This is a genomic window from Acinetobacter sp. GW821-FHT09D10 (assembly GCF_059416285.1).
Genome location: NZ_JBWKOW010000001.1, coordinates 57,672 through 173,014, shown reverse-complemented (window position 1 = coordinate 173,014; position 115,343 = coordinate 57,672). Strand labels below are relative to the sequence as shown.

Annotated in this window: 109 protein-coding genes and 3 pseudogenes (2 of these 112 cut by a window edge); 36 read left to right on the top strand and 76 right to left on the bottom strand. The window is 37.1% G+C overall.

What is annotated here, in order from left to right; all coding sequences use genetic code 11:
- The 3 genes from AC07M3_RS00835 to AC07M3_RS00825 all read right to left on the bottom strand — a co-directional run.
- Positions 1 to 887, bottom strand: partial view of a hypothetical protein gene (locus tag AC07M3_RS00835; RefSeq protein WP_494566229.1) — the 5' portion only. Its footprint begins 508 nt before the window's first position; only the first 887 of its 1,395 coding nucleotides appear in the window; the start codon lies at positions 885 to 887; its stop codon lies beyond the left edge, outside the window.
- A gap of 341 nt (positions 888 to 1,228) precedes the next feature.
- The gene (locus AC07M3_RS00830; protein WP_494566228.1) at positions 1,229 to 1,846 is read right to left on the bottom strand and encodes a TetR/AcrR family transcriptional regulator; all 618 of its coding nucleotides are present in this window, start codon (positions 1,844 to 1,846) and stop codon (positions 1,229 to 1,231) included.
- Positions 1,847 to 2,029: 183 nt separating this feature from the next.
- A complete protein-coding gene (locus AC07M3_RS00825) occupies positions 2,030 to 2,656 on the bottom strand; it encodes a TetR/AcrR family transcriptional regulator (protein WP_494566227.1) in 627 nt (208 codons plus the stop codon).
- A 166-nt stretch (positions 2,657 to 2,822) separates the two neighbouring features.
- On the opposite strand from AC07M3_RS00825, the gene AC07M3_RS00820 reads away from it, so the two are divergent.
- Both AC07M3_RS00820 and AC07M3_RS00815 read left to right on the top strand, forming a co-directional pair.
- Positions 2,823 to 4,400, top strand: coding sequence for an MFS transporter (locus tag AC07M3_RS00820; protein WP_494566226.1), 1,578 nt, complete (start codon positions 2,823 to 2,825; stop codon positions 4,398 to 4,400).
- Entirely contained in the window at positions 4,397 to 5,485 is a 1,089-nt protein-coding gene (locus AC07M3_RS00815; protein ID WP_494566225.1) for an HlyD family secretion protein, read from the top strand. Before AC07M3_RS00820 ends, AC07M3_RS00815 begins: the two co-directional genes overlap by 4 nt.
- A gap of 131 nt (positions 5,486 to 5,616) precedes the next feature.
- On the opposite strand, the gene AC07M3_RS00810 is transcribed toward AC07M3_RS00815, so the two are convergent.
- Complete coding sequence (locus AC07M3_RS00810; RefSeq protein WP_375038328.1) at positions 5,617 to 6,651, bottom strand: AraC family transcriptional regulator; 1,035 nt, start codon at positions 6,649 to 6,651, stop codon at positions 5,617 to 5,619.
- Positions 6,652 to 7,333: 682 nt separating this feature from the next.
- Between AC07M3_RS00810 and AC07M3_RS00805 the strand changes: the two genes are divergently transcribed.
- From AC07M3_RS00805 to AC07M3_RS00795, 3 genes are all read left to right on the top strand, one after another.
- A complete protein-coding gene (locus tag AC07M3_RS00805; protein ID WP_494566224.1) occupies positions 7,334 to 8,956 on the top strand; it encodes an arylsulfatase in 1,623 nt (540 codons plus the stop codon).
- 42 nt (positions 8,957 to 8,998) lie between these two features.
- Positions 8,999 to 9,916: a formylglycine-generating enzyme family protein gene (locus tag AC07M3_RS00800; RefSeq protein WP_092705914.1), complete on the top strand. Its 918-nt coding sequence runs from the start codon at positions 8,999 to 9,001 to the stop codon at positions 9,914 to 9,916.
- A gap of 183 nt (positions 9,917 to 10,099) precedes the next feature.
- The gene (locus AC07M3_RS00795; RefSeq protein WP_494566223.1) at positions 10,100 to 11,299 is read left to right on the top strand and encodes an OmpP1/FadL family transporter; all 1,200 of its coding nucleotides are present in this window, start codon (positions 10,100 to 10,102) and stop codon (positions 11,297 to 11,299) included.
- Positions 11,300 to 11,353: 54 nt separating this feature from the next.
- Here AC07M3_RS00795 and AC07M3_RS00790 read toward each other — a convergent pair.
- The 3 genes and pseudogenes from AC07M3_RS00790 to aptA all read right to left on the bottom strand — a co-directional run bounded on the left by AC07M3_RS00790 (position 11,354) and on the right by aptA (position 15,857).
- A pseudogene (locus tag AC07M3_RS00790) lies at positions 11,354 to 12,745 on the bottom strand (amino acid permease).
- Between the two features lie 109 nt (positions 12,746 to 12,854).
- Positions 12,855 to 14,420 (bottom strand): CoA-acylating methylmalonate-semialdehyde dehydrogenase, encoded by a 1,566-nt coding sequence (locus AC07M3_RS00785; RefSeq protein WP_494566222.1) that lies wholly within the window; start codon positions 14,418 to 14,420, stop codon positions 12,855 to 12,857.
- 54 nt (positions 14,421 to 14,474) lie between these two features.
- Complete coding sequence (gene aptA, locus AC07M3_RS00780; RefSeq protein WP_494566221.1) at positions 14,475 to 15,857, bottom strand: omega-aminotransferase AptA; 1,383 nt, start codon at positions 15,855 to 15,857, stop codon at positions 14,475 to 14,477.
- 96 nt (positions 15,858 to 15,953) lie between these two features.
- Here aptA and AC07M3_RS00775 point away from each other — a divergent pair, with 96 nt between their 5' ends.
- Positions 15,954 to 16,871 carry a LysR family transcriptional regulator gene (locus AC07M3_RS00775; RefSeq protein WP_494566220.1) on the top strand — a complete coding sequence of 306 codons (918 nt, stop codon included), beginning with the start codon at positions 15,954 to 15,956 and terminating at the stop codon, positions 16,869 to 16,871.
- Between the two features lie 221 nt (positions 16,872 to 17,092).
- On the opposite strand, the gene AC07M3_RS00770 is transcribed toward AC07M3_RS00775, so the two are convergent.
- Positions 17,093 to 17,473: a winged helix-turn-helix transcriptional regulator gene (locus AC07M3_RS00770; protein ID WP_092705926.1), complete on the bottom strand. Its 381-nt coding sequence runs from the start codon at positions 17,471 to 17,473 to the stop codon at positions 17,093 to 17,095.
- A 260-nt stretch (positions 17,474 to 17,733) separates the two neighbouring features.
- Between AC07M3_RS00770 and AC07M3_RS00765 the strand changes: the two genes are divergently transcribed.
- Positions 17,734 to 18,858 carry an NADH-dependent flavin oxidoreductase gene (locus AC07M3_RS00765; RefSeq protein WP_494566219.1) on the top strand — a complete coding sequence of 375 codons (1,125 nt, stop codon included), beginning with the start codon at positions 17,734 to 17,736 and terminating at the stop codon, positions 18,856 to 18,858.
- A 262-nt stretch (positions 18,859 to 19,120) separates the two neighbouring features.
- On the opposite strand, the gene AC07M3_RS00760 is transcribed toward AC07M3_RS00765, so the two are convergent.
- The 10 genes from AC07M3_RS00760 to AC07M3_RS00715 all read right to left on the bottom strand — a co-directional run bounded on the left by AC07M3_RS00760 (position 19,121) and on the right by AC07M3_RS00715 (position 30,500).
- Positions 19,121 to 20,005, bottom strand: a complete 885-nt coding sequence (locus tag AC07M3_RS00760) for a bile acid:sodium symporter family protein (RefSeq protein WP_494566218.1) — start codon at positions 20,003 to 20,005, stop codon at positions 19,121 to 19,123.
- A gap of 84 nt (positions 20,006 to 20,089) precedes the next feature.
- A complete protein-coding gene (locus AC07M3_RS00755; protein ID WP_494566217.1) occupies positions 20,090 to 21,730 on the bottom strand; it encodes an AMP-binding protein in 1,641 nt (546 codons plus the stop codon).
- Between the two features lie 68 nt (positions 21,731 to 21,798).
- Entirely contained in the window at positions 21,799 to 23,172 is a 1,374-nt protein-coding gene (locus tag AC07M3_RS00750) for a long-chain fatty acid transporter (RefSeq protein WP_494566216.1), read from the bottom strand.
- Positions 23,173 to 23,384: 212 nt separating this feature from the next.
- The gene (locus AC07M3_RS00745; RefSeq protein ID WP_494566215.1) at positions 23,385 to 25,208 is read right to left on the bottom strand and encodes an acyl-CoA dehydrogenase; all 1,824 of its coding nucleotides are present in this window, start codon (positions 25,206 to 25,208) and stop codon (positions 23,385 to 23,387) included.
- 9 nt (positions 25,209 to 25,217) lie between these two features.
- Positions 25,218 to 25,679, bottom strand: a complete 462-nt coding sequence (locus tag AC07M3_RS00740; RefSeq protein WP_307009532.1) for a MaoC family dehydratase — start codon at positions 25,677 to 25,679, stop codon at positions 25,218 to 25,220.
- A 2-nt stretch (positions 25,680 to 25,681) separates the two neighbouring features.
- Positions 25,682 to 26,593: an SDR family NAD(P)-dependent oxidoreductase gene (locus tag AC07M3_RS00735; protein ID WP_494566214.1), complete on the bottom strand. Its 912-nt coding sequence runs from the start codon at positions 26,591 to 26,593 to the stop codon at positions 25,682 to 25,684.
- A gap of 44 nt (positions 26,594 to 26,637) precedes the next feature.
- Positions 26,638 to 27,393 carry an SDR family NAD(P)-dependent oxidoreductase gene (locus tag AC07M3_RS00730; RefSeq protein ID WP_003651898.1) on the bottom strand — a complete coding sequence of 252 codons (756 nt, stop codon included), beginning with the start codon at positions 27,391 to 27,393 and terminating at the stop codon, positions 26,638 to 26,640.
- A gap of 12 nt (positions 27,394 to 27,405) precedes the next feature.
- Entirely contained in the window at positions 27,406 to 28,170 is a 765-nt protein-coding gene (locus AC07M3_RS00725) for an SDR family oxidoreductase (RefSeq protein ID WP_092705944.1), read from the bottom strand.
- Positions 28,171 to 28,185: 15 nt separating this feature from the next.
- Positions 28,186 to 29,247 (bottom strand): phosphotransferase family protein, encoded by a 1,062-nt coding sequence (locus AC07M3_RS00720; RefSeq protein WP_494566213.1) that lies wholly within the window; start codon positions 29,245 to 29,247, stop codon positions 28,186 to 28,188.
- 2 nt (positions 29,248 to 29,249) lie between these two features.
- Positions 29,250 to 30,500, bottom strand: a complete 1,251-nt coding sequence (locus AC07M3_RS00715) for an acyl-CoA dehydrogenase family protein (RefSeq protein WP_494566212.1) — start codon at positions 30,498 to 30,500, stop codon at positions 29,250 to 29,252.
- Positions 30,501 to 30,587: 87 nt separating this feature from the next.
- Between AC07M3_RS00715 and AC07M3_RS00710 the strand changes: the two genes are divergently transcribed.
- Positions 30,588 to 31,523, top strand: coding sequence for a LysR family transcriptional regulator (locus AC07M3_RS00710; protein ID WP_494566211.1), 936 nt, complete (start codon positions 30,588 to 30,590; stop codon positions 31,521 to 31,523).
- Positions 31,524 to 31,680: 157 nt separating this feature from the next.
- On the opposite strand, the gene AC07M3_RS00705 is transcribed toward AC07M3_RS00710, so the two are convergent.
- From AC07M3_RS00705 to AC07M3_RS00690, 4 genes are all read right to left on the bottom strand, one after another.
- A complete protein-coding gene (locus tag AC07M3_RS00705) occupies positions 31,681 to 31,917 on the bottom strand; it encodes a hypothetical protein (protein ID WP_045431740.1) in 237 nt (78 codons plus the stop codon).
- Between the two features lie 116 nt (positions 31,918 to 32,033).
- Positions 32,034 to 32,630 (bottom strand): glutathione S-transferase family protein, encoded by a 597-nt coding sequence (locus AC07M3_RS00700; protein WP_494566210.1) that lies wholly within the window; start codon positions 32,628 to 32,630, stop codon positions 32,034 to 32,036.
- A gap of 71 nt (positions 32,631 to 32,701) precedes the next feature.
- Positions 32,702 to 33,121 (bottom strand): DoxX family protein, encoded by a 420-nt coding sequence (locus AC07M3_RS00695; RefSeq protein WP_494566209.1) that lies wholly within the window; start codon positions 33,119 to 33,121, stop codon positions 32,702 to 32,704.
- Between the two features lie 16 nt (positions 33,122 to 33,137).
- Positions 33,138 to 33,704: an FMN-dependent NADH-azoreductase gene (locus AC07M3_RS00690; protein WP_494566208.1), complete on the bottom strand. Its 567-nt coding sequence runs from the start codon at positions 33,702 to 33,704 to the stop codon at positions 33,138 to 33,140.
- Positions 33,705 to 33,863: 159 nt separating this feature from the next.
- Here AC07M3_RS00690 and AC07M3_RS00685 point away from each other — a divergent pair, with 159 nt between their 5' ends.
- Positions 33,864 to 34,781 (top strand): LysR substrate-binding domain-containing protein, encoded by a 918-nt coding sequence (locus tag AC07M3_RS00685; protein ID WP_092705959.1) that lies wholly within the window; start codon positions 33,864 to 33,866, stop codon positions 34,779 to 34,781.
- A 19-nt stretch (positions 34,782 to 34,800) separates the two neighbouring features.
- Here AC07M3_RS00685 and AC07M3_RS00680 read toward each other — a convergent pair whose 3' ends face one another.
- Positions 34,801 to 35,502, bottom strand: a complete 702-nt coding sequence (locus tag AC07M3_RS00680; RefSeq protein WP_494566207.1) for an alpha/beta fold hydrolase — start codon at positions 35,500 to 35,502, stop codon at positions 34,801 to 34,803.
- A gap of 284 nt (positions 35,503 to 35,786) precedes the next feature.
- Positions 35,787 to 36,518 (bottom strand): GntR family transcriptional regulator, encoded by a 732-nt coding sequence (locus AC07M3_RS00675; RefSeq protein WP_494566206.1) that lies wholly within the window; start codon positions 36,516 to 36,518, stop codon positions 35,787 to 35,789.
- 111 nt (positions 36,519 to 36,629) lie between these two features.
- Here AC07M3_RS00675 and AC07M3_RS00670 point away from each other — a divergent pair, with 111 nt between their 5' ends.
- Genes AC07M3_RS00670 through AC07M3_RS00660 form a run of 3 tightly spaced genes read left to right on the top strand, consistent with a single transcriptional unit; the run spans position 36,630 to position 40,089 of the window.
- A complete protein-coding gene (locus AC07M3_RS00670; RefSeq protein WP_494566205.1) occupies positions 36,630 to 37,919 on the top strand; it encodes an SLC13 family permease in 1,290 nt (429 codons plus the stop codon).
- A gap of 7 nt (positions 37,920 to 37,926) precedes the next feature.
- Entirely contained in the window at positions 37,927 to 38,739 is an 813-nt protein-coding gene (locus AC07M3_RS00665; RefSeq protein ID WP_494566204.1) for an amidohydrolase family protein, read from the top strand.
- A gap of 9 nt (positions 38,740 to 38,748) precedes the next feature.
- Positions 38,749 to 40,089: an MFS transporter gene (locus tag AC07M3_RS00660; RefSeq protein WP_494566203.1), complete on the top strand. Its 1,341-nt coding sequence runs from the start codon at positions 38,749 to 38,751 to the stop codon at positions 40,087 to 40,089.
- Positions 40,090 to 40,187: 98 nt separating this feature from the next.
- Here AC07M3_RS00660 and AC07M3_RS00655 read toward each other — a convergent pair whose 3' ends face one another.
- The 3 genes from AC07M3_RS00655 to AC07M3_RS00645 all read right to left on the bottom strand — a co-directional run bounded on the left by AC07M3_RS00655 (position 40,188) and on the right by AC07M3_RS00645 (position 41,911).
- Positions 40,188 to 40,571, bottom strand: coding sequence for a hypothetical protein (locus AC07M3_RS00655; protein ID WP_494566202.1), 384 nt, complete (start codon positions 40,569 to 40,571; stop codon positions 40,188 to 40,190).
- A gap of 178 nt (positions 40,572 to 40,749) precedes the next feature.
- Positions 40,750 to 41,463, bottom strand: a complete 714-nt coding sequence (locus tag AC07M3_RS00650; RefSeq protein WP_494566897.1) for a YegJ family protein — start codon at positions 41,461 to 41,463, stop codon at positions 40,750 to 40,752.
- Between the two features lie 238 nt (positions 41,464 to 41,701).
- Entirely contained in the window at positions 41,702 to 41,911 is a 210-nt protein-coding gene (locus AC07M3_RS00645) for a hypothetical protein (protein WP_004642902.1), read from the bottom strand.
- Positions 41,912 to 42,264: 353 nt separating this feature from the next.
- Here AC07M3_RS00645 and AC07M3_RS00640 point away from each other — a divergent pair, with 353 nt between their 5' ends.
- Entirely contained in the window at positions 42,265 to 42,441 is a 177-nt protein-coding gene (locus tag AC07M3_RS00640; protein WP_166645289.1) for a hypothetical protein, read from the top strand.
- 277 nt (positions 42,442 to 42,718) lie between these two features.
- Here AC07M3_RS00640 and AC07M3_RS00635 read toward each other — a convergent pair whose 3' ends face one another.
- From AC07M3_RS00635 to AC07M3_RS00605, 7 genes are all read right to left on the bottom strand, one after another.
- A complete protein-coding gene (locus AC07M3_RS00635) occupies positions 42,719 to 42,949 on the bottom strand; it encodes a hypothetical protein (protein ID WP_005040408.1) in 231 nt (76 codons plus the stop codon).
- 196 nt (positions 42,950 to 43,145) lie between these two features.
- Positions 43,146 to 43,328: a hypothetical protein gene (locus AC07M3_RS00630; RefSeq protein WP_494566201.1), complete on the bottom strand. Its 183-nt coding sequence runs from the start codon at positions 43,326 to 43,328 to the stop codon at positions 43,146 to 43,148.
- Positions 43,329 to 43,565: 237 nt separating this feature from the next.
- Entirely contained in the window at positions 43,566 to 43,979 is a 414-nt protein-coding gene (locus AC07M3_RS00625; RefSeq protein ID WP_307009505.1) for a hypothetical protein, read from the bottom strand.
- Between the two features lie 150 nt (positions 43,980 to 44,129).
- Positions 44,130 to 45,326 carry a chymotrypsin family serine protease gene (locus AC07M3_RS00620; protein ID WP_494566200.1) on the bottom strand — a complete coding sequence of 399 codons (1,197 nt, stop codon included), beginning with the start codon at positions 45,324 to 45,326 and terminating at the stop codon, positions 44,130 to 44,132.
- A gap of 348 nt (positions 45,327 to 45,674) precedes the next feature.
- Positions 45,675 to 46,034 (bottom strand): hypothetical protein, encoded by a 360-nt coding sequence (locus AC07M3_RS00615; protein WP_133745933.1) that lies wholly within the window; start codon positions 46,032 to 46,034, stop codon positions 45,675 to 45,677.
- 115 nt (positions 46,035 to 46,149) lie between these two features.
- Entirely contained in the window at positions 46,150 to 46,548 is a 399-nt protein-coding gene (locus AC07M3_RS00610; RefSeq protein ID WP_494566199.1) for a hypothetical protein, read from the bottom strand.
- A 140-nt stretch (positions 46,549 to 46,688) separates the two neighbouring features.
- A complete protein-coding gene (locus tag AC07M3_RS00605; RefSeq protein ID WP_494566198.1) occupies positions 46,689 to 46,985 on the bottom strand; it encodes a hypothetical protein in 297 nt (98 codons plus the stop codon).
- Between the two features lie 205 nt (positions 46,986 to 47,190).
- On the opposite strand from AC07M3_RS00605, the gene AC07M3_RS00600 reads away from it, so the two are divergent.
- Positions 47,191 to 47,454: an Arc family DNA-binding protein gene (locus tag AC07M3_RS00600; protein WP_133745930.1), complete on the top strand. Its 264-nt coding sequence runs from the start codon at positions 47,191 to 47,193 to the stop codon at positions 47,452 to 47,454.
- A 96-nt stretch (positions 47,455 to 47,550) separates the two neighbouring features.
- Here the strand turns inward: AC07M3_RS00600 and AC07M3_RS00595 are convergent.
- The 6 genes and pseudogenes from AC07M3_RS00595 to AC07M3_RS00570 form a co-directional block, all read right to left on the bottom strand.
- A pseudogene (locus AC07M3_RS00595) lies at positions 47,551 to 47,690 on the bottom strand (hypothetical protein).
- Between the two features lie 151 nt (positions 47,691 to 47,841).
- Complete coding sequence (locus tag AC07M3_RS00590; RefSeq protein WP_494566197.1) at positions 47,842 to 48,684, bottom strand: hypothetical protein; 843 nt, start codon at positions 48,682 to 48,684, stop codon at positions 47,842 to 47,844.
- Positions 48,685 to 49,027: 343 nt separating this feature from the next.
- A complete protein-coding gene (locus AC07M3_RS00585; RefSeq protein ID WP_494566196.1) occupies positions 49,028 to 50,098 on the bottom strand; it encodes a hypothetical protein in 1,071 nt (356 codons plus the stop codon).
- Complete coding sequence (locus AC07M3_RS00580) at positions 50,086 to 51,255, bottom strand: MFS transporter (RefSeq protein ID WP_494566195.1); 1,170 nt, start codon at positions 51,253 to 51,255, stop codon at positions 50,086 to 50,088. Before AC07M3_RS00580 ends, AC07M3_RS00585 begins: the two co-directional genes overlap by 13 nt.
- Positions 51,245 to 52,207, bottom strand: coding sequence for an ATP-grasp domain-containing protein (locus AC07M3_RS00575; RefSeq protein ID WP_199943151.1), 963 nt, complete (start codon positions 52,205 to 52,207; stop codon positions 51,245 to 51,247). The genes AC07M3_RS00580 and AC07M3_RS00575 overlap by 11 nt, the downstream gene beginning before the upstream one ends.
- A 27-nt stretch (positions 52,208 to 52,234) precedes the next feature.
- Positions 52,235 to 53,464, bottom strand: a complete 1,230-nt coding sequence (locus tag AC07M3_RS00570; protein WP_494566194.1) for an aminotransferase class I/II-fold pyridoxal phosphate-dependent enzyme — start codon at positions 53,462 to 53,464, stop codon at positions 52,235 to 52,237.
- A gap of 528 nt (positions 53,465 to 53,992) precedes the next feature.
- Here AC07M3_RS00570 and AC07M3_RS00565 point away from each other — a divergent pair.
- The 4 genes from AC07M3_RS00565 (at position 53,993) to AC07M3_RS00550 (ending at position 57,560) form a co-directional block, all read left to right on the top strand.
- Positions 53,993 to 54,505 carry a hypothetical protein gene (locus AC07M3_RS00565; RefSeq protein ID WP_494566193.1) on the top strand — a complete coding sequence of 171 codons (513 nt, stop codon included), beginning with the start codon at positions 53,993 to 53,995 and terminating at the stop codon, positions 54,503 to 54,505.
- A 147-nt stretch (positions 54,506 to 54,652) separates the two neighbouring features.
- The gene (locus AC07M3_RS00560) at positions 54,653 to 55,858 is read left to right on the top strand and encodes a hypothetical protein (RefSeq protein ID WP_494566192.1); all 1,206 of its coding nucleotides are present in this window, start codon (positions 54,653 to 54,655) and stop codon (positions 55,856 to 55,858) included.
- Positions 55,859 to 55,891: 33 nt separating this feature from the next.
- Complete coding sequence (locus tag AC07M3_RS00555; protein WP_494599130.1) at positions 55,892 to 57,073, top strand: MFS transporter; 1,182 nt, start codon at positions 55,892 to 55,894, stop codon at positions 57,071 to 57,073.
- Between the two features lie 34 nt (positions 57,074 to 57,107).
- Positions 57,108 to 57,560: a DUF2087 domain-containing protein gene (locus AC07M3_RS00550; protein ID WP_494566190.1), complete on the top strand. Its 453-nt coding sequence runs from the start codon at positions 57,108 to 57,110 to the stop codon at positions 57,558 to 57,560.
- Positions 57,561 to 57,643: 83 nt separating this feature from the next.
- Here AC07M3_RS00550 and AC07M3_RS00545 read toward each other — a convergent pair whose 3' ends face one another.
- The 6 genes from AC07M3_RS00545 to AC07M3_RS00520 form a co-directional block, all read right to left on the bottom strand.
- Positions 57,644 to 58,201: a TetR/AcrR family transcriptional regulator gene (locus AC07M3_RS00545; RefSeq protein ID WP_494566896.1), complete on the bottom strand. Its 558-nt coding sequence runs from the start codon at positions 58,199 to 58,201 to the stop codon at positions 57,644 to 57,646.
- Between the two features lie 616 nt (positions 58,202 to 58,817).
- Complete coding sequence (locus AC07M3_RS00540; RefSeq protein ID WP_494566189.1) at positions 58,818 to 59,696, bottom strand: metal-dependent hydrolase; 879 nt, start codon at positions 59,694 to 59,696, stop codon at positions 58,818 to 58,820.
- A gap of 33 nt (positions 59,697 to 59,729) precedes the next feature.
- Positions 59,730 to 60,959: an NADH:flavin oxidoreductase/NADH oxidase family protein gene (locus tag AC07M3_RS00535; RefSeq protein ID WP_494566188.1), complete on the bottom strand. Its 1,230-nt coding sequence runs from the start codon at positions 60,957 to 60,959 to the stop codon at positions 59,730 to 59,732.
- Between the two features lie 57 nt (positions 60,960 to 61,016).
- The gene (locus AC07M3_RS00530) at positions 61,017 to 61,886 is read right to left on the bottom strand and encodes a metal-dependent hydrolase (protein WP_494566187.1); all 870 of its coding nucleotides are present in this window, start codon (positions 61,884 to 61,886) and stop codon (positions 61,017 to 61,019) included.
- 13 nt (positions 61,887 to 61,899) lie between these two features.
- Positions 61,900 to 62,646, bottom strand: a complete 747-nt coding sequence (locus AC07M3_RS00525) for an acetoacetate decarboxylase family protein (RefSeq protein ID WP_092705989.1) — start codon at positions 62,644 to 62,646, stop codon at positions 61,900 to 61,902.
- The gene (locus AC07M3_RS00520) at positions 62,643 to 63,446 is read right to left on the bottom strand and encodes an SDR family NAD(P)-dependent oxidoreductase (protein ID WP_494566186.1); all 804 of its coding nucleotides are present in this window, start codon (positions 63,444 to 63,446) and stop codon (positions 62,643 to 62,645) included. The genes AC07M3_RS00525 and AC07M3_RS00520 overlap by 4 nt, the downstream gene beginning before the upstream one ends.
- Positions 63,447 to 63,553: 107 nt before the next feature.
- Between AC07M3_RS00520 and AC07M3_RS00515 the strand changes: the two genes are divergently transcribed.
- Entirely contained in the window at positions 63,554 to 64,597 is a 1,044-nt protein-coding gene (locus AC07M3_RS00515) for an AraC family transcriptional regulator (protein ID WP_494566185.1), read from the top strand.
- A 187-nt stretch (positions 64,598 to 64,784) separates the two neighbouring features.
- Here AC07M3_RS00515 and AC07M3_RS00510 read toward each other — a convergent pair whose 3' ends face one another.
- Entirely contained in the window at positions 64,785 to 65,642 is an 858-nt protein-coding gene (locus tag AC07M3_RS00510) for an SDR family oxidoreductase (protein WP_494566184.1), read from the bottom strand.
- 127 nt (positions 65,643 to 65,769) lie between these two features.
- Here AC07M3_RS00510 and AC07M3_RS00505 point away from each other — a divergent pair, with 127 nt between their 5' ends.
- Complete coding sequence (locus AC07M3_RS00505; protein ID WP_092705997.1) at positions 65,770 to 66,129, top strand: winged helix-turn-helix transcriptional regulator; 360 nt, start codon at positions 65,770 to 65,772, stop codon at positions 66,127 to 66,129.
- A gap of 106 nt (positions 66,130 to 66,235) precedes the next feature.
- Positions 66,236 to 66,676, top strand: coding sequence for a winged helix-turn-helix transcriptional regulator (locus AC07M3_RS00500; RefSeq protein ID WP_199991265.1), 441 nt, complete (start codon positions 66,236 to 66,238; stop codon positions 66,674 to 66,676).
- A gap of 62 nt (positions 66,677 to 66,738) precedes the next feature.
- On the opposite strand, the gene AC07M3_RS00495 is transcribed toward AC07M3_RS00500, so the two are convergent.
- From AC07M3_RS00495 to AC07M3_RS00480, 4 genes are read right to left on the bottom strand one after another with little or no spacing between them, the layout of a single operon-like run.
- A complete protein-coding gene (locus AC07M3_RS00495; protein ID WP_494566183.1) occupies positions 66,739 to 67,989 on the bottom strand; it encodes an NADH:flavin oxidoreductase/NADH oxidase family protein in 1,251 nt (416 codons plus the stop codon).
- A 9-nt stretch (positions 67,990 to 67,998) separates the two neighbouring features.
- Positions 67,999 to 68,385, bottom strand: a complete 387-nt coding sequence (locus AC07M3_RS00490) for a helicase (protein ID WP_494566182.1) — start codon at positions 68,383 to 68,385, stop codon at positions 67,999 to 68,001.
- Positions 68,386 to 68,431: 46 nt separating this feature from the next.
- Positions 68,432 to 69,295, bottom strand: a complete 864-nt coding sequence (locus tag AC07M3_RS00485; RefSeq protein WP_494566181.1) for an alpha/beta fold hydrolase — start codon at positions 69,293 to 69,295, stop codon at positions 68,432 to 68,434.
- Between the two features lie 40 nt (positions 69,296 to 69,335).
- The gene (locus tag AC07M3_RS00480) at positions 69,336 to 70,349 is read right to left on the bottom strand and encodes an alpha/beta fold hydrolase (RefSeq protein ID WP_494566180.1); all 1,014 of its coding nucleotides are present in this window, start codon (positions 70,347 to 70,349) and stop codon (positions 69,336 to 69,338) included.
- Positions 70,350 to 70,585: 236 nt separating this feature from the next.
- On the opposite strand from AC07M3_RS00480, the gene AC07M3_RS00475 reads away from it, so the two are divergent.
- Positions 70,586 to 71,389, top strand: a complete 804-nt coding sequence (locus tag AC07M3_RS00475; protein WP_494566179.1) for an oxidoreductase — start codon at positions 70,586 to 70,588, stop codon at positions 71,387 to 71,389.
- A gap of 56 nt (positions 71,390 to 71,445) precedes the next feature.
- The gene (locus tag AC07M3_RS00470; protein ID WP_494566178.1) at positions 71,446 to 72,450 is read left to right on the top strand and encodes an NADP-dependent oxidoreductase; all 1,005 of its coding nucleotides are present in this window, start codon (positions 71,446 to 71,448) and stop codon (positions 72,448 to 72,450) included.
- A gap of 84 nt (positions 72,451 to 72,534) precedes the next feature.
- Here AC07M3_RS00470 and AC07M3_RS00465 read toward each other — a convergent pair whose 3' ends face one another.
- The 4 genes from AC07M3_RS00465 to AC07M3_RS00450 form a co-directional block, all read right to left on the bottom strand.
- Complete coding sequence (locus AC07M3_RS00465) at positions 72,535 to 73,413, bottom strand: NAD(P)-dependent oxidoreductase (protein ID WP_092706014.1); 879 nt, start codon at positions 73,411 to 73,413, stop codon at positions 72,535 to 72,537.
- The gene (locus tag AC07M3_RS00460) at positions 73,413 to 74,789 is read right to left on the bottom strand and encodes an MFS transporter (RefSeq protein WP_494566177.1); all 1,377 of its coding nucleotides are present in this window, start codon (positions 74,787 to 74,789) and stop codon (positions 73,413 to 73,415) included. Before AC07M3_RS00460 ends, AC07M3_RS00465 begins: the two co-directional genes overlap by 1 nt.
- 33 nt (positions 74,790 to 74,822) lie before the next feature.
- Positions 74,823 to 75,794 carry a D-erythronate dehydrogenase gene (gene denD / locus AC07M3_RS00455; RefSeq protein WP_092706018.1) on the bottom strand — a complete coding sequence of 324 codons (972 nt, stop codon included), beginning with the start codon at positions 75,792 to 75,794 and terminating at the stop codon, positions 74,823 to 74,825.
- A 220-nt stretch (positions 75,795 to 76,014) separates the two neighbouring features.
- Positions 76,015 to 76,950: a LysR family transcriptional regulator gene (locus tag AC07M3_RS00450; RefSeq protein ID WP_309948813.1), complete on the bottom strand. Its 936-nt coding sequence runs from the start codon at positions 76,948 to 76,950 to the stop codon at positions 76,015 to 76,017.
- Between the two features lie 111 nt (positions 76,951 to 77,061).
- Between AC07M3_RS00450 and AC07M3_RS00445 the strand changes: the two genes are divergently transcribed.
- From AC07M3_RS00445 to AC07M3_RS00435, 3 genes are all read left to right on the top strand, one after another.
- Positions 77,062 to 78,237 carry a fumarylacetoacetate hydrolase family protein gene (locus AC07M3_RS00445; RefSeq protein WP_494566176.1) on the top strand — a complete coding sequence of 392 codons (1,176 nt, stop codon included), beginning with the start codon at positions 77,062 to 77,064 and terminating at the stop codon, positions 78,235 to 78,237.
- Positions 78,238 to 78,325: 88 nt separating this feature from the next.
- Positions 78,326 to 80,113: an IlvD/Edd family dehydratase gene (locus AC07M3_RS00440; protein ID WP_494566175.1), complete on the top strand. Its 1,788-nt coding sequence runs from the start codon at positions 78,326 to 78,328 to the stop codon at positions 80,111 to 80,113.
- Positions 80,114 to 80,129: 16 nt separating this feature from the next.
- Positions 80,130 to 81,704 carry an aldehyde dehydrogenase (NADP(+)) gene (locus AC07M3_RS00435; RefSeq protein WP_092706026.1) on the top strand — a complete coding sequence of 525 codons (1,575 nt, stop codon included), beginning with the start codon at positions 80,130 to 80,132 and terminating at the stop codon, positions 81,702 to 81,704.
- A gap of 178 nt (positions 81,705 to 81,882) precedes the next feature.
- Here the strand turns inward: AC07M3_RS00435 and AC07M3_RS00430 are convergent.
- The 3 genes and pseudogenes from AC07M3_RS00430 to AC07M3_RS00420 form a co-directional block, all read right to left on the bottom strand.
- Positions 81,883 to 82,047: pseudogene (locus AC07M3_RS00430) on the bottom strand (IS5/IS1182 family transposase); the annotation flags it as partial.
- A gap of 134 nt (positions 82,048 to 82,181) precedes the next feature.
- A complete protein-coding gene (locus AC07M3_RS00425) occupies positions 82,182 to 82,391 on the bottom strand; it encodes a hypothetical protein (protein WP_133745915.1) in 210 nt (69 codons plus the stop codon).
- A gap of 229 nt (positions 82,392 to 82,620) precedes the next feature.
- Complete coding sequence (locus AC07M3_RS00420) at positions 82,621 to 83,175, bottom strand: TetR/AcrR family transcriptional regulator (protein WP_494566174.1); 555 nt, start codon at positions 83,173 to 83,175, stop codon at positions 82,621 to 82,623.
- A gap of 749 nt (positions 83,176 to 83,924) precedes the next feature.
- Here AC07M3_RS00420 and AC07M3_RS00415 point away from each other — a divergent pair.
- The 4 genes from AC07M3_RS00415 to AC07M3_RS00400 all read left to right on the top strand — a co-directional run bounded on the left by AC07M3_RS00415 (position 83,925) and on the right by AC07M3_RS00400 (position 87,764).
- Positions 83,925 to 84,494 (top strand): TetR/AcrR family transcriptional regulator, encoded by a 570-nt coding sequence (locus AC07M3_RS00415; RefSeq protein ID WP_092706030.1) that lies wholly within the window; start codon positions 83,925 to 83,927, stop codon positions 84,492 to 84,494.
- Positions 84,495 to 84,632: 138 nt separating this feature from the next.
- Positions 84,633 to 85,652 (top strand): MBL fold metallo-hydrolase, encoded by a 1,020-nt coding sequence (locus tag AC07M3_RS00410; RefSeq protein ID WP_494566173.1) that lies wholly within the window; start codon positions 84,633 to 84,635, stop codon positions 85,650 to 85,652.
- Between the two features lie 198 nt (positions 85,653 to 85,850).
- Entirely contained in the window at positions 85,851 to 86,399 is a 549-nt protein-coding gene (locus AC07M3_RS00405) for an RrF2 family transcriptional regulator (protein ID WP_494566172.1), read from the top strand.
- Between the two features lie 159 nt (positions 86,400 to 86,558).
- Positions 86,559 to 87,764, top strand: a complete 1,206-nt coding sequence (locus AC07M3_RS00400; protein WP_494566171.1) for an NAD(P)/FAD-dependent oxidoreductase — start codon at positions 86,559 to 86,561, stop codon at positions 87,762 to 87,764.
- A gap of 87 nt (positions 87,765 to 87,851) precedes the next feature.
- Here the strand turns inward: AC07M3_RS00400 and AC07M3_RS00395 are convergent, their stop codons facing one another.
- A complete protein-coding gene (locus AC07M3_RS00395; RefSeq protein WP_494566170.1) occupies positions 87,852 to 88,544 on the bottom strand; it encodes a type 1 glutamine amidotransferase domain-containing protein in 693 nt (230 codons plus the stop codon).
- A 156-nt stretch (positions 88,545 to 88,700) separates the two neighbouring features.
- On the opposite strand from AC07M3_RS00395, the gene AC07M3_RS00390 reads away from it, so the two are divergent.
- Positions 88,701 to 89,117: a MerR family transcriptional regulator gene (locus tag AC07M3_RS00390; RefSeq protein ID WP_151768034.1), complete on the top strand. Its 417-nt coding sequence runs from the start codon at positions 88,701 to 88,703 to the stop codon at positions 89,115 to 89,117.
- Positions 89,118 to 89,205: 88 nt separating this feature from the next.
- On the opposite strand, the gene AC07M3_RS00385 is transcribed toward AC07M3_RS00390, so the two are convergent.
- From AC07M3_RS00385 to AC07M3_RS00375, 3 genes are all read right to left on the bottom strand, one after another.
- Entirely contained in the window at positions 89,206 to 89,781 is a 576-nt protein-coding gene (locus tag AC07M3_RS00385; protein ID WP_494566169.1) for a dihydrofolate reductase family protein, read from the bottom strand.
- Between the two features lie 215 nt (positions 89,782 to 89,996).
- The gene (locus AC07M3_RS00380) at positions 89,997 to 91,064 is read right to left on the bottom strand and encodes a saccharopine dehydrogenase family protein (RefSeq protein WP_494566168.1); all 1,068 of its coding nucleotides are present in this window, start codon (positions 91,062 to 91,064) and stop codon (positions 89,997 to 89,999) included.
- Positions 91,065 to 91,079: 15 nt separating this feature from the next.
- Positions 91,080 to 92,318, bottom strand: coding sequence for an NADH:flavin oxidoreductase/NADH oxidase family protein (locus tag AC07M3_RS00375; RefSeq protein WP_494566167.1), 1,239 nt, complete (start codon positions 92,316 to 92,318; stop codon positions 91,080 to 91,082).
- Between the two features lie 384 nt (positions 92,319 to 92,702).
- Between AC07M3_RS00375 and AC07M3_RS00370 the strand changes: the two genes are divergently transcribed.
- Positions 92,703 to 93,629 carry a LysR family transcriptional regulator gene (locus AC07M3_RS00370; protein WP_494566166.1) on the top strand — a complete coding sequence of 309 codons (927 nt, stop codon included), beginning with the start codon at positions 92,703 to 92,705 and terminating at the stop codon, positions 93,627 to 93,629.
- 74 nt (positions 93,630 to 93,703) lie between these two features.
- On the opposite strand, the gene AC07M3_RS00365 is transcribed toward AC07M3_RS00370, so the two are convergent.
- From AC07M3_RS00365 to AC07M3_RS00340, 6 genes are all read right to left on the bottom strand, one after another.
- Positions 93,704 to 94,882: a M24 family metallopeptidase gene (locus tag AC07M3_RS00365; protein ID WP_494566165.1), complete on the bottom strand. Its 1,179-nt coding sequence runs from the start codon at positions 94,880 to 94,882 to the stop codon at positions 93,704 to 93,706.
- 58 nt (positions 94,883 to 94,940) lie between these two features.
- On the bottom strand, positions 94,941 to 95,948 hold the full coding sequence (locus tag AC07M3_RS00360) for a porin (RefSeq protein WP_494566164.1): 1,008 nt from the start codon (positions 95,946 to 95,948) through the stop codon (positions 94,941 to 94,943).
- A gap of 346 nt (positions 95,949 to 96,294) precedes the next feature.
- A complete protein-coding gene (locus tag AC07M3_RS00355; protein WP_494566163.1) occupies positions 96,295 to 97,581 on the bottom strand; it encodes an MFS transporter in 1,287 nt (428 codons plus the stop codon).
- A 312-nt stretch (positions 97,582 to 97,893) separates the two neighbouring features.
- Complete coding sequence (locus AC07M3_RS00350; RefSeq protein WP_494566162.1) at positions 97,894 to 98,697, bottom strand: AraC family transcriptional regulator; 804 nt, start codon at positions 98,695 to 98,697, stop codon at positions 97,894 to 97,896.
- A gap of 192 nt (positions 98,698 to 98,889) precedes the next feature.
- A complete protein-coding gene (locus AC07M3_RS00345; RefSeq protein WP_494566161.1) occupies positions 98,890 to 100,269 on the bottom strand; it encodes a TIGR00366 family protein in 1,380 nt (459 codons plus the stop codon).
- Positions 100,270 to 100,374: 105 nt separating this feature from the next.
- Positions 100,375 to 101,421, bottom strand: a complete 1,047-nt coding sequence (locus AC07M3_RS00340) for a ketopantoate reductase family protein (protein ID WP_494566160.1) — start codon at positions 101,419 to 101,421, stop codon at positions 100,375 to 100,377.
- A gap of 466 nt (positions 101,422 to 101,887) precedes the next feature.
- Between AC07M3_RS00340 and AC07M3_RS00335 the strand changes: the two genes are divergently transcribed.
- The 3 genes from AC07M3_RS00335 (at position 101,888) to AC07M3_RS00325 (ending at position 105,372) form a co-directional block, all read left to right on the top strand.
- On the top strand, positions 101,888 to 102,952 hold the full coding sequence (locus AC07M3_RS00335; protein WP_494566159.1) for a ketopantoate reductase family protein: 1,065 nt from the start codon (positions 101,888 to 101,890) through the stop codon (positions 102,950 to 102,952).
- Between the two features lie 93 nt (positions 102,953 to 103,045).
- Complete coding sequence (gene fahA, locus AC07M3_RS00330; protein WP_494566158.1) at positions 103,046 to 104,371, top strand: fumarylacetoacetase; 1,326 nt, start codon at positions 103,046 to 103,048, stop codon at positions 104,369 to 104,371.
- Positions 104,372 to 104,511: 140 nt separating this feature from the next.
- Positions 104,512 to 105,372: a bile acid:sodium symporter family protein gene (locus tag AC07M3_RS00325; RefSeq protein ID WP_494566157.1), complete on the top strand. Its 861-nt coding sequence runs from the start codon at positions 104,512 to 104,514 to the stop codon at positions 105,370 to 105,372.
- 95 nt (positions 105,373 to 105,467) lie between these two features.
- Here AC07M3_RS00325 and AC07M3_RS00320 read toward each other — a convergent pair whose 3' ends face one another.
- Positions 105,468 to 105,890, bottom strand: coding sequence for a MarR family winged helix-turn-helix transcriptional regulator (locus AC07M3_RS00320; RefSeq protein ID WP_494566156.1), 423 nt, complete (start codon positions 105,888 to 105,890; stop codon positions 105,468 to 105,470).
- 191 nt (positions 105,891 to 106,081) lie between these two features.
- On the opposite strand from AC07M3_RS00320, the gene AC07M3_RS00315 reads away from it, so the two are divergent.
- Positions 106,082 to 107,092 carry an alpha/beta hydrolase gene (locus AC07M3_RS00315; protein WP_479760467.1) on the top strand — a complete coding sequence of 337 codons (1,011 nt, stop codon included), beginning with the start codon at positions 106,082 to 106,084 and terminating at the stop codon, positions 107,090 to 107,092.
- Between the two features lie 90 nt (positions 107,093 to 107,182).
- On the opposite strand, the gene actP is transcribed toward AC07M3_RS00315, so the two are convergent.
- From actP to AC07M3_RS00280, 7 genes are all read right to left on the bottom strand, one after another.
- Positions 107,183 to 108,835, bottom strand: coding sequence for a cation/acetate symporter ActP (gene actP / locus AC07M3_RS00310; protein WP_494566155.1), 1,653 nt, complete (start codon positions 108,833 to 108,835; stop codon positions 107,183 to 107,185).
- The gene (locus tag AC07M3_RS00305; RefSeq protein WP_494566154.1) at positions 108,828 to 109,139 is read right to left on the bottom strand and encodes a DUF485 domain-containing protein; all 312 of its coding nucleotides are present in this window, start codon (positions 109,137 to 109,139) and stop codon (positions 108,828 to 108,830) included. Before AC07M3_RS00305 ends, actP begins: the two co-directional genes overlap by 8 nt.
- Before the next feature lie 28 nt (positions 109,140 to 109,167).
- Positions 109,168 to 110,802: a long-chain-fatty-acid--CoA ligase gene (locus tag AC07M3_RS00300; protein WP_494566153.1), complete on the bottom strand. Its 1,635-nt coding sequence runs from the start codon at positions 110,800 to 110,802 to the stop codon at positions 109,168 to 109,170.
- A gap of 144 nt (positions 110,803 to 110,946) precedes the next feature.
- Positions 110,947 to 112,830, bottom strand: coding sequence for a sigma 54-interacting transcriptional regulator (locus AC07M3_RS00295; protein WP_494566152.1), 1,884 nt, complete (start codon positions 112,828 to 112,830; stop codon positions 110,947 to 110,949).
- 23 nt (positions 112,831 to 112,853) lie between these two features.
- Positions 112,854 to 113,621, bottom strand: coding sequence for an SDR family NAD(P)-dependent oxidoreductase (locus AC07M3_RS00290; RefSeq protein ID WP_494566151.1), 768 nt, complete (start codon positions 113,619 to 113,621; stop codon positions 112,854 to 112,856).
- Positions 113,622 to 113,639: 18 nt separating this feature from the next.
- Positions 113,640 to 114,800, bottom strand: a complete 1,161-nt coding sequence (locus AC07M3_RS00285; RefSeq protein WP_494566150.1) for an acyl-CoA dehydrogenase family protein — start codon at positions 114,798 to 114,800, stop codon at positions 113,640 to 113,642.
- Positions 114,797 to 115,343, bottom strand: the 3' portion of a protein-coding gene (locus AC07M3_RS00280; RefSeq protein WP_494566149.1) for a histidine phosphatase family protein. The gene runs 182 nt beyond the window's last position; the window shows 547 of its 729 coding nt (coding positions 183-729); the start codon falls outside the window, past its right edge — the gene reads right to left on this strand; it ends in the stop codon at positions 114,797 to 114,799. The genes AC07M3_RS00285 and AC07M3_RS00280 overlap by 4 nt, the downstream gene beginning before the upstream one ends.

The following is a 115,343-nucleotide window of genomic DNA, read 5'->3' as shown; positions in this document are numbered from 1 at the left end:
TCATTGTCAGGTGTAGCCCAATAACCAAGTTTTGGTGTGACCGCCAAACCTTCGCATTTATCAATCGGTTGTTTTGTAATAGGATCGAATTTATAAATACATTTGAAGCTATCTAAAGCACTAAAGGCTTTGTACCATTTTGGTTCCTGTTGTGCAGGAAAACCCACATATCTATTTTGGTTAAATGCATCTACAGTATTTTTTAATGGCATTGTTGATATACGATCAATAGGTGCTTTTTTTACTTGTAGAACATTACAAACATCTTGACCCTTTTTAACTTCCCCATTTGCAAGTTGAACTTTAAATCGAGGGAAACTCACATTTCCTTTAATATCCATATTTTTGTTGGGTACATATACACGATATAAAATGGCAACTTTGCCATCAACCGTTTTTGGGGCATACAACGTATTATTTAGAGGATTACTTGGTAAATCTCCTAATTGCAATTGTGCCGAGTAACTACGCGCTTTGCCAAGACGGTTATTCCCAACTACAAACGGGTTGATTGAACCTTGATTTGGTAAAATGGCTGCATCTAATAGGGAATTAACTCGCTCACCTTTTGCGGTATAGCTCACCAATGAAAAGTGACGTGAATAAGGATAATCCCCATCAATCATTACTTTTGCACCTTCTGGAACAGTAAATTCTGATGACCAATACGTTACATTAGAATCAGGAAACGCATAATTTAACGGGTCTTCTCCAGTATGCTGTTTACTTGTTACAGAATCTTGCCACATGCAATCTGTTAACTCAGTTCCTGGGTCTGTTGGTTTATTTACCTGAGTAGAATCATCACTATCATTACACGCGCTCAAACCTACAGAGCCAATAACCGTCAATAATATTGCAATCCTTAACTGATTAAATTTTTCCATAATACTTTTCCATTTTGACCAAGTGATACAAACTTGATCTCTTTGTTATATTTCTTAATCTCGAATTTTTTCCGAGACCTAATCCATTTAGATTAAAATAATAATCCAACTAGATTAAATATCAAGCTATTTTTATCACCCATGAAGAAAATTATTTTTTAAAATTAAATCAAATACTTATAATTTTTTATTAAAATATTAACACTAAAGAAAAAGTTTTATCAATTCTGATTACACAAGTGAGGAGAGTTCAAACTGTACTGTCTAAACAATGGTTCTATAAAAAATGTAGGGCGAGATGAAGCAATGCTGACTCAATAAAAGATAGGAATTTTTGAGGCTTATGAATAAAAATGATCTGCTTTAAAACGAATTCCGCCTTCAATATAATCTTTTAGATATTTGGCGAGTAGTTTATGGTCTTTAACCTCTGTTGGCCAAAAATGCTCAAGTCCAACATCACTGATCACATTTAAAATGATATTAAAAGTAAAAAGTACTTTAAGTGAAATCGCATTTGGGTCTGCATCTGGTAAAGCTTGTTGTAATAGACCTACGGCTTTATTGGAAATAGGTACTAAAGTTTTTGCAACAATAACGCGCCCTTCATCTCCGGCACTAATCGTTTTAGAGAAAAATTTTATGTAATGAATGCCATTATGCTGTAAAAGTATTTTTATCATAGGTTTCATTAAAGCATCTACAACATCAGAAACTTGTACATTATCGGGTGGAATAGCATTTAATAACTCTAAACTATCAATAACATAAGGCTGCATAACATGATCTAATGCAGCCTCCACGAGTCCCCATTTTGATTTAAAGTGGTAATAAAGAGCTGACTTATTTGCAACTCCAGCAGTTTCATTAATTCTTTGTACTGATAGCGTTTCAATATTATTTTGTGAAAAAAGAATGATGGCTGCTTCTATCAATTTTTCTTTAGTTTGTTTACTCATTAGATTCCACAGTACAAGTTAAAATTAATGGTGTTAACTTAAGAAAATATCCCCATTCTTATGCATTAACCTTTAGAGAAAAAGAATAATCCATATAGATTAAATATCAAGTTGTTTTATTCTCAAATAAGCAAAAATAGAAACTATTCTTACCAATTTTTGAGACTGGAAGTACTTATAAAATTATTTTAACTTCTCATTGTAATTGATATTTTTCATAAACAAACCAACTGCATATTCAACCCAAGAACTAATTTCACTATCCGATATGATGTAATTAGGATGTGTAAGACACTTAAGGTGCGCATCACTTCGTAGTAACGCTAAAAATATATTCGCAGCGATATCAGCAGAAGAATTTAACTCAATTTCACCATTTTTGGCTGATTTTTCAAGATAACCCGCAATAATTTTAGCAAGACGTTCTGGACCAACTTGAAAGAATTTTTCAGATAACTCTGGAAACCTGACTGCTTCTGCAATACATACCCTAAAAAAAGCCAAACCTGAATGCGATAATATAAAACACAGATAAGTTTTTCCAATTTCAGTTAAAGCAGAACGTAGGTTTTCGGCTTTTGTCTCGACTAATATAATTTGCTCTTGCATGTTTGTGCATTGTCGTTCAATCACGGCAGCAAACATCACTTCTTTATTTTTATAACAGCCATACATGGTTGCTTTTGAAACACCCGCCTCTTTTTGAATCATATCTGTTGTGGTGCCGCTAAAGCCATGAGTCAGAAAAAATTTTGTTGCTGCATCCAGAATTTTTTGATCTTTTTCATTAGCTTTCGATGAACCAGACATAGTGACCTTATAAAGATTTTAACGGTTTCATTATTAGTGTAACTCATCGAAAAGTTTAAAATCGAGAATTGACGTAAATTTAATTAAAGAGTAGAGTACCGATCGGTACAGTTAATTGCAATACCTGCTCCATGCATAAATTTGTGTTTAAAATTTAAGGTAAAAGATGAATATACGCCCACTCATCGGTTTGGCAGGTGCAATTTTTGCTGCAATGACTGTTGAATTTAATAACCGAATTACCAGCATTACTTTAGTCGACATACGTGGAGCTATGGGAATTAGTGTTGACTCCGGTTATTGGGTCAACAGTATTTATGCCAGTGCCATGATTATTGGAATGATACTTTCCACCAGTTGGGCGGTCATCTTTTCTATGCGAAGAGTTCTTCTTTTTGCTATAGGGCTTTGCCTCTTCTCTAGTGTTTTAATTCCTTTTAGTCCAAATATCGAAATATTTTATTTATTACGCGCCTTACAAGGTTTAGCTAATGGTTTGACCATTCCTTTGCTCATGGCATGTGCGCTTAGATTTTTGGGACCAGATATTCGACTATGGGGTTTAGCCTGCTACGCATTAACTGCAACGTTCTTTCCCAACTTAAGTGCTGCGCTTTCTGCCTTTTATTTAGATGTGATTGGCTGGAAGATGATTTTCTTTCAAACCATTCCTTTTTGTGCGCTAAGCGCTGCGTTGGTGTATTTTGGTATTCCCCAAGACCCTTTAAATTATTCAAGAATAAAGACTTACGATTGGACAGGCGCTATTTTAGCCATCATTAGCTTGGCAAGCCTGAGCACCATGTTATTGCATGGCAATCATCTAGATTGGTTCCATTCCAAATTAATTTGTGTATTGACTTTAACAAGTGCTATCACCTTACCGTTATTTTTGATACATGAATGGCGTTCTCCATCCCCATTAATTAAACCGCAAATGCTCGAAATACGAAATTTTGCTTATGCCATTTTTGCGCTGTTTTGCTTTGTGATTATTGGGATGTCGACAAGTACATTACCGCTCAATTATCTGAGCGCTGTACACGGCTATAAACCTACCCAAACCATGTGGATTGGTTTACAAATTGCAGCATTGCAATTTATCTATATTCCCATTGTCGTTAAGCTTTTAAATCAAGCTTGGGTCGATAGTCGATATGTGCATGGCTTTGGTTTGCTTCTAGTCATCGCTGGCTGTTTAGGGGCAAGTCAACTCGACACCACATGGAATCAAGATCAATTTTATTTTTGGCATGCGATTTCATGTTTAGGGCAAACCTGTGTAGTGCTATCGCTCTTAATGATGGGTACAAACAGCGTACATCCAACCATGGCAATTTACGCTTCACCAATGATTAATACCCCACGTGCCATTAGTGGCGTACTTGGTGTTTGCATTTTGGATTGGGTGAACCGAGTACGTGGTGAATACCATTCAACACGACTAATTGAAAATACAGCCCAACATGTTTTCCAAAATATTCAAGGCCCTGTTATTAACCCTCTTACCCCACCTGTACTGACTGAAAATGGCGCAGAACGTGTTTCAGGTGGTTTATCAGCCCTAAATTCTGCGATTCAAGCGCAGCAATCTGTTTTAGTCATTAGCGATCAATATCTACTTTTAGCGGGATTGGCTGCGTTTTTATTGATCGTTATGCTGATTTTGCCCGTTAGAACTTATCCGCCACGTATTGCTCTCATTAAGTTAATGAATAGTCATAACTCAGGAAAATCTTTATGAGTACTCTCGAAGCCCAAGATACCACCAACATCGAACCACCCAAGTTAACAAAGGTGCAATATCTCAAAAAGCATTGGGTTATGGTTATCGCATTCATCATCGTTTTAGCATCCATTTTATGGGTTTTAAAACTCATATTTTTACCCTCTTCGATTATTGAAACAGACGATGCACGTGTGGATGTAGAGTACTCAACTATTGCCCCTAAAGTATCTGGCAATATTGAAGAAATTTATATTAAAGATCATCAGACTGTAAAAAAAGGACAACTTTTAGCACGGATTGACGCACGTGATTATCAAGCTGCTTTGGCTGAGGCTGAATCTAATTATGCAAAAGCACAAGCGGACTTAAGCGAAGCAATGTTAGCTGTTGAAAGGCAACCGACTGTTATTCGAGAAACAGAGGCTCAGCTTAGAAAAGTAGAAGCTGGAATTACACTTACTAAAGACAACACGGCGCGTTATGAACAATTACAGGCGCTCGGTGCTGAGTCGAGATTAATTACACAACAGTCAAAAACCACATTGACTGAGCAATATGCCGACTTAGACAGCAGCAAAGAAAAAGTAATCGATGCGCAATATCAATTAAACCAATACAAGATTCAGGTACAAGCCAAACAAGCTGCTCTTAAACAGGCACAGGCCGCCCTTGATAAAGCAAAACTAAATTTGAGCTATACCGAAGTTCGAGCACCTATTGATGGCATGATTGGTCAAAAGTCTGCCAACGTCGGTAACTTTGTTGGCGCCGGTAATCCATTAATGGTTGTCGTACCTTTAAATCAAGTCTATGTAGAAGCAAACTTTCGAGAAATTGAGTTAAAAAAAATCAAAATCGGACAACCTGTTAATATCTATGTAGATGCTTACAATATTGAGTTAAAAGGTGTAGTAGATAGCTTTTCACCATCTACGGGCGCATTTTTCTCTCCAATTTCTGCAACGAATGCGACGGGTAACTTTACCAAGATTGTTCAGCGTTTACCGTTACGCATTAAACTTATTGAGAACCAACCAGATATTAAGTTGTTGCGTCCTGGTTTATCTGTTTTAGTTTCGGTTGATACAACTCAGAAATAACTCATTTGTATTTTGGGATAAGAGCAAAAAGAGACCATTTGTGGTCTCTTATCCTCCAAGCAATCAATGGTTAAGAAGAGTATGTTTTGAGCTTTTTTCAGAATGAGAATTAAAAAAAAAGAAAATTGTGATCAAATAAAATCATCCCGATATTTCTTTGGTGATTTACCAGTCCGAGATTTAAACCAAGTAATAAAAGCATTACTGGTATAAAAACCCAAAGATTTCGAAATTAGAGATATTTTAAAATTATTATTTTCCAAATAACTTTTTGCGAGATCAAATCTAACTTCATCTAAAATATCACTATATTTACTATTCTCTTCAAGTAATTTTCTACTTAATGTACGTACACTTATTCCTAATTTCTCTGCGATATATTCACGTGAAAAATTTCCACTTATATGTAACTGCTCATATAGAATAGAACGCACACCGTTAGTAAACTCACTACTACCTACCGATTCTTTAATAATTAATTTCGCATAATTTTCAACATTTTCATACAACCTACGGTTTGCTGTTTTTAAGGGTAGTTTTAATGCATTCTTTGATAAAATAATTGCTGATTCAGGTTGGTTAAAATACACAGGACATTTGAAAAAATTTCTATAGAATATAATATCTTCAGCTTTTAAAATATCATGTTTAAAATGTATTGACTGTAAAACATTTTGTTCATTACTTTTTACAAGTTGAACAATACTAGCCCACCAAGCAATTTTATATTCTGTTGCATATTGTATGAATTTAGGACTGCCTAATAGGCATACCCATTCCAAGAAAATATAATTATCTTTTTCAATCAAAAAAACCTTACCAATTCTACCATTTAGCTCCCAATACTTTTCAAAGGTTTCTATGGCTTCTTCTAAGGATGAGCTAATTTCAATTAAATAACCTAATACCCCATTTGCTACCGAGTTATTTTTTTCAATAAACTTTAATATACTTAATGGATCATCTGAATTAGAAAATAAAAAAAGTATTATTTTTTCTAAATATTCAAATAAAACAAAAGAATTGGGATCTATCAATAGATTTTCATTTAAATTAATTTTATCTATTAACTCTTCACGGGTAATGTTAAAAAAATCACAATTATCTAGTATATGATTAATTAACCCAACTCGAACTTTCCCATTTGTATTAAATTTTTCCTTCACTTTTACACCAATAAAACCTATTAATATAAATAAATTTTAGTAAGAAACTTTGAGAAATATTTTGAAAGTCTTAATCACAAACTATCTCAGTAAAATATAAACTACTACTCTTCTAATCCTAAATTTATCATACACTAAACAATAACTTACATACAGAGTTAGCTTTTTCCATTTATTTTTCACCTCTATTACAGCAACTCCCCATAGCCTTCTCTTGGAAGAGTATTCCCTTACTAAACATCTATTTCTAATTTATGCCATTTCATTTCTGCTTTAGGTCTGTTTTCAAAAAATAATGTTTAATATCAAATATATATGTATTTTTCATAAATTTTTATCAATTGAAAGTTACTTATAAAAAATATAGTTTACGTTAAAGATTTTCCAAATCCGGCTTAAGTTTTTACGTTTGGGGAATTCCGAATAGATTAATTAAAGGAATAAATTATGTTCAATTTTGGATTGCCATCTATTTTTTTTAAAGTTATTTACTTCTTAAAAAATCATTTGAAGAAGAAAAATTATCAGTCAGGGCTTTCTGTTCTCTAAGAGATTGATTTGTAAATTAATTTAGGTCACCTATTTTAATGAAACTCTCTTCTGTTACTAATTTTCTAATGATTAAGCTCAACACTACAGGAGCTAAAAGTTAGAGATATCATCTAATTATCAGGAACATATCATGCCCTTGACTACAAAATTACGCATGAGTACAGCTCTAATTTCCGCATTCGCCCTATCGGCATTGGCACAAAATATTAATGCTCAAACTACAGCGATAACGGATGATACATTTTTAGCCCAAACTAAAACAGAACACCCAAATCAAGAACCATCCATTACTCGCGCTAAACAAGAGTCATCCGCCCAACAACGATTAAATGTACTTAAACAACGTTTTGGCCACTCTCCTAATATTATCGTTATTTTATTAGATGACGTTGGTTGGGGCGATCTTGGAGTATACGGTGGAGGGGTTTCTACCGGTGCTGCTACACCAAACATGGATCGTATGGCTAAAGATGGTCTACAGTTAATGAATGCCTATTCACAACCATCCTGTACACCAACTAGAGCTTCAATTTTAACCGGACAATTACCCATCAGAACAGGACTATTACGTCCTATGCTACCTGGCGAAGGTGCTCATGAAAGAGGTATTAACCCCAACACGACCCTTCCCCAAAAACTCAAAGATGCTGGTTATGTAACGCAAGCAATTGGTAAATGGCACCTAGGCTCTACCAAAGAAGCTCAACCTCAAAATGTAGGCTTCGATCATTATTATGGAATTCTGACCTCATCTGACGATTATACGGCGTGGCGAGAACCTTGGCGTAATCCAGAGTTAATGCTGGATCCTGCTCGAAAAAAATGGGCTGCCGAAGGTGAAATAATGGCCATTGTTGAAGCGTCTAAAGGACAAGAAGCTAAAGCTGTTTTTCCTATCGATAATGACTCAATCCGTCTCGTGGATGAAAAACTAACAGATAAAGCAATTAGCTTTATTAATGATTCAAAAAATAGTAATAAGCCATTTTTTCTCTATATGGGCGCACGTTGCTGTCACAATGATAATTATCCCCATCCTGATTTTGTAGGCAAATCACTTGCTAAATATCCATATAAAGATGCCTTAGTGGAAATTGACTATCGAATAGGACAGATTCGAAAAGCATTAGAAAAGTCAGGACAATCAGAGAATACGCTGATTATTTTAGCGAGTGATAATGGCCCATTTACAGAAGCCTTCCCAGATACAGGGGTCACCCCATTTCGTGGAGCAAAAGCGACCAGTTTTGAAGGAGGCGTCCGCGTTCCCGGTATTGCCTTCTGGCCTGGAGTAATAAAACCTGGACGTATATCAGAAGGGTTATTTGATCTGACAGATATTTATGCGACTGCCTTAGGCTTAGCTGGTGCAACGAATAGCATGCCAAGTGATCGCTATATGGATACTATCGATCAGTCATCATTCCTCGTTGCTGACGATGGAAAATCACGCCGTCGAGTCCAATATTATTGGGCAAATGATAATTTCATGGGTGTTCGCATTGCCGAATATAAATTATTAGTTAAAGAACAAAGCTTTAACATTCCTGATACATGGCCACAAGCAAGTCCTTTTCAAGGTACGGCTCAACCGTTGTTATACGGCGGTAAGATTTTCAACTTACTTATTGATCCGAAAGAAGAGCACGCAATGGCTCCTCTAAAGCAACCTCAAATTCCGGTTTTAAAAGAAGCTGTAATGAGGCACTTAGAAACCATGAAAAGATATAAGACTCCTGTGCCATTTAGATAATGAGTATGACAGACCAACAACGAGCTATTAATAGATATTGATATGAATGATATGGTTTACCTCAATGGTGGTACTTTCCTAATGGGTTCAAACACCCATTATCCCGAAGAAGCCCCAGCACATCAGGTTAGTGTTTCTCCTTTTTGGATTGATAAAACACCTGTTACAAACCTGCAATTTAAACAGTTTGTTGAAGCAACGGGTTATATCACTTTTGCCGAACTCCCTCCTAATCCAAACGATTATCCGGGGGCTCCAGCTCACATGTTACAACCGGGTTCCTTACTATTTGTTCCCCCTTTAAAGCCCACTGATTTAACAGATTGGTCTTGGTGGAAATTTGAATTTGGAACGACATGGCGTAATCCACAAGGCCCTGGATCAACTATTCGTGGTTTAGATGATCATCCTGTTGTTCATATTGCTTATTGTGATGCTTTGGCTTATGCCTCATGGCGTGGAAAATCTCTACCCTCTGAAGCGGAATGGGAATATGCAGCTAGAGGAACTCTTGAAGGTTGTGAATTCGCTTGGGGTGATGAACTCACGCCTCTTGGCAAGCATATGGCCAATACATGGCAAGGAGATTTTCCCTATGAAAATACAATGGAAGATGGTTATTCACGAACGTCTCCTGTAAAAACATTTCCCCCAAATGATTATGGGCTATATGACATGATTGGAAATGTATGGGAGTGGACAGCAGATTTTTGGTCGCCAACCCATCAATTTAAATCGGTTTCACCTTGCTGTATACGACACAATCCACGCGGCGGTGCGAAAAATCAAAGTTATGACCCAGCAATGCCTGAGATCTCTATCCCTCGGCAAGTACTTAAAGGAGGTTCTCACCTCTGCGCCCCTAATTATTGTCGACGATACAGACCAGCCGCCAGACATCCTGAAGCTGTTGACACTTCTAGTAGCCATATAGGTTTCCGATGTGTCATCCGTGCATAACTGAAATATAAAAGTAAAAAAATGAATAACTCACTAGGAGAAGATTAAAGGAAAGAATTCATAAACACTAAATCAAGCATAAGTACTTAGCTTGAAATCACTATATTGATGATATTCATACAGCGTTCTAATAAAAAAAATTAATTAGAATGTTGTATGCCCCAAAAGGAATTTGAGGCTCTCATGTATTCACGCATTACTCGTTACTCGTTACTTATTTTAGCAACATCACCATTTATGAATACAGCATCTGCTGCTGCTTTGGATAGATCTGGACAGCCAGTGACTGATTTTTTTCAAGATGGTACCTATGCTTCCGTTTCTTATAACTATGTTATTCCCCAAATAAGTGGGCAAGATACTGGTCTAAGTTCTCATGGAAATCCACAACATATTCCGAATATTACCAACAACTACTCATCCCTCAGAGGCGGATTAAAAACTGATTTAAATGAAAATATTAGTGTTGGCCTTCTTTATGACCAACCCTTTAGTATTGATCTTCAACATCATGGCCAAAATGATTTTGTCTCTCAGCCTGTAAATCACCTAGCACAAGGAACTAATGCTACGTTGAGTAGTCATAATTTGACTGGTTTAGTTGGCCTGAATATTAATGAATATTTAGGTATTTATGCAGGGCCTGCGATTGAAGAGATACAAGGTAAAGTACAATTACGTGGGCACATTTATAAAGGTATGGCAAATTACAATGCTGACCTAGACTCAGATTATGCTACTGGTTGGGTCATAGGATTAAATATTAAAAAGCCTGAATTAGGGTTAAAAGCAGCCCTGACCTATCGTTCAGAAATCAGACATAAAACCGAAGGCACAGAACAATTTAGCGCATTAAGTAATGATATTTACATTTCACCTGTAATATTTACCTCTCCAGAATCGATTAATTTTGATTTTCAAACAGGTTTGAATAAAACAACATTATTAACTGCAAATGTCCGTTGGGTACCATGGAAAGATTTCGAGTTAAAGCCTGCCAAATTAGCAGAGCGAACTGCACCAGCGAGTCCCGACCATACTGGGTTTCCATTAATTAGTTATGAGAAGGATCAATGGTCTGCACAAATTGGATTGGCTCGAAAAATGACTGAAAAGTTTGTCCTATCCACATCAATTAATTGGGACTCAGGCCTTGGAGACCCTGCAAATGCATTAGGTCCAATTAATGGTTATTGGGGAGTCGGACTTGGATTCCAATATCATTTTTTACCCGAATGGGCTATCTCATTTGGCGGCAAATATTTATGGCTCGGAGATGCTGAAGCTAAACGCCAAAATGGTGATATTGTTGGAAGATTTACAAATAACGACAGTATTGTTTTTGGATTAAAACTGTCTTATCAAAATAAATCTAATCATTAGAAATTTTAGAAAGGACGGTATTTTCCCGTCCTTTCATATGTAAAAACTTTTTAATTAATCTAAATTCATGGCAACCGCTCTGGTTGCTTTATGCTTTCGCGTGACGAACAACCCGCAAACAACCACAAGCAAAGTTACGCCCAAAGATAAAGTAGTTTCATAACTATAGGCTGGTGATAAGAACATATAACCTAAAACGGTCATAATGACTAAAATCACAAACCAAGTTAACCATGGGAACAACCACATTTTAAAAGATACCGCTGTACCCTCTTTTTCCCATTTATGTCTTAAACGCAATTGTGAAAATGCAATCACCAGATACACCAGTAACGCAATTGAGCCAGTTGTTGAGAGCAAAAACCCAAAGACTTGGCCTGGAAACATATAGTTGACCGCACAGCAGACCACACCAATCAAAGTAGATAAAAACACAGCCGAAGTCGGTACGCCCGCTCCATTAATTTTTGTCACAACTCTCGGTGCTTCTTAACGTGTCCCTAAGGCAAATAACATACGAGATGAGGTATAAACTGCGGCATTCATACAACTTGCAACTGCAATAAAAACGACAGCATCCATAATCAGTTTAGTCTCAGGAACATTCAGGCTCATTAACACAAACTGAAAAGTGCCAAATTTTTGTAAGTCTGGCGAACGCCAATCGACCAAAGCAACTGCAAGAAAAATAGAAACAACGAAGAATAAAATAATTCGGTAGAGCACTAAATTGGTCGCTCGTTTAATTTTTTCTTCCGGATTTTTAGATTCAGCTGCAGCAATAGAAAGAATTTCGATTCCAAAAAATGAAAATGCCGAGATTAAAATGGCCGATACAACCCCGCCCATGCCATGTGGCATAAAACCACCATTTGAAAACAGATTGCCGACACCACTCACATTTTTTGCTAAAGGCCACATGCCAAATACAGCCATTGCCCCGATGATGATAAATACTACAATTGCAACGACTTTAATGAGGGCAAACCAAAACTCAAATTCACCAAAACTTTTGGTACTAAAAAAATTAGCTAGGCTGAGTAAAATAATAAAGGCAAACGCATAAATGGCACTAGAAATTTGCGGAAACCAAGCATGTAAAATTTCAGCTCCAGCAATGGCTTCAATTGGAATAACCAGTACCCAAAACCACCAATATAACCACCCGATGGTAAACCCAGCCCAAGGGCCAATTGCTTTACGGGCATATGTAGAAAATGAACCTGTATCTGGTTGTGCTACGGCCATTTCGCCCAGCATGCGCATAACCAGAAAAACTAAAATACTTGTAATTATATAAGCGAGTACGGCGGCTGGTCCTGCTTTTGCAATTGCCGCAGAAGAACCTACAAATAAACCCGCACCAATAACACCACCGATACTAATCATGGTGACATGTCGATTAGAAAGTCCTTCACCTAATTTTGTTGTTTTATCATTGTTCATATTCGATTCCTTCAAATTGACAAACTGATTTTAAAACCGTCTTAAAAATGTACTTCTCCAATTTGTACGAAACAAAAAAGGGAAAATCAGAGTTTTCCCTTTTTATTCATCAATTTAATGTAGGCATAGCAAATTGTTTGGATTCACGGACTTGTGTCGAAGGCCAACGTTGAGTAATGGTTTTACGGCGTGTATAAAAACGCACACCATCTGGCCCATAAGCATATAAATCACCAAACAATGAACGTTTCCAGCCACCAAAACTATGATAAGCAACTGGCACAGGTAGGGGCACATTGACCCCAACCATACCGACTTGAATGTTGCTGGTAAAATAGCGTGCTGCTTCACCATCACGAGTATAGATACACGTTCCATTGCCATATTCATGGTCATTAATGAGCTGCATTGCATCTTGCATGGTTTGAACACGAATGACCTGTAAAACAGGACCAAATATTTCTTGCTGGTAACTTGTCATTTCTGGTGAAACTTGATCAATTAAAGTTGGCCCAACAAAAAAACCTTTCTCATAACCTGCTGGTTTTGCATCACGACCATCCACAACAATTTTAGCACCTTGTTGCTCTGCACTTTGAATAAAAGCTTGTACTTTATCTTTATGTGCTTGCGTAATGAGCGGTCCGAAATCATTACGCTCATCTGCATAGTGACCAAACTTCAATTGCTTCATTTCTTGTTTTAATTTTTCAATCACAACATCTGCAACTTCATCTCCAATTGCAACAGCAACGGACAGTGCCATACAACGTTCGCCAGATGAACCAAATGCAGCACCTAACAAGGAAGTCACCACATTATCAATATCTGCATCTGGCATAATAATGGCGTGATTTTTGGCCCCGCCTAATGCCTGGCAACGCTTACCATTCGCCGTTGCTGTACGATAAATGTACTCTGCAATTGGGGTTGATCCGACAAAACTTACCGCTTGAATTTTTGGATGATGCAATAATGCATCAACAGCTTCTTTATCACCATTTACAACATTGAAAACACCATCAGGCAACCCTGCTTGTTTTAATAGCTCCGCTAGAAATAACGCAGCCGACGGCGCTTTTTCTGAAGGCTTTAAAATAAAACAGTTACCGCAAACAATCGCCATTGGGAACATCCACAATGGAACCATTGCTGGAAAGTTAAAAGGCGTAATTCCGGCAACCACACCTAGCGGTTGAAATTCGCTCCATGAATCAATATCTGGCCCAACATTTTTCGAATATTCACCTTTTAAAAACTCAGGCGCGCCACATGCATATTCAACATTTTCAATACCACGTTGTAATTCACCTTTTGCATCGTGACAAATTTTTCCGTGTTCTTCACCAATCAGCTCGCAAAGCTTGTCAGCATTTTCTTCAAGTAATTGCTTAAATTTAAACATCACACGTGCACGCTTAATTACTGGTGTATCACGCCATGCAGGAAAAGCTTGCTCTGCAATTTGAACCACTTGGTTGACCAGCTCTTTATCTGCAAGTGCAACATCTTTAGTACTCTCACCAGTCGCTGGATTATAAACCGGCTGTTTCTTGGTGGTTTTAGTCACTAGGCCACCATCAATAAAATGCCCTACCACTTTAATGGCTTGCTGACTTGAATTTGTATCTGTGTTCGTAACTGCATTACTATCAAAATTCTCTAAAGTGTTCATCTTTATTCCTTGTGTCTATTCATCTTTTCCAATTAAGTTCTAAGTCGATCAGTGTTATTTGACTTGGTAAATTGCTTCACCCACGGCGTTCATGAGTCGTTGCAACTCTACTTCCGTGCTATTAAACATTGGACCAAACTGAAGCGTATCTCCGCCAAAACGGACATAGAAACCCGCTTTCCAAAGTTGCATGCCAATTTCGAAACCACGAATTGTCGCATCACCATCGCGTGGTGCTAATTGCACAGCACCAATCAGCCCGCAGTTGCGTATATCAAGAATGTTTGGAGCGCCTTTTAATTCATGTAAAAGTTTTTCAAAGCTTGGAGCCAAATCAGCCGATTGATGAATTAAATTTTTCTTCTCTAAAACATCGAGTGTTGCTAAAGCAGCCGCGCAAGCCACCGGATGCGCCGAATAGGTATAACCATGGGTGAACTCAACCGCATGTTCAGGTAAATCTTGCTGCATAAAGGCGTCATAAATTTCATGGCTTGCCACCACGCCACCCAGTGGAATAGCGCCGTTGGTAATTTGTTTGGCAAAATTTAAAATATCTGGCGTAACGTCAAAATATTCTGAAGCCGTCCATTTACCCATTCGTCCAAAACCAGTAATGACTTCATCAAAAATCAGCAAGATATCGTGTTGGTCGCAGATTTCTCTTAAGCGTTTTAAATAACCAGTCGGTGGCACAATGCACCCTGCCGAACCTGAAACTGGTTCTACAATGACAGCGGCAATATTCGATGCATCATGTAACTCAATTAACTTAAGCATTTCATTGGCAAGTTCTACACCACCTGTTTCAGCACAGCCTTTGGTAAAACTTAAATCGGGCTGCAAGGTGTGCGGTAAATGATCTACATCCATGAGCTGACCAAACATTTTACGATTGCCACCAATGCCTCCAAGGCTGGTTCCTGCAACGTTGACCCCATGGTACCCACGTGCGCGCCCAATCAACTTGGTTTTGCTTGGTTTGCCTTTAATTCGCCAATAGGCACGCGCCATTTTAATTGCAGTGTCGGCAGACTCTGAACCTGAGTCGGTAAAGAACACATGCTGCAATTTTTCAGGCATATGCTGAATAATTCGTTCAGCCAACTGAAACGATAATGGATGACCAAACTGAAATGCCGGAGAGTAATCAAGTTTGGCTAACTGAGTACTCACGGCTTGCTGAATTTCTGGAAGCGTATGTCCTGCACCACAAGTCCAAAGGCCCGACAAAGAGTCGTAGACTTCGCGGCCTGCGTTATCAATTAAATAAGACCCTTTAGCACCAACAATCATGCGTGGATCTTTATGGAAATTACGATTTGCAGAAAATGGCATCCAATGCGCTTGATAATTTAAGCTCATCTGAGCATTTGATTGAACGGTTTCTGATGCAAAATCACCATCAGTTAATTTGTCGATATCAAACATAATCACTCTTCTTGTTTTGAGGCTATTTTTTGAGTGTACATAGCACTATAGTTTTGATAAATTCAAATTATCTTGAGTTTAGATTTAAAAAAACAAAACTAAATGAAACCTAAAAAATTAAATCAAGTCACTGATTTTGATATTAAATTACTTAAAATATTTAAGACGGTTTGTGACTGTCATAGTTTTACCTCTGCCGAAAGTATTCTTGGCATTAGCCGTTCTGCAATTAGTCTGCATATGAGTGATTTAGAAAATCGTCTGGGCATCCGGCTATGCCAACGTGGCCGTGCAGGGTTTGCCCTGACGGATGAAGGACGGGAAATTTTAGAATATATAGAAGTGCTCACCGCATCTATCGAAGACTTTCGCTCTAAAGTTAATCAAATGCATAACCGTCTAAAAGGCGAATTTAATATAGGTATTATTAATAACCTCGTGACCATGCCAAGTGGCTACATTACCAATACGCTGGCACAACTCGCCGAAGAACATTCTGAAGTAATTATTAACATTAGTATGAGCACACTTTCAGATATTGAGTGCCGTGTGCTAGATAACCGTTTACATGCTGGAGCAATTCCTCTTGTTACCCCTTTATCTGGCCTAGAATATTTTGATTTATATAGTGAAAGTTCATTTTTGTATTGCGGTAAAAACCATCCCTTGTTTGGCAAATGTAGCAAGATGGATTTAGATGAGTTAAAAACCTGGCAAGCGGTACTCCCCAATTATGCCATCACACCAGAAGCAGCAAAATTGCACCAGCTTTTAGACTGTAAAGCGACTGCAAGTGACCGTGAAGGAATTGCATTTCTGATTTTAACGGGAAAATTCTTAGGTTTTTTACCCGACCACTATGCAAAAAAATGGGTTGAAGATGGTTTTATGCAAGCCGTTTCAAAGGAAAAAATGCATTACAGCACTCCCATTTGCTTAATTACCCATAAAGGCAAAAACCACAATATTATTTTAAAAACTTTTATGGATATGCTTAAGAAGCGGGTCGTAAATAATTAAAAATCTATCTTTTTTAATTTATTAAGCTCAAACATGGCATTTTTATATTTAAAATATGCCTTATTTATCTGTTTTAGTTTCTATTGATACTGCTAAAAAATAGTCAGTAGTTTACAGATGCATTGAAGACAATTCACAACCTAGAGGTAGTTGTAGTTTTACCCCACCTCCTCAGTAAAAATTAGCTTATTTCTTAGGATATGAACTCGGTTGGAAATTATTCATACCGAATTTTGCAGATCGAATGCATTTCGAGCGTGTTCAACCATTGGAAGCTTATCAATTGTCCACGCATGCAGTTGTCGTAAGGGTTGCTGCAAGGTATTGCCCAGAGGTGTGATTTCATATTGAACAGCGAGTGGAGACGAAATCACATGGCGGGAAATAAGTCCATTACGCTCCAAACGGCGCAGACACTGGGTCAGAGCCTTTTGTGTAACACCTTCCAACCGACGCTTAATCGCATTAAAACGATGTGGACCATCCTCTAAAACAGCCAATACCATCATCGACCATTTATCTGCAATTTGATCAAATAAGGCTCTGCTTGGGCAATCTGATGAAAAACACTGCGGTTCAATAACTAACATCGAATGTTCCATGACTCTCCCCGAACAACTACACACCAATGTGGTACTAGGTTTAAATTTTATACCAATCTAAACGCTTGAACAACAAGCTCTCAATCCACTTGCTTAGCCAGCTTGATTGAGAGTCACATCATACAGTGTGGCAAGTAATTACTATGAAAATAAAGTTTGAGGTGGTTTACGTGAGTATACCTAGTCTACTTAAAGTACCTAATTGACACTAGGTTTATAATATATACCATTAAGACTTACACATTTTTAGAGTCTATTTGATGTCTATTCTGAATAACTTCTTCCATCCTCTTAAGCTTGCTTCAGGCATAACTCTTCGCAATCGTATTGTGATGTCGCCAATGACAACTTGGTCAAGCACTGATGATTTTCAAATCTCGGATGAAGAGGAAGCCTATTACCGTCTTCGCGTTAAAGGTGTGGGTTTGGTCATTAGCGGCTGTGCCCAAGTCACCGCTAATGGTATTGGGTTCACAAATGAGTTTTCTGCAGCTGACGACAGCTATATTCCAAGCCTTAAACGGCTTGCTGACGCTGCAAAGAGTGGTGGCGCACCAGCCATTCTTCAGCTATTTCATGCAGGCAACAAGGCACTGCCTCATCTCATTGCCGATGCAGATGTGGTGAGCTCGAGCGCTATCTTGACGAAAGCTACTCCTTTCATGGCACCGCTGACACCTCGGGCACTGACAAGCGATGAAATCTTGCAGATGATCAAGGCATTCGGTGAAGCAGCAAGACGCGGTATTGAGGCGGGTTTTGACGGTATAGAAGTTCATGGCGCCCACGGTTTTCTTTTGCAAAATTTTCTGTCGCCAGCTACCAATACACGCACCGATGAATGGGGTGGCTCATTAGAAAATCGCATGAGGTTCCCATTAGCCGTCGTTGCAGAAATCAAGCGCGTCATAGCCAATTATGCTGACCGCCCATTTGCTATCGGTGTCCGCCTTTCCCCTGAAGAGACAGTCGATGAAGGTTACCGTATTGACCAAACTCTTACTTTTATTGACCAATTGTTAGACCTCGGGGTCGATTATATTCATGTCTCTTTGGCTAACATGTTGACTGACTGCCCTATCGACGATCCAACAGGACCATCCATTATTAGTCGCATCATTAATCAGGTCGACGACCGTGTGCCTGTTTTGGCCGCGGGTGGCATCCTGACCCCCGATCAAGCCAAACAAGCACTGGTTACTGGACTATCTATGGTTTCGGTTGGACGCGGACTGATTATCAATCCAGACTGGGTTGATCATCTTAAAAAAGAACAGGAAGTGAACATCGAACTTGATCCGACCAAGATAGATGCACTCAAGATCCCACAGAAGCTTTGGGCCATCATTCAAGGCATGCCTGGCTGGATTCCTTTGAAGCAATAAGGATTACTTAGACTACGCACCAGTTTGGCTACCATCAAGCTGGTGGTGAACGCCCTTACGGAAACAAAGACTTATATTTTTTATATCCTTTGATGGAAGCCAGTTCAGAGAATAACGGCATTTACTGAGCCATCAACATATTCGGTCTTGAGAATTAAAAAAGGAGGTATTGGCCTCCTCTTTTAATTCAAAATATAAACATCTGGTTGTAGGTTAAATATCTTTATTTGATAGATATTACTAAAGATGCTTTGATTTCACTTTAGGTGGTAGTTGATATTTGTGCCATCTCTTTCTTTTCTAGACGATTTAGCAATGTGCCAAAAATTGCTGCAACAATGTACATAAATAATGAATAAACTGCTGCTGGCATAGCGGCCGTACTACTTGCCATTACTGTAAACGCAATAGTCATGGCTAAGGTACTGTTATGAATCCCAATTTCAAACGCACAAGCTTTTGCCTGAAAGCTATTTACACCGAATAATCGTGGAACAAAATAGCCAACAATTAAACTACATACGCAGAACAGCAAAGTTGCCAATCCAATTTGCCCAATATACGTCATCAGATTTTGGTAATCCCGCGCAATTGCCAATATGATGATGGATACGAGAAAAACAATAGCAAAAATACGCACAGGTTTATTGAGCTTTTCAGCCATATGCGGTGAAAAATGACGGACTAACATCCCAATACCCACGGGCACTAAAATAATTAGAAAAACTTGTATGATTTTAGAAAATTGCAATCCTACGTTTTGTCCATTTTCCATAAAGTGTTGTATTGCAAAATTCACAATTAATGGAAGTGTAAAGGCAGCAATCACCGAATTTATAGCCGTTAAAGTAATATTTAAAGCGATATCACCTTTATAGAGATAACTAAATAAATTAGCAGTTGGCCCGCCCGGTGACGCAGAAAGTAGCATTAATCCCACAGCGAGCAATGGTGGTAAAGCAAGAATCTTACAAATAATAAAAGCAATACTGACTAAAATAACCAGTTGGCAAAATAATGCGATAAAGACTGCTTTGGGGTGTTGTCGTACACGTTTGAAGTCATTTACGGTCAGCTCTAGACCTAAACCAGCCATAATAATTGCAAGTGCAATTGGTAAAAATACGGTAATTAATCCTGAACCCATAATCTCATTCCTTTTTTTCCATTTATTGATGGACCTTCTAGTCCCATACGCTTATGTTTTTAATTAAAAAATTAAAAATTCTTATTAAACCTTTAGTTCTTTTCTTAAAATTTTACCCACATTCGACTTGGGTAATTCATTAATAAATTGAATATAGCGTGGTTGTTTGTAGCCTGTCAGGTTTTCTTTTGCATAGGTCTGGATTTCTTCAACCGATAAAGAGTCATCTTTTTTAACAATAAAGGCTTTAGGCACTTCACCCGATTTTTCATCTGCAATGCCAACCACGGCGACTTCCAAAATTTTTGGATGTTGAGCCAAAACTTCTTCAATTTCGTTTGGAAAAACATTAAAACCTGAAACTAAAATCATGTCTTTTTTACGGTCAATAATTTTGGTATAGCCTTTTTCATTCATGAAACCAATATCACCGGTTCTAAAGAAACCATCATCGGTCATGACTGCTTTAGTTTCTTCAGGCAAATTCCAGTAACCTTTCATGACCTGTGGGCCACGAATTGCAATTTCTCCAGTTTCACCGGGTGCTAATTGATTACCTTCATCATCCAAAATAGCAATATCCGTACTTGGTACAGGAATACCAATCGTGCCACTAAAAAGATTAGAGATGGGCGGGTTAAAGGTAGCAACTGGTGAGGTTTCTGATAAGCCATATCCTTCACGGATAATACGTCCTGTCAGTTTTTCCCATCCATCGGCAGTGGATTTCAAAATTGCCATACCGCCGCCTGTGGTAATTTCTAAACGGCTATGGTCCAATTTATTAAAGCCTTCATGATTAAGCAGTGCATTAAATAAAGTATTTACAGCAGGAAAAACCGTAGGATGATATTTTTCAAAACAATGCACGAGAGCGTCTAAATCACGCGGGTTTGGAACTAAAACAGTGGCATAACCTTTATTCATTGCGCTGTGCAATAAACACACAGTAAAACCAAAAATATGATAAAGCGGTAAAGCACAGATCGCTATTTCATCTTCAAGAGCATCTCGGTCACCAAAGTAGCTTTTAAAAACCACATTATTTTGTAATAAATTGGCGACAATATTTCTATGGGTTAATTCCGCACCTTTTGATACACCTGTTGTTCCACCCGTATATTGCAAAAGCACAGTATCATTAAGAACAAGTTCAGGGCGTATATAGTCTTGGGCATTTACCTTTAATAAGATTTGCTTAAAACTATAGTTTTTTAAATCTGATGTGTCTAATTCAGCAGGTTGTTCGACTAACATTTCAGTCATTGTGGTGGTAATAATATGCTCAACCGACACCTGCTCTTTGACAGCCTCATAAACAGGTAAAAACTGTTCCAATATAAATAAGACTTTTGCGCCTGCATCATTTAATTGATGCTTTAATTCACGTGCGGTATAGAGTGGATTAATATTGACCAGAATGTAACCTGCGCGAATCACGGCAAGTGAAATAATCGGGTATTGAATAATATTGGGCATCATTACGGCAACACGTGTACCCTTTTCTAGCCCTAAACTTTGTAAGAATGTTGCTACTTGTCGGCTATATAAATCGATTTCAGCATAAGAAAAAGATTTATCTGCAAATATGAACGCATTTCTTTGCTGGAACTTATTAAAACTGTTGTCCCAAAAATCGAGAAGTGAAGTTTGTTCATCAGGCAAAGTAATCGTACTTTCAATATTCCATTGCTTATATTCATCTAACCAGATCTGATTTGTCATCTTATCGTCCTTTATGATAGAGAGGAATTTCGATTTTCTTCTGTGTCATCTATGTCATTATTGTTAAGTTAAAATTTATAACCAATTTTCAAACCATAACCAATTGAATAGTTATTTTTATATTCACCGACATAATATTCACTGCCTGCCTGAGCACCAAGCTGACCTTTGGCATCCCCAAGCCATAGATACTTCATTCCACCTGAAATAAAGTATTTTGAAGTTGGACTATATTGCGCACCAAGACCGACATTGTAATAACCTTTCGCTGGCCCACCTGTAGACACACGCTCTCCTGCACCCGAATCCCAACCAACAGAAACTGAACCTGACCATTTATCACTTAGACGTTGCCCAATTCCAAGATTGGCAGACCATTGATCGTCATAATAGCGAACCAGATTAAAACCATTTGGACGACTTGGTGTTGATAGAACCCCAACAACTTCTGAGATTTCGCCAAAACTATACGGTTTAAACTCAAAATCATTCCAGTTAACCCAACGCACGTTACCAAACAATAAAGTGCCTTTGCGTAATCCGGTCTGAAATTCCAAATTCACTGACTCTGGTGCTCTAAATTTAGTTGGACCTGACGTTCCTGCATCTGGTAAGCCCGCAACAATACGATTCAGTGCTTCTTTACGTGATTCAGTGAGTTGCCCCATAGAAACCATATACGCCAAATGCTGATCAAGAAAATCACGACCTTGTTGCGTACTTAACATATCAACCATGGGCGCATTTTCATTGGCAGTCACTTCATGCAGAATTTCTGAACGATAGGTCAATGAGGCTTTAATGGCTTTTTCAGGAATTTGATAACCAAATCCTGCCAACCATCCCCAATCTCCAACTTCTTTGGCATCAAAGTCATAACCATTATATAAACTGAAAACTTGACCTCTTAAATTGACGTTACTTTTAAAAGTTTGATAAACAGGTCCTGCATAAAAATTCCAGTTTTTATTCGGTTGATAACCAAAAATCAGACTGAAATTTTGCATAACAAAATTCGATTTGGTGTTCCCTGTTACGACTTCTCTACCTGTCTTTTGGGCAAGTGTTGCAGAATTAATGCCTGGTACTAAAACCGTATCGTTCGGGGTAGCAACAAAGCTGTTCTTTCCATAATATTCTGAGTCGGAAGTAAATGGCTGATCATAAAGAAAGCCAAATGAAAACTGCGGGGCTAACTGTAATTTCAAAGCTGCACTGGGGCGATAATCAGAATTTGCAATATCAGAAATAGCATTACGCGTTGGGTTCGTACCCGCTTCTTGTCCTTCTAACGAAGTGTCTGAAACAGATAAACTTGCCTCAAAATAATTATCAGGTTGTAGAAATGCAGAAATTGATTGTCCTGTTCGATCAAATGCTGCTGCATAGAGTGGGCTCGTACAAAATGAAGCCATTACCATGACTAAAGTTTTCTTTTCCATCTTTTAATCCGTCCTAGATTTTTTATTTTTACTTATTAGAGCGCTCTTATACCGAACGCCCGAAGTTTGTTTCTACGTGGTGGTTCTTATTAGGTAACTTCAAATAAACTGGCTGATTCCACATCTCCCATTGATACCGGACATAACGCATCTTCAATAAACTTAGGTTCTTCTCTTGCCTATTCAACGGCGCGTTTAAGGAATGGTTCTTACTAGAACCATTCTTCCGACATAGTAAGTGGAGTTGTCTCTACCGGATCAAGCACTGCTAACCAACTTATAATTTTTGGCATTTCCCAACCAAAGAAATAATCACACGCGGCAAGCTTCCCACGCAGAAAATCAGGGTCTGTTGAATTTGGCATGAGTTTATGAATGACTACTGCTTGATCAAGCCATAACCACCCCACCACAAGATGCCCAAAGGCTTCCAGATAATTGGCGGCATTTGCCAGTTGGAGTTCTACATCGGTTAAGGCATGTAATTTTTCTGTTACATTCTGGATGAGTTGCCACTTTTGAGCTAAGTGATCTGCATGATCCTTTAACGAAGGCTCTGCTTTGGCTTGCGTAATGGTATTCATGATTTTTTCATGTAATAGCTTCATCGACAGTCCCTGATTAAGACGAGTTTTTCGTCCTAATAAATCGAGTGCCTGAATACCAAATGTTCCTTCATGGATTGGGTTAAGTCGATTGTCCCGATAAAACTGTTCAACATTATATTCACGGGTATAACCGTAGCCACCATGAACTTGAATTGCTAAATCATTTGCTACAAGTCCCCATTCAGAAGACCAGCTTTTCACCACCGGAGTTAATAGATCAAGTAATTGATTGGCTTGATTACGCTGCTCGGCATCTTCAAGTGAGTGGATATCATCGGTTAATCGGGCTGCATATAGGCACAGTGCCAACGCACCTGAGACATATGCTTTTTGCGCCAAGAGCATACGGCGGACATCTGCATGTTGAATGAGCGGGATTTGTGGAGAACTTGGATTACGTTCGCTACGAGAGCGACCTTGTACTCGGTTTTTTGCATAATCTAAAGCATGCAGATAACCTGTATATCCCAATGCTGCTGCCCCAAGTCCAACCGAAATTCGAGCTTCATTCATCATATGAAACATATAGGCCAGCCCTTTACCAGCTTCGCCAACTAGTTCACCAATTGCACCTGCTTCTCCTTGGGGTGTGTAACGACCTTCCCCAAAATTCAGCACGCAGTTGACTGTTCCCCGATAGCCCATTTTATGGTTAATTCCAGCCAGCACCACATCATTGCGTTCGCTTGGCTGTCCATTTTCATCGAGTATTTTTCGCGGTACAGTAAACAATGAAATGCCTTGCACACCTGCTGGTAATTGTCCATTTTCATCTGGAATTTTTGCCAAAACTAAATGAACAATATTGTCAGAGATATCGTGCTCGCCACCTGAAATCCACATTTTGTTTCCAAACAAGCGATAACGACCATCTTCTGTTTTAATCGCACGTGTACGGATATCAGCAAGACTTGAACCTGCTTGTGGTTCAGATAAACACATCGTTCCGAAGCATTTACCTTCCATCATGGCGTTGACATAGGGTTTCACTTTTTCAGGTTCACCATGGGCCATTAATAAATTTGCATTACCAATGGTTAAAAAGGCGTAGCCTGCTGTTCCTGGATTGGCACCGAGTAGATATGCCATACCTGCACGCTCAATGGTATTGGGTAAGTTCATACCATTCCAATCTGATGGAAAAGCTGAACTCATCAAACCCGCATCAGCAAAGGCCTTAAGCGCGACTCCGACTTCAGGATTGACCGTCACACGTTCACCATCAAAAACAGGTTCGTTACTGTCATTTTTTTTATTATGAGGAGCAAATAAATCGGTTGCCAAAGCCTCGTAAACGTTTAAAACAGACGTATATTCAAAACGGTCCTGTCCTGCAAAAGAATTGCGTTGACTAAGTTCTTCAACTTTTAGCCAATCGAATAGCAAAAAATCTACATCACGACGAGAGAGAATTAATTCATTGCTCATGGTTTATTCCTATACATTCACAAGTGTAAGCCACTCTGTAACAAGTGCCGGCTTGGCTTGGTTTTCAATTTCGATACTGACTTCCATGATCAGTTGATAAACACCCTTATTTTTCTCGGAAACATTTTTTAAATGAAAATGTCCACGCACACGCTTACCGCTATGTACAGGGCTGATGAAACGTAAATTATTGATGCCATAATTCACAGCAGATTGCTGCCCTTGTACAGTAGGAATGACTTGGGCGGCCATGGCTGAAAGCAAAGATAGGGTTAAGAAACCATGCGCAATCGTGCCACCAAAAGGAGTTTGACGAGCAGCTTCTTCATCCACATGAATAAATTGACGATCCAGTGTTACATCAGCAAAGGTATTGATCATGGTTTGCTCTATTGCAATCCATTCTGAGCTACCGAGTACCTTGCCTTGTAACTCAAAGAGTTGCTCGATGCTTAATGTATTTTTTGTCAAAATTATTCTCCTGCCATTAATGAAGCCTTTTTCAGCTCAAGCTCGCCCTGATCGCCCCCTCTGACAGGCACAAACTCATCTGTTCGGTCTGAAACATCAGCTAAACGTTGTGCTAAAACATGAGGAACTTGTTCATCTGTACCTAAATAAATCCCTTGTGTGAGGGTGATGTGTGCTGCCTCAAAGCTACCAGCACCAGCACAAAGAATCATACGGGTAGGTGCATCTTCGCCAACTAAAACCGCAATTGCAGGACTGACAGCGCTTGGTGCAAGGGCTTTTAGTGCTTCTTCAGGTAACAACCCTTCAAGCATACGAGTTGCTGCTGTTGGTGCTAGGCAGTTCACCCGAACATTAGATTTTTCACCTTCTAAGGCAAGCGTCTGCATTAACCCAACCAATGCCATTTTTGCAGCACTGTAGTTGGACTGCCCAAAATTGCCATACAAACCTGAGGATGAAGTAGTCATGACAATACGACCATATTTCTGCTCGCGCATGATATCCCATACAGCTTTAGTGCAATTTACGGCTCCCATGAGATGTACATCAATTACTGTACGGAAATCTTCTAAAGCCATCTTGCTAAAGGTTTTATCTCGGAGAATTCCAGCATTATTAACTAAAATATCTATGCGACCCCAGCGGGCAATAGTTTCATCTACCATCTGTTGAACTTGTTCAAAATCAGTGACTGAAGCACCATTTGCCATCGCCTCGCCACCCGCTGCAATAATTTCATCCACGACTTTTTGGGCCGCCATGGTTGAGCCGCCCTTTCCGTTTACATCACTACCCAGATCATTCACGACCACTTTTGCACCCAAACGAGCCAGTAATAGTGCATGTTCTCGCCCTAGACCAGCGCCAGCACCTGTAACAATAGCCACTCGATTGCTTAAATTAATTGTCATGATTTTTTCCTAAATAAATTAATAAGATGTATTTAATAAATGTTTTAATAAGCTGTCACTCCGCCATCAATTGCAATGGCTTGACCTGTGAGATATGAGTTTTCTTTGGCACACATCATCAGCATCATTGCCACCACTTCGCTTGGATGGCCAAGACGCTTCATTGGCGAGGCCTGCGCTAAAAAGTCTTGTTTCTCTTTGAGTTCACTGTCGACTACCATCGGGGTGGTTGTATAAAATGGACAAATTGCATTAACTCGAATGCCTTTATTTGCATATTCAATCGCTGCTGTTTTTGTTAATCCCACCACAGCATGCTTTGCCGCAGCATAGGCAGCCAATTTGGGAGCCGCGCCTAAACCTGCAACAGAAGCAACATTCAGAATAATGCCACCACCTTGTTGCAACATCTGACGAATTTGATGCTTCATTCCAAAGAACACACCTTTGGCATTGACGGCAAAACTCAAATCCAGATCTGCTTCATCGGTATCAATAAAGCTTTTCATAGGCGGACTCATACCTGCATTATTGATCCCGACATCGATTCTACCAAACTGAGTAACTGCACTTTGCACCAAAGCCTGTACATCTGCTTCACAGCTGACATCACACACTTGCGCAACCACCTCTACTCCTGCTTGGCGTAGCGGTTCAACTACAGTATTTAACCCTTCAATATTCAAGTCACCCAACACTAATTTTGCACCATACTTTGCCAGTTGCTCTGCCAGCAATGCACCAAATCCACTCGCCGCACCTGTGATTAAGACCACTTGACCTGAATAATGTTCGTACATTGCTATTCCTCCCTAAATAGTTAAACCACCATCAACCACAATACATTCACCATTGGTGTAACTCGCAGCATCGGACACCAGATAAAGTACCGTTCCCGCCATTTCACGTGGCTCTGCGTGACGGCGTAATGGAATTGAACTCATCCAGCTTGTATAAATATCTTCATTTTCAAATAGTGCCGATGCAAATTTGGTCTTTGTAAGACCTGGTAACAAAGCATTCACTCGAATACCCAATGGTCCACATTCTTTTGCAAATGCTTTGGTCATATTCACCACCGCAGCTTTGGTAATAGAATAAATACCTTGTTGGTCTCCGGGTTGTAGGGCATTTACAGATGCGGTATTCACAATTGCACCGCCGCCCTGTTCCTTCATTAATTTACCTGCCTCGACAGACATAAAGAAATATCCACGAATATTGACATCAACCGTTTTGTTATAGGCCCCAATATCAGTATCCAAAATATGCCCAAAATAAGGATTGGCAGCTGCATTGTTGACTAAAATATCTAAACGACCATGTTCTTTACGAATATATTCAAAAATTTCTGCAATATCTTCTAGTTTACCCACATGACAAGCGGCAGCTTCCGCTTTACCATTTGCTGCAATAATTTCATTAGCAACGCGTTGGCAATCTTCAACCTTGCGACTAGATACAATCACATGTGCGCCTTGTTCAGCTAAAAGTTTGGCAATTTCCTCACCAATACCACGACTAGCACCTGTAACTAAGGCTATTTTTCCAGTCAAATCGAATAAATTTGTAGCCATATCATTTCCTTATGTTCATGGATTTTGTGAAGTCAGTTGTAAACAACGCTCATATAAATTTTCGACAAAACTCCCAAAATTTTTAAAATCGGGATTTTGAGTTTCTTTATGGTAATAACGATAATAAATTTGCTGGAGAATAGCGGCTAAACGAAATAAGCCAAATACTTCGTAAAACGTCCAATTGTTGGTATGTAAACCTGTTTTTTGCAGATAATAGTCCACGACTTCCTGACGTAAAAACATGCCTTGTAAATAGGTTGGCTGACGTCGCATAGATTTCAATGTTGCGTTATCATCATCTTGTACCCAATAAGCCAGAGCACACCCTAAATCCATAAGTGGATCGCCGAGTGTCGTCATTTCCCAATCCAATACCCCAATAATAGAGGTAGGTTGTTGTCGATCTAAAATGAGGTTATCAAATCGCCAATCGTTATGAATGACACACGTTTTACTGTCTTGAGGGACATGCGCATGTAGCCATTGTCTTATCTCACTGAAATTTGGTACATCAGGCGTTAATGCTTTTTCATAACGCTTATCCCATCCTTCAACTTGGCGACGACAATAACCCTCGCCTTTACCTAGCATTTCTAAATCAGTGCCTTGATAAGGGAGTTGATGTAAGGCGATTAGAGAATCCAGCATATTTGTACAGAGAACTTTGAGCTGATCTCTACTTAAACTTAGGTCTTGGGGCAGATCAGCGCGAAGAATTATGCCTTCGATACGTTCCATCACATAAAAATCACAACCAATGACGGTGTGATCTGTACACAATGCCACCATTTCTGGAACCATAGGGTAAAGTGGCTTAAGTGCTTTTTGCACCCGATATTCCCGCACCATATCGTGAGCAGATTTTGCTTTTGTACCTGATGGTGGGCGACGTAAAATCAAATCGTGATTATCGCATTCAATCCGATAAGTCCAATTAGAGGCCCCACCCGAATATTGAGTTATTTTGGGTGTGCCTTTTAAACAAATACCCTGTTGAAACAGCCAGTCTTGTATAGCAGTTATGTTGAGTTCTTCACCCTGACGTACCTGACCACCAACATCAATCACAGACATGGTTATTTCCCCTCTGCTCGATGGTGGCTATATCCCCGCTTTTTTAACTCGATTTTACTAATAACACGTTTATGAACTTCATCTGGGCCGTCCGCTAAACGTAAAGTTCGCGCAAGAGCAAAAAAACGAACCAAAGGCGTATCATTTGATATTCCCATTCCACCATGAATTTGAATTGCCATGTCCATGACTTGTTGCATTACATTAGGGGCAACTACTTTAATGGCTGAAATTTCAGTCATAGCTGCAACATTTCCAACGGTATCCATTTTCCAAGCTGCATACAAAGTCAATAATCGAGCTTGATCAATCGCAATTCGGGCATCTGCAATACGCTCTTTATTGCCGCCTAATTCTAAAATTGGTTGACCAAATGCCGTACGGCTCATACCACGATCAATTGCCAATTCTAAAGCACGTTCAGATGCTCCCACGCAGCGCATACAATGATGTATTCGCCCTGGCCCTAAACGCCCTTGTGCAATTGCAAAACCTTGTCCAGCTTCGCTAATGAAATTACTCACGGGTACACGTACATTATTAAAGCTGATTTCGCCGTGACCATGGGGTGCCTCAGTTTCATTAAAAACTGGAAGCATTCTTTCAATCTTGATTCCAGCCGTATCGATAGGTACTAAAACCATCGAATGCTGTTGGTGTTGACCTTTATTTGCATCGGGTGTGCGTGCCATCACAATCAATATTTTAGCATTCGGATCACCTAAACCTGATGACCACCATTTTCGACCATTGAGAACGATTTCATCACCCTCAATAACCGCGGTAGTTTGCATATTGGTGGCATCACTTGATGCAACTTCAGGCTCGGTCATACAAAAAACAGAACGAATTTCGCCTTTTAATAATGGTTCTAACCATTGTTTTTTCTGCGCTTCATTCCCATAACGCCATAAAACTTCCATGTTGCCAGTATCTGGAGCATTACAGTTAAAAACGGTCGGAGCTAAAAAACTACGACCCGTTTGTTCTGCGATATGAGCATATTCTTGAATATTCAAACCCGCGCCTAATGTGTCATCAGGTAAGAACATATTCCATAAACCAGCTTCCTTTGCCTTATTTTTTAATGTTTCCAAAGCGGTCGGCCATTTCCATGTGGTCCAATCATCATGGTCGCAAGTACGTCGAATCTCAGCCCAAAACTCTTCCTCAATAGGCTCAATTTCAGTTGCCATGAATTGCTTAACTTTTTCTAAATATTGTTTGCCACGAGCGCTAAGTTCAAAATTCACAGTTTTAATCACTCTATTTGTTATGCTATTTCCTGACCATACCGAACTTGTTACAATGAATAAAATGAATTGTTTGAATAACAAACCATGAATGAAATGAATAATAATGTCGCCTCTCTAGCTCGTATTGACCTCAATCTATTTCGGGTGTTTGTCACAATTTATAAAGAAAAAAATCTAACACGTGCGAGTGAACAACTTTTTTTAAGCCAACCTGCTGTTAGCCATGCGTTGGCCCGTTTACGCGATCATTTTAATGACCCACTATTTATTCGAGATGGGCATGGCGTTGTTCCATCGCCTTTAGCCAAACGGTTATGGCCTAAAATTGAACAGTCATTGCAACTTATGCATCAAGCAATTCAAAGCACGCATGACTTTGTGCCAGCACGAGATTTAAAACATCTCACAATCGCTATGACTGATGAGTATGAAGGGATTTTTTTGCCTTCTATTATTCAACACTTAACCCAATTTAATCCTAATTTGCAGTTAAATAGCGTACGCATTGATCGTAAAAACTTAAGGTATGAGCTGTCTACGGGTAAAATCGATTTTGCAATTGATGTTCAACATTCCGTTGAAGATAGTATTGATTATGAATGCTGTAATAAAGACCAGTTTGTGGTAATAAGCCGCAAGCAGCATCCATTATTATCATCTACGGACCTAACAAAAGAAATTTATTTAGATGCCAAACACATTACTGTGTCCTCTCGCCCCACAGGTCGTGTCTTTGAAGATTTCTTCTTATCTAAACTAGGTATCAAAAGAACTATTAGCTTTCGCTGCCAACAATATGAAACGGCAATCCGATTAATTACACAAACGGACCATTTACTCACGATTCCTCAATGCCAAATTGCTTATTTTAAAGATAATTACCCTCAAATTAAGGTGCATCCACTACCCATTGATATAGCTGGATACCAAATGAACTTATATTGGGATCAACAAAAGTCCCATGAACACCAAATAGCGTGGTGTAAGACGCAACTATTGCATATTATTAGTAATTTATAGAATAGTTTCACAACTAAATCAGAAGGATAATTAAGCTCAGCATTTTATTTATGCCTGATGCACTAAAGCACACCCATTTGCTTAATTATCTATAAGGGTAAAAATCACAAGATTATTTAAAAACTTTAAAAAAGAGCACCTAAGTGCTCTCTCGTTCTCATTGATTTTTAGATAAGGCAAAATTTATTGCCCTGTCATATGCATGTTCTTGTAGCTCAGTATATACATAGAAATCCTGTTCTGCCTTGGTAACAGGATTAATGAGTTTCATTGGTTCATAACTATGAGTATTTAAATCATTGGGATCAACATCAAATGCTTCTAATTGCTGCTCTCTCCACTCGCCACTTAGAACACCACCCACACAAAGCCATTTTGTTGAATTGTCTGACATATATAATCCTTATTATTGGAGGTGCTTTTATACCATATCACGGCGACCTTTAAGTCAGTTTAATTTTTCATCCCATCAAAAGATAAAGCCCCGTGTTTAGGAGATAGCTAAGTTTTTTAGCTCATCTTGGCGACTAAATTTATTGAATCTCTTTTTTCTAATTCACTCTTTAACTTTAATATTTCAGGCCACTTATTCAAATTTAGAGAGAAATAGTCACACCAATGTAACATTACATAGAAATAGAAGTCTGCAATTGAAATTTCACTACCCATCAAAAACTGATATGAATGAAGTCTACTCTCTATGTAATCAAAGCTTCTTTCTAATTTCTGTTTAGATACTTCAATCCAAGAATCAATTTTTTCATTGTAGAAAAAAGCAGAAAAGTTCTTATGAATATCCATACTAATAAATGATAAAAGACTCATCATTTCATAACGCTCAAAAGAACCCACTTTGGGAATTAAATTCTTCTCTGGAACTAAGTCAGCTAAGTAAGTCAGTATAGTGGTAACTTCAGTTAGAACTTTACCATTATCAAGCCCAAGTGCTGGAACTGCCCCTTTAGGGTTAATCTTTAGATAATCCAGCCCAGATCCAGTCACTTTTGTTGATAAATCTACAAACTCTGTATCAAATATTTGCCCAGTTTCTTTTAAAGCAATATGGATCGCCATTGAACAGGCATGTGGATAAAAAAATAATTTCATTGATGATAACCATAATTTAAATAGAAAAAATAAAGGTAAAAATACAAATCTGCATTTCTACCTTTTTGAAATTATTTAAGTTTCTTATCTACACAGAGGCCACCTGCTCCAAAAATAACAAGTGCCAAAAGACCTCCCGCCATTGAAATGTTTTTCATAAACATAATTTGGCTGTTCATATCAGAACCACTGTGAAATAGCACTGCTGCCACTAACGAGAAACCAAATAATAGGAATGCTGCAAGTCGGGTTTGGAAACCAATCAATACAAGAAAGCCTCCTCCAAATTCAACCAGAATAGCGAATGGTAATAACGCGGATGAGACTCCCATAGACTCCATATACCCTGCATTACTTGAGTATTGAAATATCTTTCCTATTCCAGATAAGATAAAAATTACAGATATCATTACCCGCATTAGAAGTGATGCAAATGGAAATATCCTCGGATGTTGGATAACTTTTTCAATTGCATTATTAATTTTAGTCATGATTATTCCCTCAGTTCTAAGCAGAAACAGCAAACATTTCTGGAATACCATTTATTGTTTGGCTAATTGATTGAGAACGAGTTGGAAAAGCCATTCCTTCTGCACGTACTACAAAAACATCTTGGACACCTAAGAAGTTAAAAATATCTTTTAGATAGGATTCTTGATGATCCATAGGGAATTGGTTGCCATAAGCACTACCGCGAGCACTGACAATAATAACTTTCTTACCTGAAACTAAGCCTTGTGGTCCATTTTCTGTATATCTGAAAGTTCGACCCGCAATTAAGATTCGGTCAATCCATGCTTTCAATGTGGTAGGGATACTCAAGTTATACATTGGCGCACCTAGTACAAAAACATCCGTTTCCTCAAATTGTTGAAGGATACGTTCATCAACTTGTGCTTCGGCACTCAAGTTATCAAAATGTTTGGCAAAATGCGGAAGTGGATCTGCATGTAAATCTCGATACGCCACTTCTAAAGGACCATGTTTTTTTAACTCTTGAACAACCGCATGACCAATTTCTCTGGTGGCAGAGTATTCACCAAGTGCGCTCGAGTCTAAATGTAATAATTTCATTTCATACCTATTCGGTTTTTTAGTCGTGAAATGAGTTTATGTGTTTTAGATTTGCAACTTAAGATCCATAACTGGGAACATATGTTGCATAAAATGCAACCAATAATCATACAGATCGAAGTAAAATAAATTATTAGCCCTTAAGGTTAAAAATCACCTATGAAAGATTTGAATGACTTATATATTTTTGCCTTGATTGTTGAACATGGTGGTCTAAGCAAAGTAGAACAAAAAACAGGAATATCTAAATCAAAATTAAGTCGTAGACTTTCAACTTTAGAGAAAAATTTAAACGTTAAATTATTACAACGAGACTCAAGACAAATTAAGCTTACGGCAATTGGGGAACAGATTTATCAATATGTGCAATCTATGCTTTTAGAGGCACAAACTGTCTATGATCTAATAGATCAGTTACGCGGTGAACCTATTGGAGCGATTACTGTAAGTGTTCCAATAGATGTTGCGGAAAGGATTATGCCTCTTATTCTGCCTGAATTTATGGATAGATATCCCAAAGTAGAAATCAAATTTATTGTGACTAACAAGAGAGTCGATATCCTTAAAGAGTCTGTTGATATAGGTATACGTATTCGACAGAATTTAGATAGTGACCATAATTTGGTTATGAGACATCTTGGCTATACACAGTCAGTGTTGGTTGCTAGCCCCAACTATCTTAATCAGTATGGTACACCTACGCATCCGAGTGAATTAACTAAACATAAGTTGTTAAGTAATATCGAAAATGAAAATCAAACTTGGTTCTTTAGTAATCAAGTTATTAATGAGAATTTAAGTTTACCTATAAAACCATTTATCAAAGCTGCAAGCTTAACCCTGCTGAATTGTTTAGCAACTGATGGAAAAGGTATCGCCCTACTGCCTTTATTAAAGTGCAAAAGTTTAATATTAGAAAAAAAACTGATCGTAGTTTTACCTGAATGGGAACTTCCAACTGGAAATTTTCATTTAATCTTTCCATCTAGAAGTGGTGCTTTGCCAGCATCAAAGGTCTTCCTTGATTTTTTGATAGAAAAAATTCCCCTACTGTTAAAAGAAATGCAGGATATTTAATCTTTTTATTCTAGATCTGTCATAAATTTTTCTCACTTAACCAGTTCGAGATCACCGAGGCCAATGCCTGAGGTTGTTCAATTGGAATCATGTGGCCAGTATTATTAATTATCTCAAGCTTTGCATGTGGCAACTGATCTAATAATTCAGTTGCTTCCTCATTACTACGCAGTTGGTCGTCAGCACCAGAAATAATTAGAGTTGGGCATGTTATCTTACTCATATCATAAGAGCTTCTATCTAACATAGATTGTTTAATGAACTCTTCATAACCTAATGTTTTACCCATCTCTTGGATTCTTTTTACAAGAGTTCGATTTTGAGCATTTGATGGATGAAGAGTTTTTTCAATCGATATCAAGCTCAGCCCACGAAAAGTTTGTTTAGAATTAAGTCTAATTGCGGTTAACTTTTGATTTTTCTGCTCCTCACTATCAGAGCGCAGTGAAGAAGCTATTAAAATTAATGCTTTAACCTTCTCAGGAAATTGTTCTACTAGAGATCTGGCAATATAACCTCCAAGTGAAAATCCAATCAGTACAAAGTTTTCCGGTACTTTTTTAACAATATTTTGAGCAATTTCTTTTATTGTATTTCCTTCTTTTAAATTGGCTCGAAATATATCCCACTCCATGGGCATCTCATTTACGAATTCATTCCAGAGAGATTCATCAAGCATATAACCAGGAATTAGAACGACCGAAAGTGGCTCTCTATTCATAAATTTATAACACCTTAATAAAATGAATGCCCTAATGAAGACGAAAACAAGTACATAAAATTATCGAAATATAAAGTAAATCTTGCGAAGCTTTTCAATCACACTTTAGTCTTTATCAACATATATGATTGAAAGCACTTCTTCTTTAAGCTCATCCAAAGCTGGGGACGCCTATAGCTCTAATATAATAAAAAACACCTTAAAAATAGTATTTAACTAGGCATTTGAGCCCCCTTGATTACAGCAATCAATTACAAGCTGAAATCAGGGATTACAAGAAATGATTAGTTAATTGATATCTCGTAATGGAAGTTATGAGCTAGCCCATAAGATTCACGGTATTCTACTGCAATGCCCTCAAGATTCTTGGCAATACGACATACTTTCACTAAAGGCTCTTCAATATTATTGTTTAAATAACTATCTTTGATATTTTTCTCAAAAGTTAACCGTTCTGTCGCAGAAGAAATAAATTGAGCACAGTGCTGATAGTAAAAAGGATAAAGTAAATTACCGAAATCAGAGATCTGAATTTGTTCAAGACTTTTAAATAAAGATTCTGGTAACCAAATTTTTTCACTTAAAACAATAACTTCTTCGTGTTTTCGAACACGTTCAATATAAAGTAACTTTTCTGTACTTTTAAGCCCTAACTCTGCATTTACTTCGGGGATTGCGTCACACACTTCTACTTTTTTTATTTGCCCTTGAGGCTGAATAAATTCGCCTTTTTTATTTCGTAATCTAAAAAAACGGATGAGTGAATTTTCAAAATTAGGTTGTTTTAAAAAGGTGCCTTTCCCTTGCAACTTAACTAATAAGCCATCTTCAACCAGTCCTTCTACAGCTTTTCTCACAGTTCCCACAGAGACGCTATACATTTGTGCTAGCTCTTGCTCACTTGGAATAGGTTCTTCAACAGTCCATTTCGACTCGATAAGTAGCTTCTGGATTTCCCAGCGAACCTTTTCATATCTCGGTAATTTAAAGTTTTTAAATGCAGCTTCATCAAGCATTTGCGTTAAACATCATAAAATAGATTTGACAATATTAGCATAGTTATATGTAATACAAAAAACCAAACATATATATGTTTAGATGTTTATATATTTATCAAGGAAGATAATATGACTGCATTGATGCTGATGTCCTTAGCACTATCTATAGGCTTAGGTTATAAAACTAAGATTAACATTGGATTTTTTACAATTGCCTTTGCTTACTTGATTGGCGGTTTTGGCATGGGGCTAAAGCCGTCAGAAGTCATTGAATTATGGCCTGTTAAAATTTTCTTTATTATTTTGTCTGTAACCCTGTTTTATAACTTTGCTTTAGCCAATGGGGCCCTAGAAAAACTCGCAAGCCATCTTTTATATAAGTGCCGTAAATTCCCTCAATTTTTACCCTTAGCGATTTTTTTTGCCGCGACTATTATTGCGGGTTTAGGTGCAGGCTTTTATACCGTTCTTGCTTTTATGGCACCCATTACGCTACTGCTGTGTAAAAAAACCAATATGAATATGATTATTGGTGGGATGGCTGCAAATTACGGCGCTTTAGCAGGTGCAAATTTTATGACATCACAAAGTGGCATTATTTTTCGAAGCTTAATGGAAAATACAGGCATTAACTCACAAACTGCTTTTTCATATAGCAGTGGAATTTTTATCTTAACTTTGATTATTCCAATTATAGTATTAGGAATTTATACCCTGTGGAATAGAAAAAATAATTCTATTGTTATTGAAGATCAAAAGCCTGAACCATTTAATACAAAGCAAAAACAGTCGATCTTCCTCATTATTCTCATGATGTCGATTGTTTTAATTTTTCCAATATTACATCTTCTTTTTCCTGATGCGACTACCATTACTTTCTTAAACTCTAAAGTTGATATTGCTTTTCTCGCTATTACCTTTTCGCTCATTAGTTTACTGATGAAACTTGCCGATGAGAAAAAAGTGGTTGCCCTTGTACCGTGGGGAACACTAATCATGATTTGCGGTGTCGGTATGCTCATCGCTTTAGGGGTAAAATTAGGCATTATTACTACACTTTCTGAATGGTTAGCCAATAACGTTCCTATTTGGGTAATCCCTCTTTTGTTATGTTTGATCAGCGCCATTATGTCTGTCTTTTCAAGCACTCTAGGCGTTGTTGCACCTACCTTATTTCCAATCGTTCCAGCTCTAGCGCTTACATCGGGCATTAATCCGCTTCTTCTCTTCATTTGTATTATTGTCGGTGCTCAATCGACTGCTATTTCTCCTTTCTCTTCTGGCGGCAGTCTTATCATGGCCTCAGCACCCGAAGATATCGACAAAACCAAATTCTTTAATCAACTGTTATTTAAAGCAATTCCTGTAGGAGTTATTGCTGCCTTAATCGCTATTTTGGCTTTAAAATTTGTAATGTGAGATGAAAATGAACGCTATAGATACCCATGCACATGTTTTTACGATACAGGACCACAGTATCGAAACAGCACGTTACACGCCTGATTATGATGCCAGCGTACAGAGTTTCATTTCTCATTTAGACAGTAATCATTTGACTCATGGCGTTCTGGTTCAACCCAGCTTTTTGGGTACAAATAACCTAGCAATGTTAAATGCCATTCAGCAATATCCTGACCGTTTAAAAGGAATTGCCGTTATTCAACACACGACGGCTTTTGATGAACTATTTGAACTTCAAGTACAAGGTATTGTTGGCATTCGATTAAATCTTTTTGGATTAGACCTTCCTTCTTTAAATACCATTGAATGGCGGTCTTTTTTACAAACTTTGGAAACTCTGAACTGGCAAATTGAATTACATGCACCACCGAAATATTTGGTTCAGCTTTTGCCTCAATTGAGTGAATACAACATCAATGTTGTGATTGACCATTTTGGCCGCGTTGACCCAATTAAAGGTATTGATGATCCGGATTATCAGCAGTTTTTAAGTTTACTCGATGTGAAACAGCACTGGATTAAGGTGTCAGGGTTTTATCGCCTAGGCACCGATTCAGAAAATATAAATACGGCTCAACAGGCCTATAACTTACTTAAAGAAAAAGGATTATTGCATAAAATTATTTGGGGAAGCGACTGGCCGCATACCCAATATGAAACCACTATTACATATGCAGAATCATTCAATATTTTTAAAAAAATTGTAGTTGATGAAAATGAACAATTCTTAATTTTAAGTCAAAATCCGAACAAACTTTTTGATTTCTCACGTACATAAGGAGTATGTATGAAAAATGATATTTTGATATCAGAAGTAGAAAAGACCACTATTCGTAAACTTTCTTTTCGCATTCTTCCGTTTCTCATTCTTTGTTATTTCATCGCCTATATTGATAGAGTAAATATTGGTTTCGCAGCATTAACCATGAATCAAGAAATTGGCTTAACGGCGACTGCCTTTGGTTTTGGTGCGACATTATTTTTCATTGCATACGTCATATTTGAAATTCCAAGTAACATGGCAATGGAAAAGCTGGGTGCTCGCATCTGGATTGCCAGAATCATGATTACTTGGGGAATTGTCGGTTGCTGTACAGCCTTCATTACTGGCCCCATTTCATACTCAATTTCACGGTTTTTACTCGGTGCTGCCGAAGCAGGATTTTTTCCGGGTGTATTACTGTATTTAACACTCTGGTTCCCTAAACGATATATGGCTCGAATTGTTGCCGTATTTATGGTTGCAATTCCTTTATCTAACTTTATTGGCTCCCCTCTGTCTGGTTTACTCCTTGGTTTACATGGCGTAGTTGGGTTAAGTGGATGGCAAGTTCTTTTAATTCTAGAAGCCTTACCCGCAATCCTTCTTGGTTTATTGTGCCTAGTATGGCTGCCTAATACTGCAAATAATGTGAAATGGTTAAGTAAAGAAGAAAAGGAATGGCTATCAAGCACCTTAACTTTTGAAAAAAACCAACTCTTAAATTCTGAAAAACAAGACAGTGCAGAACAGAAAAAGAGTAAGTTTAAGCTTCTTATTACCAATAAATATTTATGGTTATTCGCCATTATCTATGCAGGAAGCTCAGCAACCAGCAATATATTATCTTTATGGATGCCTCAAATATTAAAAGCTTTCCATTTAACTGCCATGGAAACAGGTCTTTTGAATATGATTCCATTTGGTTTGGCTGCCGTTTTCATGATTGTTTGGGGAGTACATGCCGATAAAAGTGGCAATAAAAGCCTAAACACTGCAATTCCATTATTTGTGACCAGTCTTGGCTTATTCCTTACTATTTTTACCTCATCTCTAACATTGAGCTTGGTTTTATTCTCTTTGGTTTTGATGGGTAACTACGCAATCAAAGGTCCTTTCTGGGCATTGGTTTCTGAACGGTTACCGCCAACTTTGGTCGCTGTAGGCATCGCAGCGGTCAATACCATTGCGCATATTGGAACTGGCCTTATGAACTCTATAATGGGCATTGTGAAAGACTATTCGGGTAGTTTCCCTGTTTCTCTTTTACCGTTATGTATTCTTACATTTACGGGTGCCATGATTGCATTGTATCTGGGAAGAAAACCGACATTACCGAAAGCACAAAAGGTTCAAAATATTGTATAAGGTTTGAGAGTTAGAAATGCACTAGCTCATAAAGCGAAAAGAGACCATTTAACGGTCTCTTTTTTAATTTATAACAAACCTATAGAAGCTACGATAAATCAATGTTTTCCTATTTTCACACGAAAACTATGAGGACTTTCATCCGTAATTTTAATTGTATATAGATATGTAAGCTGTTTTTGATCTTTTCTCATATCAATTTTAATTACTCCATCAGCCTTCTCGCCAGTTATATCAACTTTATAAGAGTAAAGTGGTCGTTCAGCACTAGAATAAGGGTCAGAGCCAAATCTACGAATACTGTAACTTTTAATTTTTCCAAATTTCTCACTTATAGTTTTATCTGTATATATAACTGATTCAATTCTTTGAATATTTCCCTTATTATTAATAATTAAATACGCCCCACTAAAAATAAGAAAAATTACAGCCAATAAAGCGATGTTCCGTTTTTTCTTCAAGTCTTTAAATTCTATAAACATGTAGTTTTGTCAATTTTTAGGAAAAAATATTCTATCAAACTTCAATCATTTATATTAATTTTTTAAGCCAAATAGCTCATAAGTCTTTACTTAATTCTTATCAAGACTCGAAAACTTATTTTATTTTTCATAAATTTCACCCATTAAAAAACCCTCCATTAGAGGGCTTAATTCAAAGCTAATTAAGTAAATTTACAATATTGGTCCACCCCATTTTATGAGCCAAATCTACAGGAATCATTGATTGATTATTCATTACCAACTTATTAATATTCAACCTTAAAAGTTCTTGAACAAATAAATAATTACCCGCTATAACTTCACGATGTAACAATTGATTACCACTTTCATCTTTTTCAGTAATGATTGTAGGGTCTGCATTTATAATACCTATGAACTGATCCAAAATACTCTTACACATGGGATGTTCATCTAGATTTTCGGGACAATTTTTCTGGTCATAAACTAGAAAAATTTCATCAGGATTGCCAAAATCAATCCCCCACGCCTCATCATATTCTTTACGATCTAGTGTATCTAAAGTTTTACGATATTCTTGAATCGTAAACCCACCATGAACATTGCCATTAGATAAAAACATCCAATCAACTATAGACTCAAATTGAAGCCTTACGGTTTCACCAGCTTGCACATTATCAATAATATAAGGTTCGTTTAACAAAGTTCCTGAAATTGTACTCCCATCAAAATCAACTTGATCAATCCACATATACTCAATCAAAGGTTGGTCTTTATCCTCAACGTTTTCTTGGGTAAATGCACATTTCACATAAGCCAGTTCTAGAGCAGGCACAATTCGTCGATATTCCCAATAAAGTTCACGCCAAAAATATTTAAATGTACTTATAGCTTTCTCAAAAGCGATAATCATTTCCGGAGATTCATTCTTATGCAATTTATTCATATAATCCATATTACAGTTAATTAATATTAAGCTTTCTTATATTAACACTATGATAAATTTAAATATCTTAAAATTTCTCAACTGTGAACATGAATGTTCAAAAAAAAGAACTCCTCCAAGATCAATTCAAAGCGGGCTTCGTGGACCGTAAGAAGTTCGGCAAATTAAAATCAACTATTAAAAAACCCACTGAAGTGGGTCATGTTTACTCTATATAATAGCTGTTGCCATCGGAACTGTAGAAAACCAAATTTGAAGTAGGGTAAATAAATTCACCTTTTAACAAAATATATTCAACTTTGGGTCTCTGAACTCTAGATGAATGATTGATTTTATTAGTGTTTACTTCTGTATAATTTGCCTGTGCTCTTTTTTCTTTACCTTGGAAATCAATAATTGTAATGTCTTTTAGCATTCATATGCTCCAATTTAATCATGCATATTATGCCTAACGATATTTTTATACTATCAATATTTTGTAGACAACTAGATTGAATTAATTTTTAAAACTGTATTAATCCACTATCTTGAAATTATTTATATATGTGTGCTTTATGTACCCCTACTTGAAATTCGAATGACGTAATTTCAAAATTTAAAGGATAAGACTCAACAGGTTATATATAATTGATTTTATTTATGAAATAAGTCGTCGAGATAAAGATCTTTTCTAGGACATATCAACACATATAAGTCTTAAAACTACCGCAATGTAAAGGCTTTTAAAGCGTACTATGAACTCTCCCTAGTGAAGATAAGAAGATAAAAATGTCAGGTTTTAAAAGTTTTTCTCAAAATACAACAAACAACACTAATATCATCAAAGCTCAAATGAACAAGCATTCTTCAGCAACACCACCTACTGAAACTCAGCCTTCACAAGTTCCGGGCACTGTAAAAGATCTGCCTGAGAATAATGAACAACCTGATCCTAATAACAAATAATTTCTTATTAACAGTGCCTTAGACGTTGTTTTGAGGCTCTGCTACTATAAAGAATAAATTAGTGCACTGATTTATTATAATATTAACTACTTTTATCAATTTGATTTGTTTAGTTATTTAAGAAATTACAGCCATTCATTCCAGAAAATTGATATGACTAGTCTCTCAGATATGAGGGGCTTTTTTAATTGTTTTTTTCACTTAACCAGTATTTAGCTGACTCACCCTAGATAGATTAAGCCCACCAAAATTGGCGGGCTTATTTTTTATATCTGAATTATGAAAGGTATGGATGTTTTTGCGCCAAGTAATCATTCGCTATCTTTGTTGTCTCAGCATAGGTCAACTCCGCACACAGCCAAAAGCGATAAGTGTTTTCACCAATAATGTAACTTTGACGATTGTAAGTAGATTCCTTACTTGTATCTATTTCACTAGCCTTAAAGAACGTTCCTTCACGGTTATTTACAACTTCGCCGTCTAAATCACCACCGATACAAATAAACATTGTAATAATCCATAAATTTATGAAGATCAGCTTAACATACAAAGTAAAAAGCCTCGCGTGTAATTGATACTTTGCGAGGCTTTAAATACTGTGATCTTTCTAGCAAGCTTTGTCATATTGGATAAAAGAAATATTGGTTAAGATTAATGAGTTTTATTAATCAAATATCATCATTGAATTTGGTGAAGATCTAATATCAACTCTTCAATGAAGATTCTATTTGAATTTTATACTTAATATCTTTCTCCTCATCAGTATAAGTTAGTGTTCGTTCGTCCCTTCTTTTTCTTAATTTTCCAATTTCCGAGTCAATCTTTGCCGTAAGCAAAGATTCTTCTTCTTGATCCTCATTAGGAATGTAGTCAATTGTTGATTTCATACTTTAACACTCCTGTTATGTCTCATTGTTAGTTCGAGATAACTAAATAAACAAGTGAGTTAAAGTGTTTTTATTCCATAAAGAAAATTTTGGATCTAGAACAACAAAAAAGCCCATTTTCCGATGAGCTTTTTTAGTTAAGTATTAATACACATTACGCTTTGAAAGTCTGCTAATACAATTTTCATTGTTCATACATTACTCCCATTAAAAAAGAGCCTTTCGGCTCTTAAAAATCTAATTTTTACTTTCTTGATACTGTCGGTAAGCAACAATTATCTTCTCTTCAATTTGTAAATTTTCTAAAGTGAAATCATCTTCAATAGACCGTACATTGGAGTTTGTAGGAGCCGATGTACTATGTGAAGGCAAATGCTTTGGAATAGTTACCAATTGAGTTCTTTGGCTTATATACTTTTCAAGCGCAGCATCCAAATCGGTTTTCTCAAAAAATATATAATCAACATTTAAAGAGTTCACTGTAATAACGTCACAACCATAAAAATTATTAAAGTTTTTGCTTAAATCGGTGTTTGGGTCATGCAAGATATCTTCGTAAGTCTGTAAACTGATAAACACTAAATCAGGATTTCTATCATAACGATCATGATAGCTTGTCCTGCCCTGAACTAAATCAATTCTAATCGTCATAATAATTACTCAAGATGTTGAATCTCAAATATATCAAATAAAAAATAAAAAGCCCCGCCAATAATCGATATTTAGCGGGGCCTAAATGTACAGACTATTCTGTATTTATCTATATCCCAAAAAAAATGCTATCGCATTTATGAAATTTAATTAGTAAAGGAAAGAAAAGCCATTCTCATAAATTTTATCTGTAGGAACATAGTAATATCCTTGACAAGCACCTGTTACATCATCTATTGCTCCAAGTGAAAGAATACCACTGGCAATGGTTAAAGCTGTAAATACAGGCCCACCACTATCACTACCACCACAAGTAGGCGTATTTACATCTACCCAAAAACTGCCAGGGAATAGAGGTGCACCAGTATTAGGATCATTCTCTGGAACAATCACACCCACACCTCTAACAGTACCGCAACTATATCCTGTTGCATTACCATAATGACAAACATTATCCCCGACTCTTGTTGCAGATAACGTGCGTCTACCAGTAAGTGTTCTAGTCGTTGTTGGTCCTACATAAAACTTATTAGTAATAGTGGCTGTTGTACTATTCCACTGAAGATCATTAGACTGCGCAAATGGAATCTCACCTACAAATGTATATTGTGTTCCATCCTGTTTACTCTTGAAGTTATTAGGACAGTGAGCAGCAGTACTCATATACTTTGTTCCACTAGCATTTTTAATACCAAAACCAGTTGTACAATCTGCATACATTGTTGAGCTAATTTGTCCTGCAACAAAAGTCCCGCCATTAGCATCTACAAGAGGCTTTACAGACCAGTTAACTAAATTAATTTCTAAAGGCAAATTCGGGTTGTTCCAAGCAGCTTTGATTTGATCTATTTTTCTTTGATTCTCTGTTGTTTGTTTACCATTTACACGTACATAAATACTGCCGCTCTTTTCGTCATACCCAACGGTTTGAATTCTAGAAAAATATTTACTGGCTAATTTAGCAGCTTTATCCAATTGCCCTTTTGCATTCTCTCTTGTTTCTTTAGCTCCATATTGAATTTCGATAGGTAAATTGCTTTTCGAAATAGCATTCCCTACCGCTACATTTCTTTTTTCATTCTGGCCATATCCCTTGACTCTAACCACAATTTTATATGTAGGTGCATTTTCTACATAAATACCACCTATACGTCCTTTAAACTCTTTTTCAATAGCATCCAGTGCAGAGTCTCGGTTAGCTTCCAATACTAATGCTTTATTTGCTTCTGCTGTGCTAACGCCATGTAATAAAGAATAGCTTCGAATATCCTGCTCAATTCCCTCATTTGATGCAGCAAATGTACAAGATGATGAAATTAAAATTGTTAGTGCTAATATTTTTTTCATTTTTTACCTTCTGGTCAAAAAACAAGATTTAAATATAACGATATATTGTTTATATAAAAACCAACCAAAATTTAATCGTGAGCTGCACATCCTTAAGATTTTCTTTAACACTTCACCATTAAATGTAATATTTCTAAGGAAAAATTAGAAAATTACAATTTATAAAACAAAATATTATGAACCGTTATTTTTTGTTTATTTTCTAAATAGTCTTTTTACTTAATTTAAATATCAGAAGTTATAAAAAGTGCCTTGTACACCATCAATACTTAGTAAAACAATTTTGTGCCGTAATTCATCTGACTATTTAGGTAATAAAAGACTACCTCTTGAGATAGGAATCACTAGTTAGCCACACGCACTAGCTATTATTCGTTTTGTTTTTGGATCAATTACTATAGTGACTCGATCTGGGCGGAAGTCTTCAGTAACTGGTTCTCCGAGGTAAGCACTTCGATAAATTCGAGCATTGGTCATCGATAGAACCTGTTTTTCGGTTAAGCCAGTTTTACCTATAAGATTTTTAACTTTAATTGGATCACAGTCAAAAGATGAGTCCCATTCTTTACTTGTGCCAAGGACTGGAGGCTTGACTTTTTTCTCTTGTAGCTGCGCTTGAGCTTGTTTAGTAGCTTCAGGGTTTAATACATTATTTGAACATGCTGAAAGCAGGCTCGTCACGAGCCCTATAAAAATATATCTTTTCATATTTTAACTACTAATTTTTAATTTAAAATAAATATAGCATAAGCTAAAAATGAAAAGACTCATAAGGAATCTATAAAACTCCAACGCATAAGACATCTCTAATCTATTAAGGCCATTACAACAAATACTTATAACTCTGCTTACCACATTCATAAGGCGTACCTTTTAATTCTTCCAATTCCTCTTGTAACTTTTGTCGATCAAGTGGGAAAATAGTTATAACATCCTGATCTTTTAAACCAAATCTTTCTTTATTTAACTCCAAAAATTCAATCATTGGTTTTTGTGCTTTTCCAATATCACATAAAAGGTCAGCTATTCTCATTTGATGTTTAAAGCTAACTTGTCCTACCGAATGAATTCCGCTTAAATAATTTTGTAAGTTCTGTTCAGCAGTTCGTGAATTTTCTATTAATCCTAGAAAAATCGCCATTCTCTCTCTTCCTAGTTTTTCCGCATGTAAGTAAGTAGAGCTTAGAAAAAATAAAATAAGGATAATTGGTGATAGTTTCATTTTATTAGACTTAAAAATTTTTTAGATTCAAATTATAAATAAAAAGCTTTGTCATTAGTCAATATTTAACAAGGCTTTCAGTGACTGAATACATCAACAATTTAAGAACTTAATTGAATACTTTGATTCTATTTATCGACTTAACTACAGTTTGCATAGATGATTTTCGATTCGTTATCAATTACAACACTCAGTCGATCATAATGTAAGTCTGTCCTTACAGATTGACCTATATGGGAAACTCGTACCACTCCCGCATTCGTCATTGCTTTTAAATCCTGCTCACTTGGAAGAGATTGCCCAATAAGCTTTTTAGCCTCATTGGGATTGCAATAAGTATCTTTAGGCTTTACTTCTAATGGGGTTTGTTTAGGTTCATTAGTTGCACACCCAACGCTACTTAAAATAATCAAATAACTTAATAGAATTTTTTTCATAACCTACCCCTTGGGATTCTTTTCTATATTTAATACTCTTGTTTATTTACATCCAATTTCAGATATTCATCTCAAAAAATCCCAGCATTTAAGAAATTTTTTATTCAGTAAAAAGTACTATGTACTGTTTTTTAGTTCAAATTGTCCTACAATTATCATTAAGTCTTACTTTATAACTAAAATCTATTACAGGGATGGAATAACTATGACAAATATCAATGATAGCGAACCTATATCGCCTCAATATAGCTTGCGCTTACCTGTAGAACTTCGCGAAAAACTTACAAATGCAGCAAAGAGCAATTCCCACTCACTAAACAAAGAGATAATTATAAGACTTGAACAATCATTAATTTTAGAAAAGTGCCCTGAGTGTGTTAAGTACTTACAGACAGTGAAGAACCATGAAAAAATATTTGAAGAGCAATATAAAATGTTTGAGGAGTTAAATAAAAAAGATACAGAATAAAAGTATGAAAATACGTTTATGCTAAGTCACATATGTCCTATATACAAAAGCCCACCATTCGATGAGCTTCTTATTTAATTAAGATTATTAAATGCATTAGGCTTTAAAGTCTGCTAATACAATTTTTTTTACTATTTCATCAAAAGTTGGTTTCAGAAGAGCGGGCTTGCTATTTTTATAGTTTCATACCAATAACTCGCTGCAACTCCCATACTGAACAACGCTAACAATTTCATTGCTCACCTCACTTATTGGGAAGAGTGGAACTTAAAGTATCATTCGCCTTTGTAGCCTTCCAACTCGTTTTAGCGAGGTTTCTGTATGTATTTTAAGCAATGTGTAATAAAAAAGCGTACATCTTTGGGATGCTTTAGTTGGTTTACTCAACTACAAAAAATTTATCTGTATCGTTTCAATCAAATCATCACCTATCACTTCAAATACTTTAATTTTTGCAGAACGAGTGTTCATTAAAGGATGATTTAAAGATATTTCCTCTAATTCATCCAATGCTCTTAATTTATTAATCACATGAATTTCAAGTGGCAATAAAGTAAACGGAGGGCTAATAAATTTTGGAGGATACTTACGTAAATCATTATCTATTAATTCTTCGCAGTGTAAATTTGCTATATCTATTAATAATGGTTCTAAAAATACTGAGTCACATGACCAATTATTTATCAAATCTTTAAATTTTCCATCTATTTTTGATTCTAATCTAAATTCTTCATTAATCCATTTGTAATAAGCCCATAATGAAAAATAGTCATAACTTAAAGGAAAGTCAGATAAAAATTGTTGTTGTAAGCAAAACTCCACTTGGCGTGCTAATTTCTTTGCTAAATTTTTATTATTTAATAGAATCGCCCAAAAAAGTAATGCAGAAAATTCTGAAAAATACTTCTTTAACTCATGTACATTCATTTTATCTAAAGGTTTTATTTTAAAATCTTTTAATTGTAATTCTCTTCCCACCTCTGCATAAATCAAAGCAAGATTTAAACTATTTAAAGCATCTATATCTGCATTATTATTTTCAATTTTTAAGAATGCCAATTGGGCATAAGATATAGACATACCCACTATATGATGGGGAAAAAATATGTCTTTCCCATCTAAGGTATCTAGTATATGTTTTTGATCAAATTTTAACGAATACGCCAAATTTTCAATACTATATGTTTTATAAGCTTTTAATAGTTTATTTAATTCCCTTATTTCTCTCATAAAATAACCTTATTGGCTTTCTATCCATTCAAAATAGTTATAAAGATTTGATTACTTTTAACTTTACTTTAAAATTAGCTTTATAAACTATAATTTATCTTTGTGGAATTACTTATTTAATTTCACAACCAAAAACCTCTCCACCACCACATCCCTTTCATCCAGACTGTTTGAACTTAAAATCTGGAACACAAAGCGATAACTGACCAATTGTTTTTATAAAACTGGACGAATTATAATTCAGAAAATTGATGTAATAACTAAAAGGCTGAGGAAGGATACTAACTCAAACCTGAGCTAAATCGCTTGTATATTTATTTGACACATAGTCAAATGAGCCCCTCTATTTAATAATCAATTTACAGGCATTTTTTTCATCTGGCAGTCTTTTAGCTGTTATAAATGGTTTGATTTTCTTAGTTGTTTCAGATTTTAAAAATGTATTTTTATCTGTTATGAAAATATGGAAGTAAAGTGAATCATTAATTATCTCCTTTATAAGTGATGAAGATTTTAATAATTCTGGGATACAGTGGGTTGAGATATTTTTTCTATTACAAATCATTAGGACTAGCCCTAGTCCTTTCCTTTCACTCTTAACTTCAATTAGTTGTAAATCAGCGTCTGTAAGCGTTTCAGTCGATGCATTTGACAGGACTCTTACAAATTCATAGATTGAGATAGATGTACCAAGGATATTTCGTGATGTAGGTACCCGGCCATAAAGGTGTAGAGCATCGCCTCTGTAACCACATGGGCATAGGAAATCTTGTTTAAGCTCACCAACATCGCCCATCATATGATTAAGCAAATGATTATTTTCAGGTACATTGACATTAACAGTGAGTTCACCACTTTCAGGATTTCTACTTATTTCCACATGTTCATAAATATGATAATGGTTACCAATAAGATATGAACACTGAAACCCTATAGGGCCTGTTTCCTGAGATGTATAAGCTAATGGTTTAATACATATATCAGGGAATAATTCTTGAGCCTGATCAATTAATGAATCAGGAAATATTTCGCCAAGATAAAAAATATTTTTTAAGGTTGATAGTTGAGGCTTTCGTTCTGGTAATAAAAAGCATTCTGCAAAACTAGGAAGACATATTATAGTGTCAATTGAAAATGTATCGACAGCCTCACATAACACATCACTGTCAACAATGGATGCGAAAGGATAATATTTTACTTTAAGTAAACGGCAGATTTCATGTGCAAAAAGAAAACCACCCCAGAGGTTACCCGAAGTCAAACAATTAGCCACTGATGAGACTGCTAATTCATTGAATAGAGGCTTTAATGCTTGAGCTGCAGCAGAGGTAACAAACTGGTAACTATCCCATGGGTGTTCGACCGTTCTGGCTTTTTCAGTGGTCCCACCAGTTGCAAAGACTATGACTGACACAAAGGTTCCTCTCTATAAGCTGTTTTAAGGCAGATGAGCGAAATAATCGCAGAGCAAAGTATTGTGGTAAAAATAAAAATAGGAACATGTTCTGCTATATGAGTTATTAGCATTCCTGTTATCCATGTTCCAAATGCTTCCCCTGAATTTGAAATGATTAATATATAACTGAAAAGTATTCCAGATGAAATTTCAGAAGGAATTTGACTGGCTTTAAAGTAAATATCTGGAATGATAACTGACTCATAAATGCTGTATGCAATCAAAGCAGTTACGGCAATGTATACGGAATCAAGCAAGTAGATTGAAGATGTTGCTCCACAAATGAGAATGATATATGAACTATACTTATCATTTAATGATATTAATTTTGCGATCACTCCTTGCCATACACATATTGCGATACCAACTATAGAGAAAAATAAACCAGAATATTTCCCCATTTCAGGACTAATTTTATCTAAAAGAGTAGTTGTAGTGATAAATACCCCCATAATGAAAAAACAGAAGAAAGTTGAAAGTAGTAGGCGCTTTATCCCACTGCTAGCCATTACCCCCCCGAAAGCATGATATATACTGGATAAAGGTGATCTAGATATAGGTTTATGACTAGTTGGAAAAGTATAAATTATTGATAAAGCAGATAGTGCTAGGGCAACTCCAGATATAATTAGCAACAATAAAACAGTATCTATAAACTCATATTTCAATGCCACAATAGCCAATGTAGGAGCAATGAAAACTGCTAAATTTTGGCATAATGAGAATGTATTTAGTGCTTTTTTTAGATCTAATCCTGACAGGCTTTCGGCCAGTACCTCTCTTAAAAATGGTTTAGAAATAGATTTGGATAAAGCCATTAAAAAGAAGAATAATAACCAAGAAGAAAATGACAATGAGATATAAATTGTCACAAAAGCACTGCTTCGCAACAGAAGAGAAATAAAAATCAATTTTCTTCTAGAAAAACGTTCAAGGTATCCTGTAGTGGTCAGCATCAAAATACTTTCCAGTATTACAGCACCAGACAGACAAGCTGCGACATCTGTTGCACTGAGAGCTGGTGATTTACCCAGTAGAGGCAGAGCAAAAAAGAATGAAAACTCAGCTAAAAATACTGTAAAGTAGATTAAGTATGTAGTCCGATTAGTATGCATAATGTTTATGAATTATCCTTGTCAGACTGTCAAAAACAAATGCTCTTATCTTTTCGGGAAGTTTTGCTAGACCAGTTTCAGCAGTAGACATTTCATTAAAATAAAACCCCGATGCATTCATTAACCAATCTACAGACAATATAGAACAACCTGACTGCGCTAGTATCTTTTCGGATAAATATCGCATATCTTGAAAAAAAGGTGCATCACTACAAAGCTTAAGGAATTCTTGGTCGGTCAAAATTGTCTTTTCTCCACCAAGTGCGACATTCCCAATATAGTCATTATCTTTAGGTTTTCGTAATTCAATAAATGCTAACTCATTTTCAATAAAGAAAAACCTAACATCACAAGCATTTGAAAGATAAGGCATCATGAAATATTCAATAGATGATGCCGAAATTAGATTTCCTGTGCTGATTGCATGTTGAAGGTTATAGGACTTAATAACGCCAAAACCCATTCCAGTTCCAGTAGGTTTGAAAATATATTCTCCACTGTAATTAGCTGCAAAACTTTTTATAGCTGGGATGATATTTCGATGATAACCAATCATTGTAAAAGGAAGAATTGGAGCACCAGCTTTTGAGGCAAGTGACATCTGAGCTATTTTGTTCCATTCAAGAGTTTCAATTCCGGCAATACTTTCATTTAATAAGCATGCTCCTCTAGTTCTAAGGTAATACCGCAATGTTAATGAGATAGCTCTGGCCTGCGTATTTAGATTTGCAGGAGAAAGAATAAAAGCTGTTATTTTTTCATCTATAATTTGGTTCTTATATATCAGTTGAAGACCATTTTCTGGATGCATGGAAATGATACAGTCTTCTAGTGTAATAAAACGGAATACGATATTTCGCTTTTCAAGTTCAAACGAAAATTGAGCATATGACTCCTCGATATCATTTGCGTTATTATATTCTTCCCGAGCGACAATCCAGTATAAATTCATCGGTTAACCCTTTCGTTAGGCCCTTATTTATTGTTCTTTATCTCTGAGTATATTAACTAATGCTGTAAAACGTTTAAGGTCATTCTGAGAATGAGCCGCAGAGATAGCTACGCGTATAATACTTTCTGATTTAGGAACTGTCGGATACATAGCTGCTGTAGCTAAAAAACCATTAGTCTTAAGGAAACTAGCCGTCATTATGGCTTTATTTTCGCAACCGATATGGATCGTACGGATAGGACTTAGTTTTTCTTTTACATCAATATTAAGAACTGTCTTGTCAAAGTACTTAATATTTTGCATAAGTTTATGTTGTAATTCATTTATTTCGCTAGAAAGGTGTATATCTGCAGAAGCTACGCAAGCTGCAATCCCTGGTAATGAAGGAGGTCCGCTAAAAATATAGTTTAGTGCGTATTTTTTAATGAAAGAAACGGCATGAGGATTGCTGAAAGATGCGGAACCACCATGTGAACCAAAGGCTTTTGATAGTGATGAAAGTAGAATAAGATTCTCACTAAATTCACCTAGTTGGTGTAATGTGTAACCACATCCTTGTTCCCCAACAATTGATGTACCATGCGCATCGTCAACATAGTAGTAGCCGTCATATTCTTTTGCTAATCGGGCCAAAGTGCAGACATCATTGCTCCCCCCCATAGACCCTAAAGAATCGGATATAAGAATAGGGGTTTTTCCGCTTTCTTTACACTTCTTTAGTGAACTATATAACTGATCTAGATCAGAAAAACTTATCCTTTCAAGGCTACCAAATTGTTCTAAAATACCACGTAATATCTGAACCGAAGCATGTGTTGTTTTATCAACTATCCATTGCACTCCCTTTTTATTTATCTTGTAACCTGGAAGCTCGCCAGACCCTAAGACCGGGAGTACAGCCAAATGAGCAGCCCCAACAGAATTAAATATGACAGAATAAGAATCCATAAAAATTATATTTAATTTTGTTTCTAACTCATCAAATATGTCACATTTTGCTCGAGTTCTTGCAGCTGCATATTGCACTCCGAATTTATCGACAGAATCTTTAATTGCATTTCTTAAAGCAGGATGAAGTTCAAGTCCTAGATAAGAACAAGACATGAAATCTATATATTCTTGGCCCACGCTAGAAATAATTCCTCTTCCATTGGTACGAGAGGAAATCGTTAAATCGCTTATTCCTTGGGTCCAAATTTGTTCCTGATGGAAAGAGCTTAAGTTAATACGATTCGACAACCAGTTTTTTATAGTCATTAGAACTTCTCAATACTCGTATAATATTTTATTTATTTAGTGATAATTAAAATATTATGCATCTTAGTTAAATGTCAAATATCCACTTAATCCATCTATTTAATAAATATTCTACAATCTATGTTGTTGATATTTAAAGCACCACTTTTAATTTCAAACAACAAACAGAGTTCTTAAAATCCAATTTCAATACATAATTTTACATTTTAATATTAATGCAATATATAAAATCAATAAAATATCTTAATTTTCAATTAATTAAGACAAAACAAAATACAGAAAATAAGTAATAAAAATACTCGTGCTCCATTTTAGAACCAAAAAAATAATATGAATTAAATCGGTGCAAAATAAATACAGAATAAAAATAACACCTAAATTAATGCAAATCATAAAAAAGAAAAAACTTATATAAAATAGTTTATTAATATTATTTATTTATATTTTATTATTTATTTGGTATGGCTTTTGCTATACCTTTCACGCTTTTTTATTAAAGCAACACTAAACATAAATAAGGATAAATATATGCTTAATAACTCTATTATTGAATACTTACAACCATGTGTGGACGATATCTCACCTGTACGGGCTACAAACGTTAAATATGCTCAAGTATCTGATGAAGATATTTCGCCTGTACGAGCTACAAACGTTAAATATGCTCAAGTACCTGATGAAGATATTTCACCAGTACGAGCTACAAACGTTAAATATGCTCAAGTACCTGATGAAGATATTTCGCCGGTACGAGCTACAAACGTTAAATATGCTCAAGTACCTGATGAAGATATTTCACCAGTACGAGCGACAAACGTTAAATATGCTCAAGTACCTGATGAAGATATTTCGCCTGTACGAGCGACAAACGTTAAATATGCTCAAGTACCTGATGAAGATATTTCGCCTGTACGCGCGACAAACGTTAAATATGCTCAAGTACCTGATGAAGACACATTAACTATTTTGTCAAAAATAAAAGATAACTTTTATCAAGACTTAAAATTAAAAGAAATTAATGCTACTAGGCATGCAGCATAAATGAAAAACAACAGATTTAATTAATATTTTAATTAAATCTGTTCCTTTCTTAAAATGCTAAAAATTAATTAAATATATTTTATACATTAATTCATTAACCCCTTCAAACAAGATAAAGAATTATTAACTCTACTTAAGGAGCTAAAATTGAATAAAAAAACATTTAGTGATGAATTTATAAATTCAGCATGGAATAAAAAACCTTTTTCTCTAGATATTGAAAAAGATATAGAAATACCTGGCGAGCAAGATATATTTCAAGCTCTACTAAAATATAAAACAGACCTACCAGAACTTCAAAAAATAAACCCATTAGCTGATTTTGTCACAGCAATTAATAATAATAGAACCACAAAAATAAGGGATGATTTTTGTTTAGTAGCAGTAGATTTAACTTTAGATAACTATCTAAATAGAATAGATTTAATTAATAATGCTAATGAATGGTCTATAGCTTATTTTGGTTTACATGGTTCATCTCATGTTATTTGGGATTTTGCAAAAAAGTTCATTGATACACTTTCCAAGTCAATAGGTTATAGACCAGGTGGTAGAGCAGATGTTGATTGTTTCATTGGGAAATATTCCTCTACGCCAAGTGGAATACATGCTGATGATGCTCATAATTTTGGTTTTAGCATCAGAAATGGCAAAACAATGCTGACATGGGATTCTTCCAGAAGTGATCTAGCCAAATTAAAATATCCACATTATGAACATGCTAGAAATGAAGCTATTCCTCTTTTAAATACAACAGATAAAATTTGTTATTTTCCTTTCGATGCATTTCATATAGCTGAAACTCCAAAGGAAATATCATTAAATATAAATATATCTCTTTGGCATTGTTCAGATGATGCTAAAGATAGTATCGACTATATTAATACTTTCTTAAAACATGATGAATCTTTAATTAACGACATCTCTTGTAATGGCGAAATTACACTTAATGATGAAGATATTTTAAATTTAGTTGCTTTAAAAAATAAAATAATGGATGGAAGTATTGAGCGCCATATGGCTATGAAAAAACTACTTATTAATACAACATCAGGAATGAAAGTAAAAAGACCAAAGGATAATGATGAATTTGATATCAATAAACCTATTTTAATTAAAGATACTGCATCGATTCAATGGTATATCAATAATGATAGAGACTTAATAATATTAGCAGTAAATGGATACTTTTTATTCATTGAATACTCTAAAAAAAATATTGAACTGTTAGTTTTTTTAGCCTCCAATTCTGGAAAAGCATTTAATTATTATGATATTAGCAAGTTATTTAATATTGACTCTTTAAATATATTTAAAGAGTTGAAAAATTTTGGACTTCTTGGAAATATTTAGCTTAAAATGAAAATATCAAATCTCATAAAGAAAATGAGTAATAAAACTTACTCTCTTTTATTACTCATTTTCATATCAAGCTTTTATGATGAAATAGGTGGTTTCTTATTATCATTTTCAAAAGCTGGCAATAATAGTTTACATGGCATTTCCATATTGATGACAGGTGCTATTTTAGGCGGTGTCATCTCAACATTTATAATACCTAAAATACTTGATAAATTTAGCATAAAGTTTCTAATCCCAATTTCATTTTTATTGGGTGCTTTTATATTCATCACATGCTTATTTGTAAATGAAAGTTTTTTAATTTATTTTACAACCTTTTTTCTAGGCTTTATTAACAATGTTTTTTGGGTTTCTGTCTCAGCATTTGTTAAGTTAAATTTTAGTCAAAACTTATTAGAAGTAAATTCTATAATACAGTCAATAAAAAATGCAGGATATATTGCTGGTCCAGCCTTAGCTGGAATTTCTCTCGGCTTAATTGGTCTTGAAAAATCTTTCTTATTAATTATTGCTCTTAATATAATTGCATTTATTTTTTGTCTCAATTTAAAACTACCCAAAGAAGAAAAAAATCATAATAATGTACTAAAAAAGGAAAGTAGCTTAATGGAAGGTTTAGGAATAATTCTTAAAAATAAATTAGTTAGACACACACTACTACCTTTATCTGTCACAATAATGCTTTCATCAAGTATGAATGTTATTTATATGAATATTGGTATTATTCAATTAAAATATTCATACTTTAAATATGGAATTCTTTCTGCCTCCTTAAGTATAGGTTTATTAATAGGCCCTATTTTTCTTTCACGAATATTTTCAAAGTTAGGACTTTCAATGGGCTCATGTACATGCGCAGCAATTATTGGAGGATGTATGTTTTTCTTATCATTAAGTAATGTTTTCTACTTTTCTATTTTTATTTTATTTATTTTGGGTCTAGCAAATGGAGTTCAAAATTCCTTAATGGCAACTTTTATAATGGAACATATACCAGATGAAAAATTAAATTCAGGACTTTCTGCTTATTCACTATTCCTTCAGTTTTTTGTAATGATTGGCTTATTAACAGCTGGATTTATTAAACCTGAAAATGCTATTTTATTTTTAACTTGCACAGGAATAATAGTATTTTTTGTTGGAGCAATTTCCGCAATAATTAATAAAAAAACAAGTATTACCTTTGAAAAAACACCCCAAGTATAAGTAAATTATTTAAAAATAGTATAGGAGAATATAGTTGAGAAGATTTGAAAATTTACCTAAACTTAATACAGATGAAATTTTGCAAGTTATTGATAGCTTTTTAAAAAAGAAGTCAATGACCCTAAAAAATATGAAAGATGAAGAAGTTTTAATCGTACTTTCTCTAGCATCATTATGTATTTCAGAAAAAGTTATAACTGAACCAGAAGTTAATTTAGCCTTAATAGCATGGCTAAATAACCAAGGTTCTATGCTTCGGGTGGATCATATAGAATTAAGACGGACTTTAATCGATTTAAATTTTTGGCATCGAGATCCATTAAAAGCTTTATATCATCGCACAACTTTAGAACCCTATCATTTAGCCTTTTCATATCTACAAACTATACTCACAATCGATATTCATCACTACATAGAAAACTTTAAATTTTCTGAAGATCAACGGCGCATTGAGAATATGAAAAAATTTGCTAATCAGTCAAAATAATATGAACTAAACTCTTATTATCATTAATCCTAAATATAAATGGCATAACACCTTAGGTAAATTCACAACTTGGGCAAGTATATCTACTTTGCCCCCGCCCCCAAAAACCTCCCCACCACCACATCCCTCTCTTCCAAATTATTTGAGCTTAAAATCTGGAACATAAAACCATCAATAAGATTTAAAACCATGTTGGCATCGGGTTTTAGTGGACAGTTTTCTAAACTAAAAACCAGATCAAAAATCTCATGAAGTAGCCATTTTCTATACTCAATTACCATACGGTAAGCCTGCGGGTAAATCTGTTTAATTTCAAAAATGGCTTTAAGTAAAAGGTAGTACAGACTATTAAAATTGACATGTAAAACAATAATTTCTTTAAGTTTATCGCTTGAGGTTCGGTAATGGCTTGAGTAAATAATTGCCAGCACCTCTTCTTTCAGCCGGCTTTTTTGAAAAGATATGCACCTTTCAATAAGGCGTTCTTTTGAGTGAAAGTAGTTGTAAAAAGTGGCTTTCGGAATTTTAGATTTTTTGGCAATCAGGTCTACGCCTGTATTGTGAAATCCATAGAGATTGAATAGCTCTATTGCGGTATGAATAACCTGTAATTTTTTGGAAGATGTTTCTAAAGTTGGCATAGTTTTACCGTTATAAATTCTTGTTGTTTCTAAATGAGAGGTAAAAGCCATTACCCTTTCTGGGAGAAAAAAAGGCATAGCAAAGCCGTAAAGACTGTGCTTGGCACATCTCAAGTTTTATTGTTGCTAAGTTTTAGTCGTGACGAATTAAAGCCTGAAAAGCATATAGCCCATCAAACTGATTTAAATTGATTTAAGTGGTGTCGTTATAGACCTTGGCAGTGACTGCCAATAATTTATGAATGTGCATGGGCCAACTCCTTATTTGGAGTTCTGCCGAAACATTATAAATTATGGTGGCAGAACGGAAGCGGGTTGACGGACTGGTTTCAACTCCAGCACACTCGAAAGTGTCCCACTCCCGTCCTACCGCTACGGGAGGGAACGAGGTGTGCACACAAAACTATTCCTCAGAAGAAATAGTCCTGATGTGGTTGAAATAACGGTCCGTCAAAACCGACTGGCAATGTAGGCCAGCCCGCAAATGGTAATCTGCAATATTTAAGGTGTCAATGCGAAATTGGCTAGAAAATATTTAATTAATTATTGTTTTTCATTAAATTACACAATTAAGAAAAACCTTAAATAATGGCTTAACAATTTACTTTTATAACGGTCATTTAGTCGCCTGCTTGTAATTGCCATCATTTAAAAATGCCAAGGCTTGCTCAGTTGATCCTTCATTTAAAGGACTATAATTGGGATTAAAGTATCGCAAACAGGCACCTATTATATTGTCAGCCTTGGGCACACGGTCTTGTCGAGCTGCTCGGAAATAATCTTTGAAACGAAAACGATGCGGTAATTGAGCGTCTTGTTCTACTAAATTTTCGACAGCAACATAAGCCAAAACAATAAATAGAGGGAAAGTGAAAACTGCCGCCCCCACTCGAAGTACATTGCTATTGCTAAAGTATCTAAACATCGCATCGGCTACTTCACGGTGCTCAACCTCTTCGGCCCCGTGCCATTGCAATAGACGTAACATTTCTACATCTACAGGTGCTTGTTGTAATCCCTCAGCATTAAGAACCCAATCTCCTAATACTCCAGTCAGATGCTCGGCAGCAGCCACCATTGCTAATCGGGTCGTCAACCACATCGACTTTAAGCGTGGGCGCTTCAATTCATAGCCTAATGGTTTGGGACCAATCATGTCATTAAATATCCAATTCATCATCTTGGTATAACGACTTAAATCAATACCCAAAGCCTCTATATGCCGAGTTCCTAGAGTGTGTCCATAACTATGAGCACCCTCTTGTTTAATGAAAGCAATGGCTGCCTCTTTAAGTTTTTCATCTTTAATATAAGGCAATGCATCTCTAAAAGTCTGACAAAACCAACGTTCTGGTGCAGGTGTAATCGGGTTAATTGAATTTAATATTTGTGAAACGATTGGATCATCATAAATCCAATGCCTTGGTGTTTCAGTAAAATTAAATACAGGGCGCCGAGGAACAATGACATGGTTTTGTCTGATTAAACTATTCATGATAACAACTCCTTATATCAAAAGCGTTTACCACTAATCCTGAGTCAAAATGTTAAAGCCCATACGTGGACCAAAGGCAATCAATGTATGGATTAATCCCTTAATTGCTTTCGGTTTTTGCCCACTGCTAATACGGCGAAATTGCGCTGCATGCCAACCGAGTTGCAAATAAGCATCAACGGGTTTATATCCAATCGCTGGAATTTTTGCTGGTTTTAATACTGATTTTCCGGCTAGTAGTTGTTTGGCTAAATCGGGCTGTATTGCAAAAGGCCGAGCCAACCCCACCATATCAACCGTACCATTGGCAACAATGTGATTCATGAAATCTACATCACGTAGTCCGCCTGTTAACATCAGGGGTAATTTGCTTTGCTTACGAAGTGCAGTGGCATAGTCAATAAAATATGCATCACGCTGAGCAGAACGCTCAGGCGCATAGCCTAACTGGGCAGGAGATTCATAATTGCCGCCTGAAATCTCTAATAAGTCGATCCCTTCTGCTTCTAAAGCTAATGCAATTTTTAAAGATTCTTCCTGACTTAAGCCGCCCTTTTGAAAATCGGCAGAGTTGAGTTTTACGCTTAATATTTTATGTTTGCCAATCGCTTGGCGAACCGCTCGTACAGTTTCAATCAACATACGTTGTCGGTTTTCAGGACTTCCTCCCCATTGATCGGTCCGAACATTTGAGAGCGGTGACAAAAATTGCGAGAGTAAATAACCATGTGCAGCATGAACCTGTACGCCATCAAACCCTGCTTTAACAGCCAGTTCAGCAGTTGTGGCAAAGCGCTTAATTTGCTCTAAAATATCGGCTTCAGTCATCGCCCGCGGAACACGAATAATATTCATGGCAGGTAAATCAAGCCCGACTGCGGATGGTGCGATCGGCTTTTTCAAAAGTGGTAAAACCGCAACACGACCCGGATGGTTAATTTGCATAATGATTTTGCTGCCATTGGCTTGGGCAGCCTGAGCCCATAACTTATGTGCTTGTAAAAATTGCTCATTTTGCAAAACGACATTTCGTGGCTCAACAAAGGCACGATGGTCAATCATTACATTGCCCGTAACTAACAACCCAGTTCCGCCCCTCGCCCATGCTGCATAAAGTTGCTGTAAGTCTGTGGTGGGTGAACCATGTCGATCTGCCAATTGTTCACTCATGGCCGACTTTGCAATACGGTTTGGTATGGTTATGCCACACGCCAATTTTAATGGTTGCTGTAGCGAAGAATTTGTAAATGTAGATTGTGCCATGGTAATTATTCCTAAAATTGTTTGTTCTGTAGGTGCTGCATAAACATCAACTTTTGATTACTTCAACAGCTCTTCATTGAAATATTGCTTTTTTAATAAGTTCATCATGTCCCGATTGTCATGCTGCCAAGGATGAAAATCTGCGGAGAAAAAATCGCGATAATTTTTACCAATACGTCTGACTAGACCTTGTTCTCCAAACAAATAACGAAAACCTTCATAAAGTTCTTTTAAATCTCGTTGTTTTCCAGAAGCTCGTAACAGTTCTGCTGTTCCTCTGGTGGTAATGATAAGAAAAGAAAGTGTGGTTTCTATCATCACCCATCGCAAGAAATAAGGTCTATTGACCAAAGACTGATATACATCAAAAGCTACAGCTTTATGTTCTGTTTCCTCAATCGCGTGCCATGCCCAAATTTTTCTTACATGGGCATTAAATAATTCTAAATCTTGGGGCGCGGTACTAATAAAATAGTCAGCTAGAATTGCTGTGAGGTGTTCCATACATACGGTGCATGCAAGCTGATGAGCTGTAGAGAGTTGCTCTTGCATTAAGCGATTCATCTTTTTAAAGCGCTTATAAATTCGGTCTACCGGATAGCCCTTTTTCAGCATGACCGCATTGAGCGCGTCGTGTTCTTTACCGTGATGTGCTTCTTGACCAATAAAAGCACGGACTTGTTTAAGCAGAACAGGATCTTCAATTTTTGCCTGATAATTACGTACACTATGAATAAATTGACGTTCACCATCTGGAAATGCACTCGATAATGCAGTCAATAACATTGTTAGTAAGGCATTGTTATTAAACCAGAACTCAGGAATTTCATCTGGAAAGTTAAAATCCATTGTTCTTACAGGAATATCAATTGAAGCCGAAATTTTAGAACAATCTTGTGTTTGTTTTGACTTAAAGAATGCATTCATCTTTATTCTCCAGCTATAAAACGCGAGGATTAAATTGGCGTAATAAAAATAATGGTGTACGTAGACGAGGTATTTGAATTGGCGGAATTAACCCACCCGACAAATCAACTCGATGCAATCTTGCTTCAATGACTTTACCTAGTCCCATATTATGTAAAGGATCATTTTCCGTCCCCCTAAAACGTAAGTTCATTTCTACACGACGAACTTCAAGTGGATGTTCTTTAGGGGTAAATCGGACCTCACGTGGTAGCCCAAGCCCTAAACCGCCTGTGATATTACGATGTGGCAGTCCTAAAATTGGAGGTGCATCAAGAATGACTTCACCAAGCTTGGCATCCATTTCAATGAGTGTGGTACCACGGCGTGAGGCATTGCTAACAATACGTTTGCCATCATTTTCCCAACTGATCTCACCCATCTTTTTAGGATAGCCTAGCAACTCACGTCCAATAATCATGGCGCGATCATCGTCTAAAATCATCCAAGGACAAAAGATTCCTGTTTTATTACCCACTTTAATATGTACGAATAAACCCGCTTCATGGTAGGCACCCGTATAGACATTTTCTGGGAAATAAGCACAGAACAAATCAGCTCTTGCAGGTTCCGCCAACTTCATTCCAGACGGTAACCAGCGAGCCATGATTTTTTCATCAATTTCAACAACAGCCGTCAAGTACTGAGCATTGTGATACAGCTTATTTCCAAGATTGGCCAAGCCCACTGGAACACTTAAATCATTGATGAGTTGTCTCATGATTTTAATCTCGAAAATACTTGTTTCAGAATTGGAAGCAAAATGATGCGTGGGGTATAACGCCCCCCAAAAGTTTGAGCCTGTGCAATAAAACCGGGAATCACGATACGACGATTGCAATCCATACCTTGAATCGCTTCTTTAGCCACTCTTTCAGCCGTTACCCAAACGAAATTTCCACCGACTCCATCAATTTTGCTAATACCAGCAACTTCATTAAAACCTGTTTTAGTAGGCCCCGGAGCAAGTAAAGTACAAGTCACGCCTGTACCTGTTAGCTCGCTATGTAAGGATTCTGCAAATGAGTTTGCAAATGCTTTAGTTGCCGCATATGTGGCATTTGCCGGAGTGGGTTGATGACCAGAAGTAGAACCGACAATAAGTATGGCTCCGGATTTTCGTTTGAGCATTTGGGGTAACACAGCTAAAGTCAGGTCGTGAATTGCCACACTATTGACTTCAACCTCTTCGCGCTCTCGGTCTGCATCTAACTCCTGAAGTCGTCCAAAAGTCGCAAAACCTGCGTTATTACAAAGAATTGAAACCTCTATACCTGCTAAATACTGACGAAATTTAGCTCTAGCTTGTCTATCTCCCAAATCACATGGATATAAATCTACGGATATTTGATATTGCGCTTTTAATTTTTCAGCCAGCGCTTCTAATTTTTCGACACGGCGAGCAACTAAAACTAACGAATAACCTCGTAAAGCAAACTGTTTTGCTAACTCTTCTCCAATACCAGATGAAGCACCAGTAATCACAACGCGAGCTGAGGCTAGTGGAATAGGTAGGCTCATAATTCTTGCTCAAAATAGAATAAATTGATTATTCCGAAGTTTTGACTTGAGCGTGAGATGTAGATCAGACATACTGATAATCATTTTTGGCCACAACAAAAAACAATATGAAAGATCCCTATGGACTATCTAAGGCCAGCATTCCTATTTCTTATGCTCATTTATTATTAGAAATTATGGTAGACAAAGGGTTTTCAGCCCTTGAGATTTTGAAAAAAAGTAAAATTTCCTTAACGCTTTTAGATCAATTAGATGCCCGAATTACCCCTATGCAATGGTCTAAACAGGCATGGGAAAGCTTAATACTTTCAAAAGATTCAGGCTTGGGATATGAATATGGAATAAAACTGCGTTTAACTGCACATGGGTCAATGGGATATGCCTTAATGAGCAGCCGCAATTTACGACAGGCTATTGAGGTTTCAACACAATTTTTTAATATGCGATTAAAAGATTATGGGATGACTCTGCTAGACGATCATGACTTTTTTATTATTGAAATTAAAGAAACTCACCCTGTTGTCAGCAATCAACTCGTACAAGTAGAAATGCTGAGACGATTTTTTTACGAATGTTTGATGATTGGCGTGATTCAAGCTAGTCAATTTTTGATAGAGCATCATTTCGCTGATATTGAGTTATGGGTGGACTGGTCAGAACCTAGCTACCACAAAGCTTATCAACATTTATTGCCTACTATTCATTTTAATCAAACGACTAATCAAATTCGATATAAAAAACAGCTTCTAGACTTACCTATTAAAATGGCAGATCCAATTGCTTTCAAACAAGCTCTAGCACAATGTGAAGCTGAACAACTCCGCTTTTCCGAACAAATTAAAGATATATGCCTGACCGTAAAAGCAGAGTTAAACTTAAAACCCCAAGTGGGCTACCCCACTTTTGATGAAATTGCCAATCGCTTAAATATGTCTAGTCGGACACTGAGACGTCACTTAAACCAAGTCTGTTCTTCATACCTGCAACTGTTAGAAGAAGTACAACAAAAAGAGGCTGAAAACTTATTACTTAATAGTGATATGGAAATACAAGAGGTAGCTGTTTATCTGGGCTATATACAGCCGACTAATTTCACACGGGCATTTAAGAAATGGACTGGAATAACGCCAATCCAATTTCGAAAGAAATAGATATAAAAACTAAACTATCACAAACAAATGTGTGCATCTTGCTTTAAAGCATATGGATTGGTTGTTATTTTCTGACTTAATAATTCGCTCTACCCTGACTTTATGAAAGTTGTATTTATTAAAATATACAAAAGGCCTAAATCAGAACGATTTAAGCCTTTTTGTTTTTTAGGTATATAGCGTCGATTTAAGATAAAAATTCTTTAATCGTCTCTAGCATACTTGTAGTGGCACGACCAATTAACTGGTGCAGGTCTTTACTTTCACTATACAAGCCACCTTTAGATACGCCTTCATCTGAATCTGCCAAGATATTGGCAAAGCCTTCTGGTATACCCAATTGTACCAAAAGCGCTTTATATTCTTCTTCTGGTAAGTCTTGGTAAATGACTTCTTTTTTGCTGATTTCGCTTGCCCATTTTGCAACGTCATCAAGGGTATAGCTCGTATCACCTGCTAGTTCATAAACTTTATTTTCATGCCCTTCTTGAGTTAATACTACAGCGGCAGCAGTCGCATAATCTAAGCGTGAAGCAGAAGCAATTTTACCGTGATGCGTTGCCCCGAAAATTTTGCCATGCTCAACTGCTTGGGCAAGTCCCATCGCATAGTTTTCGCTGTACCAGTTATTACGTAATAATGTATGTGAAATATTCGATGTTTTTAAATATTGTTCAGTCTCTACATGTTCTTGTGCTAATAGAAGCGGTGATGTATCTGCGTTTAATAAACTCGTGTAAACAATAAATTTTACCTGTGCAAGTTTTGCCGCATTAATCACATTTTGGTGTTGTGCTGTACGTTGACCGATTTCATTTGACGAGATTAATAAAAGCTTATCAATACCAGCCAATTGAGCCGAAAGTTTATCTGCGTCTTGAACATAATCAAAAGCGCGAACTTCGATCCCTTTTGAGCTTAAATCTGATGCTTTTTCTGGATTGCGAACTAATGCCACAATATTTTTTGCCTCAGTACGTTCGAGTAATTGAGAAATAACCAATTGGCCGAGTTGACCTGATGCACCAGTAACTGCAATACGCATGATGATCTCCATCTGATGTAGTTGATATCTTTCAATCATCGTAGTACCTTAACTTACTAAAAGTAAGTACTTACCTAAAAGTAAGTTTAGAAACAAATGTAAAGTTTTGTTATTAAGGTGGTGCGCGATGAAAGGATACGTTTTTTCAGCAGATTGTCCCTCTCGGAAAATTTTGCTAACACTCACTAGTCGTTGGAGTGTCTTGATTTTAGTAGCACTTCGAGATCAACGTCTGCGCTTTAATGAGTTAAAAAAACTAATTGATGGCATTAGTGAAAAGATGTTGGCACAAACCTTAAAAACACTTGAGCAAGATGGTTTTATCGTGCGTCAGGATTATGCAGAAATACCGCCTCGCGTAGATTATCAATTAACAGACTTTGGACGAGAGGCTTCCGAACGACTTTTTGATTTGACGACTTGGCTTGAAAATAATTTATCCAAATTATTAGAAAATCAGCCGAGTGCAGACATCGTTCAAAATTGACTCGGGAAATAAAAGTATTATCGTATATTAAACATTCAAACTGGTTTCACTCACCACTTTATGTTAGTATTATTTTAGTAGTTACTATTAAGTTTATTAATTCGATATGAGTAAAAATAGCAATCTTGAAGTCTGCCCAATCGCTAGAAGTCTTTCTGTTCTAGGTGATGCGTGGAGTATGTTGATTTTACGTGATGCTCATGCGGGTTTTACACGTTTTGATCAGTTTCGTAAGAGCTTAGGTATTGCACCAACCATGCTAACTAAACGGTTATCTGTTTTAGTGGAGGAAGGCTTACTCGAAAAAAGACAATACTCCGAACATCCGCCGCGTGAGGAATACCTATTAACTCAAGCCGGTAAAGATTTTTTACCTGCTTTATTTGTGATTGGCGCATGGGGCCGAAAATATAAACCTTATGACCAGCCCGAAAAAATGGTGACTTTTCTTGACGCAGAACAAGGCACTGAGATTAAACCGATTGTGATTGATCAAATAACGGGTGCCGAGATTGGTACTCGCCCTATTCGCCAAAAAAGCGAATAATATTTTAAATAAAAAGCACTCAATTGGAGTGCTTTTTATTGTGCCTATTTAAAGTAAATCAGCTATTTTGCTCGGCTACGTTGGGTTGCATAAGTTCCCCAACCATTACGTAAAACAGATTTAATAAATGCCCATAAACCACTTTCATAAGGTTTTGGCTCTCTACCTTGACCTATGCGTTTTAATTGTTGGGTGTACCAAAGTACTTCCATAACGCCTAGACTATCAACCTTCTTAATGCCTGTTTTGATGGGATGCACCGACTGAAGACCATTTTTGCCCGCTAGCAAATATTTAGGTACATCAGGTTCAATTGCCATAATTCTTGCAATCCCAATGACATCACACGCTTGAGACTGTAAAGCTTGATTCATACCTTCTACGGTCCGAAAACCACCTGTGACCATCAGCGGTGTTTTTACGAGTGTTCTTACTTTTTCTGCGAAATCAATAAAGAAAGCTTCACGTGCAATAGTCGAAGCTTTTTGTGGCGCTTTAGCTACTCCTGATTCATAGGTACCACCCGATATTTCAATGAGATCGATCCCTGCATCTGCTAAAGCCTGAATGGTTTCTAAAGAGTCTTGCTCAGTAAAACCACCTTTTTGAAAGTCTGCCGAGTTAAGCTTAATCGCAATTGGAAACTCTTTACCGACTTGTTTTCGAATTTCTGTATAAACTTCCATTAAAAAACGACGGCGTTTTTCAGGCGTACCGCCCCACTCATCGTTTCTTAAATTATGCAAAGGCGACAAGAACTGGTTAATGAGATAACCATGTGCAGCGTGAATCTCGACGCCACTAAATCCAGCCTTTTGACATATGGCAGCACTACGACCAAAACGCTGAATAATATCTATAATCTCTGCATCTGTGGCTTCCTCAGGCGTCGCAAATAAAGATTGCATTTCTGGCCCGAACGGCACTGCCGATGCAGAAATATTACGTACATTTAATCCTTTCGTTGATTGTTTTCCCGGATGATTTAACTGTGCCCACAATTGAGAACCTTGATCGGTCACGGATTTTGCCCATTTTTGTAAAATCGCAAAATCACGCTCATCCTCAACAACAACATTCCCAGCCTCACCCAAGGCACGTCGGTCAATCATAATGTTGCCACTGATGATCATCCCAATTCCTGATGCAGCCCAACGCTGATATAACCGAACATGTTTTTCGGTTGGATTATTTGTATAGGTAGCTAAGGTTTCACTGGTTGAAGCCTTCGCTAGTCGGTTTGGAATGCTGAAGCCATTTGGCAACGTTAAAGGCTGATTCAAAAGATTGGTTTTTAATTGCAGTTGAGTCATGGTCTTATCTCACACAGTTAAAGATGGTTTTGAATGAGGTTGAATAAAGTCCACTAAACTTTGAAACCACATCACATCCACAAAATTCCCAATAATGACAAGGTCTTGTGTTTTAAGTGCCGTTAAAAACGTATTCACGCTGTCTTTAGCAGACAATACGGCGAACCCTTTGCTACCTGTTTTAAATGTAAAAATAAAACTGGGTGACTTGGTTAGTCCTGAGTAAGAGTTAATCTTGCCGTTTTTCACTTCGAAATAGCGCCCTTCACCACTTGCAGTTTGAATCTGAAAGATGACATTTTTATCTTTCACATACGCTGCACATTTCGGATTCTTTTTTACCGCACGCTGCATGAGCTTGGTGAGCATCCACAGCAATAATTTAAATTTCATCATTTTTGTCTTCTTGATTCATCAAATTGACTAGATCAAACTCATGTATCTATTCATCTAAAAACTGTATTGCATGCTTTACAAAGCGTTCAGGGTACTGAAATTGGGCGCCATGTCCTGCATCTGGATAGATAAATAGCTGCGCGTTTGGGATGTTGAGTGCCATGTGATATGAATTGATGGTCGGAATCATCACATCATCTACACCATTTAAAATGAAAGTAGGTTGTTTAATCTCACGTAAATGCTCAAATGGATCTTGCTCATCAAGTTGAGGTAAAAAATGCATATTGGCTTCGATCTGTGCCTGCATGACTTCAACTGAACTTGCCTGATCTTGGTTCTTACGCTCATGTCGACGTTGCCAAAATTCATGACCCGCTTGAATAGCAGCTTCAGAGCGACCAAAAAATAAAAAGAGAAAGTCTTCTTCAGACGGCACAGCAGTTGTGGCATGTTTCAATACCAACGTAGCCACTTCTGGGTCATCACCGCGTGGTTTACCGCCTCTTGGTCCTGTACCTAAAAGCATCAGCTTTCTGACGAGTTCAGGATGACGGCGTACTAAATCTTGTGCCTGAAACCCGCCGAGTGAAAAGCCTAACAGGTCAACTTGTTTTAAGCCTAAAGCACGAATGACTGCTGCCGTGTCGTCTGCCATATCTTCAATGCGAGTACGGGGCTGGCCTGTAGATGAAGCAATACCTCGACCATTCAACAAAATGACTTCACGCCCTTCTGCCAAACCATTTGTAATGATTGGGTCCCAATTGTCTAACCCGCCTCGGAAATGCTGGAGAAAAAATAACGGTGGTTGCTCTGTATTTGCATTCCCCCATCGACGGTAGGCAAAATTTGCTCCATCTACTTCAATGAATTGGGTCTCTGCTGTTTGGTGAGTAATAGTAGTCATTATCTTTATCCTAAATTTAAGTTTCTGATTAAGCTAATTTTTATTTAGCTAAAAACGTGAGAGATTGTTTTACGAAATCATCATGAAACTGAAATATTCCCCCATGACCTGCATCTGGATAGATGACGAGTGAGCTATTCGGTAAACGCTTTGCTAAATCGTAAGTATTTACTGTTGGCACCATTCGGTCATGATCACCATTGGCAACCAATACAGGTTGTTGAATTACAGAAAGGTCAGCAGACTCTTTATTTCCCCATTTTTTGAGTGCTTTAAGTTGGGCACGATAGGCTGACATGGTGATTTCTTTATCACGGTTTTCGGTACGTTCATTAATACGTTGAATAAACTGTTTTGCCGCAGCTTTACCATTTTCTGTACGTGTGAAGAAAAGATAAACCTTAGGGTCTTGACGAGTAACCATTCCACGGACTAAATCCCAATTAGAAATTCGCCCTACGGTACTAATTCCTGTACCGCCCGCAGGGCCAGTTCCAGATAAAATCATTTTTCGAATCAAATTCGGCTGTTTTAGTGCAATCTCTTGTGAAATCATGCCGCCCATCGAGAAGCCAAATAAATCAACTTGCTTAAATCCTTTTGCTTGAATGAAAGCAATCGCATCATCTGCCATCTGCTCAATCGACTGGGCTGGTTTACCTGTAGAAGCGCCGACACCACGATTATCAAACACCACCACATGATGTTTAGCTGCAATTCCATCAATCATTCGTGGGTCCCAGTTATCTAGAACTGCTGCCAAGTGATTTAAGAAAATGACAGGTGTTCCACCGTTTTGTTGACCGTATTCTCGGTAAGCGAAGTTAACGCCACCAGCACTAATAAATTGAGTGGGTACATCCTTCCAATTTGTATCTTGCTGAGCGTTTTGCCCTGCTTGCGGATTGTTAATAGCACTTGATGACACTTTATGTGCCTGAATAGATGGTTCATTAAAAGAAACCGATGGCACAACCTCAGCCTGAGTTAAGGGAGCACTAAAAATAGATACCGCCGTCAAACTCATAGCAACTGTATTTAATAAAAACTTCATTTCTCTGATCCTCAAATTTAATTCATTGATCTGATTTATCTGTTTTTTATGAGTGATCTTTCAAAGGGAGAAAAGATAAAAAACAGAGTAAGTATCGATTTAATACCAACTATACATAGGTAAAATTAGATTGTCACTATCTTTTTAGTAGTAACTATTTTATTTTTAGATTATGATGAAAAAATCAAGCCGGAATTCATTCGTTCAGGCGACAAAGTTTAAGTAAGGAACATGATATGACCAGCAAAGTAGTTCTCATTACAGGCGCATCTTCGGGTATTGGGTTGGCGACGGCAGAGCTTTTACAGGAAGCAGGATTTATTGTTTATGGCACAAGTCGACAAGCAAAAAATCCCTCTAAGCATAAATTTCATCTTATTGAGTTAGATGTAAATCAAGAAGACTCAGTTGCTCAAGCCATTGAAAAAGTAATAGCAAACGAAGGCCGAATTGATGTCTTAGTTAACAATGCAGGGTTTGCAATATCGCCTGCTGGTGCCGAAGAAAGCTCAATGCAACAAGCACAGGCTATTTTTGATACCAACTTCTTCGGCGCTGTTCGAATGACACGTTCAGTAATTCCACATATGCGTGAAAACCGTTCAGGACTGATCTTAAATGTCAGTTCAATTCTTGGACTTGTGCCTATGCCTTTTAGCGCACTTTATTCTGCGTCAAAACATGCGCTTGAAGGTTATTCTGAATCTTTAGACCATGAATTAAGGTCTCAGGGCATTCGTGTATCTCTTATTGAACCCGCTTATACCAAGACTTCTTTAGGAATGAATTTACTTGAAGCCGACAATAAAGTTGCTTTTTATGATGAAGCCCGCAAAAAGTTACATCGACAAATGATTAATTCAATTAATAAGTCGGATGACCCTAGTTTGGTTGCCAATACAATTTTAGATGTGATTCAAAGTCAACATGTCGTACCTCGCTACACAGCAGGTAAAACTGCAAAAAACTTAAAAGCGTTAAGACGATTTGCACCAGCAAAGATCTTTGACAAATTAATTCAGCGCAGCTTAAAAGTTTAGAGCAAACTTAAGCTTATAAAACATTAAAAACAAATTTCAAAAAATAGAGGTTTAAAATGAAAGCAGCCTACATAAGCCGTTATGGCAAGATTGATGATGTACAAATCAATGAACAACCCAAACCATCTCTAACCGAAGATGCTGTCCTTGTTAAGGTACAGGCAGCAAGTATTAACCCTCTCGACTTAAGAGTTTTAGAAGGTGAATTTAAAGCAATTTTGCCAGTACCATTTCCTTTTATTTTAGGCAATGATTTTGCAGGCACAGTGGTAGAAGTTGGATCGAACGTTACCCAGTTTAAAGCTGGAGACGAAGTGTATGCAAAGACCGATCTGAACGGCGCTTTTGCCGAATATACGGTTGTTCAGCAGTCTTCGCTGGCGCTTAAACCGCAAAATATTTCGATGGAACAGGCAGCAGCTCTACCTTTAGTTGCCTTAACTTCATGGCAAGCACTAGTTGAAATTGCAAAAGTGAAAGCTGGACAAAAAGTACTGATTCACGCAGGTTCAGGCGGTGTGGGTTCAATTGCAATTCAACTTGCCAAGTCATTAGGTGCTATTGTTGCAACCACAACCAGTGGCAAAAACACTCGTTGGGTTAGAGAGTTGGGTGCCGACATCATTGTTGACTATAAAACAACGGACTTTGAGCAAGAGCTTAAAGACTATGACGTGGTTTTAGATACACAAGGTGGGAAAACCTTAGAGAAATCCCTCAATGTACTTAAACGTGGTGGGCGTCTTATTAGTATTTCAGGTCCACCCGACCAAGCTTTTGCAGAAGCAATTAATCCGAACTGGTTTCTAAAATGTGTTATCCCGCTTTTAAGCTGGTCAATTCGACATAAAGCAAAAAAACGTGGCATTACTTATTCATTTTTATTTATGCAACCGAGTGGTCCACAGCTCTCAAAAATTTCCGAATTGGTCGAAGCTGGAAAGATTAAACCCGTAGTTGACCAAACCTATGACTTTGCTCAAATTAAAGAAGCACTTCAATATGTAAATACGGGCCGATCAAAAGGTAAAGTTGTTTTAAATAATATTGCTGAACTTTGAGCATTTATTTAAATAAAAAACACTACGAATGGTCAAATCATTAAAGATCTTAATGACTCGACCATTCGTAGTAGCTTTATAAAATTAAAGAGCTAAATGATTCATCCGCTCTAACTCACGGATTAAACCTGAGTGATCAAGTTCGCCGTCACCAGCGACCACCATATTTTGAAAGAGCTGATTGACCAATTCAGCAATAGGCAAATTCAACTCTAGTGATTTGGCATAGCTAATGGCGGTATGAATATCTTTATGCTGGGTTTTAGCTGTTCCACCGGGTTTAAAATTACGCGTTAAGATACGTTCACCATGTTGCTGCAAAATCGGAGAGTCTGCAAAACCGCCTGTTAATGCCTGTTTGAGTTTTACAGGGTCAGCTCCAGCCTTACTCGCAAGTAATAAACCCTCACTTACCGTTGCAATGGTAGTGGCAACAATCATTTGATTGACCAGTTTAGCAAGTTCGCCACAGCCAGCGTCACCGACTAAAATTGGTCTGCCCATCGCTCTTAAAATATTTTCAGCCTGTTTGAAGGTAGAAAGCTCTCCACCCACCATAATTGCCAAACTTGCATTTTGAGCGCCTTTTTCTCCGCCAGAGACCGGAGCATCTAAATAGCGAAGTGATCGCTCTTTGCACTTTTCACTTTGTGTTTTTGCAACTTCAACCGGTATCGAACTCATAACAATCACGGTGCTTTCTGGTTTTAGCTGCGAGACTGCACCGTGTTCTTTAAACAAAATGTCATCACATGTTTTTCCGTCGCTGAGCATACAAATTAAAAACTCGACATCTTTTCCGACTTGCTCAATTTCACTGCAAACCTGTGCACCAGCGTCTTTTAAAATATCTGCTTTAGATGGAGTTCTATTCCAGACCTTGAGTTGATGGCCTGCTTTTAATAAGTTCATGGCCATTGGCATTCCCATAATGCCTGTACCAACAAATCCGATGGTCGCCATTATTTCATCTCCGTCGCAGTTCGAACTTTGAATTGCTGTTGCTCTGCTTTTAAGCTATTTGATTTTAACTTTGCCAATAGCAACAACCCTAAACCACCCATGGCAACAAATCCTGCAATTACAAGAAATGCTACTGTGTAGGTTCCAGTGGTTGTATATAAATATCCAGTTAAATATGGGCCAGTAAAACCACTTAAGTTACCGACAGAGTTAATTAACCCAATCCCGGCTGCGGCACCAACGCCTGTTAAAGTTTGCCCAGGAATGGTCCAGAAAATATTAATTGCACTAAACACGCCAATCGCAAGCAGAATAAAACCTACAATAATTGCCCAAGGTTGGTTCACAATTAAGGCAATCGCAATTGCTGAAGCAGCCATGAGTGCAGCACAAGCGCCATGTTTATAACGCTCTTGTTTACGGTCAGAACGACGGCTCCATAAAACCATGCCGACTGCCGCGAAAGCATATGGAATTGCAGTGAGTAAACCATTTTGAATGAGGCTGATTTCCATACCAAAGGTGTTACGGAATGACTCTAAAACACTTGGTAAGAAGAAGAACATTGCATTTGAACCTGAAGTAATTCCAAAATAAACAACTGCCATAATCCAAACCAATGGATTTTTAAATACTTGCTTAATCATTTCACCCTTGGTTAAAGCCACTTCTGTAGATTGTTCTTTTTCTCTTTCTTCACGCTCTAACGTAGTCATGAGCCATTGACGCTGTTCAGCCGTTAACCACTGAGCTTCTTTAGGGTTGTTGGTTAAATATTTTAAGCAGACTAAGCCTAAAATTATTGAAGGAATACCCTCCAAAATATACATTAAGCGCCAGCCTTCATAGCCAATGGTATTGCCCCATTGCATAAGACCAACTGAAATTGGGGCACCAATAATTTGTGCAATTGGCAATCCAAGATAGAACGTTGCGAAAACACGGGCACGATATTTTGCAGGAAACCATAAGGTTAAATAAAAGATAACACCCGGAAAGAAACCCGCTTCGGCAATTCCAAGTAAAAACCGTAAAACAATAAACTGAGTACCACTATGAATGAAACCCATAAGCCCGGCAATGATGCCCCAAGTAATCATGATTCGGGCAATCCAGATCCGTGCCCCAAAGCGATGAAGTAAAACATTACTCGGTACTTCAGCAATAAAATAACCAAGGAAAAATACGCCCGCACCTAAACCAAAAATGGTTTGAGTAATTCCAATCGCATCATTCATGTGTAGCGCAGCAAAACCAATATTGGTTCTGTCTAGAAATGCCACAATGAATAAAATAATGAGAAACGGGATAATTCGACTCGAAACACGCTTAATTGTCTGCTCTTCGAGAGCAGTTACATTCTTGATATCTTCCATAATAACTCTCACATCAACTGGCGATCACTGCCATTAATTTTGGGTATCTTCTATATGTGCCTGAATGACGCTTTCAAAATTTTTATCCGCTTGGAAACCTAAAGATTCTGCATATTCAGCCTTCACCTGAACGGGCCAACTTTTAACAATACGTTGAATGGTTTGGTCTTCTTGCCATTGCACTAAATCGGTTGCTTGTTTGCCTGCAACTTTTTCAAGCGCCTCAAGCATTTCTTTAACCGTAACGGTTAATCCCGGTAAAGGAATAATTCGATTGTCTTGAAGTACATCTGTCGAAATGGTTGCGGCCTTAATCATTGACTCAACACAGCGCCGTGGTGAAGTCACAAAAACTGGGGTATCTGACGGTACTGGGCAAATTGCCGTTTCGCCTTTTAACGGTTCACGAATAATTGAGCTAAAAAATGTAGATGCGGCTTTATTCGGTTTACCGGGACGAACCACAATGGTTGGTAGTCTTAAAATACGGCCATCAATAAAGCCTTTTCTTGAATAATCTGAGACGAGTAATTCTCCTACTGCTTTTTGCATGCCGTAAGAAGACTTTGGCGTAACAACTGTCTCGTCTGTCACAACTTCTGGTAATTGACCACCAAATACAGCACAGCCACTGGCAAAAATGACTCGAGGTCGTGTCTGCTTTTTTCTTAATTCTTCTAATAAATTTAAAAGTCCATAAAGGTTAACATCCATTCCTAAGTCAAAATCAGCTTCTGCCGCTGAACTGACTACGGCAGCCAAATGCCAAACTACATCAATATTTTCTGTAATATTTGCTACAGTAGTTTTATCGGTAATATCACCCACAATGACTTCAATTTTCGGGTCTTGCGGCAAGTCATCACCAGCAAATGCATCAAACAGAATAATTTTATTGATGGGCTTTGGCTGCTGTTCATCTAAAGCCAAGCTGCCGATTTTTAGAATCTCTTTGGCTATTTGTTTTCCAATAAAACCAGTACCACCAGTGATTAGCACATTCATACAGGGATCCTTTCCTAATTTTTATTCACTTAAAAATTTTTTAATCATCGTGAATTAAACGATAAGGAGTCCAAGCAATAATTTCCAATGAATAATTTCTAAATATTGATAACTTTTTAATATCAGTTTTATATGGTTATAACTCAACAATAACTTGCTATTTTTTCTTATTTTTTAATTAAAAAGCCCCAAATATTTTCATGTTTTGGGGCCTATCATTTTACTTACGTTTGGCGTTCTTTAATAAAATGTCGATAAAGGCCGAGGCAATGTCAGAAACTGGCTCATCTTTACGTGTCAAAATTCCATAATCTTGCGCATCTAAAATCAAATCAGTTTCTAAAATCTGTAATTGGCCTTCTTTCACCTGATCAATCACCATCGCTTCTGGCAACATTCCGACCATAGGCGCACCTTTTAAGATCTGTAAAAAAGTCTGCATAGACATGGTGTTCACCGTATTTAAAGGTATTTTTACTTTTGCCCGCGCAAATGCACCTTCCATACGTTCTCGAATTGGCGTGCCTTTGGGATAGAGGACCCATGGCCAATTTAATAATTCTTCTAGGGTACAAAATTTTTTCTGAGCGCATGGATGGGCACTATTCACAACAATACAAAATGGCTCTGGCCCTAAGGGCTGAAAATTGAAAAACTGGCTTTGAGTGACATCGGTAAAGCGGCCTATGGCTAAATCTAAAGTATGTTCGCTTAACATTTCCATTAAATGGTCACTGGTCTGTTCAACCACATCGATAGAAAGTAGCGGCCATTTTTTCTTAATTTCAATAATTGAGTTTGGAATGACCACTGCGGTTGCTGCAAAGATGCCTCCTACCTTTAAGAACCCATGACCGCCCAAGCGCAAAATTTCAATGTCTTCAACAAAATGCTTTGCATCATTTAAAACGCGCTGCGCATAGCGGATAACATGCTCTCCCAAAGCAGTGACTGGCATATTTCGGGGTAAGCGTTCAAAAACCTGAAAACCTAGCAGGCTTTCAATTTCTTTTAGCATTTTACTCACCGCAGGTTGACTTAAGTTCATCTGCTCGGCAGCCAAATGCATGTTATTGGTTCGTGCTAAAGTTTCAAGAAGAACCAAATGTTTGAATTTCAACCAATTATTTAAGCTTGAGTAAGTCAAATCCGCCATTTATAAAAATCCTTTTCGATAACTATTCGTTATTAATAATTAAATTATTACGATTGGTGTTTATTAAATAAGAAACATATCATGATTTCAAATAAAAGAAGGATGCTTTAAATGAACTTTACCTTAAATTCCCAGAACTCATTACCAGATGACGCTACCCAAGGATGTCTAATTGGCCGTGCATGGATTCCAAATCAAATTTCAGGTCCATCTCCGATTCTTTTAAAAGACAATCAGGTTTTTGATATTTCAGAAAAGTTTCATACGATTTCCCAGTTGCTTGAAAGTTCAGATCCTTTAAAAGCTTTATCTGAAATTGAAGGAAGATTAGTTGGCTCAATTGATGAGTTATTTGCAAATACGGTGTCTGAACCAGAGAAAAACAAAGCATATTTTTTAGCCCCTATTGATTTACAAGTGATTAAAGCGGCTGGCGTAACCTTTGCGGCAAGCATGTTAGAACGCGTGATTGAAGAACAAGCAGGTGGCGATGCACAAAAAGCTCAATCCATCCGTGAAGTTGTACAAAATGTGATTGGCGATAATTTAAAAACAATTGAACCCGGCTCAGAAAAAGCCCTTCAACTCAAAGAATATTTAATTGAACAAAAAATGTGGTCTCAATACCTTGAAGTAGGTATTGGCACAGATGCAGAAATTTTTACTAAAGCCCCTGTTTTAGCAGCCGTGGGAACTGGTCAAAATATTGGTATTCACCCTAAATCTGAGTGGAATAACCCAGAGCCAGAAGTGGTATTAGTTGCAAATAGTCACGGTAAAATTTTAGGTGCTACGTTAGGCAATGACGTTAATTTACGGGACTTTGAAGGTCGTAGTGCTTTGCTCTTAAGTAAAGCAAAAGATAACAATGCGTCTTGTGCAATTGGCCCTTTTATTCGTCTTTTCGACCATACCTTTAGTTTAAATGACATCCGTGCTTGTGATGTTGAATTGCAAATTGAAGGTACAGATAACTTTGTGCTCAATGGCATTAGCTCTATGTCACAAATCAGCCGCGACCCTGAAGATTTAATCCAGCAAACACTCAATGAAAATCACCAATATCCAGATGGTTTTGTGTTGTTCCTAGGCACTTTATTTGCCCCTACTCAAGATCGGGAACAAGCTGGCGCGGGCTTTACCCATAAGGTCGGCGATGTCGTCCGTATTCATTCGCCTAAACTCGGCACTCTATACAACACGGTCATGACCAGCGACAAAGCGACGCCGTGGAATTTTGGAATAAATGCATTGATGCGTAATTTGAAGCAACGCGAATTATTGTAATTTTCACGTATTATTGGTCAGTTGAATCGTAAGATTCATCTCGTGAAAAAAATTAAATTTCAAAAAGTATGAGTGAAAGGATCTAAAAATGAATGATCAAGATAAACGGATTTTTTTACGCAGCCAAGAATGGTTTGATGATCCTACACATGCTGACATGACAGCACTTTACGTTGAACGTTATATGAATTATGGGTTGACCCGTGCCGAGCTACAGTCGGGTCGCCCTATTATTGGCATTGCACAGACCGGTAGTGATTTAACTCCCTGTAACCGTCATCACAAAGAACTAGCTGAACGTGTGAAAGCAGGTATTCGTGATGCTGGTGGTATTCCGATGGAATTTCCGGTTCACCCAATTGCAGAACAGTCGCGCCGTCCGACTGCTGCACTCGACCGGAACTTAGCTTATTTAGGTTTAGTTGAAATATTACATGGCTATCCACTTGATGGTGTGGTGCTAACAACGGGCTGTGATAAAACCACACCAGCTTGTTTAATGGCAGCCGCGACTACAGATTTACCTGCCATTGTTTTATCCGGTGGTCCAATGCTAGATGGCCATTTCAAAGGCGAGTTAATTGGCTCAGGTACAGTGCTCTGGCATGCAAGAAATTTACTTGCCACTGGTGAAATTGACTATGAAGGCTTCATGGAAATGACGACTTCGGCATCACCTTCGGTTGGGCATTGCAACACCATGGGTACAGCACTTTCAATGAATGCCTTAGCTGAAGCGTTGGGCATGTCTTTACCTACATGTGCAAGCATTCCTGCACCGTATCGCGAACGTGGGCAAATGGCCTATATGACAGGAAAAAGAATTTGCGAAATGGTCTTAGAAGATTTACGTCCCTCTAAAATCATGACCAAACAATCATTTGAAAATGCCATTGCGGTAGCGTCTGCTCTAGGTGCATCTAGCAACTGTCCTCCTCATTTAATTGCAATTGCCCGCCATATGGGCATTGAGTTGAGTTTAGAAGACTGGCAACGCGTTGGAGAAAAGATTCCTTTAATTGTAAACTGTATGCCTGCGGGTAAATATTTAGGTGAAGGCTTTCACCGCGCTGGTGGTGTTCCTGCGGTTATGCATGAGTTGCAAAAATCTGGTGTTTTACATGAAGACTGTGCATCGGTCAGCGGTAAAACAATGGGTGAAATTGCTAAAAATGCAAAAACCTCAAACTCAGATGTCATCTTTCCATATGAACAGCCACTTAAACACGGCGCAGGCTTTATTGTGCTCAGTGGTAATTTCTTTGACAGCGCCATTATGAAAATGTCTGTGGTTGGCGAAGCATTTAAGAAAACCTATTTATCTGACCCAAATAGTGAAAATAGCTTTGAAGCAAGAGCGATTGTTTTTGAAGGCCCTGAAGACTACCACGCACGAATCAATGACCCTGCTCTGGAAATTGACGAGCACTGTATTTTGGTCATTCGAGGTGCTGGAACAGTGGGTTATCCGGGCAGTGCAGAAGTTGTCAATATGGCTCCCCCCGCAGAATTGATTAAAAAAGGAATTGACTCACTGCCTTGCTTGGGAGATGGCCGTCAAAGTGGAACATCTGCCAGCCCTTCTATTTTAAACATGTCACCAGAAGCGGCCGTAGGCGGTGGAATTGCGTTATTAAAAACCAATGATCGATTGCGCATTGATCTGAACAATCGCTCCGTCAATGTGCTTATTTCTGATGAAGAGCTAGAAAAACGCCGTCAGGAATGGCAGCCAACAGTCTCTGTATCTCAAACACCTTGGCAAGAAATGTATCGCAACATGGTCGGCCAACTATCTACTGGCGGTTGCTTAGAACCCGCGACTTTATATATGCGTGTGGTCAACCAAAATAATCTGCCACGACATTCTCATTAATCTCAGGATATTTATTATGGTCATTGGACACAACTTTATTGGCGGTTCACGCAGCGCGCAAAGTGCAAACTTATTAAAAAGTGTGAATGCAACAACTGGCGAAGCTTTGCCTTTTGAATTCCATCATGCAACCGAGCAAGAGGTCAATCAGGCCTGTGAAGCAGCAAGTAAAGCCTTTAAAACTTACCGTCACACTTCACCTGAACAGCGTGCTACCTTTTTAGAAAACATTGCTGATGAGCTCGATGCTTTGGGAACAGATTTTCTAGAAATCGTCTCACAAGAAACTGCCTTGCCACTTGCACGCTTGCAAGGCGAGCGTGGCCGTACCAGTGGACAAATGCGTTTGTTTGCCAAAGTGTTGCGTCGTGGTGACTTCTTAGGGGCGCGTATTGATACCGCTTTGCCTGAGCGTCAGCCTTTACCACGCCCAGACCTACGCCAGATTAAAATTGGTGTTGGCCCCGTTGCAGTATTTGGTGCCAGTAACTTTCCACTCGCTTTTTCAACTGCAGGTGGCGATACCGCCTCTGCACTAGCAGCGGGTTGTTCGGTTGTAGTGAAAGCGCATAGCGGCCACATGGCGACAGCAGATTTTGTGGCTCAGGCAATTGAACGTGCTGTCGAAAAATCAAATATGCCTAAAGGTGTATTTAACATGATTTATGGCAATGGCGTGGGCGGACCTTTAGTTAAGCATCCCCTAATTCAGGCAGTGGGTTTCACCGGTTCACTTCGAGGTGGTCGCGCTTTATGTGACATGGCAGCAGCCCGCCCACAACCGATTCCGGTGTTTGCTGAAATGAGCAGTATTAACCCAATGCTGATGTTACCCGAAGCATTAAAAAGCCGAGGGGACAAAATTGCACAGGACTTGGCAGATTCAGTCGTTCTGGGCTGCGGTCAGTTCTGTACCAATCCGGGTTTAATCTTGGGAATTAAATCAGTCGAATTTAGCCAACTCATTACTAACCTAACCAACATTATGGGCAGCAAACCTGCACAAACCATGCTGAATGCTGGCACCTTAACAAGCTATGCGGCAGGTCTTGAACATTTAACCCAGCATCAAGGCATTGAACACTTAGCAGGTCAAATCCAGCAAGGCAATCAGGCTCAGCCTCAACTGTTTAAAGCTGATGTTGAGCTTTTACTAGCAGGTGATCAGCTTTTACAAGAAGAAATCTTTGGGCCAACGACTGTCATCATTGAGGTTGAAGATAAAGCCCAACTCCTTCAAGCCCTGCAAAGTATGAATGGTCAGCTAACGGCGACTTTAATTGCCGATGAAGCAGATTTAACCGAGTTTGCAGATGTGGTTCCGGTGCTCGAAGAAAAGGCTGGTCGTTTGCTTTTAAATGGTTATCCAACAGGTGTTGAGGTGTGCGATGCCATGGTACATGGCGGGCCATATCCAGCAACTTCAGATGCGAGAGGAACTTCGGTTGGAACCTTGGCAATTGACCGTTACTTACGTCCAGTGTGTTATCAGAACTACCCGCAAAGTTTATTACCTGAAGCTTTAAAAGACAGTAACCCGTTGCAAATATTAAGACTGGTTAATGGTGAGATGACCAGAGATACCCTATAAATTTAATCGAAATTTATAGGGTATCTACTGTAATTTCCTGCCATTTAAAAGAATAAAAGTCCTTCTTCGGGCTTTTATTCTTCCTTAAGTTTTTATTCACATTTATAACTATTTACCTGATTAACATTACCTGCAATATAAGTAATTTTCTTCGGATATAAACAAACAGATAAACTGCGATTTGGGCATACGGTCGGCCTAATTCCGTGAATTTATTCAGAGCTGCAATTCTCGCATGCATCTCATTTACCTGACTTGAAAAATGCTTTGCTGATAATTTATCTCCTAATAATTTAATACAGTACATTTTAGTCTCAACCAAACTTCTATGATGATAACCCGACTATTTCTTCCAACTAGCCAGCCAGATCGTCTAAATGATCCAAAAAATCCGCAGCAGTAAGAAATAGACTTAAATACGTATAAAAAAAACCTCAATGAGATATTGAGGTTTTTTATACATTTGCGATAGTTTTATCAGTTCTGCTGATCTTTTTGCCGCTGTATATCTTTCTGATCTTTCACGTTTTGTTGCCGCTGTTGATTTGGTATATGGTGTTGGTATTGCTGGTTTTGTTGCTGTTGTTGATCCTGTTGGTTTTGCTCGAATTGCTGTTCTTGCAGTTTATTTTGGCGATCTTGATCAATCTCTTGTTGCCGGTGTTGATCACTTTTTTGATTAGCCATATTAATTTCATCCATTCTTTAATATGATTCATTTTTAAATTCACATACTTATCATTATAAAGCTACCTACTTCATGTGACATTTTCTTTCATTGTAAATTTTATGATTGAAGATAAAAATATATGATTAATAAAGATGCAGTTATTTGAATTTCCTAAAAATATAAATTACATTGACTACTTGATCAAACAAATTTTATTTTAGATTCATAGATTAAAATGCTTTTCTTTCATCCCAACCCCAATAAAAAATACTCAAGTAACCTCTCCCGTTCATCTGGTTTGCTTGGGTCTAAAAGCTGAACCATTGCTCCATCAATCACAAACAAAAACATGTGCGCATCGGGTTTTGAGGCATTTGGATTGGACGTTAAAAGCAGATTATAAATTTCCTTGATCAACCAGTTTCGAGAGTCAATGACGACCTGATACGCCTTTGGATGTGTTTTCGCAATTTCAAAAATAGCTTTAAACGGCAAATGATAAAGCCCTTCTAAATCGGCATGTAAAAAGTATATTTTCCTAAGTTTTTCAACTAGCGTTAAGTCTTTTTGAACATAAATAATTGAAAGTACTTCTTCTTTTAAACCATCTTTTTGAAAGGTCAGACTCATTTCGATAAGACGTTCTTTTGAGTGAAAATAATTATAAAACGTGGCTTTCGGGATTTTTGCCGACTCAATAATTCGGTCTACCCCGACATTGTGAAAGCCGTCTTTATTAAAAAGATATCTTGCAGAATGAAGCACGCTTAAAGCACGAAATGGAAGATTTGAATGTGGCATAGTTTTACCGTTATAAAATAAATTTTTGTTGTATATAAATGAGATATAAAATCCGCTGCCTTTTCTTGGGAGAAAAAAAGGCATAGCAAAGCCGTAAAGACTGTGCTTGGCACATCTCAAGTTTTATTGTTGATGCAAGTTTTTTAGTCGTGACGATTTAAAGCCTGATAAGCCTAGAGGCGATCAAACTGTTTTAAAAGTTTAAGTTGTGTCGTTATAGACTTTGGCAAAGAATGCCAAGAAATGATGAATGTGCAAAGCCAACTCCTTTTTATTGGGAGTTCTGCCAGATATTAAAATTATGGTGGCAGAACGAGCAAGGGTTCGCAGACTGATAGTAAAGAATCAGCACACCCAAAGGTGTCCCTCACTCGTCCTACCGCAACAAGCGAGGGACGATCGATACACATAAGAATACTCCTCAGAAGGAATAATCTGATGCACTTTACTAAACGGTCTGCGACGACCGACTGGCAATGTAGGCCAGCACGCAAATGGTAATCTTCAATATTTAAGGTGTCAATGTGAAATTGGCTAGAAATTATTTAATTAATTATTGTTTTTCATTAAATTACATATTTAAGGAATATCTTAAATGTAAGCTTAACAATATAAAATAAATCTATAATCTTTTTAAAATTCTGAGCTTATTGGCGTGTTCCTAAATTTCACCTCCTCTACAAAACATTTCTTGCACTCTAGCTATTTTTATGTATGATTGAGTAATCACTCAATTAATATATTTGTATATGGCTCGTCCCCGTAGTGAAGATAAACGTAATGCGATTTTAAGTGCTGCAATAGAAACATTGGCAGAGCTTGGAGAGCGTGCGTCTACCTCAAAAATTGCTAAAGTTGCTGGCGTGGCAGAAGGCACTTTATTTACCTATTTTAGTAATAAAGAAGAACTGCTTAATCAGTTATATCTTTCGCTAAAGGCCGAGCTCCGTCAGGTCATGATGAATGGTTACCCTACCCAATCAGACCTGCAAGCACAAATGTCGCACATTTGGCAAAGCTATTTGGACTGGAGTTTAGAAGCTCCCCTTAAACGAAAAGTCATGGCACAGCTTTCGACCTCAGAACAAATTACTGAGCAAAGCAAACAAATTGGCATGCAAACCTTTTGTGACCTGACCCAAAACATTCAAGAATGTATTAATGACGGAAAATTAAGAGATTATCCACCCTTATTTATTGCATCAATTTTAGGTGCGCTTGCCGAAGTTGCACTCAATTTTATTGCCCAAGACCCTTCTCAAGCAGAGCGTTATCGCAAATCTGGTTTTGAAGCATTTTGGCATGCGGTTTCAATTTAAATAAAAGGTAAGGACCCACGGCGTCCTTATTTTTGAAAGAGTTAATGAGTGAGTAAATACTCATTTTATAGATATTAATAAGTACTTCTCAGGTTCTTATTTGCAAATACAGGTTTGTTCCACTAAAGGAAAAACAAGATGACTATTTCAAACACAACAGACTTGCCTTCTCCCTTAATGCCGTCACAACAGCAAAATGGCAAATTTAGAAATACACGCCCAAACCAACACAAACCATCTTTTGGTAAAACACTTCAGTTGATGTGGAAGTTTCTATTTAATAAACCGAAAGACACTGTGCCCAACCGAGACATTCCCGTTTTAAGTTTGTCAAAAGAACAACTTTTGAGTGCGCCTGACCGCTCCCTATTTCGTCTTGGGCACTCGACCATATTGTTAAAATTGCGAAATGAGTTTTGGTTAACTGACCCTGTTTTTTCAGAACGTGCCTCGCCTTTTCAGTGGATTGGGCCAAAACGTTTTCACCAACCACCCATTAACATTGCCGACTTACCGCCCATCAAAGGCGTGATTTTGTCGCATAACCACTACGACCATCTCGACTACCATGCAGTCATGCAGCTTAAAGATAAAGTCGAGCATTTCTTAACACCGCTTGGTGTGGGTGACACCCTCATTAAATGGGGAGTTCCAGCAGAAAAAGTTCAACAACTTGACTGGTGGGACACGACGCATGTGGATGGTCTTGAACTGGTTGCGACCCCTGCCCATCACTTCTCTGGTCGTGGTATGGGTGATAGTAATGAAACGCTTTGGGCATCTTGGGTGATTATTGATAATGATCTACGCGTGTTTTTTAGCGGCGATACCGGATATTTCGATGGTTTTAAAGAGATTGGACATCGTTATGGCCCCTTCGATCTGACCATGCTAGAAACCGGAGCTTATGACCCTGAATGGCCCGATGTTCACATGCAACCCGAACAAACGTTGCAAGCGCATCTCGATTTAAAAGGACGTCATTTATTGCCCGTGCATAACGGAACTTTTGACTTGGCGCTCCATGCTTGGGACGACCCGTTTGAACGAATTGTCGCTTTGGCTAAACAAAATGAGTTAGCGATTAGTACGCCTCAAATGGGTGAAGTATTAAACTTAAACGAGCCAAAAGTTGAAAATTATTGGTGGCGTTCGTAAGTTTTTTTAACGATTTTTAAATTAATTCTCCCTATTATCCTTTCATTAAAGGTATTTAAATTCAAATATATAAGTACCAGTCTTCTTATCGACGCTGCCCACCAATAAAACTAGGACTAACTTTGTCTTAGTTTTATTATTGACTTAAAACACAGACTACATTAGTCTGTGTTTGTAATTGATCAATTATGAAATTAAATGGCTTATATCACTAGTAGCGTCGAGTATGCGATTCACTGTCTTCTTTTTCTTGTGAACAATGAAGATAAACCATTGAGTAGTAAGGATCTTGCCGAATTACAAGGAGTCTCTCCGAGTTTTATGGCTAAGATTTTTCCTAAACTTGAAAAGGCAGGCCTTGTTGTTGCACAAGAAGGTGTTCGTGGTGGGTATTTACTGGCCAAACCGGCTCACGAAATCAGCTTTTTAGATATTGTGAATGCAATCGAAGGTGAAAAACCGCTTTTCGAGTGCCAAGAAGTCCGTGGGAAATGTGCTGTCTTTAATCATGCCCCACCAGATTGGGCAACCAGTGGTGTGTGTGCAGTGCATGCTGTCATGCTACAGGCCGAAAAAGCCATGCGAGATGCATTAGGTGCTCATACACTTGGCGATATTGCAGACCGTTTTGGCCGTTATGCACCCGACGTATTTTTTAGTGATGTAAATGGCTGGATCAATGAACGCATTGAAGGAAGAACAGCAAAAATGCGAAAAAGTAAAATATCACGGGATATGCCCGACTAATAAGCTTGTAGGGCCTCAAACCCTAGAGTAACAACACCCCTAACCCTTTTTTAAACGCCTTCTCAGATTTTTCGGACAATCAGAGAAAGGATTCGCTCACCCAAAATTTTGTGATGAGCTGGAATGTATTGTCCGAAAACCTATCAAAAGGATAATCAAATGAGTAAGCGTATTATTATTGCAGGTTCTGGTTTTGCTGGTTTATGGGCTGCACTTGCTGCACAACGAGCAATTCACTTAGCATCCCAAGAACAAAATATTGAAGTGGTTATGGTTTCCCCTAGCCCGAATGTTGGGATTCGACCGCGCCTTTATGAAGCTGTACTTGAAAATATGAACCCTGATATTTCAGAGTTATTAAGTGTAGTTGACGTTAAATATGTGGCTGGCTGGGTAAATGAAGTGAATGCTGATGCCCAAAGTCTTGTGATTACCACGATTCAGGGCGATAAACAGACCTTAAGCTATGACCGTTTTATTCTGGCAACTGGAAGTACGACGTTTATGCCGCCTATACCGGGTCTTACCGAATATGGGTTTAGCGTAAGCACATTAGAAGATGCGGAAAAATTAGATCTGCATCTTAAAAACTTAGCCAACAAACCTGCAAATGCAGCTCGTAATACCGTGGTGGTTGCAGGTGGTGGGCTTACTGGTCTAGAAACAGTGACTGAAATGCCTGAACGCTTACGTCACATTTTAGGCGAAACTGATGTCCGTGTAGTTTTAGTAGATTCATCTACAGAAATTGGTGCGGCAATGGGTGACCAAGCTGCTACTGTTATTCGAGAAGCTCTCACAGAACTCGGTGTGGAAGGTAAAGCTGGCCTACGCGTTACTGCACTTGATGCTTCTGGTGTAACACTTTCTAATGGCGAAAGAATTGAAGCAGAAACCGTCATTTGGACTGCGGGCATGAGAGCTAACTCACTCACCTCTCAAATTGCAGGTGAAAAAGATAATTTAGGCCGTATTTTAGGTGATGCCTATTTACATGCACCTGAAGCAAAAAATATTTTTGTGACCGGAGATACGGTAAAAGTTCCAACCGATGATTTAGGTAATTTTAACGTGATGTCTTGCCAACATGCCATGAGCCTTGGTCGTGTGGCGGGTTACAATGCTGCGGCAGAATTGGTTGATTTACCGTTGCATGCCTATAGTCAACCAAAGTATGTGACGTGTCTTGATTTAGGCCCTTGGGGTGCTCTCTATAGTGAAGGTTGGGACCGTCAGGTTCAATTTGTTCGTGAAGAAGCCAAAAAAATTAAGCAAGAAATTAATACTGTCTGGATTTATCCACCTGTGGCAGACCGTGATGCTGTGTTTGCGATAGCAAATCCTGATTTTGTAATTGTTCCTTAAAACAATCTGTTTTAGTAAGTACAAATCTATTTAAAAACCCCAAAAGTAGAGAACTGCTTTTGGGGTTTATTTTTGAATCATTAAAATTTATGCTTTTTCTAGTTCTTCTATAATCGCTAAAGCTGTCTTTTTAGCAGAAAAAGGATTTTGACCTGTAATTAAATTGCCATCTTGAACAACATAGGGTGCAAATGGAACAAAAGCCTTTTTATAGTCAGCACCATACTCTTTTGCTAACTCTTCGGCATTATAAGGTACCTTTTTTGCCACGCCTGCCAAGATTTCTTCACTCCATGCATAACCTGTTAATTTTTTACCTTCTATCAGTCGTTTACCATTTGAAAGCCTTACATTAAGTAAGCCGCAATAGCCGTGACATACGCTCGATATAATGCCGCCCTTTTCATAAATATTTTTGGTGATTTCTTGCAATTCAGGATTATCTAGAAAATCCCACATTACCCCATGGCCGCCAGTGTAATAAATCGCGTCATAATCTTCCCAATTAATATCTGAGGGTTTATGAGTGTTGGCCAGCAAAGTCATAAACGTTTGATCGTCTTCTCTCGCTTTGACAGATTTATCGGCAACTAAAGCGCCCAGTGATTTTGGTTCAATCGGCGTTTTGCCGCCATTTGGACTTACAATATCTTGGATATAACCTTTTTCTTCGAACTTATCATAGGCATGCGTGAGTTCGCCTAACCATAGACCTGTGGGTTCATCTACATCTTTATAGCGTGAAACATTGGTCACGACATGTAATATGCGTTTAGACATCTTTTCACCTCATTTTTCATATTTATAATTCTGTTCATTAATTTATCAAAGCATAGAAACCTGTTACTGAAAGTTTGTGCTTGGTAAAGTTATGAACCTTGCTTTTATGTTACTATAAGTCTAAAGTTAGCTTGAATGTCAAGAGAGTATGTGGCTATGAATATTAGCGAGTTATCGAAACTAAGTGGTTTAAGCACCCCTACAATTCGTTATTACGAGCAAATCAAACTCTTGCCTAAAGCAAAAAGAAAATCGAATGGCTATCGTGAATATACCGATAACGATTTGAAGCAACTTTCTCTCATCCAGCAAGCCCAGCAAGTTGGGTTTTCTTTAGCTGAAATTAAAGGTTTTTTACCTTCGAAAGTTGTTGCTTGGGATCATGATGCACTTATTCAAACGATTGAAACTAAAATTCAGGAAATAGAACTTTTAGAACAAAAGCTAAAAGTCAGTAAGCAAAACTTACGCACCATGATTCATGCCATTAATGACAAACCCGATGAAATTACGTGTGAGCAAAATGCAGAACGGCTTATGACCCTCTATTTCGACAAAGTAAATACACCGTAGTTTTAAACTTTAAATAGAACTTTTCTTGAAAAAACCAATTACAGGCCAACGCTGTAATTGGTTTTTCATATAAATATTATAGAAAAAATCAGTTTATCTTTTGATAGTGAAGACCGAGAGCTCCTGAAGCAAACGTTTTATTTTCAATAAGTTTAAGATTGCTCTTTTGCTGAATGCCTTGAAACAGTGGTAAGCCACTACCAATCAGTACGGGCGAAATCGTAATTTTATATTCATCAATTAAGCCAAGTTGCATCAAATAGTGCGCGAACCTAGGGCTACCAAGAATAACCATATCCTTGCCCTGCTGCTGTTTGAGCTTATGAAGCTCTTCTTCAACATGATCTTTCACAAGTCTGGAGTTATTCCATTCAACTTTATCTAGGGTTGTAGAAAAAACAATTTTCTCAGTCTTTTCGATCCATTCGGCATGATTTCGTTCATGCTCTGAAGCTGCTGGATTTGAAAGCATAGTTGGCCAGTAATCATACATCATTTGATACGTCGCACGCCCCCAAATCACCGTATCGGCAGTGCTCAAAATTTCTTTGGCATGATTTGCTAAATCGGCATCGTAAGCAATCCAACCAATATCCATTGCCCCATTTGGCCCTTCTACAAAACCGTCAAGCGATGCATGTAGGAACAGTACGAGTTTTCTCATTATTTACATTCCTTTGCTCATAAAAAATATGCACTATATTTTAGTATATTCAATTTGAATTATTTCTCGTGGAATGTTTTGTTTTCTCTTTTTCTGAGGATAAAAAAACAAGGTGTATTCGTTTGAAATAGCTCTAAATCTTATCAATTACCCGAATAAGCATTACTCCTTATTCGGGATTAATCTATAAACATGATGCTTTAAGCAAAGTTTTGTTAAGAAATTACCAGTGGACCAGAACCCGGAAGTTCGGTTACTAGTTTATAGCCCATCAGTTTTGCAGGCGTATATGTACCGCCTTTGACCGTATTTTTAAGTAAATAACTCACCACAGCCAGTGAACCATTCACGGTAAGGCTATAGATATTATCTGTTTGGATTCGAACTGTTTTAGTCTGCCCATGTGCATTCTTAGCCTCGCCCCATACATAGGTTGGCTGCTTAGCCCTTACCTCTTCATCTGGTCCCACTACTGATTTCGAGATACGTGACTTAATTGCATTTTGTACAAATTGCAGCTTTAAGATAGGTCGCACTAAATTTAAGAATCTTGCGCCACAAATCATTTTAGGAGGTGCAGGCACAAAAACTTCAATGTTTGGAATACCGGTTGTATAGAACGCTGTAGATACGTCACCCCACGGAATACTCATTGCACTTTTTTGACCATCTCCAAAATCAATAGTCCGAACATAATGTGCTAATGGAACGGTGGTAATTTTTCCGTTTTTACGAATTTTTCCACCTTCACCCATACCTTCTGTACTGGTTTTTGCGGTTCCTTGTGAAAGACCAGATTTTGAGTCAAATCCTAAAGCGAGATGGGTTGCATCTGGCAAAACTTCTTTTAATTTTGCCGCCACACAATCTGTTGGAATTACATCAAAGCCTACACCAGGACATAGCACAATATCGGCCTGCTGAGCCTGAGCATTTAAAGATTGTGCTAATTCAAATACAGAAATTTCACCAGTAATATCAAGATAATGAGCACCTGCTTTTATACAAGCTTCCATCATGGGTTTTGAGGTGGCTGAAAATGGCCCTGCACAGTGCATAACAAGTTTAAAACCTTTGAGATGCTCACTTACCGCCTCTACATTATCAAGACCAAAAGCCTGATAGGTGAGCCCTAACTCTTGAGCTAGTGCTTCAACCTTGGCTTTGTTACGACCAGCAAGAGTTGGTTTTAGACCTTGGCGTACAGCTTCACGAGTAATTAATTCACCCGTGTAGCCATTTGCTCCATAAATTATCCAGTTTGAATCGTTAGAATTTGTCATAACACCACTCTTTTATTAAGAAGCAAATGAATAATCACGCATGCCTTTTTTGTATTGGCGGGTACGGCATGACATAGCTGATTGTTGCAAAATTAAAGCCCACGCTGGTGAAACATTTGGTTTAGTTTTTTTACCAGAGCTTAAATTACGTAACTGGAATTTGACCACTGCCATATTTGCAAGGGAAGCTAACGTTTTATTTTCCCATGTAATTGGTTTTAGTTCAGGTGTAATATTTTGGCCTTGTTTCCAAGCATTGGGCAAATTAGGTTCAATTGCTAAAGCTGTGGCAATGCCAACCATATCTACACCACTTTCAACCACCTGCTCTGCTACTTGTTTACGGCGTATGCCTCCTGTCACCATAACAGGCATTTTGGCAACTTTTCGAATTTCTTGTGCAAACTCTAAAAAGTAAGCTTCGCGAGCAAGTGTTCGACCATCACGTGCTTGACCTTGCATTGCTGGTGCCTCGTAGCTACCACCTGAAAGCTCAACCAAATCGACAGCGTATTCATTTAACATTTTAACGACTTGCTGGGCATCTTCGGCGCTAAACCCACCGCGTTGGAAATCGGCTGAATTTAGTTTTACTGCAACAGTAAACTGAGGCGAAACCACTTTACGAACTGCTTCCACAATTTCCATTAAAATTCGAGCACGGTTTTCTAAAGAACCACCCCATTGATCTTGGCGTTTATTACTAATTGGAGAAAGGAATTGACTGAGTAGATAACCATGCGCTGCATGAATTTCTACACCAGTAAATCCTGCTTTTTCACCTAAACGCGCTGTGTTTGCAAAACGCTGAATCACCTCTGCAATCATAGATTCAGTCATTTCGATTGGCGTATTAAAGCGGTCTGACATTTTTCCTAAATCTAAAGCAACGGCAGAAGGTGCCCATGTTTGTTGCCCTAAATTTGACTGCATTTGACGCCCTGGATGGTTAATTTGAAGCCAAACCTGAGCACCTTCTGAACGAGCAATTTGTGCCCATTTTTTAAAAGCATCTAGATGCTTTTCATCTTCAAGCACTACGCCGCCCGGTCCAGTCATCGCTCTGCGGTCTACCATCACATTTCCGGTAATAATTAGTCCCACACCGCCATCTGCCCAAGCTTGATATAAACGCATTAGCTCTTCTGAAGGTGCGTGGTTTAAATCAGCCATGTTTTCTTCCATTGCCGCTTTTGCAATTCGGTTTGGAACATATGAACCATTTGGAAATACTAATTTTTCGAACACTTTCATTGGAAAGACCTCATTCAGTATGGCTTTACTTTAATCTTAAAGTTAACTTTAATGTCAATACCTTTTATTACTTCTATACTTAATCAATTGTATTCGTTAATTTTTTATATAAAAAAGAGGCCTTCAAATGCCTCTTTAAATTTTTATACCTAGCACATGTTATGAAAAATTATCTATTAAAATATTTTATTAAGAGTAAAGTTTTAAATAGCTCAGTGTGCGAACAGAGCCCGTGTTCAATTCACTTCATATTTTAAAAACTTGGGCTTCTATTCTTTAAGTTGAAGGGCTTTAATTTTCACTGACACTAAAAAATCAGGTAAAATACTAAACTAAGTTAGGAACTGAATCTCAATAAAAATGGGGTTATGGATATAAAATATTATGGAAGATTTAGATTCATTTTTCAGCTCCCGAATCAAGTTTAAAAACTTAAAGATTCTATCCCTATTGGGCCAGCACAAATCACTGACTAAAGTGGCTCAACTCATGTATATGACCACTTCAGCTGTATCTAAATCTTTAGCAGAAATTGAAACTAATTATGGCGCACAATTATTTAGAAGAGAGGTCGGACAACTGGTTCCGTTGCCAGAATGCCTTATTCTAATTGACTCCTACCTAAAGATCGAAGCTCAATTACGTGAAGGACACGATAAGATTGCATTGCTAAGAGGAGTTAAAGCTAGCAGAATTTCTATCGGTGTTCATGCTCCATCCTTAGAAAATGCACTTGCTAATGCAATTATTAGATTTAAAAAGATTTCTCCTGAAACTGAAATCTGTATTAAGGCAGGTGATAAAACTTCACTTCTATCAAGTTTACGTGCAGGTGAACTAGATTTAGTTATGTGCCGAGCTGAAGTAGATGATTTAAATAATGATTTACGAGCGATTTTACTACATGAACATCAATTGCTCTTTATTGCAAATAACAACTTAAATATTCCCGACTCAAACAAGGATCTAAAAAGCCTTTTACAATATCCGTGGTGTCTCACATCTTCAACTTGTCCAGTACGCCAATGTTTTGATACAAATTTAGTGGCTAATGGATTGAAACAGCCTAATAATATAATTGAAGTTGATAATCCAATTAATTTAATAGGTATTATTATGCAAAATTATGAATGTATTACTGTCGCTTCAAGTAATATAGCAAGAAGATTACAGAAACAAAATAAAGTTAAAATAATTAATCGTGAGTTAAGTTTTAGTATAAAACCACAAATAATTATATGGAATAGCAAAGTACCTTTAAATACAAATGTTAGAAAGTTACGTGATTTTATCTGTTATGAAGCTCATTAATTTATTTTTAAAATTAATACCCATCTAAAATATGGGTATTAATTTTTGTAGATACTAGTAAATACTAATCTCTACTATACAGCCGTAGCTTTATGTAAAGGAATAGTCAGCTCATCAATATCTACAGGACCATCAGTTAGCATAATTAAATTTGTTTCTCCAATTAAAACCGTATCAGAATGTCTAAACCCTCCCACTCCTTCAATATAAAGTCCAGGTTCAATGGTCAAACACATTCCTTTTTCAAGTGGACGGTCATATCCTTCAGCAAAGAAAGGAGCCTCATGTGCAGTTACACCCATGCCATGTCCAGTTCTGTGAAGTAGATAATCTCCCATGCCTTGTTTTCGAAAAAAATTATTAACACTTAAATCAACTTCACTCATTAAAACGCCAGGTTTAGCCATTTCAAAGGCAATTCTGCGACCTTCCATCATGATTTCAAATGGTTTCTTTGCTTTCTCAGGAACTTTCCCAAGGAAAAAAGTTCTTTCAACTTCTGCCCCGTAGCCATTCATCACCGCATTAATGATAGATACATGTGGTCCCCCTTCCTCCATAACCATATCTATGTTCGTAAAGTTATGTGGATCATGAGATACACTCGGCGGTTGAAAAACAGCTGTAACACGGGTAGCAAGTGGGTTGATTTTCTTGTTATCTTTTGCAAGTTGATTCATTACAAACCCTCTTACTTTGGTGGCCATTTCGGTTAAAGACATACCCGGATAGGCAGATTTTAAAAGCAAATCATGGGCTTTGGTGGCCAGCTCACAAGAATAAATTAAGCGACCTATTTCATATTCAGATTTAATCATACGAATATCATCAATAATATCACTGCGAACACGCTCACCAGGAGTTTCAGTGTATATCTGCAAAGGGCAAATAGACTCAACACCAACACGTTCATTTTCAGCAAATAATTCTTTAAATCGGTCACTCCAAGCTTGACCTCGAGGCGCAGGAAACTCGAAATATGATATAAGTTCAATATCTCCTACCATACGTGCTTTTACATGTGGGATTTCCAATTGAGGAACAACAAATTGAGGGATTCCTTTACTCGGTATGACTAAAATGAAAGGTCGTTCATGTACTGCATTTGCAAAATTTGTTAGATAAAAAATATTATCTGGACAGAAAGCCACATAATGATCTAATCCTTCCTCTAGCATACGAGCTTGTACGCGTTTTACACGTTGCTCAATTTCATTTTCTGTCGGTGGATAGAAAATTGGTTCCATATTCATCTTGACTCTCCTGTTGAGATTTTGCTTAATCGATTGAAAATAATTTGATCCTTTATTTCTAGAACATGAACTTAAGTCCAATACCATAGGTAGAAGGATCATCGCCTGGACCTTCAAGAAGAATATTATTCATCGTATATTTAGCCTTGCCGTTGTTATCAATATACTCAGCTCGTATATAGGCATCTAAGTGTTTATTAATATGATAATTGGCACCAACCGCATAAATCATGGCTGATAGATCTTGTTTATCTACTTGTCTATGATATAAAGCTGCTTTCAGATTATATTTTGGCTGTTCAAAATTTATCATCGTGCCGTAAATCTGAGCAGAAACGGCATCTGGACTATTAGGTTTAAGATAGTTCGCAGTACCAATAACACTTAGTTTTTTATTTAATCTTTTTAGTGCAAATACACGATAATCTTTTGTTTTAATCTCATCGTAAACGACGCCGTTATAATCGACAGAGTAATTACTAATTAATTCATTATAAGATGCACTTATACGATTGGTGCCATCATCATAAACAGCCATGGCTGCATAATTCTTAGCATCTAGGACTTTTGAAGCATCACCGACCATTTGGTTTGGCGTGTAAAGAAATGTCAGAGTCGTATTCTTGAAGTTTGGTGTGGTATAAGTGATGGCACGGCTAGATCTAAAATCGAATGTTGGTGCTCCAGTTCCTAAATCATATGCTTGATAACTCAGTGTAGATGGAGCAAAAGCTGTAGCAAATAATTCCTCATATACCCCAGAAGCATTTAACATCTGGCGCCCGTATAACAATGTGCCGTATTTTTTTGAGCTAACACCAATAAATTCGCCACGAGCAAATGTCTCATCTCGAACAAATTCCATTTTACGTAAATCGATCCATGATTCAGCATTCCCTACAATAGCAATGTCATCATTCAATTTAAGATTAAGCTTTAATCCGAGTCGACTCGCATAATCCATACCACTTTGAAAATCATGCGAACTAACTACACCAGAGTGTGAATAATTTACACCATAGTCAAAAACCCCATACACTTTAAAAGGTGAATTTGAATCCCCCACTTGAATATCTGCAAAAGATTTCATTGGTAAAATAAACACACATGGTATCAATATATATTTGAACATTACTCGGTACTCCGTGACCCTGATTATTTAATTCCTCTATTTAAAGTACATAAAATTTAGTTATTAGAATATTGATAATTTCTCCATTACAGTTGAGTATTTTTCTATTGATTCTACTAAAAAAAATTAAATCTATAATTTGAAATATATAAGCAAGAATAATTTAACTATAAATAAAAAAGACCTACTTTTTAAAAGTAGATCTTTATTTAAAAATTCATTTATATTATGTAAGACAAATGAATTTTAAGATTTTAAGCAAGGGTTAACTTAATTTTAATTAGCTTGCTGGTAAAGTTTTCATAATTGTTTTTTGTTTACTTTTATAAATTAGAAGAACAACAATAGAAATCGTTGCTGCAGATAATAAGTAAACAGCTGGTGCTTGTAAAATTCCCTTACTAAGTGCATAAGTCGTTACAATAGGTGATACAGCTCCAAAAAGCGTTACACCAATGTTATACCCCAAACCAATACCTAAAGCTCTTTGTCTCGTAGGAAACTGATCTGTGATAAAAGGGAAATATGCACCAATTGTTGTACCTAAACCCAGAGAACATACGATTTGAAATAAGAATAAACGAGGAGCTGTAGGTGAAATCAATAAATATTCATAAAGAGGAATACCTATAAAGGTTGTGATTAATGTACCTGTTAATAAAACTCCAATAATTCGTCCAGATTTATCTGACCAGTAGCCACCAATAAATGCTCCCATGATAATAACAAGTGCTGACAACATTGAACTAGCCGAACCAATAATTGGCTCAATATTCATTGCTTGCTTCGCAAAAGAAGGCATAAAGATAATGACAAGATAAACAATTGCCGAACCAAAACCTGAGAGAGATGCAACGAGTATGATACGTTGAATAAATTGTCCAAGACTTAATTTAGTTTGAACTGTTTGTTTTTTAGGAGTATGGACTAATTCGTTACTTTCCTCCATATGACGACGAAGATATAAACCAACTGGAATAATAATCAAGCCTATAAAGAAACCAATTCTCCATCCCCAATCTAAAGTCGCTTGTTGCCCCAAAACACCATAAATAATTAATGCAATTCCTGAACCTGTCGCGAGTGCAAGATACGTTGAGGAATTAAATAAAGCACTATAATATCCTCGGCGATTCTTTGGACAACTTTCCATTACTAAAGATACCGCTGCACCAAACTCCCCAGAAGCAGCAAGCCCAGCAATCAATCTACCCAGTACAACTATTGCAGTTCCCAAATAACCTGCTTGTTGATAGGAAGGTGCACAAGCAATAAGTAAAGTACCTATCCCCATTAATATAACTGTTAAAACCATTGCTGACTTACGCCCTTTTCTATCGGCATAATTTCCAATCAAATAAGCACCAATAGGTCTTACCAAAAAGCCTACAGCAAAAGTAGTTATAGCAGCGAGTGTAGAAAGTATTTCATTTTCAGCTGGGAAAAAGTTGTGTGCGATAGCAAGTGCAAAATATCCATATAATGTAAAATCAAGCCATTCAAGAAAGTTACCCGCAGATAGCCCAAGAAATGAACGTTTACTAATAGACTTGTTCTCATTTAGCATTTTGGCCTCTCCTGACCTAACATCTATTTGTTAAATCAAAACTACACAAAATGCTTTAGTTGGAATATTGATATAATTTCCATCGTGATTGAGTTTTTTTCTCAGATCGGATTTGATTGCTTAGAATTACACTTCATCCTATATTAAAAACTTATACATCCTCATTTTGCTAATTAATAACCCATAACTTAAAAGTATTTGCTAGCCACATGATAGTACTATTGCTTTTACATTACTATGAGTCTAAAGTTAGCTTGAATGTCAATAGATTATTTTGGCTAGGAATATTATTGATTTTTAAATATTTTAAGATTACAACCTATCCATTTTTAATGTTTGACTAAACACACTAGGATTCTGCCCTGTAATATTTTTAAACATACGACAAAAATTAGATGGAGATTGATAACCAAGATCATATGCAATATTTGTTAAGTTTTTATTTTCTGACATCTGTATTAAACTGATTTTAACTGCTAGATATTGTTTCCAAACAATAAATGTAACTCCTAAATCCTTTAATATTAGTCTATTTAATGTCTTACTTGACATACAAAAATGGTCAGACCAATATCCTATTTTTTCTTTTAGAAGTAAATGATTGCTCATTATCATATTTTCAATTACTACTAATATCTCTGCTGTAGGTGTAGGAATAGAATATCTAATTTCTTCTGCAACCTTAAGTTCATAAATAATAATATCCATAATTTTTCCTTCAATACTATCTATACAGTAATCAATAGGTATATAAGTGGCTCTCTCTATAAGTTCTTTTAGAAAACTCCCTACTTTTAATAACTTAACACTTTCCGAACTAATATCATTCACGATCTCTTGTTTTATATAGAGCGTTCTTAAACTAATATCAGTAATTGCTCGCATACTATGTAATGTATTGCTAGGTATAAGCAAAGCCGTTTTAGGTGATAAAATCCATACTTTTCCATTTACATAAGCTTCCATAATTCCGGAAATTCCATAAGCTAATTGAACACGCTCATGATAATGAGGAGGATTAAAATAGTTTTTAAGAAATTCTTTAGGCATTGCACCAATATTACCTTCAATATTCTGGTACTCTTCCCTATTAGTACTTTTATTCGCTAAGAGCATATAAGTCTTCTCAAGTTAAGTGATATTGACAGCTTTCCTTTCAATCCCAGAATCTGGAGAGTCTCATGAGCAATGTTTTTTCATGAAGACTAGATTATTAAGATTAGCATCTATTCCACCAAGGCACTAAATTTAATATATTAAAACCCTAAACCATTACGATTTAAGGTTTTTTATTTACTTTTATATCAATCAATAGGGTTTTATGAGAAACGCAATGCTTGCTATAGCAAACGTTAATATAAAAGCAAAAAATGTATAAGGTAGAATTTTTTGAAATTTCAACTGAAACGTAGCTAAAAATGCTAATGCCCAAAATGGTTGAATAAAATTTGCCATTTGAGAACCCGTGCTATAAGCATTAATTACATGTTCAACAGGAACGCCTAGTTGCTGACCCGCAGGAATAATAAACGGTGCTTCAACTGCAAATTTAGATCCACCTGAAGGAATAAAGAAATCCATAATTACTGTATAAACCATAACAATCCATGAATAGGTTTCAGGAGTAGAAATATATAAAAAAGCGTCAGTAATTGAATGAGAGAGACCAGAGAAAGATATTATTCCAAAGATCCCCGCATATAATGGAAATTGAATCATTACTCCATATGTTGTCCCTACACCTTTTTTAACAGCAGCCATAAAGTTTCGAGGAGTTTTTTGCAATAATAAAGCTAGCGCAAAGAATAAATAGTTTAGAAAATTTATATCGACTTTTCCAAATCCTGAAATCCAGAGAGTTTTACAAACCCATACAAGTATTACTGCTGCAATTAAAGTCGGAAAAATACGAGAGCGTTCCCAACGTTCAGCCGGACGAAGTAGCTTTACTTCATCTGCAGTTTCTATATTTGAAACAGGTTGCGAAAGTGCTTTCCACGTTTCTTCATCAATTTCGACAGCTTTACCTTTCTTTGGATGGATAACTAAAAAGAAAACAATTAATGCGATTAATTGAGTAGCAACCAATACCAATAAGAATGGAGAAAGAGCTGTAGATGTTAAGGGAACCAGATGCCCTATTGTCTGTTCAAGAAAGTTTCCGGGAGTTGCAGCAATAAGAGGTGCTGACTGAGCGGGACCATTTGCTCCTACTAAAAAAGTACAGTAACCCGCTGCCGCAAGTAAAGCATAGTCTAATCCTATCCCCTTTTTTCGGATGGCTATTTCACGTCCCAGCAGCATTGCGAGCATATAACCCATACCCCAATGTAACCAACTAAAAATAGCCACAATGAGGCAATACATTATTAGCGTAGAAGAAACAGTTTTAGGTATATCTATGAGTTTAATTAGATGGCCTTTGACGAATTCAGATTCGACAACAATAAAGCCAGTTATCATTAATAAACTTAACTGCATTGCAAAGGTTAATAATACCCAAAAACCTTGGGCATAATCATCAACCAACTCTAGTGGACCTCTATCTGTTATACCTAAAGCCAACAGATAGACGATAACTGTTAGGGCTAAAACGAATACCATGGAATCAGGTACCCATTTCATGCTCCATTCTGTAAAACTATCAATAAAGCTCTGTTTTTTTATATCATTTTCTTGATTAGACATAATATTCCCTATTATATAATCAACTGATCGGTTCCTAAAATTCCTTAGGATTCTTTAAACCATACGTCCTGTTTTTAACGAAATATCTAGTTGTACTTTTAATACTTAAACCGATACTTCTGCTTTGACACGATTGATAAGTTCATCGAATTGATTTAGGTAAGAAAAATTGTTAATCCCTTTTCGATATTCAGCTGACTTAACCAATTCAATCACTTTGTCATTAAATGGGGTATTTATGCCCAAACTATTTCCTATTTGAGAGACCACACCATTAATGAAATCAATTTCACAAGGTCGACCTTTTTCTAAGTCCTGCAACATACTTGCTTTTAAGCGTCGGTGAGCATCCCAGACCTTATGGTACATAGGCAATTTATTTTTAATATCAGCACTAGAAGTAAGCTCAAGATCACCCATATTCAGCCCATTCATGACCACCATTTGATACCCAGAGGCATGACAGACTTTTATAGTTTCATCAGCAATATAAGCTAGACAAAACATCGCTTTTTCATCATCAAGTACATCACCAAAAGTGCAACCTAATGCTGCAGACATACCACTAAAAGTGGCATTCATTAGTAATTTAGACCATCTAATTCCCATAAGATTAGGAAGTACTTTAGTCATTCCCACATGATTTAAAATTTGCTGAATTTCTATAATTCGGTTAGTAACTTGTCCATCAAGCTCGCCAATTTCAAAAGCAAAATTTTCAACTACTTCCTTGGTAGAGGTTAATTCAGAAACACCCGGCCTTTGCCATGTTGCTCCGAAACCAACAACCCCTCCCACTGTTCGGTGAGTTCCGACTATCTTTGATACTGATTGTTCTGGAATTCCATTTTGTAATGTACAAACAACACTTTCATCATGTAGAAAAGGCAGTAATTTAGGTAACTCCACTGCGTTTGTAGTTTGTTTAGTTAATAAGAAAACTAGATCATAAGTACCTTCCAGTTGATCTGGCGTATATGCTTTTACAGGAACATTAAAATCCATAAAACCTATGACTGTTGCTCCATTTTCTTTTAAAGCATCAACATTTTCTTGATAGGAATCAATCAAATCTACCCTATACCCCTTTTGAGTTAATATAGCTCCTATAATTGTTCCTAAAGATCCTATTCCATATATTGCTGTTCTCATAGTGAGTTCCTTCTCAAGTAAGTTTTTGTCTTATTTAAAAACTTCATTCAAAGAATAGAGGTTTTTAAAATTTATAATTCCCTCTTTTTTAGACAACTTTTATTCTTTTTTAGACACTTTTTTAAATATTTTAAAATTATTTTTAAATATAATATCAAGAAATTAATTAAATTAAAGATAAAAACCAACCAGATAAACCAAATAATATATTGAAAATAAAAGAATTATTGAATTATATTTTTTCTAAATTTTTTCTTGCTTAAAAACTATAATTTTTATTATTTAATTTTTCTCATTAAATAATAAGTTTTGCTAATTTCTTTAAATAAAATATAAATGTTAAAAAATAAAAAGTTCAATAAATATTGAGACAATTATTGAAGAACACTACGAGTTTCAATTAAAGCTCTTAAATAGTGGTTTAAATTGAATATTCGAATTAAAAATGCATACAAGGGAAGAGATTATGCGAGTCGCGATTGTTGGAACAGGATCATTAGGTACAATTATAGGTGCTTTTATTAGTCAAGCAGGAAAGCAAGTTGACTTAATTGATGCCTATATAGAGCATGTAGATACCTTAAATCAGTTTGGTGCAACAATAACTGGTGCAATAGAAAGAAACGTTCCCGTCAATGCCATTACACCAAACCAGATGGAAGGCACATATGATCTAGTTTTCCTTTTAACAAAACAAACTGCAAATAAAGAAACTTTAACTCAACTTTTACCTTATCTCCATGATGAAAGTATGGTGTGTACTCTCCAAAATGGAATTCCTGAATATTCAGTTGCTGAAATTATTGGTCAAGAAAGGACTTTAGGTGGAGCCGTTCGCTTTGGTGCAACATGGGTGAAACCAGGGGTATCTGCTCTGACCTCTGATTATCAGGCAACCAAAAATTTTGCTTTTGAAATTGGTGAATTAGATGGTGTAATACGTCCACGCCTAGAAGTTGTTCGTGAATATTTAGAGTGCGTAGGTCATACGGAAATTCGTAGTGATTTATTAGCAATACGCTACACAAAGGTATTAATGAATGCATCCTTTAGTGGTATGTCAGCGGCTCTGGGCTGCACCTTTGGAGAAATCTTAAATGACCCGAAAGCAATGGTTTGTCTAGCTTTTGTCGTTGATGAGTGTATTAAAGTGGCGCATGCACATGGTATACAACTCATATCAATGTCAAATTATGATTTTAATTCTTTTGAACTTGACAATGCACAAGATATCCCATCAAAAATGCCACTCTACCGTAAAATCTGGGGTGCTCATACAGCTCTAAAGGCAAGTATGCTGCAAGATTTAGAGAAAGGTAAGGATACTGAAATCCAATATATTAATGGGCTGATCTGCGAAAAAGGTCGTGAACTTAATATTCCAACGCCATTTAACGACAAGATAGTTGAGCTAGTTACTGAGGCTCAAAAGCGCCGTGGAGTCAACGATTTCAGTTATCTCTCCCGTTTTGATGAATTATTAAAACAATATGCAGATGATTTACCTAGTCAAGTTGCTTGGCCCGAATAACTCTTTTGGAGTCCTTATTGATTTTATAGTTTTTTTAAATTCACCGTACCTTGAGAAAATTAAATAGTCTTAACACATTTCAGGATGAGAAATATGATTAAAATTAACCATACACATAATCCAGATACGAAGAGCTGGGTTGAGTCAGCCAATCATAAGGATACGGATTTTCCTATACAGAATCTTCCTTTTGCAATATTCCGCAGAATGGAATCACAAGAAGAGTTTAGAGGTGGAGTTGCCATTGGCGATCAAGTACTTGACCTTAAGGCTTTAGAACAGCTGAATATACTAGAAGGAATTGCTAAACAGGCAATTAAATTAGCTGCTCAAAGCCACTTTAATAATTTTTTTGCTCAAGGCTTACACTCATGGCGTGCTTTACGGCACGCTCTTTTTGATTTATTGCGCCAAGACCAAACTTCAGAATGCATTAAAACTATTACTGCGTGTTTAATACCGCAAAGTCAGGTGGAATATACATTACCCACAATCATAGGCGATTATACAGATTTTTATACATCTTTAGATCACGCCATTAATTGTATGCGTATTATGCGGCCTGGTACAGATTTACAAACTAACTTCCGATGGTTACCTCAGGCCTATCATGGACGTTCTTCTACAATCGGGATTAGTGGTCAACAGTTCCGTCGTCCATGTGGTCAAATTCTATTACCTGATGCAGATAAACCGGTTCTCCAACCTACTCGAGCAATGGACTATGAGCTTGAATTAGGAGTATGGATCGGCACAGGTAATATCATGGGTGAAAATATTTCAATTGATAAAGCAGAAGAACATATCTTTGGAGTTAGTCTATTAAATGATTGGTCTGCACGCGATATTCAAATGTGGGAAATGGCTCCTTTAGGGCCATTTCTAGCAAAAAATTTTGCTACGACGGTTTCACCATGGATTGTCACTTTAGAAGCATTAGCTCCATTTCGTACACAATGGAATCGTCCAAAGGATGATCCTCAGCCTTTGTCATATCTGGAGTCTATTGCTAACCGTAATCAGGGTGCATTAGATATTCAGCTTGAAGTCAGTATTCATACCGAGCGCGCTAAAAAAGCAGGTGAAAATGCAGTACAGATAACGCGTACAAGCTTTAAGCACCAATATTGGACTATCAGTCAGATGGTGGCACATCATACGATTGGGGGATGTAATCTCAAAGCAGGTGATTTGATAGGTACAGGAACTATTTCAGGCCCAAACGAGCATGAAGCAGGAGCACTCATTGAACTCACTTATGGCGGTACAAGACCTATCAATTTAAATGACAATGAAAAACGCAGTTTTTTACAGGATGGAGATACCATTATTATGCGTGGCTGGTGTGAAAAAACTGGTGCAACCAAAATTGGTTTTGGAGTAAACGCTGGAACTGTTTTACCAGCATTAATACTATAATGTTATATGCTAGTCTCATATTAATTCAGCAGACTAGCATGTTTTTTTAATATCTAAAAATAGAATAATGACATTCTATTAAAATTATATTTCGCGCCAAATAAAATGGATTTTCAATAATATATAAATGGAGCAAAAAATTGAACGCTGGAACACTTCTAACAGTTTTCTTACCTCTATCTCTAGCTATTATCATGGCAGGTCTAGGACTGGAACTCACCCCTAATGACTTTAAAAGAGTTAAACAGCATCCTAAAGCTGTATTCATTGCATTATTCTGTCAACTTATTATTCTAGTGAGTATTGCATTTATTATTTGTAAGATTTTATCTTTACCTCCAATGCTTGCTGTTGGATTAATGCTACTTTCAGCTTCGCCTGGCGGACCAACTGCCAATCTATTTAGCTATTTATATAAAGGTGATATTGCTTTAAATATAACTTTAACAGCTATTAACTCTGTAATTGCTGCATTTACACTTCCTTTAATCGTAAACTTTTCCCTTCAGTACTTTATTGAAAATGGACATAATGTAGGATTACAATTTTCTAAAATTATACAGGTTTTTTTTATTATTCTTATTCCTGTTGGTATTGGAATGTGTATACGATATTTTATGCCTCATTTTGCTAAAAAGTTAGAAAAACCAATGCGTACTTTTGCTATAGTTTTCCTTATTCTTATAATGACACTAGCAATTGCTAAAGATTTTAATAATCTTATTTTACATATTGGCCAAGTTGGATTAGCAACTTTTATTTTCTGTGTATGTAGTCTAACGATAGGATATTTAGTACCTCGTTTATGTGGTATTAATAGTTATCAAGCTAAAGCATGTGCCTTTGAAATTGGTATCCATAATGGAACATTAGCAATTACTATTGCACTTACTGTAATGGCAAGTAGTATGGCTGCAATGCCAGCAGCAGTTTACGCTCTATTTATGTATATTGTAGCAGCACTCTTTGGGGTATTTATAACTTATATGGAAAGAAAATAGTACATAGAATAAAAACCCATGCTAAGACATGGGTTTTCTAATATTCATACATTATAAATATTAAAATTTATTATTTTATTAAATGAGATTAAAATTTATAAATCCGCCAATAATTTCAAAGAAAGCTTTCTCAGCATAGTCAGCTCCTCATCATTCATATGCATTGAACATCGCAATTGATTGGGTAGATCAATCACTTTTTCTTTTATCTCTAAAGCTTTATCCGTCAATATTACTTTTTTCACCCGCTCATCTTCTTTGATTGATACCCTCTTTAAAAACTCTTTTGCTTCAAGTTTTTGAACCAATGGCGTTAAGGTGCCTGAGTCAAATAACGTCTTTTCACCGAGTTCTTTTAGAGAAATGTCATCTTCTTCGTACAAAGCTAAAAGAACGATAAACTGAGGGTAAGTTAAATCGAAATCTTTAAGTAAAGGACGATACTGGCGCGTAAGTGCATTCGCCACTGAATAAAGCGAAAAACAGAGTTGATCACCTAGTATATTGTTTTCTTTCATATTTAAACCAAAAATTAAAATTATCTAAAAATTATTATAAATAATTCTTGACCATAAGTATCTTGCATGCAAGTATTATGTGCACAAGATAAATACTGAACTGAGCTTTCGATAGAATCAACTTCATATTGGACACAAAGCCTTGGCTCAAAGTTGTATTTAAAATTTCTAACTTAAAGTGAGTTTTCACCATGAAAATCGCAACAGCTTTATTAACATCTGCTCTTTTCACTACAGCTGTTTCAGCTGAAGCTATCAATACTCCTGCTCCTACTGCGGGTGTACAAGCATTCCTAAACGTACTCAATTCTGGTAACGGCAAACCAATGGAATTGATGACTCCAAACGAAGCTCGTCAAGTTTTAATCGGTGCACAAAAAGGAGCAAAACTACCACCAGCACAAGTTTCAGAGAAAACAATTCAAATAAATGGTCAAAGCATTCAGCTAAAAATTGTTAAACCAGAAAATGCTAAAGGCGTTCTTCCTGTATTTATGTTCTTCCATGGTGGCGGTTGGGTATTAGGCGACTTCGCTACTCATGAACGCTTAATTCGTGATTTAGTTCGTGAGTCTGGTGCGGCAGCTGTATACGTTAACTATACGCCTTCTCCAGAAGCTCACTTCCCTATAGCAATTAATCAGTCATATGAAGCAACCAAATGGGTCGCTAAACATGGTAAAGAAATTGGTGTTGATGGTAGCCGTTTAGCTTTAGTAGGTAATAGCGTTGGCGGTAACATGGTTGCTGCTGTTGCCCTTCAGATTAAACAATCTGGTGGTCCAAAAGTGCGTTACAACGTAATGTTGTGGCCTGTTACCAATGCTGGTTTCGACGATGCTTCTTACAACCAGTATGAAAAAGGATACTTCCTGACTAAGAACATGATGAAATGGTTCTGGGACAACTACACAACCAATGCCAATGATCGCAATAATATTTTGGCATCACCACTACGTGCTACAAGTGAACAGTTAAAAGACTTCCCACCTACATTAATTCAAACAGCTGAATTAGATGTATTGCGTGATGAGGGTGAAGCTTTTGGTCGTAACTTAGATAAAGCTGGTGTTCCAGTGACTGTAACGCGTTATAACGGTTTGATTCATGACTATGGTCTTTTAAATCCGTTAAGCAACGAACCATCTGTAAAAACTGCATTATCACAAGCTGGATCTGAACTTCAAAAGCATTTGAAATAATGCTTTAAGACAGTACTAATAATATAAGTCTAATAAAGAAAGCATGATTTTTTAATCATGCTTTCTTACTTTTTGGGTTCTTTAATAGACTTAATGCAAAGGCATTTTTTCAAATGAACCTTGTTGAGCACCAAGCTCTGAACGTACCACCTGTAACTCAAAGCCCTGTCTATCTAACTCAGCTCTTTCACTTTTATCGGTTAAAGAAACAACGATACTCACCAAAAATGCGAGTGGCATAGAAAACAAAGCTGGGTTATCAAATGGGAATATTGCTTTTTCATGATCTAGTACACCAACCCAAACTGTCGGTGATAAAACTACAAAAGTAATTGCCGAAATGATTCCGACAAACCCACCAAATATGGCGCCGCGGGTAGTTAAATCTTTCCAGTACATAGAAAGAATAAGTACAGGAAAGTTAGCGGAAGCAGCAATACCGAAAGTAAGCCCCATTAAAAAAGCGATGTTCATTTTTTCAAATAAAATTCCACATGCTATGGCAATCACACCTAGAACCACTACAGAAAGTCGAGATACAACCATTTCCTGCTTTTCAGTTGCCTTGCCTTTTTTAATTACTTTTTGAAATAAATCATGGGAAATCGCAGAAGCTCCAGCAAGCGCCAAGCCAGCCACTACAGCTAAAATCGTTGCAAATGCTACAGCAGATAAGAAACCTAGCAACAAATTTCCACCAAGGGCTTTTGCTAGGTGCATCGCAACCATGTTACTGCCGCCGATTAAATCTCCACCGAGTTGCCCATCTACAAAATATTGAGGATTAGTGCCAACTATGGCGATTGAAGCTAAACCTAAAATACAAACCACAATAAAGAAGTAACCAATATAGCCAGAAGCATAAAAGACTGAACGGCGTGCTTCAGCAGCATTTGGAACTGTAAAAAAGCGCATCAGAATATGTGGTAAACCTGCCAAACCGAAGATCAATCCAATAGACATAGAGAGTGTATTAATCGGGTTGGATAGCATTGGACCTGGTTCTAACACCTTTTGCCCTAATTTATGTGCATTAACAGCGGCCTCAGCCATATTATTTAAACTAAAACCGAATGCTTTAAATGCCAGAAATACTAGAACTGTTCCACCAAAGAGCAAAAGAATAGCTTTAACAATTTGTATCCATGTGGTTGCAAGCATTCCTCCAAAAATGACATACACCAGCATTAGACAACCGACCAGCATGACGGCAATTTTATAATCTAGACCAAACAGTAATTTAATGAGCTGACCTGCGCCCACCATTTGCAAAATTAAATAGCAACATACAACAATAAGTGAACCACACGTTGCCAAAATACGAGTTCGCTGAGGATCTAATCGATACGAAACAATATCCGCAAAAGTATATTTACCAAGGTTTCTTAGTCTTTCGGCCATTAAGAAAGTTAAAATCGGCCAGCAAACAAAAAAGCCCGTTACATAGATAAAACCATCATAACCTTTGAAGAAAACCATACTTGAAATACCAAGTAAGGTTGAGGCAGACATATAGTCTCCCGCAATCGCTAAACCATTTTGCTTTGCGGAAATGGCATTGCCTGCTGTATAGAAATCTTCTTTCGATACTGTTTTCTTTGCAGCTTTAAAAGTAATAAATAATGAAAGGCCGACTACACACGCAAACATGATAATTGCGGTCCAATTTCTTGGCTCAGTTTGGGCAGCCCAAACAGCAGGACTGAGTAAAGTCAGAAGAGTAAAAGTAATATATTTATTCATAATGATATTCCTTTCTTAATTTTTCTTTTTGTTTGTCAAAATATTGATTTGTAATAAATATATATGAGCCCGTTATGACCCAGCTCGATACAATGACTATTGCAGCAATCGGTAAACCAATTGTGATTTTGCTTGCCTCTAGTGGCATTGCAAGCAATTCAGGGCGAAAGGTGGCGGTTCCTATAAAAATAAAGTAAATGCTGAGTACAATTAAACTTAAAAAAACGGCGAATCGATTTCTCTGCTTTACCATCTTTTTAAATTTCATATCTAAAACGATATTTGCTTCCTGAGGGTAGTTCATATAAAAAGTCCTTTTTTTATGTAGATCATTATTTACATTCAGCAAAAGCATTATTGATGAAATAGTCGTGATAACGTTCTCTCAATATTTTTTTACTGATTTTTCCAGTGGGCGTATGCGGTATTTCTTCAACCAATATGGTTGCTGACGGAATGGCCCATTTATGTAATTTGGATGATAAAAAAACCACAATTTCAGAATGTTCAATTTTTTCTTGTGGAGACTTTGGCACCAATATTAAAAGTGGGCGTTCTCCCCATTTCGGATGATTGGCAGCAATAACGGCGGCTTCTGCAACTTTTTCATATCCCATCGCTGCATTTTCAACTTCAACGCTACTAACCCACTCTCCTCCTGACTTAATCATATCTTTGGCACGGTCTGTAATATGCATATATCCATATTCATCTATGCACGCGATATCTCCTGTATCAAACCATTTGTCCTCTTCTTCTACTGCTTTGGTTTGATTGATATATTGCTTGGCAATTGTATGGCCCCTTACGTCTAAAATGCCTTCATGCATCCCATCGTGAGGAAGTAATTGATGGTTCTCATCACGCAATCTCATTTGAACACCGAAGATAGGTTTGCCGCATTTAATTGATTGGGTTTCGACATTATTTTTGATTTGATCTACTCGATTACAGACTGCCATTGAACTGGTTTCAGTCATTCCCCAAGCATTTTCAACAGAAACTCCATAATGGCTCAAAGACTCAATCAGCGAATATGGCGCAGCTGAACCACCAGATATCGCCCGTTTTAAACTGACTGATGAAATATGGTGGTCTTCAAGATAATTTTTAAAAGCATTCCAGATGGTCGGAACAGCCATAGAAATATCGACGTGTTCTGATTGGATCAGATTAAAAATTTTCTCGGTTTGACCCGCAAATGAATGAGGCCAAACGATTTTTGCCCCTGATAAAACGGCATTAAATGGCATTCCCCATGCACTAATATGATAAAGCGGAACCAAAGGCATAATACAGCTAGCATGCGTTAAGCCAATCGCATTTGGCATAGCGAGTATTAACGCATGCAATACGGTACTACGATGTGAGTAAAGAACACCTTTAGGGTCACCTGTTGTCCCCGATGTATAACAAAGACCACTTGCACGTTCTTCAGGGATATCTGGCCAATCATAATAAGACTGCTCGGGAGCAATGATTTCTTCGTAAAAAACAAAATCAAATTTTGCTATTAGGTTCTTATTAGGATCGCCCAGCACAATAAAATGCTTTATTACTGTTTTTATATTTTCATAAATAGAATCAACTAATGCCAAGCAATCAGGTTCAATAATAAGTACTTCATCTTGAGCAGAATTGATAATTTGAATGAGCTGTTCAGGCGCCAATTTGGGGTTAATTGTATGGTAAATTCTTCCCGTACATGGAATGGCATAGTGCAATTCAAAATGCTGATATGAGTTCCATGCCATCGTCCCGACTTTAGCATCAGAACTTATATGTAGCCGGTCTAGCACATTGGCAAACTGAGCTACACGTTCAAAAGCCTCTTTATATGTATATCGATGCTTAGTTATCCCATCTGCTTTCAAAGTCACAATTTCTTGATCTGCATAAACTGTCAAAGCATGCTGCATTATTGAAGTAATGTTTAAATTACAATGCATCATTAATCCATTCGTCATTCTTATTTCCTCACACAATTTAGCAACTGATTCAGATGCCTACATGAGTCAATGCAACTATGATGCCAAATTATTTTTATATTATTTTCAATGACTTATTTAATTTTATTGTTTTTCTTTTTTGAAAAAATTTCAATTTTGAAATTAATGATTTATGAGTTTCATTCTACGCCACAAAGTGGTCCGGCTAATCCCAAGTTTTTGTGCAGCAAGTTCTAAATCACCATCTACTTCTGCAAGCGTTTGCTCAATTAGACTCAACTCTTGATTAACTTTTACTTCTTTTAATAAAGGTTGCGCCGTGTGGTGATTTTGGGATTGAAATAGCTCGGGTAACTGTTGCTTTAAAAATTCTGGAGTTAAAATTTCATGATCAAACTGTAATAGCACATTGATTCTTTCAACAATATTTTCAAGTTCGCGGATATTGCCCGGCCAAGAATATTGTAAAAAAGCCTTCTGTAAAATATTTGGCAAATCATCCAGTGTTTTTCTATATTTCTCTAGAAAGGAATTGGCTAAATACAAGATATCTTCTTTTCGTTCTTTTAAAGACGGCGTATACACTCTTAAAATATTTAAACGATAGTAGAGATCTGCCCGAAAGATTCCATTTCGTACTAACTCTTCTAAGTCCGCATGAGTTGCAGCAATCACACGTATATCTAAATGATGACTCACCACTGAACCTAAGCGGTTAATTTGTCTCTCTTGTAAAACTCGTAAAAATCTAGTTTGTAGATGTAATGGCATATCTCCAATTTCATCTAAAAAAAGCGTACCCGTATGTGCCGCTTCAATGAGACCAATACGCCCATTTTTCTTCGCTCCAGTAAAGGCACCTTCTTCATAACCAAATAATTCGCTTTCTAACAAGCTTTCGGGAAAAGATGCACAGTTGATTGCAACAAATGGTGCTTTATAACGGCTGCTGTGATTATGAATACTTTGTGCTAAAACTTCTTTACCTGTACCACTTTCACCCGTAATGAGAATGGTACTATCGGTTTTTGCATATGCTTTTGATAACTTGATGATTTGTTGAAAATTGGCGTTTTGCGTCAAGATCTGATCAAAGGTATATCTTGTATTAAAGTTTTTAGACGAAACCTTTCTAAACTGACTATTAGACTGCTCTAATGCGTTTAGTTCCTGCACTCTTAAGATATAGCCATCTATATAGTCATTTTTTAGTTTGGAAATATATACAGCAAGTTTTAAATTTTTAAATTGAACGAGTTGGTGACTATTTTCTTGGTCGATATCAAAGTTTAACCCTTCAAAAATTTCGAGTGCTGATTTGTTTAAAACGTCTGAAGAATCTTTTTCAAGTAACGAACTCATTGAATTATTAATTAAAGAAATCTTTTTTTGCTTTGTGATAAAACAAATGCCTTCATTTAAGTGATTAAAGATCTCGGCCAAACGTAAAGTTGAGTACTGTTCTCTACGAATCTTTTCAAGGGTACGTAAGGCATTTTGCAGAAGGTCTTTTAAAGACGGCACACTAATCGCCAAATGTCCGACTAGATTTTCATTCAGGGCTAGCTCTACTGCAACAGGCGAGCCAATAATGGCATCAAAACCTTGATTTTTAATTAAATGAATTGTTTTCTTGGCATCTAGATATGAGTCATAGTTAAACTGTTGTATATCTAAAGCAAAAATATCAGAGTAGTTCTCAAGATCGACCGTAGATGTATTCCCAACCAAAGCAATGCGCTTATATTGTTTTAAGTTTGATATGGCCTGAATGACATCAAAAGTACCAGTTCGAATAACCTGAATATCAATGTTTAATTTCTTTTGTAGAAAACTCGCGGTCGCTCCCGTACATAGAAGAATCTGACAGCCATTTTCTACTAAGCTTTGAGCAACGTCTTGCACATCGGAAATATGGCATTCCACCAAATCGATTTCGTTCGACTCTACTTCACTAATCGCCTGCTCAACCAAAGAACGAAAACCATTAATATTAGGTTTTTTAATATAGGTGACCAAAATATTAATTGGTTTTCGATTAAGCATTTTTTACTCCATTAAAAAACGTTTTATATAGGCGCAGCGCTATGACCGCCATCGACTTTAATTTCGATACCTGTTATGCCTTGACCCGCTTGCGAAGCAAGTAACAGTAAAGGCCCATTTAAGTCATCAAATTCTACAAACTTCCTTGTTGGAATTTTCTTTAAAAGCTGTTGGCCCAATTCACCAGTTAGATATTCTTCATTAATTTCAGTAATCATATAGCCTGGAGCGATGGCATTTACATTTATACCAAATCTAGCCAGCTCTACTGCCATAACTTCTGTTAAATGACGTAAGCCAGCCTTCGATGCACAGTATGGGCTAACACCTAGGTTGGTAGACTGAGACAGAATTGACGTGATATTGATGATCGATCCTTTACGACCAACCTTAATCATATGCTGCACAACTTCTTGTGCACATTGCCAAGGTGCTTTGAGGTTAGTATCTACAATCTTATCCCAATCCTCATCGTTATAGTCTAAGAAACGCTTGGTATCACTCACACCTGCATTATTAATTAGAACATCTACTGTGACTCCTTTAGCTTCCAAATTGTTAAGCATATCTTTCACAGCGGAACGGTCATTTACATCTAATGCAAAGGTATGAACTTGTACGCCATATTCATTTTTTATATGCAACTCTAATTCTTTCAATCGCTCTAACCGTCTGGCACAAATAACGATATTGGCACCTTCTTTTGCAAATAATTCAGCTATGTGATGCCCTAAACCACTTGAAGCACCCGTAATTAAAATAGATTTATCTTTTACATCAAAAATATTCATTCTCTTATCCCTATTTTATTATGCCTGCTTCCCTAATAGTTTTTTGGCAATACTCATGCGGTGAACTTCATTCGCGCCATCATAAATTCTGAAACCACGTGCATCTTTAAAAATCTTGCAGACTACTGATTCATCTGTCATGGCCTGTCCACCTAAAATCTGAACTGATCGGTCTACCACACGCCAGATACCTTCAGAGCTGATCACTTTGACTAGGCTCGACTCGTAATTTCCTTTTTCACCCAAGTCTAAAACCTGTGCACAATAGTGAACGGCTAATCGAGTTGTTAAAATATCCATTTCATTGTCGGCAAGCATAAAACCAACGCCTTGGTGGTCTCCTAATCTCTTACCAAAAGATTGGCGTTCTCGCGCATATTGAGTAGCAATCTCATGTGCTCTCCTTGCTTGCCCTAACCATCTCATACAATGTGTTAAACGTGCTGGTGCAAGGCGAACTTGGGCATATTTAAAACCTTTACCAATTTCTCCTAAAACATTTTCTTTAGGTATACGTAAATTCTCAAAGCGTAAAATGCCGTGTCCCCCTGAAAAGCATGAGTCCATAGCATTCATATTTTTTTCTAATATAAAGCCTTCAATATTTGTGTCTGTTAGGAACATTGAAGCAGAGCCATCTTCCATTTTTGCCATAATAATCGCAACGCTCGCTCCATCGGCTCCTGTAATTAACCATTTACGGCCATTAATAATATAATCATCGCCATCTTCAATTGCTGTTGTTTTAAGCATGGATGGATCCGAGCCAGCACCGGGCGCCGGTTCCGTCATGGCAAAGCAAGATCTAATTTCTCCAGCTACCAATTTTCTTAACCATCTTTCCTTTTGTGCATCATTTGCGACAGAATCTAAAAGATGAATATTTCCTTCATCTGGTGCATGAATATTTAAAGCGATTGGACCTAAAGCAGAATATCCTGCTTCTTCGAAAGCTACAGCCTTTTGCAGATGTGACCAGTCTAGGCCACCCATTTCTTGACTTGCATGGGGAGTTAGCAACCCCCAACGATGCGCGCGACTCACCAATTCTTGGCGTAAAGTTTCACTAGGCCCATGGCTATCTTGACGAGGATCACTTTCTAATGGAATCACCTCTTGTTGAATAAATTCTCTTACTTTCTGTTGTAGTTCTAATAATTCATTAGATAGTGTGATCATGAGCTGAGCTCCTTTAATTTAAAGCCTTGAGTCGCGATATAGGTTTCATACACATCATCCATAGCGCTATTAAATAGCTCATTTTTAATCAGATTGTATGGCGTGAAATTTTGAAGCTTGATTCGTTTGCTTATTACCCTTTGATTTTCAATCGTTAGATCAAGAATATTTAGGCAACCATAATCTTGTTCTTGCGAATAAACATCTTTGAAGTCATGTTCATATACCCAATTAATGAGTATTCGATTTACAATATCGTGTGAAGAAATCAGGATATTTTGGTCTTTGTCTGCTGTTAAAATCATGTTTTCAAACCATGTCAGTACACGAGTAATAAAGAGCGACCAACTTTCGCCTTGTACAAATAATTCAAGATTATTTTTATGGAACTGATAGGCCTTTTTGATTTCCAGTTCAGCACGATCCAACGAAATTTCTCTTAAACGTCCCGCTCTAATCTCTCGAATATCATCAAATGACTGAATGTCTTTATGTTCGTTTTGATAGCGCTTCAAAATTTCGGCTGTCTGAATCGAACGAGGC

What these genes read in the sequence shown, in the direction of transcription:
- AC07M3_RS00450 (WP_309948813.1), bottom strand. Translation starts at nt 76,950, where the DNA reads ATGGCGGATTTGACTTACTCAAGCTTAAATAATTGGTTGAAATTCAAA.
- AC07M3_RS00405 (WP_494566172.1), top strand. Translation starts at nt 85,851, where the DNA reads ATGGCTTATATCACTAGTAGCGTCGAGTATGCGATTCACTGTCTTCTT.
- AC07M3_RS00535 (WP_494566188.1), bottom strand. Translation starts at nt 60,959, where the DNA reads ATGGCACAATCTACATTTACAAATTCTTCGCTACAGCAACCATTAAAA.
- AC07M3_RS00400 (WP_494566171.1), top strand. Translation starts at nt 86,559, where the DNA reads ATGAGTAAGCGTATTATTATTGCAGGTTCTGGTTTTGCTGGTTTATGG.
- AC07M3_RS00785 (WP_494566222.1), bottom strand. Translation starts at nt 14,420, where the DNA reads ATGAACACTTTAGAGAATTTTGATAGTAATGCAGTTACGAACACAGAT.
- AC07M3_RS00670 (WP_494566205.1), top strand. Translation starts at nt 36,630, where the DNA reads ATGACTGCATTGATGCTGATGTCCTTAGCACTATCTATAGGCTTAGGT.
- AC07M3_RS00445 (WP_494566176.1), top strand. Translation starts at nt 77,062, where the DNA reads ATGAACTTTACCTTAAATTCCCAGAACTCATTACCAGATGACGCTACC.
- AC07M3_RS00610 (WP_494566199.1), bottom strand. Translation starts at nt 46,548, where the DNA reads ATGAAACTATCACCAATTATCCTTATTTTATTTTTTCTAAGCTCTACT.
- AC07M3_RS00485 (WP_494566181.1), bottom strand. Translation starts at nt 69,295, where the DNA reads ATGACTACTATTACTCACCAAACAGCAGAGACCCAATTCATTGAAGTA.
- AC07M3_RS00735 (WP_494566214.1), bottom strand. Translation starts at nt 26,593, where the DNA reads ATGACAATTAATTTAAGCAATCGAGTGGCTATTGTTACAGGTGCTGGC.
- AC07M3_RS00515 (WP_494566185.1), top strand. Translation starts at nt 63,554, where the DNA reads ATGAAAGATCCCTATGGACTATCTAAGGCCAGCATTCCTATTTCTTAT.
- AC07M3_RS00290 (WP_494566151.1), bottom strand. Translation starts at nt 113,621, where the DNA reads ATGAATATTTTTGATGTAAAAGATAAATCTATTTTAATTACGGGTGCT.
- AC07M3_RS00630 (WP_494566201.1), bottom strand. Translation starts at nt 43,328, where the DNA reads ATGAAATCAACAATTGACTACATTCCTAATGAGGATCAAGAAGAAGAA.
- AC07M3_RS00285 (WP_494566150.1), bottom strand. Translation starts at nt 114,800, where the DNA reads ATGATCACACTATCTAATGAATTATTAGAACTACAACAGAAAGTAAGA.
- AC07M3_RS00410 (WP_494566173.1), top strand. Translation starts at nt 84,633, where the DNA reads ATGACTATTTCAAACACAACAGACTTGCCTTCTCCCTTAATGCCGTCA.
- AC07M3_RS00655 (WP_494566202.1), bottom strand. Translation starts at nt 40,571, where the DNA reads ATGTTTATAGAATTTAAAGACTTGAAGAAAAAACGGAACATCGCTTTA.
- AC07M3_RS00525 (WP_092705989.1), bottom strand. Translation starts at nt 62,646, where the DNA reads ATGAGACAACTCATCAATGATTTAAGTGTTCCAGTGGGCTTGGCCAAT.
- AC07M3_RS00570 (WP_494566194.1), bottom strand. Translation starts at nt 53,464, where the DNA reads ATGACTATAAAAAACTGGTTGTCGAATCGTATTAACTTAAGCTCTTTC.
- AC07M3_RS00350 (WP_494566162.1), bottom strand. Translation starts at nt 98,697, where the DNA reads ATGCTCTTAGCGAATAAAAGTACTAATAGGGAAGAGTACCAGAATATT.
- AC07M3_RS00335 (WP_494566159.1), top strand. Translation starts at nt 101,888, where the DNA reads ATGCGAGTCGCGATTGTTGGAACAGGATCATTAGGTACAATTATAGGT.
- AC07M3_RS00820 (WP_494566226.1), top strand. Translation starts at nt 2,823, where the DNA reads ATGAATATACGCCCACTCATCGGTTTGGCAGGTGCAATTTTTGCTGCA.
- AC07M3_RS00540 (WP_494566189.1), bottom strand. Translation starts at nt 59,696, where the DNA reads ATGAATAGTTTAATCAGACAAAACCATGTCATTGTTCCTCGGCGCCCT.
- AC07M3_RS00460 (WP_494566177.1), bottom strand. Translation starts at nt 74,789, where the DNA reads ATGGAAGATATCAAGAATGTAACTGCTCTCGAAGAGCAGACAATTAAG.
- AC07M3_RS00625 (WP_307009505.1), bottom strand. Translation starts at nt 43,979, where the DNA reads ATGACGATTAGAATTGATTTAGTTCAGGGCAGGACAAGCTATCATGAT.
- AC07M3_RS00510 (WP_494566184.1), bottom strand. Translation starts at nt 65,642, where the DNA reads ATGCGTATTGCAGTTACTGGTGCATCAGGTCAACTCGGCCAATTGGTT.
- AC07M3_RS00770 (WP_092705926.1), bottom strand. Translation starts at nt 17,473, where the DNA reads ATGGAACATTCGATGTTAGTTATTGAACCGCAGTGTTTTTCATCAGAT.
- AC07M3_RS00490 (WP_494566182.1), bottom strand. Translation starts at nt 68,385, where the DNA reads ATGATGAAATTTAAATTATTGCTGTGGATGCTCACCAAGCTCATGCAG.
- AC07M3_RS00705 (WP_045431740.1), bottom strand. Translation starts at nt 31,917, where the DNA reads ATGTCAGACAATTCAACAAAATGGCTTTGTGTGGGTGGTGTTCTAAGT.
- AC07M3_RS00470 (WP_494566178.1), top strand. Translation starts at nt 71,446, where the DNA reads ATGAAAGCAGCCTACATAAGCCGTTATGGCAAGATTGATGATGTACAA.
- AC07M3_RS00295 (WP_494566152.1), bottom strand. Translation starts at nt 112,830, where the DNA reads ATGCTTAATCGAAAACCAATTAATATTTTGGTCACCTATATTAAAAAA.
- AC07M3_RS00645 (WP_004642902.1), bottom strand. Translation starts at nt 41,911, where the DNA reads ATGCTAAAAGACATTACAATTATTGATTTCCAAGGTAAAGAAAAAAGA.
- AC07M3_RS00565 (WP_494566193.1), top strand. Translation starts at nt 53,993, where the DNA reads ATGCTTAATAACTCTATTATTGAATACTTACAACCATGTGTGGACGAT.
- AC07M3_RS00620 (WP_494566200.1), bottom strand. Translation starts at nt 45,326, where the DNA reads ATGAAAAAAATATTAGCACTAACAATTTTAATTTCATCATCTTGTACA.
- AC07M3_RS00730 (WP_003651898.1), bottom strand. Translation starts at nt 27,393, where the DNA reads ATGTACGAACATTATTCAGGTCAAGTGGTCTTAATCACAGGTGCGGCG.
- AC07M3_RS00745 (WP_494566215.1), bottom strand. Translation starts at nt 25,208, where the DNA reads ATGAGCAATGAATTAATTCTCTCTCGTCGTGATGTAGATTTTTTGCTA.
- AC07M3_RS00665 (WP_494566204.1), top strand. Translation starts at nt 37,927, where the DNA reads ATGAACGCTATAGATACCCATGCACATGTTTTTACGATACAGGACCAC.
- AC07M3_RS00480 (WP_494566180.1), bottom strand. Translation starts at nt 70,349, where the DNA reads ATGAAGTTTTTATTAAATACAGTTGCTATGAGTTTGACGGCGGTATCT.
- AC07M3_RS00695 (WP_494566209.1), bottom strand. Translation starts at nt 33,121, where the DNA reads ATGACTAAAATTAATAATGCAATTGAAAAAGTTATCCAACATCCGAGG.
- AC07M3_RS00760 (WP_494566218.1), bottom strand. Translation starts at nt 20,005, where the DNA reads ATGGGTTCAGGATTAATTACCGTATTTTTACCAATTGCACTTGCAATT.
- AC07M3_RS00500 (WP_199991265.1), top strand. Translation starts at nt 66,236, where the DNA reads ATGAGTAAAAATAGCAATCTTGAAGTCTGCCCAATCGCTAGAAGTCTT.
- AC07M3_RS00465 (WP_092706014.1), bottom strand. Translation starts at nt 73,413, where the DNA reads ATGGCGACCATCGGATTTGTTGGTACAGGCATTATGGGAATGCCAATG.
- AC07M3_RS00380 (WP_494566168.1), bottom strand. Translation starts at nt 91,064, where the DNA reads ATGACAAATTCTAACGATTCAAACTGGATAATTTATGGAGCAAATGGC.
- AC07M3_RS00800 (WP_092705914.1), top strand. Translation starts at nt 8,999, where the DNA reads ATGAATGATATGGTTTACCTCAATGGTGGTACTTTCCTAATGGGTTCA.
- AC07M3_RS00530 (WP_494566187.1), bottom strand. Translation starts at nt 61,886, where the DNA reads ATGAATGCATTCTTTAAGTCAAAACAAACACAAGATTGTTCTAAAATT.
- AC07M3_RS00345 (WP_494566161.1), bottom strand. Translation starts at nt 100,269, where the DNA reads ATGTCTAATCAAGAAAATGATATAAAAAAACAGAGCTTTATTGATAGT.
- AC07M3_RS00425 (WP_133745915.1), bottom strand. Translation starts at nt 82,391, where the DNA reads ATGGCTAATCAAAAAAGTGATCAACACCGGCAACAAGAGATTGATCAA.
- AC07M3_RS00640 (WP_166645289.1), top strand. Translation starts at nt 42,265, where the DNA reads ATGTCAGGTTTTAAAAGTTTTTCTCAAAATACAACAAACAACACTAAT.
- AC07M3_RS00390 (WP_151768034.1), top strand. Translation starts at nt 88,701, where the DNA reads ATGAATATTAGCGAGTTATCGAAACTAAGTGGTTTAAGCACCCCTACA.
- AC07M3_RS00600 (WP_133745930.1), top strand. Translation starts at nt 47,191, where the DNA reads ATGACAAATATCAATGATAGCGAACCTATATCGCCTCAATATAGCTTG.
- AC07M3_RS00680 (WP_494566207.1), bottom strand. Translation starts at nt 35,502, where the DNA reads ATGAATAGAGAGCCACTTTCGGTCGTTCTAATTCCTGGTTATATGCTT.
- AC07M3_RS00830 (WP_494566228.1), bottom strand. Translation starts at nt 1,846, where the DNA reads ATGAGTAAACAAACTAAAGAAAAATTGATAGAAGCAGCCATCATTCTT.
- AC07M3_RS00765 (WP_494566219.1), top strand. Translation starts at nt 17,734, where the DNA reads ATGTCTATTCTGAATAACTTCTTCCATCCTCTTAAGCTTGCTTCAGGC.
- AC07M3_RS00615 (WP_133745933.1), bottom strand. Translation starts at nt 46,034, where the DNA reads ATGAAAAGATATATTTTTATAGGGCTCGTGACGAGCCTGCTTTCAGCA.
- AC07M3_RS00355 (WP_494566163.1), bottom strand. Translation starts at nt 97,581, where the DNA reads ATGCTAAATGAGAACAAGTCTATTAGTAAACGTTCATTTCTTGGGCTA.
- AC07M3_RS00495 (WP_494566183.1), bottom strand. Translation starts at nt 67,989, where the DNA reads ATGACTCAACTGCAATTAAAAACCAATCTTTTGAATCAGCCTTTAACG.
- AC07M3_RS00315 (WP_479760467.1), top strand. Translation starts at nt 106,082, where the DNA reads ATGAAAATCGCAACAGCTTTATTAACATCTGCTCTTTTCACTACAGCT.
- AC07M3_RS00795 (WP_494566223.1), top strand. Translation starts at nt 10,100, where the DNA reads ATGTATTCACGCATTACTCGTTACTCGTTACTTATTTTAGCAACATCA.
- AC07M3_RS00775 (WP_494566220.1), top strand. Translation starts at nt 15,954, where the DNA reads ATGAAACCTAAAAAATTAAATCAAGTCACTGATTTTGATATTAAATTA.
- AC07M3_RS00700 (WP_494566210.1), bottom strand. Translation starts at nt 32,630, where the DNA reads ATGAAATTATTTTTTTATCCACATGCCTGTTCAATGGCGATCCATATT.
- AC07M3_RS00635 (WP_005040408.1), bottom strand. Translation starts at nt 42,949, where the DNA reads ATGTTTATTTGTATCGGTGGTGATTTAGACGGCGAAGTTGTAAATAAC.
- AC07M3_RS00605 (WP_494566198.1), bottom strand. Translation starts at nt 46,985, where the DNA reads ATGAAAAAAATTCTATTAAGTTATTTGATTATTTTAAGTAGCGTTGGG.
- AC07M3_RS00690 (WP_494566208.1), bottom strand. Translation starts at nt 33,704, where the DNA reads ATGAAATTATTACATTTAGACTCGAGCGCACTTGGTGAATACTCTGCC.
- AC07M3_RS00375 (WP_494566167.1), bottom strand. Translation starts at nt 92,318, where the DNA reads ATGAAAGTGTTCGAAAAATTAGTATTTCCAAATGGTTCATATGTTCCA.
- AC07M3_RS00575 (WP_199943151.1), bottom strand. Translation starts at nt 52,207, where the DNA reads ATGAATTTATACTGGATTGTCGCTCGGGAAGAATATAATAACGCAAAT.
- AC07M3_RS00395 (WP_494566170.1), bottom strand. Translation starts at nt 88,544, where the DNA reads ATGTCTAAACGCATATTACATGTCGTGACCAATGTTTCACGCTATAAA.
- AC07M3_RS00660 (WP_494566203.1), top strand. Translation starts at nt 38,749, where the DNA reads ATGAAAAATGATATTTTGATATCAGAAGTAGAAAAGACCACTATTCGT.
- AC07M3_RS00710 (WP_494566211.1), top strand. Translation starts at nt 30,588, where the DNA reads ATGAATGAAATGAATAATAATGTCGCCTCTCTAGCTCGTATTGACCTC.
- AC07M3_RS00435 (WP_092706026.1), top strand. Translation starts at nt 80,130, where the DNA reads ATGGTCATTGGACACAACTTTATTGGCGGTTCACGCAGCGCGCAAAGT.
- fahA (WP_494566158.1), top strand. Translation starts at nt 103,046, where the DNA reads ATGATTAAAATTAACCATACACATAATCCAGATACGAAGAGCTGGGTT.
- AC07M3_RS00675 (WP_494566206.1), bottom strand. Translation starts at nt 36,518, where the DNA reads ATGCTTGATGAAGCTGCATTTAAAAACTTTAAATTACCGAGATATGAA.
- AC07M3_RS00685 (WP_092705959.1), top strand. Translation starts at nt 33,864, where the DNA reads ATGAAAGATTTGAATGACTTATATATTTTTGCCTTGATTGTTGAACAT.
- AC07M3_RS00415 (WP_092706030.1), top strand. Translation starts at nt 83,925, where the DNA reads ATGGCTCGTCCCCGTAGTGAAGATAAACGTAATGCGATTTTAAGTGCT.
- AC07M3_RS00505 (WP_092705997.1), top strand. Translation starts at nt 65,770, where the DNA reads ATGAAAGGATACGTTTTTTCAGCAGATTGTCCCTCTCGGAAAATTTTG.
- AC07M3_RS00750 (WP_494566216.1), bottom strand. Translation starts at nt 23,172, where the DNA reads ATGGAAAAGAAAACTTTAGTCATGGTAATGGCTTCATTTTGTACGAGC.
- AC07M3_RS00370 (WP_494566166.1), top strand. Translation starts at nt 92,703, where the DNA reads ATGGAAGATTTAGATTCATTTTTCAGCTCCCGAATCAAGTTTAAAAAC.
- AC07M3_RS00420 (WP_494566174.1), bottom strand. Translation starts at nt 83,175, where the DNA reads ATGCCACATTCAAATCTTCCATTTCGTGCTTTAAGCGTGCTTCATTCT.
- AC07M3_RS00365 (WP_494566165.1), bottom strand. Translation starts at nt 94,882, where the DNA reads ATGAATATGGAACCAATTTTCTATCCACCGACAGAAAATGAAATTGAG.
- AC07M3_RS00590 (WP_494566197.1), bottom strand. Translation starts at nt 48,684, where the DNA reads ATGAGAGAAATAAGGGAATTAAATAAACTATTAAAAGCTTATAAAACA.
- AC07M3_RS00545 (WP_494566896.1), bottom strand. Translation starts at nt 58,201, where the DNA reads ATGCCAACTTTAGAAACATCTTCCAAAAAATTACAGGTTATTCATACC.
- AC07M3_RS00825 (WP_494566227.1), bottom strand. Translation starts at nt 2,656, where the DNA reads ATGTCTGGTTCATCGAAAGCTAATGAAAAAGATCAAAAAATTCTGGAT.
- AC07M3_RS00725 (WP_092705944.1), bottom strand. Translation starts at nt 28,170, where the DNA reads ATGGCTACAAATTTATTCGATTTGACTGGAAAAATAGCCTTAGTTACA.
- AC07M3_RS00340 (WP_494566160.1), bottom strand. Translation starts at nt 101,421, where the DNA reads ATGAGAACAGCAATATATGGAATAGGATCTTTAGGAACAATTATAGGA.
- AC07M3_RS00300 (WP_494566153.1), bottom strand. Translation starts at nt 110,802, where the DNA reads ATGACGAATGGATTAATGATGCATTGTAATTTAAACATTACTTCAATA.
- AC07M3_RS00720 (WP_494566213.1), bottom strand. Translation starts at nt 29,247, where the DNA reads ATGTCTGTGATTGATGTTGGTGGTCAGGTACGTCAGGGTGAAGAACTC.
- AC07M3_RS00440 (WP_494566175.1), top strand. Translation starts at nt 78,326, where the DNA reads ATGAATGATCAAGATAAACGGATTTTTTTACGCAGCCAAGAATGGTTT.
- AC07M3_RS00475 (WP_494566179.1), top strand. Translation starts at nt 70,586, where the DNA reads ATGACCAGCAAAGTAGTTCTCATTACAGGCGCATCTTCGGGTATTGGG.
- actP (WP_494566155.1), bottom strand. Translation starts at nt 108,835, where the DNA reads ATGAATAAATATATTACTTTTACTCTTCTGACTTTACTCAGTCCTGCT.
- AC07M3_RS00805 (WP_494566224.1), top strand. Translation starts at nt 7,334, where the DNA reads ATGCCCTTGACTACAAAATTACGCATGAGTACAGCTCTAATTTCCGCA.
- AC07M3_RS00520 (WP_494566186.1), bottom strand. Translation starts at nt 63,446, where the DNA reads ATGAGCCTACCTATTCCACTAGCCTCAGCTCGCGTTGTGATTACTGGT.
- AC07M3_RS00385 (WP_494566169.1), bottom strand. Translation starts at nt 89,781, where the DNA reads ATGAGAAAACTCGTACTGTTCCTACATGCATCGCTTGACGGTTTTGTA.
- denD (WP_092706018.1), bottom strand. Translation starts at nt 75,794, where the DNA reads ATGAATGTGCTAATCACTGGTGGTACTGGTTTTATTGGAAAACAAATA.
- AC07M3_RS00320 (WP_494566156.1), bottom strand. Translation starts at nt 105,890, where the DNA reads ATGAAAGAAAACAATATACTAGGTGATCAACTCTGTTTTTCGCTTTAT.
- AC07M3_RS00815 (WP_494566225.1), top strand. Translation starts at nt 4,397, where the DNA reads ATGAGTACTCTCGAAGCCCAAGATACCACCAACATCGAACCACCCAAG.
- AC07M3_RS00650 (WP_494566897.1), bottom strand. Translation starts at nt 41,463, where the DNA reads ATGATTATCGCTTTTGAGAAAGCTATAAGTACATTTAAATATTTTTGG.
- AC07M3_RS00580 (WP_494566195.1), bottom strand. Translation starts at nt 51,255, where the DNA reads ATGCATACTAATCGGACTACATACTTAATCTACTTTACAGTATTTTTA.
- AC07M3_RS00305 (WP_494566154.1), bottom strand. Translation starts at nt 109,139, where the DNA reads ATGAACTACCCTCAGGAAGCAAATATCGTTTTAGATATGAAATTTAAA.
- AC07M3_RS00555 (WP_494599130.1), top strand. Translation starts at nt 55,892, where the DNA reads ATGAGTAATAAAACTTACTCTCTTTTATTACTCATTTTCATATCAAGC.
- AC07M3_RS00755 (WP_494566217.1), bottom strand. Translation starts at nt 21,730, where the DNA reads ATGACAAATCAGATCTGGTTAGATGAATATAAGCAATGGAATATTGAA.